The 110497-nt window shown below is 72.0% G+C and carries 111 protein-coding genes and 1 pseudogene (1 of these 112 cut by a window edge); 46 read left to right on the plus strand and 66 right to left on the minus strand.

Features of this window, described 5'->3' with window-relative positions:
• Positions 1–166: 166 nt before the first annotated feature.
• Both ABZY44_RS05185 and asnB read left to right on the plus strand, forming a co-directional pair.
• Positions 167–1795 carry an FAD-dependent monooxygenase gene (locus ABZY44_RS05185; RefSeq protein WP_356650224.1) on the plus strand — a complete coding sequence of 543 codons (1629 nt, stop codon included), beginning with the start codon at positions 167–169 and terminating at the stop codon, positions 1793–1795.
• A 67-nt stretch (positions 1796–1862) separates the two neighbouring features.
• A complete protein-coding gene (gene asnB / locus ABZY44_RS05190) occupies positions 1863–3716 on the plus strand; it encodes an asparagine synthase (glutamine-hydrolyzing) (protein ID WP_356650225.1) in 1854 nt (617 codons plus the stop codon).
• A 290-nt stretch (positions 3717–4006) separates the two neighbouring features.
• Here asnB and ABZY44_RS05195 read toward each other — a convergent pair whose 3' ends face one another.
• From ABZY44_RS05195 to ABZY44_RS05260, 14 genes are all read right to left on the minus strand, one after another.
• Positions 4007–4312, minus strand: coding sequence for a hypothetical protein (locus ABZY44_RS05195; protein WP_356650226.1), 306 nt, complete (start codon positions 4310–4312; stop codon positions 4007–4009).
• A gap of 270 nt (positions 4313–4582) precedes the next feature.
• On the minus strand, positions 4583–6139 hold the full coding sequence (locus tag ABZY44_RS05200; protein WP_356650227.1) for a multicopper oxidase domain-containing protein: 1557 nt from the start codon (positions 6137–6139) through the stop codon (positions 4583–4585).
• A gap of 115 nt (positions 6140–6254) precedes the next feature.
• Positions 6255–6620: an antibiotic biosynthesis monooxygenase family protein gene (locus ABZY44_RS05205; RefSeq protein WP_356650228.1), complete on the minus strand. Its 366-nt coding sequence runs from the start codon at positions 6618–6620 to the stop codon at positions 6255–6257.
• On the minus strand, positions 6617–8242 hold the full coding sequence (locus ABZY44_RS05210) for an FAD-dependent monooxygenase (protein WP_356650229.1): 1626 nt from the start codon (positions 8240–8242) through the stop codon (positions 6617–6619). The genes ABZY44_RS05205 and ABZY44_RS05210 overlap by 4 nt, the downstream gene beginning before the upstream one ends.
• 67 nt (positions 8243–8309) lie before the next feature.
• On the minus strand, positions 8310–9173 hold the full coding sequence (locus tag ABZY44_RS05215; protein ID WP_356650230.1) for an NAD(P)-dependent oxidoreductase: 864 nt from the start codon (positions 9171–9173) through the stop codon (positions 8310–8312).
• A 94-nt stretch (positions 9174–9267) separates the two neighbouring features.
• Positions 9268–9579, minus strand: coding sequence for an antibiotic biosynthesis monooxygenase family protein (locus ABZY44_RS05220; RefSeq protein WP_356650231.1), 312 nt, complete (start codon positions 9577–9579; stop codon positions 9268–9270).
• Positions 9569–9901: an antibiotic biosynthesis monooxygenase family protein gene (locus ABZY44_RS05225; RefSeq protein WP_356650232.1), complete on the minus strand. Its 333-nt coding sequence runs from the start codon at positions 9899–9901 to the stop codon at positions 9569–9571. The genes ABZY44_RS05220 and ABZY44_RS05225 overlap by 11 nt, the downstream gene beginning before the upstream one ends.
• Positions 9901–10656 (minus strand): SDR family oxidoreductase, encoded by a 756-nt coding sequence (locus ABZY44_RS05230; RefSeq protein ID WP_356650233.1) that lies wholly within the window; start codon positions 10654–10656, stop codon positions 9901–9903. The genes ABZY44_RS05225 and ABZY44_RS05230 overlap by 1 nt, the downstream gene beginning before the upstream one ends.
• A gap of 47 nt (positions 10657–10703) precedes the next feature.
• Positions 10704–11165: a DUF1772 domain-containing protein gene (locus tag ABZY44_RS05235; RefSeq protein WP_356650234.1), complete on the minus strand. Its 462-nt coding sequence runs from the start codon at positions 11163–11165 to the stop codon at positions 10704–10706.
• A 10-nt stretch (positions 11166–11175) separates the two neighbouring features.
• Positions 11176–11640, minus strand: a complete 465-nt coding sequence (locus ABZY44_RS05240) for an SRPBCC family protein (protein ID WP_356650235.1) — start codon at positions 11638–11640, stop codon at positions 11176–11178.
• A 77-nt stretch (positions 11641–11717) separates the two neighbouring features.
• Positions 11718–12947 carry a ketosynthase chain-length factor gene (locus ABZY44_RS05245; RefSeq protein ID WP_356650236.1) on the minus strand — a complete coding sequence of 410 codons (1230 nt, stop codon included), beginning with the start codon at positions 12945–12947 and terminating at the stop codon, positions 11718–11720.
• 2 nt (positions 12948–12949) lie between these two features.
• The gene (locus ABZY44_RS05250) at positions 12950–14233 is read right to left on the minus strand and encodes a beta-ketoacyl-[acyl-carrier-protein] synthase family protein (RefSeq protein WP_356650237.1); all 1284 of its coding nucleotides are present in this window, start codon (positions 14231–14233) and stop codon (positions 12950–12952) included.
• Positions 14230–14664: a cupin domain-containing protein gene (locus ABZY44_RS05255; protein WP_356650238.1), complete on the minus strand. Its 435-nt coding sequence runs from the start codon at positions 14662–14664 to the stop codon at positions 14230–14232. The genes ABZY44_RS05250 and ABZY44_RS05255 overlap by 4 nt, the downstream gene beginning before the upstream one ends.
• Positions 14661–14996 (minus strand): TcmI family type II polyketide cyclase, encoded by a 336-nt coding sequence (locus ABZY44_RS05260; protein WP_215030575.1) that lies wholly within the window; start codon positions 14994–14996, stop codon positions 14661–14663. Before ABZY44_RS05260 ends, ABZY44_RS05255 begins: the two co-directional genes overlap by 4 nt.
• Positions 14997–15175: 179 nt before the next feature.
• On the opposite strand from ABZY44_RS05260, the gene ABZY44_RS05265 reads away from it, so the two are divergent.
• On the plus strand, positions 15176–15556 hold the full coding sequence (locus tag ABZY44_RS05265; protein ID WP_356650239.1) for a SchA/CurD-like domain-containing protein: 381 nt from the start codon (positions 15176–15178) through the stop codon (positions 15554–15556).
• A gap of 136 nt (positions 15557–15692) precedes the next feature.
• Here the strand turns inward: ABZY44_RS05265 and ABZY44_RS05270 are convergent, their stop codons facing one another.
• The 10 genes from ABZY44_RS05270 to ABZY44_RS05315 form a co-directional block, all read right to left on the minus strand.
• The gene (locus tag ABZY44_RS05270; protein ID WP_356650240.1) at positions 15693–16145 is read right to left on the minus strand and encodes a DUF1772 domain-containing protein; all 453 of its coding nucleotides are present in this window, start codon (positions 16143–16145) and stop codon (positions 15693–15695) included.
• Positions 16142–16531 (minus strand): SchA/CurD-like domain-containing protein, encoded by a 390-nt coding sequence (locus ABZY44_RS05275; RefSeq protein ID WP_215027025.1) that lies wholly within the window; start codon positions 16529–16531, stop codon positions 16142–16144. Before ABZY44_RS05275 ends, ABZY44_RS05270 begins: the two co-directional genes overlap by 4 nt.
• Positions 16531–17274 (minus strand): SDR family oxidoreductase, encoded by a 744-nt coding sequence (locus ABZY44_RS05280; RefSeq protein ID WP_356650241.1) that lies wholly within the window; start codon positions 17272–17274, stop codon positions 16531–16533. The genes ABZY44_RS05275 and ABZY44_RS05280 overlap by 1 nt, the downstream gene beginning before the upstream one ends.
• Positions 17271–17540 carry an acyl carrier protein gene (locus ABZY44_RS05285; protein WP_356650242.1) on the minus strand — a complete coding sequence of 90 codons (270 nt, stop codon included), beginning with the start codon at positions 17538–17540 and terminating at the stop codon, positions 17271–17273. Before ABZY44_RS05285 ends, ABZY44_RS05280 begins: the two co-directional genes overlap by 4 nt.
• A gap of 20 nt (positions 17541–17560) precedes the next feature.
• Positions 17561–18409 (minus strand): AfsR/SARP family transcriptional regulator, encoded by an 849-nt coding sequence (locus ABZY44_RS05290; RefSeq protein WP_356650243.1) that lies wholly within the window; start codon positions 18407–18409, stop codon positions 17561–17563.
• Between the two features lie 51 nt (positions 18410–18460).
• Positions 18461–19255, minus strand: a complete 795-nt coding sequence (locus tag ABZY44_RS05295; RefSeq protein ID WP_356650244.1) for an alpha/beta fold hydrolase — start codon at positions 19253–19255, stop codon at positions 18461–18463.
• 82 nt (positions 19256–19337) lie between these two features.
• Positions 19338–20141: a 4'-phosphopantetheinyl transferase superfamily protein gene (locus ABZY44_RS05300; protein WP_356650245.1), complete on the minus strand. Its 804-nt coding sequence runs from the start codon at positions 20139–20141 to the stop codon at positions 19338–19340.
• Between the two features lie 11 nt (positions 20142–20152).
• Positions 20153–20422, minus strand: a complete 270-nt coding sequence (locus ABZY44_RS05305) for a phosphopantetheine-binding protein (RefSeq protein ID WP_356650246.1) — start codon at positions 20420–20422, stop codon at positions 20153–20155.
• Between the two features lie 33 nt (positions 20423–20455).
• The gene (locus tag ABZY44_RS05310) at positions 20456–22198 is read right to left on the minus strand and encodes an acyl-CoA dehydrogenase (protein WP_356650247.1); all 1743 of its coding nucleotides are present in this window, start codon (positions 22196–22198) and stop codon (positions 20456–20458) included.
• A 54-nt stretch (positions 22199–22252) separates the two neighbouring features.
• Complete coding sequence (locus tag ABZY44_RS05315; RefSeq protein ID WP_356650248.1) at positions 22253–22486, minus strand: hypothetical protein; 234 nt, start codon at positions 22484–22486, stop codon at positions 22253–22255.
• Positions 22487–22646: 160 nt separating this feature from the next.
• On the opposite strand from ABZY44_RS05315, the gene ABZY44_RS05320 reads away from it, so the two are divergent.
• The 4 genes from ABZY44_RS05320 (at position 22647) to ABZY44_RS05335 (ending at position 26843) form a co-directional block, all read left to right on the plus strand.
• On the plus strand, positions 22647–23267 hold the full coding sequence (locus ABZY44_RS05320; RefSeq protein ID WP_356650249.1) for a hypothetical protein: 621 nt from the start codon (positions 22647–22649) through the stop codon (positions 23265–23267).
• Between the two features lie 172 nt (positions 23268–23439).
• Positions 23440–23652 (plus strand): acyl-CoA carboxylase subunit epsilon, encoded by a 213-nt coding sequence (locus ABZY44_RS05325; protein ID WP_356650250.1) that lies wholly within the window; start codon positions 23440–23442, stop codon positions 23650–23652.
• A gap of 215 nt (positions 23653–23867) precedes the next feature.
• The gene (locus tag ABZY44_RS05330) at positions 23868–25568 is read left to right on the plus strand and encodes a fatty acyl-AMP ligase (RefSeq protein ID WP_356650368.1); all 1701 of its coding nucleotides are present in this window, start codon (positions 23868–23870) and stop codon (positions 25566–25568) included.
• Between the two features lie 39 nt (positions 25569–25607).
• Positions 25608–26843: an acyltransferase domain-containing protein gene (locus tag ABZY44_RS05335; RefSeq protein WP_356650251.1), complete on the plus strand. Its 1236-nt coding sequence runs from the start codon at positions 25608–25610 to the stop codon at positions 26841–26843.
• A 68-nt stretch (positions 26844–26911) separates the two neighbouring features.
• Here ABZY44_RS05335 and ABZY44_RS05340 read toward each other — a convergent pair whose 3' ends face one another.
• The 4 genes from ABZY44_RS05340 to ABZY44_RS05355 form a co-directional block, all read right to left on the minus strand.
• On the minus strand, positions 26912–27526 hold the full coding sequence (locus ABZY44_RS05340; protein WP_356650252.1) for a response regulator transcription factor: 615 nt from the start codon (positions 27524–27526) through the stop codon (positions 26912–26914).
• Between the two features lie 30 nt (positions 27527–27556).
• A complete protein-coding gene (locus ABZY44_RS05345; RefSeq protein ID WP_356650253.1) occupies positions 27557–28753 on the minus strand; it encodes a histidine kinase in 1197 nt (398 codons plus the stop codon).
• A gap of 193 nt (positions 28754–28946) precedes the next feature.
• Entirely contained in the window at positions 28947–31187 is a 2241-nt protein-coding gene (locus tag ABZY44_RS05350) for a TOMM precursor leader peptide-binding protein (RefSeq protein ID WP_356650254.1), read from the minus strand.
• Positions 31184–31447, minus strand: coding sequence for a hypothetical protein (locus ABZY44_RS05355; RefSeq protein WP_356650255.1), 264 nt, complete (start codon positions 31445–31447; stop codon positions 31184–31186). Before ABZY44_RS05355 ends, ABZY44_RS05350 begins: the two co-directional genes overlap by 4 nt.
• A 239-nt stretch (positions 31448–31686) precedes the next feature.
• On the opposite strand from ABZY44_RS05355, the gene ABZY44_RS05360 reads away from it, so the two are divergent.
• Together ABZY44_RS05360 and ABZY44_RS05365 are read left to right on the plus strand one after the other, a co-directional pair.
• On the plus strand, positions 31687–32514 hold the full coding sequence (locus ABZY44_RS05360; RefSeq protein WP_356650256.1) for an AfsR/SARP family transcriptional regulator: 828 nt from the start codon (positions 31687–31689) through the stop codon (positions 32512–32514).
• A gap of 91 nt (positions 32515–32605) precedes the next feature.
• Positions 32606–34198 carry an acyl-CoA carboxylase subunit beta gene (locus ABZY44_RS05365; protein WP_356650257.1) on the plus strand — a complete coding sequence of 531 codons (1593 nt, stop codon included), beginning with the start codon at positions 32606–32608 and terminating at the stop codon, positions 34196–34198.
• Positions 34199–34265: 67 nt separating this feature from the next.
• On the opposite strand, the gene ABZY44_RS05370 is transcribed toward ABZY44_RS05365, so the two are convergent.
• Positions 34266–35813 (minus strand): FAD-dependent oxidoreductase, encoded by a 1548-nt coding sequence (locus ABZY44_RS05370; protein ID WP_356650258.1) that lies wholly within the window; start codon positions 35811–35813, stop codon positions 34266–34268.
• A 178-nt stretch (positions 35814–35991) separates the two neighbouring features.
• On the opposite strand from ABZY44_RS05370, the gene ABZY44_RS05375 reads away from it, so the two are divergent.
• The 4 genes from ABZY44_RS05375 (at position 35992) to ABZY44_RS05390 (ending at position 40361) form a co-directional block, all read left to right on the plus strand.
• A complete protein-coding gene (locus ABZY44_RS05375) occupies positions 35992–36798 on the plus strand; it encodes a 2-amino-3,7-dideoxy-D-threo-hept-6-ulosonate synthase (protein ID WP_356650369.1) in 807 nt (268 codons plus the stop codon).
• On the plus strand, positions 36795–37904 hold the full coding sequence (locus ABZY44_RS05380) for a 3-dehydroquinate synthase II (RefSeq protein WP_356650259.1): 1110 nt from the start codon (positions 36795–36797) through the stop codon (positions 37902–37904). Before ABZY44_RS05375 ends, ABZY44_RS05380 begins: the two co-directional genes overlap by 4 nt.
• A gap of 82 nt (positions 37905–37986) precedes the next feature.
• Positions 37987–39381: a class I adenylate-forming enzyme family protein gene (locus ABZY44_RS05385; RefSeq protein WP_356650260.1), complete on the plus strand. Its 1395-nt coding sequence runs from the start codon at positions 37987–37989 to the stop codon at positions 39379–39381.
• Positions 39381–40361 carry an Ada metal-binding domain-containing protein gene (locus tag ABZY44_RS05390; protein ID WP_356650261.1) on the plus strand — a complete coding sequence of 327 codons (981 nt, stop codon included), beginning with the start codon at positions 39381–39383 and terminating at the stop codon, positions 40359–40361. The genes ABZY44_RS05385 and ABZY44_RS05390 overlap by 1 nt, the downstream gene beginning before the upstream one ends.
• A 142-nt stretch (positions 40362–40503) precedes the next feature.
• Here ABZY44_RS05390 and ABZY44_RS05395 read toward each other — a convergent pair whose 3' ends face one another.
• Both ABZY44_RS05395 and ABZY44_RS05400 read right to left on the minus strand, forming a co-directional pair.
• Entirely contained in the window at positions 40504–41247 is a 744-nt protein-coding gene (locus ABZY44_RS05395; protein WP_356650262.1) for a methyltransferase domain-containing protein, read from the minus strand.
• A gap of 189 nt (positions 41248–41436) precedes the next feature.
• On the minus strand, positions 41437–42015 hold the full coding sequence (locus tag ABZY44_RS05400; protein WP_356650263.1) for a TetR/AcrR family transcriptional regulator: 579 nt from the start codon (positions 42013–42015) through the stop codon (positions 41437–41439).
• Positions 42016–42105: 90 nt separating this feature from the next.
• Between ABZY44_RS05400 and ABZY44_RS05405 the strand changes: the two genes are divergently transcribed.
• Positions 42106–42552, plus strand: a complete 447-nt coding sequence (locus tag ABZY44_RS05405; protein ID WP_356650264.1) for a DUF1772 domain-containing protein — start codon at positions 42106–42108, stop codon at positions 42550–42552.
• A gap of 113 nt (positions 42553–42665) precedes the next feature.
• On the opposite strand, the gene ABZY44_RS05410 is transcribed toward ABZY44_RS05405, so the two are convergent.
• Together ABZY44_RS05410 and ABZY44_RS05415 are read right to left on the minus strand one after the other, a co-directional pair.
• Positions 42666–42998 (minus strand): DUF6415 family natural product biosynthesis protein, encoded by a 333-nt coding sequence (locus tag ABZY44_RS05410; protein ID WP_356650265.1) that lies wholly within the window; start codon positions 42996–42998, stop codon positions 42666–42668.
• 89 nt (positions 42999–43087) lie between these two features.
• The gene (locus ABZY44_RS05415) at positions 43088–44332 is read right to left on the minus strand and encodes a helix-turn-helix transcriptional regulator (protein ID WP_356650266.1); all 1245 of its coding nucleotides are present in this window, start codon (positions 44330–44332) and stop codon (positions 43088–43090) included.
• Positions 44333–44481: 149 nt separating this feature from the next.
• On the opposite strand from ABZY44_RS05415, the gene ABZY44_RS05420 reads away from it, so the two are divergent.
• Positions 44482–45060: an HD domain-containing protein gene (locus tag ABZY44_RS05420; RefSeq protein WP_356650267.1), complete on the plus strand. Its 579-nt coding sequence runs from the start codon at positions 44482–44484 to the stop codon at positions 45058–45060.
• A gap of 81 nt (positions 45061–45141) precedes the next feature.
• On the opposite strand, the gene ABZY44_RS05425 is transcribed toward ABZY44_RS05420, so the two are convergent.
• Genes ABZY44_RS05425 through ABZY44_RS05435 form a run of 3 tightly spaced genes read right to left on the minus strand, consistent with a single transcriptional unit; the run spans position 45142 to position 47288 of the window.
• Positions 45142–45309, minus strand: a complete 168-nt coding sequence (locus ABZY44_RS05425; protein WP_356650268.1) for a hypothetical protein — start codon at positions 45307–45309, stop codon at positions 45142–45144.
• A 45-nt stretch (positions 45310–45354) separates the two neighbouring features.
• Complete coding sequence (locus ABZY44_RS05430; RefSeq protein ID WP_356650269.1) at positions 45355–46014, minus strand: response regulator transcription factor; 660 nt, start codon at positions 46012–46014, stop codon at positions 45355–45357.
• Entirely contained in the window at positions 46011–47288 is a 1278-nt protein-coding gene (locus ABZY44_RS05435) for a sensor histidine kinase (RefSeq protein WP_356650270.1), read from the minus strand. Before ABZY44_RS05435 ends, ABZY44_RS05430 begins: the two co-directional genes overlap by 4 nt.
• A 133-nt stretch (positions 47289–47421) precedes the next feature.
• Here ABZY44_RS05435 and ABZY44_RS05440 point away from each other — a divergent pair, with 133 nt between their 5' ends.
• Both ABZY44_RS05440 and ABZY44_RS05445 read left to right on the plus strand, forming a co-directional pair.
• Entirely contained in the window at positions 47422–48330 is a 909-nt protein-coding gene (locus ABZY44_RS05440; protein WP_356650271.1) for an ABC transporter ATP-binding protein, read from the plus strand.
• Complete coding sequence (locus ABZY44_RS05445) at positions 48327–49172, plus strand: ABC transporter permease (RefSeq protein ID WP_356650272.1); 846 nt, start codon at positions 48327–48329, stop codon at positions 49170–49172. Before ABZY44_RS05440 ends, ABZY44_RS05445 begins: the two co-directional genes overlap by 4 nt.
• 78 nt (positions 49173–49250) lie before the next feature.
• Here ABZY44_RS05445 and ABZY44_RS05450 read toward each other — a convergent pair.
• Positions 49251–49645 (minus strand): annotated as a pseudogene (locus ABZY44_RS05450) (Tn3 family transposase); the annotation flags it as partial.
• 26 nt (positions 49646–49671) lie between these two features.
• On the opposite strand from ABZY44_RS05450, the gene ABZY44_RS05455 reads away from it, so the two are divergent.
• Positions 49672–49881, plus strand: coding sequence for a hypothetical protein (locus ABZY44_RS05455; protein ID WP_356650373.1), 210 nt, complete (start codon positions 49672–49674; stop codon positions 49879–49881).
• Here ABZY44_RS05455 and ABZY44_RS05460 read toward each other — a convergent pair.
• Entirely contained in the window at positions 49862–50527 is a 666-nt protein-coding gene (locus tag ABZY44_RS05460) for an HAD family hydrolase (protein ID WP_356650274.1), read from the minus strand. The two genes, ABZY44_RS05455 and ABZY44_RS05460, sit on opposite strands and share 20 nt — an antisense overlap.
• A gap of 147 nt (positions 50528–50674) precedes the next feature.
• Positions 50675–51010 (minus strand): DUF6415 family natural product biosynthesis protein, encoded by a 336-nt coding sequence (locus ABZY44_RS05465; protein WP_356650275.1) that lies wholly within the window; start codon positions 51008–51010, stop codon positions 50675–50677.
• A 146-nt stretch (positions 51011–51156) separates the two neighbouring features.
• Between ABZY44_RS05465 and ABZY44_RS05470 the strand changes: the two genes are divergently transcribed.
• Both ABZY44_RS05470 and ABZY44_RS05475 read left to right on the plus strand, forming a co-directional pair.
• A complete protein-coding gene (locus tag ABZY44_RS05470) occupies positions 51157–52500 on the plus strand; it encodes a hypothetical protein (protein ID WP_356650276.1) in 1344 nt (447 codons plus the stop codon).
• A 1-nt stretch (position 52501) separates the two neighbouring features.
• Positions 52502–52816, plus strand: a complete 315-nt coding sequence (locus ABZY44_RS05475; protein ID WP_356650277.1) for a 4a-hydroxytetrahydrobiopterin dehydratase — start codon at positions 52502–52504, stop codon at positions 52814–52816.
• Positions 52817–52873: 57 nt separating this feature from the next.
• Here the strand turns inward: ABZY44_RS05475 and ABZY44_RS05480 are convergent, their stop codons facing one another.
• Positions 52874–54463 (minus strand): 4-hydroxyphenylacetate 3-hydroxylase N-terminal domain-containing protein, encoded by a 1590-nt coding sequence (locus ABZY44_RS05480; RefSeq protein WP_356650278.1) that lies wholly within the window; start codon positions 54461–54463, stop codon positions 52874–52876.
• Positions 54464–54466: 3 nt separating this feature from the next.
• Complete coding sequence (locus tag ABZY44_RS05485) at positions 54467–55048, minus strand: flavin reductase family protein (RefSeq protein WP_356650279.1); 582 nt, start codon at positions 55046–55048, stop codon at positions 54467–54469.
• Positions 55049–55377: 329 nt separating this feature from the next.
• Here ABZY44_RS05485 and ABZY44_RS05490 point away from each other — a divergent pair, with 329 nt between their 5' ends.
• From ABZY44_RS05490 to ABZY44_RS05510, 5 genes are all read left to right on the plus strand, one after another.
• Positions 55378–56040: a class I SAM-dependent methyltransferase gene (locus ABZY44_RS05490; RefSeq protein WP_356650280.1), complete on the plus strand. Its 663-nt coding sequence runs from the start codon at positions 55378–55380 to the stop codon at positions 56038–56040.
• Positions 56041–56191: 151 nt separating this feature from the next.
• Positions 56192–57886, plus strand: coding sequence for an FAD-binding protein (locus ABZY44_RS05495; protein WP_356650281.1), 1695 nt, complete (start codon positions 56192–56194; stop codon positions 57884–57886).
• A gap of 274 nt (positions 57887–58160) precedes the next feature.
• The gene (locus ABZY44_RS05500; protein ID WP_356650282.1) at positions 58161–59849 is read left to right on the plus strand and encodes an FAD-binding oxidoreductase; all 1689 of its coding nucleotides are present in this window, start codon (positions 58161–58163) and stop codon (positions 59847–59849) included.
• Positions 59850–59893: 44 nt separating this feature from the next.
• Positions 59894–61039, plus strand: a complete 1146-nt coding sequence (locus ABZY44_RS05505; RefSeq protein WP_356650283.1) for an MFS transporter — start codon at positions 59894–59896, stop codon at positions 61037–61039.
• Between the two features lie 80 nt (positions 61040–61119).
• Positions 61120–61758 carry a cupin domain-containing protein gene (locus ABZY44_RS05510; protein ID WP_356650284.1) on the plus strand — a complete coding sequence of 213 codons (639 nt, stop codon included), beginning with the start codon at positions 61120–61122 and terminating at the stop codon, positions 61756–61758.
• Positions 61759–61883: 125 nt separating this feature from the next.
• On the opposite strand, the gene ABZY44_RS05515 is transcribed toward ABZY44_RS05510, so the two are convergent.
• Positions 61884–62690 (minus strand): SDR family NAD(P)-dependent oxidoreductase, encoded by an 807-nt coding sequence (locus ABZY44_RS05515; protein ID WP_356650285.1) that lies wholly within the window; start codon positions 62688–62690, stop codon positions 61884–61886.
• Between the two features lie 178 nt (positions 62691–62868).
• On the opposite strand from ABZY44_RS05515, the gene ABZY44_RS05520 reads away from it, so the two are divergent.
• Positions 62869–64344 carry an MFS transporter gene (locus ABZY44_RS05520; RefSeq protein ID WP_356650286.1) on the plus strand — a complete coding sequence of 492 codons (1476 nt, stop codon included), beginning with the start codon at positions 62869–62871 and terminating at the stop codon, positions 64342–64344.
• Here the strand turns inward: ABZY44_RS05520 and ABZY44_RS05525 are convergent.
• Positions 64284–65150 (minus strand): AfsR/SARP family transcriptional regulator, encoded by an 867-nt coding sequence (locus tag ABZY44_RS05525; RefSeq protein ID WP_356650287.1) that lies wholly within the window; start codon positions 65148–65150, stop codon positions 64284–64286. The two genes, ABZY44_RS05520 and ABZY44_RS05525, sit on opposite strands and share 61 nt — an antisense overlap.
• A 208-nt stretch (positions 65151–65358) precedes the next feature.
• Complete coding sequence (locus ABZY44_RS05530; RefSeq protein WP_356650288.1) at positions 65359–67020, minus strand: FAD-dependent monooxygenase; 1662 nt, start codon at positions 67018–67020, stop codon at positions 65359–65361.
• A 221-nt stretch (positions 67021–67241) separates the two neighbouring features.
• On the opposite strand from ABZY44_RS05530, the gene ABZY44_RS05535 reads away from it, so the two are divergent.
• From ABZY44_RS05535 to metF, 7 genes are read left to right on the plus strand one after another with little or no spacing between them, the layout of a single operon-like run.
• Positions 67242–69035: a class I adenylate-forming enzyme family protein gene (locus ABZY44_RS05535; protein ID WP_356650289.1), complete on the plus strand. Its 1794-nt coding sequence runs from the start codon at positions 67242–67244 to the stop codon at positions 69033–69035.
• 36 nt (positions 69036–69071) lie between these two features.
• Entirely contained in the window at positions 69072–70091 is a 1020-nt protein-coding gene (locus ABZY44_RS05540; protein WP_356650290.1) for a methyltransferase, read from the plus strand.
• A 43-nt stretch (positions 70092–70134) separates the two neighbouring features.
• Complete coding sequence (locus tag ABZY44_RS05545) at positions 70135–72288, plus strand: FAD/NAD(P)-binding protein (protein ID WP_356650291.1); 2154 nt, start codon at positions 70135–70137, stop codon at positions 72286–72288.
• Positions 72285–73790 (plus strand): lyase family protein, encoded by a 1506-nt coding sequence (locus ABZY44_RS05550; RefSeq protein WP_356650292.1) that lies wholly within the window; start codon positions 72285–72287, stop codon positions 73788–73790. Before ABZY44_RS05545 ends, ABZY44_RS05550 begins: the two co-directional genes overlap by 4 nt.
• Position 73791: 1 nt before the next feature.
• Positions 73792–75015: a methionine adenosyltransferase gene (gene metK, locus ABZY44_RS05555; RefSeq protein WP_356650293.1), complete on the plus strand. Its 1224-nt coding sequence runs from the start codon at positions 73792–73794 to the stop codon at positions 75013–75015.
• 58 nt (positions 75016–75073) lie between these two features.
• Entirely contained in the window at positions 75074–76057 is a 984-nt protein-coding gene (locus ABZY44_RS05560) for a carbohydrate kinase family protein (protein WP_356650294.1), read from the plus strand.
• A complete protein-coding gene (gene metF / locus ABZY44_RS05565; protein WP_356650295.1) occupies positions 76054–77025 on the plus strand; it encodes a methylenetetrahydrofolate reductase [NAD(P)H] in 972 nt (323 codons plus the stop codon). The genes ABZY44_RS05560 and metF overlap by 4 nt, the downstream gene beginning before the upstream one ends.
• 113 nt (positions 77026–77138) lie before the next feature.
• Here the strand turns inward: metF and ABZY44_RS05570 are convergent, their stop codons facing one another.
• From ABZY44_RS05570 to ABZY44_RS05590, 5 genes are all read right to left on the minus strand, one after another.
• Positions 77139–77702: a methylated-DNA--[protein]-cysteine S-methyltransferase gene (locus ABZY44_RS05570; RefSeq protein WP_356650296.1), complete on the minus strand. Its 564-nt coding sequence runs from the start codon at positions 77700–77702 to the stop codon at positions 77139–77141.
• 24 nt (positions 77703–77726) lie between these two features.
• On the minus strand, positions 77727–78548 hold the full coding sequence (locus ABZY44_RS05575; RefSeq protein WP_356650297.1) for an MGMT family protein: 822 nt from the start codon (positions 78546–78548) through the stop codon (positions 77727–77729).
• Complete coding sequence (locus ABZY44_RS05580) at positions 78545–79129, minus strand: RNA polymerase sigma factor (RefSeq protein ID WP_356650370.1); 585 nt, start codon at positions 79127–79129, stop codon at positions 78545–78547. The genes ABZY44_RS05575 and ABZY44_RS05580 overlap by 4 nt, the downstream gene beginning before the upstream one ends.
• 82 nt (positions 79130–79211) lie before the next feature.
• Entirely contained in the window at positions 79212–80069 is an 858-nt protein-coding gene (locus ABZY44_RS05585; protein ID WP_356650298.1) for an AfsR/SARP family transcriptional regulator, read from the minus strand.
• Entirely contained in the window at positions 80066–80695 is a 630-nt protein-coding gene (locus tag ABZY44_RS05590; RefSeq protein ID WP_356650299.1) for a TetR/AcrR family transcriptional regulator, read from the minus strand. The genes ABZY44_RS05585 and ABZY44_RS05590 overlap by 4 nt, the downstream gene beginning before the upstream one ends.
• A 205-nt stretch (positions 80696–80900) precedes the next feature.
• On the opposite strand from ABZY44_RS05590, the gene ABZY44_RS05595 reads away from it, so the two are divergent.
• Complete coding sequence (locus tag ABZY44_RS05595) at positions 80901–82082, plus strand: transposase (RefSeq protein ID WP_356650300.1); 1182 nt, start codon at positions 80901–80903, stop codon at positions 82080–82082.
• Positions 82083–82101: 19 nt separating this feature from the next.
• Here the strand turns inward: ABZY44_RS05595 and ABZY44_RS05600 are convergent, their stop codons facing one another.
• Positions 82102–82722, minus strand: a complete 621-nt coding sequence (locus tag ABZY44_RS05600; protein WP_356650301.1) for a ScbR family autoregulator-binding transcription factor — start codon at positions 82720–82722, stop codon at positions 82102–82104.
• A gap of 440 nt (positions 82723–83162) precedes the next feature.
• On the opposite strand from ABZY44_RS05600, the gene ABZY44_RS05605 reads away from it, so the two are divergent.
• The 4 genes from ABZY44_RS05605 to ABZY44_RS05620 all read left to right on the plus strand — a co-directional run bounded on the left by ABZY44_RS05605 (position 83163) and on the right by ABZY44_RS05620 (position 86467).
• Positions 83163–84233: a ScbA/BarX family gamma-butyrolactone biosynthesis protein gene (locus ABZY44_RS05605; protein WP_356650302.1), complete on the plus strand. Its 1071-nt coding sequence runs from the start codon at positions 83163–83165 to the stop codon at positions 84231–84233.
• A 215-nt stretch (positions 84234–84448) separates the two neighbouring features.
• Positions 84449–85054, plus strand: a complete 606-nt coding sequence (locus ABZY44_RS05610) for a methylated-DNA--[protein]-cysteine S-methyltransferase (protein WP_356650303.1) — start codon at positions 84449–84451, stop codon at positions 85052–85054.
• A 20-nt stretch (positions 85055–85074) separates the two neighbouring features.
• Entirely contained in the window at positions 85075–85818 is a 744-nt protein-coding gene (locus tag ABZY44_RS05615) for a 2OG-Fe(II) oxygenase (protein ID WP_356650304.1), read from the plus strand.
• Between the two features lie 214 nt (positions 85819–86032).
• A complete protein-coding gene (locus tag ABZY44_RS05620; protein WP_356650305.1) occupies positions 86033–86467 on the plus strand; it encodes a hypothetical protein in 435 nt (144 codons plus the stop codon).
• 279 nt (positions 86468–86746) lie between these two features.
• Here ABZY44_RS05620 and ABZY44_RS05625 read toward each other — a convergent pair whose 3' ends face one another.
• The 6 genes from ABZY44_RS05625 to ABZY44_RS05650 all read right to left on the minus strand — a co-directional run bounded on the left by ABZY44_RS05625 (position 86747) and on the right by ABZY44_RS05650 (position 91730).
• Positions 86747–87334, minus strand: coding sequence for a WHG domain-containing protein (locus ABZY44_RS05625; RefSeq protein WP_356650306.1), 588 nt, complete (start codon positions 87332–87334; stop codon positions 86747–86749).
• Positions 87327–88169 carry an alpha/beta hydrolase gene (locus ABZY44_RS05630; protein WP_356650307.1) on the minus strand — a complete coding sequence of 281 codons (843 nt, stop codon included), beginning with the start codon at positions 88167–88169 and terminating at the stop codon, positions 87327–87329. The genes ABZY44_RS05625 and ABZY44_RS05630 overlap by 8 nt, the downstream gene beginning before the upstream one ends.
• Positions 88170–88329: 160 nt before the next feature.
• Positions 88330–89115 (minus strand): ABC transporter permease, encoded by a 786-nt coding sequence (locus tag ABZY44_RS05635; protein ID WP_356650308.1) that lies wholly within the window; start codon positions 89113–89115, stop codon positions 88330–88332.
• A complete protein-coding gene (locus ABZY44_RS05640; RefSeq protein ID WP_356650309.1) occupies positions 89112–90128 on the minus strand; it encodes an ATP-binding cassette domain-containing protein in 1017 nt (338 codons plus the stop codon). Before ABZY44_RS05640 ends, ABZY44_RS05635 begins: the two co-directional genes overlap by 4 nt.
• A gap of 146 nt (positions 90129–90274) precedes the next feature.
• Positions 90275–91120, minus strand: coding sequence for a DUF4097 family beta strand repeat-containing protein (locus tag ABZY44_RS05645; protein ID WP_356650310.1), 846 nt, complete (start codon positions 91118–91120; stop codon positions 90275–90277).
• Positions 91121–91208: 88 nt separating this feature from the next.
• Complete coding sequence (locus tag ABZY44_RS05650) at positions 91209–91730, minus strand: toxin-antitoxin system HicB family antitoxin (protein ID WP_356650311.1); 522 nt, start codon at positions 91728–91730, stop codon at positions 91209–91211.
• Positions 91731–91972: 242 nt separating this feature from the next.
• Here ABZY44_RS05650 and ABZY44_RS05655 point away from each other — a divergent pair, with 242 nt between their 5' ends.
• Positions 91973–92527, plus strand: a complete 555-nt coding sequence (locus tag ABZY44_RS05655) for a carbon-nitrogen hydrolase family protein (RefSeq protein ID WP_356650312.1) — start codon at positions 91973–91975, stop codon at positions 92525–92527.
• Positions 92528–92580: 53 nt separating this feature from the next.
• Here the strand turns inward: ABZY44_RS05655 and ABZY44_RS05660 are convergent, their stop codons facing one another.
• The 5 genes from ABZY44_RS05660 to ABZY44_RS05680 form a co-directional block, all read right to left on the minus strand.
• Positions 92581–93240, minus strand: coding sequence for a CGNR zinc finger domain-containing protein (locus ABZY44_RS05660; protein WP_356650313.1), 660 nt, complete (start codon positions 93238–93240; stop codon positions 92581–92583).
• Entirely contained in the window at positions 93237–94103 is an 867-nt protein-coding gene (locus ABZY44_RS05665) for a TetR/AcrR family transcriptional regulator (RefSeq protein WP_356650314.1), read from the minus strand. The genes ABZY44_RS05660 and ABZY44_RS05665 overlap by 4 nt, the downstream gene beginning before the upstream one ends.
• 73 nt (positions 94104–94176) lie before the next feature.
• Positions 94177–95835, minus strand: a complete 1659-nt coding sequence (locus ABZY44_RS05670; RefSeq protein WP_356650315.1) for an AMP-binding protein — start codon at positions 95833–95835, stop codon at positions 94177–94179.
• On the minus strand, positions 95832–96641 hold the full coding sequence (locus tag ABZY44_RS05675) for a class I SAM-dependent methyltransferase (protein WP_356650316.1): 810 nt from the start codon (positions 96639–96641) through the stop codon (positions 95832–95834). The genes ABZY44_RS05670 and ABZY44_RS05675 overlap by 4 nt, the downstream gene beginning before the upstream one ends.
• 143 nt (positions 96642–96784) lie before the next feature.
• Positions 96785–97744, minus strand: coding sequence for a helix-turn-helix domain-containing protein (locus tag ABZY44_RS05680; protein ID WP_356650317.1), 960 nt, complete (start codon positions 97742–97744; stop codon positions 96785–96787).
• Between the two features lie 271 nt (positions 97745–98015).
• On the opposite strand from ABZY44_RS05680, the gene gap reads away from it, so the two are divergent.
• The 3 genes from gap to hisC all read left to right on the plus strand — a co-directional run bounded on the left by gap (position 98016) and on the right by hisC (position 101268).
• Entirely contained in the window at positions 98016–99026 is a 1011-nt protein-coding gene (gap, locus tag ABZY44_RS05685) for a type I glyceraldehyde-3-phosphate dehydrogenase (protein ID WP_356650318.1), read from the plus strand.
• Between the two features lie 34 nt (positions 99027–99060).
• A complete protein-coding gene (locus tag ABZY44_RS05690) occupies positions 99061–99975 on the plus strand; it encodes a pyridoxamine 5'-phosphate oxidase family protein (protein WP_356650319.1) in 915 nt (304 codons plus the stop codon).
• A gap of 204 nt (positions 99976–100179) precedes the next feature.
• Positions 100180–101268 (plus strand): histidinol-phosphate transaminase, encoded by a 1089-nt coding sequence (gene hisC / locus ABZY44_RS05695; RefSeq protein ID WP_356650320.1) that lies wholly within the window; start codon positions 100180–100182, stop codon positions 101266–101268.
• Between the two features lie 171 nt (positions 101269–101439).
• Here the strand turns inward: hisC and ABZY44_RS05700 are convergent, their stop codons facing one another.
• Both ABZY44_RS05700 and ABZY44_RS05705 read right to left on the minus strand, forming a co-directional pair.
• Positions 101440–101862 (minus strand): hypothetical protein, encoded by a 423-nt coding sequence (locus ABZY44_RS05700; RefSeq protein ID WP_356650321.1) that lies wholly within the window; start codon positions 101860–101862, stop codon positions 101440–101442.
• Positions 101863–101913: 51 nt separating this feature from the next.
• On the minus strand, positions 101914–102618 hold the full coding sequence (locus ABZY44_RS05705; protein WP_356650322.1) for a hypothetical protein: 705 nt from the start codon (positions 102616–102618) through the stop codon (positions 101914–101916).
• A gap of 989 nt (positions 102619–103607) precedes the next feature.
• On the opposite strand from ABZY44_RS05705, the gene ABZY44_RS05710 reads away from it, so the two are divergent.
• From ABZY44_RS05710 to ABZY44_RS05725, 4 genes are all read left to right on the plus strand, one after another.
• Positions 103608–104204: a hypothetical protein gene (locus ABZY44_RS05710; protein ID WP_356650323.1), complete on the plus strand. Its 597-nt coding sequence runs from the start codon at positions 103608–103610 to the stop codon at positions 104202–104204.
• 153 nt (positions 104205–104357) lie between these two features.
• Positions 104358–104723, plus strand: a complete 366-nt coding sequence (locus tag ABZY44_RS05715) for a hypothetical protein (RefSeq protein ID WP_356650324.1) — start codon at positions 104358–104360, stop codon at positions 104721–104723.
• Between the two features lie 624 nt (positions 104724–105347).
• Entirely contained in the window at positions 105348–105965 is a 618-nt protein-coding gene (locus ABZY44_RS05720) for a winged helix-turn-helix domain-containing protein (protein WP_356650325.1), read from the plus strand.
• Positions 105937–106131: a hypothetical protein gene (locus ABZY44_RS05725; protein WP_356650326.1), complete on the plus strand. Its 195-nt coding sequence runs from the start codon at positions 105937–105939 to the stop codon at positions 106129–106131. The genes ABZY44_RS05720 and ABZY44_RS05725 overlap by 29 nt, the downstream gene beginning before the upstream one ends.
• 78 nt (positions 106132–106209) lie before the next feature.
• On the opposite strand, the gene aroA is transcribed toward ABZY44_RS05725, so the two are convergent.
• From aroA to aroB, 3 genes are all read right to left on the minus strand, one after another.
• On the minus strand, positions 106210–107499 hold the full coding sequence (aroA, locus tag ABZY44_RS05730) for a 3-phosphoshikimate 1-carboxyvinyltransferase (protein ID WP_356650327.1): 1290 nt from the start codon (positions 107497–107499) through the stop codon (positions 106210–106212).
• Positions 107496–109634, minus strand: coding sequence for a transketolase (tkt, locus tag ABZY44_RS05735; RefSeq protein ID WP_356650328.1), 2139 nt, complete (start codon positions 109632–109634; stop codon positions 107496–107498). Before tkt ends, aroA begins: the two co-directional genes overlap by 4 nt.
• Before the next feature lie 217 nt (positions 109635–109851).
• Positions 109852–110497, minus strand: the 3' portion of a protein-coding gene (gene aroB / locus ABZY44_RS05740; RefSeq protein WP_356650371.1) for a 3-dehydroquinate synthase. It continues 398 nt past the right edge of the window; the window shows 646 of its 1044 coding nt (coding positions 399–1044); its start codon lies off the right edge, out of view — the gene reads right to left on this strand; the stop codon is at positions 109852–109854.

A 110497-nucleotide genomic window follows, 5' to 3' on the forward strand; every position in this document is an offset into this window, starting at 1 on the left:
ATGAGCTCTTCGTACGTGCCCTGCTGGACGACCCGGCCCCGGTCCATGACCACGATGCGGTCCGCGCCGAGGCCGAGGGACCTTCCACTCTTCCTCCATCGGGCTGCGACCTGCCGCCCGCACCCTGACCGCATGGTCCGCAAGTCTGTGCAGAGGGGGGATCGGTGTGTCCCGTAAGCAGCAGCACACGCCCGTACTGGTGGTAGGTGCCGGGCTGGCGGGGCTGTCCACGGCCCTGTTCCTGGCCTGGCACGAGGTGCCCGCCCTCGTGGTGGAACGCCACCGGGGCATGTCCCCGCATCCCCGGGCCCGGGGAATCAACCCCCGGGCCATGGAACTGATGCGGTCGGTCGGCCTCGAGGAGGAGGTCCGCGCCACCGAGTCGGCGCGGGCCCTGGCCGGCAACAGCGGCGTGTACGCCGCGCAGTCGCTCGCGGGGCACCAGCTCGGTGCGCTCCACGAGCAGTACTTCATGGACGTCAGGACCGACCTGAGCGGCCTGACGCCGACCGGCTGGTGCCTGTGCCACCAGGACGAGTTCGAGCCGGTGATCCGGCGCCGCGCCGAGGAGCTCGGCTCCCGGTTCCGCTACGGCACCGAGATGGTCTCCTTCCGCCAGGAGGAGGGCGAGCACGGCATCACCGCCGAGCTGCGCGACCGGGACACCGGTGAGACCAGCGTGGTCACCGCCGACTACCTGGTCGCGGCGGACGGTCCGGGCAGCCCGGTCCGCACGCAGCTGGGCATCGGGGTGGAGGGGCCGGGCACGACCGGGCACTTCCTCAACATCCACTTCGAGGCCGATCTCGCCGAGCAGCTCGGCGAGCGCCGGTTCATCATGTGCTACACGTTCAACGACGCCGTCCGCGGCGCGCTGATGCCGCTGGACAACGCGCGGCGCTGGCTGCTCCACGTGACCTTCGACCCCCAGGCCGAGGACCCGGAGTCCTTCACCGAGGAGCGCTGCCGGGACCTGGTGCGGGCCGCCGCCGGCGTGCCCGACCTGGACGTCAAGGTCATCGGCGCCATGCCGTGGGAGGCCGCGGGCCGCTGGGCCGCCTCGTTCGGCTCCGACCGGGTGTTCGTCATCGGCGACGCGGCCCACGTCATGCCGCCCAGCGGGGCCTTCGGCTCCAACACGGGCGTGCAGGACGCGCACAACCTGGCCTGGAAGCTGGCCGCGGTCCTCTCCGGCCAGGCCGGCCCGGGGCTGCTGGACAGCTACGACGCCGAGCGCCGGCCGGTCGGCGCGGCGACCGTGGAGCAGGCCGTGCTGCGCTCCAAGGACCGTCCGAGGCTCGCCGACAAGGAGCCCGCGCCGAGCAACCCTGCGATCCACGCCGACACCGAGGTCTGGTTCGGCGGACAGTACCGCTCCGGCGCCGTGGTCCCGTCCGACGGGGACGGTGCCCCGGAGGGGGTGTGGAACCCCCTGCCGGGCGGGCGGCCGGGTACGCGCGCCCCGCACGTGGTCCTCGAGCGGGCCGGCCGTTCCGTGTCGGCCATCGACCTGTTCACCAGGAACCTGGTGCTCCTCGCCGGCGCGGACGCGCAGGGCTGGGCGGGCGCCGGCCGGTCGGCGGCCCGCGTGCTCGGCGTCACCCTCGACGTGCTCCGGTTCGGCGAGGACGGCCTGGCCGACCCGGGCGGCGCCTGGAACGCGGCCTACGGAGTCGGCCCGCAGGGCGCCGTCCTGGTCCGCCCCGACGGGGTGGTGGCCTGGCGTTCGACGGGACCGCACCCCGAAGCGGACGCGGTACTCGCCGGCGTACTGGCCCAGGTGCTCGCCCGCTAGCCGGCCGGTCCACACCGCCGGCCACGCCACCGGCACCCAACAGCCCGACCGAAGCGATGGAGTGAGCATGTCTGGAATTACCGGCTGGGTGGACTTCGCCCGGGACCTCACCCGGGAACGCAGCACCATCCTGGCCATGACCTCGACGATGGCCCTGCGCGGGCCGGACGGCGAAGGCGTCTGGGTGGCGCCGCGGGTGGGCATCGGACACCGCCGCCTCGCGGTCTTCGACCTCGAGGACGGGCGGCAGCCGGTCGCCGTGGAGCACGACGGCCGGACCATAGCCGTGGCCGCCCACAGCGGCTCGATCCTCAACCACGAGGAGCTGCGCGCGGAACTGTCCTCGCGCGGGCACCGCTTCCGTGCGGGCGGTGACACCGAGACCCTGCTGCACGCCTTCCTGGAGTGGGGCCCGGCGGCGGCGGAGCGTCTGGAGGGCACCTTCGCGGGCGTGGTGTGGGACGCCAGGTCCGAGGAGCTGTACCTGGTCCGGGACCGGCTCGGCGTCGAGCCGCTCTTCTACTACCCGACCGCGACCGGCATCGTGTTCGGCTCCGAGGCGAAGGCGATCCTCGCCCATCCCCTGGTGGAGCCGGAGGTGGACGCGGACGGCCTGCGGGAGATCTTCACGTACTCGGGCACCCCGCACGTCTCCCCTTTCCGCGGCATGCACCGGCTGCGCGCCGGCCACCACCTGGTGGTCCGGCGCGGGGGCATCACGAAGACGCAGTGGTGGGAGATCTCGGCGGCGGAGCACACCGACAGCCTCGACGTCACGGTCGACACGATCCGCGGGCTCCTCGAGGAGAGCATCACCCGCAACCTGCGGACCGAGGCCCCCGTCGGCTCGCTGCTCTCCGGCGGCCTGGACTCCAGCGGGGTCGTCGGCCTCGCCGACGCCGAGCTGCGCAAGTCCGGCAAGCGCATCCGTACCTTCACCGTGGACTTCGCGCAGCACGCGGAGAACTTCCAGGCCACCGACACGCGCCAGTCGCCCGACGCGCCGTACGCGGCCGACGTGGTGCGCCACCTCGGGACGGATCACACCGACGTGGTGCTGGACCCCTCGGAGCTGAGCGACGCGGTGGCTCGCTGGTCGGTGCTGCGGGCCAAGGACTACCCGACACCGCTCGGCGACATGAACACCTCGCTGTACCTGCTGGCCCAGGCGGTGGCGCAGCGGGAGACGAAGGTGGTCCTCACCGGTGAGGCCGCCGACTCGCTCTTCCACGGGGTCGCCTGGAACCGGGACCCGGTCGAGAGCACGATGGACACCTTCCCCTGGGTCGCCCGCGGCGTGGTCCGCGACGACGCCGCGGGCCTGGGCTGCGGACTCTTCGGGGACTCGCTGCTCAAGGACCTGGCGCCGCTGGAGTACGCGGCCCAGCGCTACCGGGAGTCCGTCTCCGAGGCCCCCCACCTGCCGGGGATGTCGGACCAGGAGAAGCACATGCGCGAGCTGTGCTGGGTGCACCTGACCAACTTCATGGAGAACCAGAACGGGCACACGGAGCGGCTGTTCAAGGCCGTGGGCCTCGAGGTGCGGATGCCGTACTGCGACCACCGGCTCGTGCAGTACGCGTACAACCTGCCCTGGGACATGCAGAACTTCGACGGCCGCGAGAAGAGCCTGCTGCGCGCCGCCGTCCAGCACGTCCTGCCGCAGAGCGTCATCGACCGGCGCAAGACGCCGTACCCGGTGACTCTCGACCCGGGCTACGAGAAGGCGCTGCGCACAGAGATGCGGGAGCTGCTCGCCGACACGGACGCGCCGGTCCAGCCGCTGCTCGACCGGGCCGCGGTGCAGGCCACCCTGGACGACCCGGACGGCCTGAGCCGCTGGGCCAAGCGCGCGAACGTCGAGCTGCCGATCCAGCTGAACACCTGGCTGCGCAAGTACGGCGTCCGGCTGGTGCTCTGACCGCACCCGCCCCGTACGCCGATGGCGGCCGTCCCCCGAGGGGGCGGCCGCCATCCGGCTTCTGCCGTCCTGTTCTCGCCGGCGGACTGTCGCCGACGGGCTCGGCTCAGCCGGTGCCCTCCGGTGTCGTCTCCGGTTTCGTGAGCGTTACTGCCAGAAGACCTACTCAATGACGATCGTCGAGCCAGCTCGTTCGACGGACCCGCGGGGCGCGCACGTCCTCTACCACCGCACCGCCGACCCGCACCTGGTCCAGTCCGCGGCCCAAGGCGGGCCGGTGAACTCTGCGCTCACTCGCCTGGTCCGAGCGAAGCCACTCGGTGGTGGATCCGGGAAGCCTCTTCCAGGAAGGCCTTCGCTTTGTCCGGGTCGGCGCACGCAGCGGCCCGCTGTTCGAGATCACGGACGTGCTGGTCGAGCTCGGGATCCCGTGCGAGGGCGTACTCTCCCCACCAACGCGCGAGGAACGCCGGCGCCGCACCGATGTCATACGTGTCGGCGATCTTCGCCTGCCAGTTGGCCTCGAAGTCGGCCAGCAGCTGCGGTGCGTACGCAGCGATCGCCGCGCGCAAGGCGGGAATGTTGCGCTCAGGCATCGGGGGCACCTGATGAAAGGGCCCTGGAGCGGTGGTCATGCGGGAATCCTCTTCCGGTCGACGCCCTCCACGATAGTGCGCGTAGCCGGAGAGGAGGGGCGGTCACCCGAACGGGTAAGACCGCAGACGCGGAGCAACGTCCGCCGCACGATCACGACCGGCCGGGGGCACACGATCACGCTGCCCGGCGCGGTTCGGCAGATGCCTGCGCAGATCCGGACGGCGTAGCCCGACACCACATCGGTGCACGCCCCCCGTCGGCGTTCCCGGTCAGTGGCCGGCGTGGTCCGCGGAGACGGTGCGGGGGGCCTTGCCCTCCGTGCCGGGTTCCACGACGGTGAACTGGCCCATCATTCCCTGGTCCTCGTGGAACAGCACGTGGCAGTGGTACATGTACGGCTTGTGCGGATCGGTGAGGGTGTCGAAGCGGACGGCGAGCCGGATGGTGCCGAACTCCGGCAGGTAGACGGTGTCCTTGGGGCCCTGGACGTAGGCGGGGGGCTCGTGGCCGTTCACGTCGATGACGCTGAAGGTCGCGCCGTGCAGGTGGAAGGCGTGGATCCAGGTGTCGCCGCGGTCGATCTCCCAGATCTCGGTCGCTCCGGCCGGCACGACCTCGTCGACGCGGGTCATGTCCATGGTCTTGCCGTTGATCTGGAAGCCGACGAAGTCGAACTTGCGCACCTTCGCGCCGGCGGGAGCCGTGACGGGCTCCGGGGCCCCGTCGACGCGGGTGGGCAGCTCCGGGGAGCCGGTGAGCTTCTGGGCGGCCCGCAGTTCGAGGAGGTCGAAGGTGTCGTCGCTGCCCATGTAGCGGTCGGTGGGGAAGCCGAAGCCCAGCTCGGGCGGGAAGCTGCGCAGCACCGCCTTCTCGCCGGGCTTGAAGGCCACGACGATCTCGGCCCGCTCGCCCGGACCCAGGCGCAGCCGGGTCATGTCCTGGGGGCGCTTGAGCAGCCCGTTGTCGACGGCCACCAGGTGGAAGCTGCGGTCGTCGGGGAAGCCGATCCGGTAGACGCGGGCGTTGGAGCCGTTGAGCAGCCGGAGGCGCACCCGCTGGGTGGTGACGTCGAAGTGCGGGTTGTAGGTGCCGTTGACCAGGATGGTGTCGCCGAGCAGGCCGATGTTGTCGACGCCGGCGATCGAGGCCTGCAGGTGGGTCTCGGTGAAGTCGAGGGATCCGTCGTCGTGGAAGTTCTTGTCCTGGATCACCAGGGGTATGTCGTCGACGCCGTACGTGGAGGGCAGGCCCGCCCGGTCCGACGCGTCGTCGTCGAGGATGATCATTCCGGCCACGCCCCGGTACACGTGGCTGCCCGTGGCACCGTGCGGGTGCGGGTGGTACCAGAGGGTCGAGGCGGGCTGGTGCACGGTCCACTCGGGGCGCCAGTTCCCGCCCGCGGGGATCATCTGGTGCGGTCCGCCGTCCATGGAGGCGGGCAGGTGCATGCCGTGCCAGTGCAGGGTGGTCGCCTCGGGCAGGCCGTTGCGCACGTCCATCGCGACGAGGTCGCCGCGGCGGGCCCGCAGGGTGGGGGCGAGGTAGGTTCCGTTCGCGCCCCAGGTGGCGGTCTTCTTGCCGGGGAGCAGCTCGGTGGTGCCCGGGGCGAGGTCGAGCCGGTAGGTGCGACGGCCGCCGGACGGCTCGGGGTGGAGCAGCTCGGGAATGCGGAGCGGGTTCGCGAAGTCGAGGTCTCCGACGTTGCTGCGCCGGTAGTCCTGGTAGACCCACAGGAAGTTGCCGCCGTAGCCGGCCCCCGCGACCAGGGCCGCGCCTCCCAGTGTGAGGAAGAGCCGGCGGCGGACGGGTCGTTGGGAAGGCTTCATGGTGCATCCTCGCAATTTGCCACTCGGTCTTCCCATGGTTCCGCCCCGCTCCTCGAGTGCGGCTCGTGAGCCGCTGGAGCGGGGCGGAGATCCCGGTACGGGACCGGCCGGGCGGTCACTGGCCGGCGGGCTCCAGGCGGAACACGACCTCGGTCACGTCCATCACCCCGGCCCGCCGGTAGGGCTTGAGCTTCTGGCGGTGCAGGGTGTGGCGCGCGCTGACCTCGAAGTCGCGGAACTCCTTCTCGGTCCTCCACTCGGTGAAGACGAAGTAGAGGCCGACCGCCTCGTTCGACTTCACCAGCGTCTGGCCGAGGTTGGCGGGCTCGGTGGCGATGGCTTCGCCGATGGTCAGCCAGACCTTCTCGAAGTCGGCCGCCATCTCCGGGAAGATCTCCATGCGGAGGATCACCCGGATCGGGGCGGACTGCCCCGGGGCGGAGCCGTCGGCGGTTGCGGTCTCGGTTGCGGTGGCGGTCATGAGCTCCCCTTGTCCGCGGGCGGCTGGTCCAGCCTCAGAACCCGCTTGATCATGCTGCGCAGCACGTTCCGGGTGAAGATCGGCGCTTCGGCGCAGCGCCAGGCGACGACTCCGTCGGGGCGCACCAGTACGGCGCCCTGGGCGGTGACCCCGTACAGCTCGGGCCAGCGGTCGTCGAGGTCGTCGAGGTCGACGCCCATGCCGTACAGCGAGAGCGGTGTTCCGAGCTCGGCGGCGACGGACCGGCCGGCTTCCAGCCAGGGCCGGTTGTCCGGCCCGGTGAGCAGCACCATCGACCGGCCGAAGAGGTCCAGTACGGAGATCTCCGAGCCGCCGTAGCGCAGCCGCAGGTGGGGGGCGCGGCAGCCGGGGCGGCCGTCGTTCTCCGCGGCCCACACTCCGAATCCCGGCAGGGTGCCCTCGTCCCAGGGCATCACGGCGGCGGAGCGGTAGCGGGCGGCGCGCCAGACCAGCGGGTCCTCCGCGATCTCCGGCGAGGCCGGCTCGGGGGACTGCTTGATGAGGCGGCGGCGGTCCTGGGAGCGCAGTACGGCCTGCTCGACCGTGGCCGCACAGACCGGCCGCCGCTCCTCGTCGTACGTCTCCAGCAGGTCGGGATCGGCCCAGCCGTTGAGGACGGCCGAGATCTTCCAGGCCAGGTTGTGCCCGTCCAGGACGCCGGTGCCGGCGTCGAACCCGCCGCTGGGCGGCATCACGTGGGCCGCGTCGCCCACGAGGAAGACCCGGCCGTCGGAGAACCGGCCCGCGGTCCTGGCCTCGCCCGCCCAGGCGTTGACCTGGAGGATGTCCGGGTCGAGGTTCCTGACCCCGGTCGCGGCCCGGATCAGTTCCGCGCAGCGCTCGGGGGTGAAGGACTCCAGCGGCTCGCGCTCCGGGTCGTACTTGACGTGCAGCAGCCAGTCCTCGGAGTTGTCGAGCGGCATGAGGGAGCCGTGCAGGAGCGGGTTCACCGTGTAGCACATGATGAACTTGCGGCCGCGGGTCTCGTTCTGGAGGTTGGCGATGAAGCGGACCGTGACGAAGTGGCCCAGCGTGTGGCCCTCGAAGGGGATGCCGAGCCGGCTGCGCACCTGGCCGTCGGTGCCGCCGGCGTCGACCAGGTAGCAGGCCTTGATCTGCCGCTGCTCGCCCGTCTCGGGGTCCCGTACGAGTGCGGTGACCTCGTCGACGCCGGGGCCGCCCTGGTCGAAGGAGACCAGCTCGTTGTGGATCTCCACGAGGAGGCCGAGGTGTTCCGCGCGGTCGCGGAGCACGGCTTCCAGCTCCCGTTCGTCGGCCAGGCACCAGCTGGTCGGCGACAGCGTGCCCGGTTCGGCCTGCACGTCCAGGAGGTACTTCTCGTCGATCGTGCTGAGGTCCCACCCGCTGAGGGTGTCCGCGAGGGCGATCCCGTTGTTCTCCTCGAGCGCCTTCGCGGAGGGCAGCCGGCGGATCTTCTCCTCCAGGCCCAGGGAGCGCAGGAGCTCCATGGCCCGGGGGTGGACACCGAGGATGCGCGGCGGCCGGAGGCGCTCGCGCACCCCTTCCAGCAGCAGGCAGTCCACTCCCTGCTCGGCGAGGAACAGGGCCGTCGCCAACCCGGCCAGCCCTCCGCCGGCCACCAGGACATCCGTGTTACGGAGCGCACTGCGGCCTGTACCGCGCACTGTCCTCACATCCCTTCATCTGCTAGGAGCGGTGCTCCACCAGCACGGCGGCGTCCTTGTTGCCGTCGCCTTCCGCGACGACCGACGCGAACTGCTCGCGCACGAGGTCCAGTACGGGCATCCGGGTGCCGTATTCGGCGGCCGCCTCGATGGCGATCCGGATGTCCTTCTCCATCAGCTCCGACCGGAAGAAGGCCGGCTCGTAGCTGCGCTTGAGCATCAGGTGCGCACGGAACCGCATGACCATGGAGCTGAACCCGCTCTGCGAGACGACGCCGATGAGCTGGTCGCGGTCGAGTCCGGCGGCGGTGCCGTACGCGACGGCCTCGGCGAGGGAGGCGACCTGGGCGCCGAGCAGCAGGTTGAGGATCAGTTTCATGGCGGCGGCGTTGCCGGGGGCACCGACGTGGGTGACCTCGCTGCCGATCTCCTCCAGGACCGGGCGCACCTCGTAGAGGTCTTCCGGGTCGCCGGAGACGTACACCCGCAGTTCGCCCTTGCGGGCCTGGAGCGGGTTGCCGACGACACAGGCCTCGACGCGGCGCAGGCCCTTGTCCGCGAGGCGGGTCGCGGCCTCGCGGGCGTAGGCCGGCGAGACGGTCGAGGTGTCGACGATGACGGTGCCGGGAGCCAGTACGGGCACCACCCGGCCGAACAGGATCTCCTCGACCGCCTTCTCGTCGCTGAGGCTCAGCATGACGATGCCGTGGCCGGCGGCGGCGCGCTCGGGGGCGTCGGCCAGCTTGGCGCCCGCCGCGACGAGCGCGGCCGCCTTGCTGGCGGTCCGGTTGTAGACGGTCAGGGCGTACCCGGACTCCACCAGGCGGCCGGCCATGCCGCCGCCCATGTTGCCGAGGCCGATGAAAGCCAACTGTCGGTTGGTCATGGGGAGTTCTCTTTCCTTCCGGTCCGGCTGCCGGTTCGGGAGTCCGGGGTACTGGCTGCGTGGCTTCCTTGCGTGGGACGGGACCCGGGGGCCGTCAGTACGCGGCGTCGACCTCGTAGAGGGCGAACGGCGCGCTCGTACGGGTGTCGCGGAACGGTCGCAGCGGGGCGGTGTCCTCGCGGTGCTCCGCCCCGTCCTCCCAGATCCGGAAGGCCGCCATGGACTCCCAGCGGCTGACCACGACGAGCGCGGTCGGGTCCGCGGGGGACCGCAGCAGCTCGTTGCCGAGCATGCCGGGGACCCCCGCGAGCCGCTTGCTGACCAGGTGGTACGCGTCCCGAACGGCGGCCAGCTGCTCTTCGTCGTGGGCCGCCTGGTAGACCAGGACCCTTACCTCACCGGGCATCGGCTGCCGCCTTGCCCTCGATGGTGGTGAGCACCTCCATGACGTGGAAGGAGCCGCCCTTGCGGAAGGGGTGCAGCGTCGCGCGGTGTTCGAGGTGCGCGGGGCTCTCCTCGAACTCGCGGAAGCGCGGCTCGTCCGTCCAGTCGCTGATGATCACGAAGATGGTCTTGCCGCCGGCCGTGCGGTCGTCCTCGCGGGCCAGGGACTGGCCGAGGTTCGCCGGGTGGCCGGTGACCGCCTCGGTGCCCTCCAGCCAGGCCTTCTGGAAGTCGGCCTCCTTGCCCGGCTCGATCTCCATGCGGAGCATGACGCGGAAGGCCATCAGGAGATACCTCCGTCGACACCGATCGTGTTGCCGGTGACGTAGCGGGACAGGTCGCTGGCGAGCCACAGGATGGCGCCGGCCACCTCGTCGGGGGTGCCGAGCCGGCCGAGCGCGGTCTTCGCGCCGTACCGCTCCGACATCACCTTCTGCTGCTCGGGCGGCATCGCGAAGAAGTTCTCGGTCTCGATGACGCCGAGCGCGACCACGTTGAAGCGGATGCCCTGCGAGCCGAACTCCTTGGCCAGCGAGCGGTTCAGGCCCACGAGCGCGGCCTTCGTCGTGGTGTAGTGCGCGCGCAGCGGGATGCCGGCGTCGACGGCGCGGGAGCCGATCGAGACGACCGAGGAGCCCTCGCCGAGCAGCGGCAGCGCGTTCTGGATGACCAGGTGGGCGCCGGTGATGTTGGTGGCGAGGATCCGGTTCCACTCGTCGAGCGGGAGGTCCTTGTACGGGATGTGGCTGATCGCGCCGGCGTTGTTGACCAGGAGGTCGAGGCGGCCGCCGGTCAGCTCGCCGACCTGCCGCAGCAGGCCCGCGATCTCCTCGGGCTGGGAGAGGTCGGCGCGCAGCACGTGGTGGTTGCCGCCGATCTCCTTCAGCTCGTTCTCCAGGGAGGTGACGAAATCACTCTCGCGCTGGTAGCAGGTGATGACGTCGACACCGGCCTGGGCGAGCGCCAGTACGACGCCCCGCCCGACACCGCGGGTGCCGCCGGTGACCAGGGCCTTTTTACCCCGGAGTTCGAGGTCCATGGGTGTTCCTCCGTGAAGTAGCGTGTTGAGGGAAGGCGGGGCGGCACTCAGAGCAGGAAGCCGAGTGCCGTGCAGTTGACGACGAGCGCGGCGATGGTGAGCCAGCTGCGCAGGCGGTTCCAGGCGCCCCAGACCTGCCGGGGGTCGCGTTCGGCGAAGTCGCTCGGCAGGTTGTCCGGGTCGAGGGTGCGCATCCACCGGTTGACCGGGACGTTCTTGGTGACGGAGATGACGGCCGTCACCGCGGCGAGCAGGGCCGCCACGGCGAACAGGGTCTGCGCCCCGGCCACCGGCGCGCCGACGGCGAGCACCACGTCACAGGCGATGGTGCCCAGCAGGCAGATGGGCATCGCCGGGTCGTAGCGCGTCCCGAAGAACGCGTGGGCGTTGACGTAGCGGTCGGCCGGCAGGGACGCCAGGTAGGGGAAGCCCCCGAGCTGGGTGCCGAAGAGGACTCCGGCGGCCAGCCCGTTGACCAGGAGGAGCAACGGGGCGATGAAGGTCAGCACCAGGTGCTCCTCAGCGGACGAGGGCGCGGGCCTGGGCTTCGACCCGCTCCTTGATGAGTTCCATCTGGATCTTGGTGTTGCGGTTCAGGTGCTCCGTCATGGCGTCGTCCGTGGCCGGGGCCTCGGGCTTCATGTGGAAGTCCTGGATCCAGCGCATCCGTACGCCGCCCGCGGGCTCCTGCGTGTACTCCCACTGGATGTTCATGAACTCGAACGGTCCGGTCTCCACGCGCTCGGCCCGGACGGTGCGGGTGGCGGTGTCGCGGGTGCGGCGGGAGACCCAGCTCCAGACGTTGCCGTCCTCGTCGGGGTGCATGGTGAGGCGGAAGACGACCGTGTCACCCTCCTGTTCGAGCACCTCTGCGGTGGCGTACTCGCTGAACAGGTTCGGCCAGTTCGGGACGTCGTTGGTGATGTCCCAGACGACGTCCATGGGGGCGTCGATGACGATGAAGTTGTCGGTGTGTCCAGCCACGGTTCGGTGCTCCTCGATGGGTCGGCTCGGATCGTGTCTTCAGCCGTGTCGGCCGTGTGGGGGGAGGTGCGGCCCGCTCAGCGGCCGAGGACCAGAGCGGAGGTGAAACCGCCGTGGCCGCGGGCCAGGACCAGCGCGTGACGCAGGGACTGCTCCCGGGGAGCGCCGGTGACCAGGTCGATCTCGTAGCCGGGTGCGAGCGCGCGGACGTGGGCGGTGTGGGGGATCACGCCTTCGCGCAGGGACAGCAGGGCGGTGGCGACGTCGAGCGGCGCGCCTCCGCCGTAGAGCCGTCCGGTGAGCGTCTTCGGCGCGGTGACCGGGACGCCCCGGGGACCGAAGATCTCGGTGAGGGTCCGTGCCTCGTCGCGGTCGTCCGCGGGGATGCCCGCGGCGTCGGCGAAGACGACGTCGATGTCGGCCGGGGTGAGGCCGGCGTCGGCGATGGCGGCCTCGGCCGTACGGCGCAGCGCGCGCGGACGGCCGGACTCGGGCGCCGGGTCGAAGCCCGAGGCGTATCCGAGGACGCGTCCGTAGTTCTGCGCGCCGCGCTCTTCCGCGGCCTCGGCGCTCTCCAGTACGAGGATCGCGCCGCCCTCTCCGGGCAGGTAGCCGGAGGCCTCCTCGTCGAACGGCACGTAGGCGCGGTCCGGGTCGGCGACCGTGGAGAGCTTGCCGGTGGTGAGCTGCGCGGTCAGGGCGTACGGGCACAGCGAGGCGTCCGTGCCGCCGGTGACGACGAGGCGGGAGCCCTTGCGGGTGAGGCGCCGGGCCTGGCCGATGGCGTCGAGTCCGCCGGCCTGCTCGCCCGCGAGCACTCCGCACGGCCCGCGCATGTTGTGCTTGATGGACACCTGGCCGGTGGTCGCCGCGTAGAACCAGGCGATCGACTGGTAGGCGCCGACCCAGGTGGGGTCGTTCTGGTAGAGCGCGGTCATCTCCTTCTGGCCGAACTCCGTGCCGCCGGAGGACGAGGAGGTGACGACGGCCATCTCGTACTCGGGGATGGCGCTCAGGTCGGCGCCCGAGTCCTGGAGCGCCGCTTCGCTGGCGGCCAGGGCGAGATGGGTCCAGTGGTCGGTCTGCGAGATGAGCCGGTTCGGCTTGACCGATTCCTGGGCGCTGAAGCCCGGTACCTGTCCGGCGTGCCGCACCGGGTAGCTCGACGGGTCGAACCGGCCGATGCGGTCGATCCCCGACTTGCCGGCGAGGACCGAGGTCCAGTGGGCCTCGACGCCGACACCGGTGGGAGCGAAGATCCCGAGGCCGGTGATCACCGGGGGGCGGTGGTCGGAGGAGGGGGCCATCATCAGCTCCTTCCGGCCGCGGCCGCGGCGGAGCCGGGGCGCGCGAGCAGCATGGCCGTCTGGAAGCCGCCGAAGCCGCTGCCGACGCTGAGGACGACGTCCATGGAGTGGTCGCGGGCCGTGATCGGGACGTAGTCCAGATCGCAGAGCGGGTCCTTGGTCGTCAGGTTGGCGGTGGGCGGGACGACCTGCCGGTCGAGCGCCAGCGCGCTGGCGGCCACCTCGATGGAGCCGATGGCCCCGAGGGAGTGGCCGACCATGGACTTGATGGAGCTGACCGGGATGTCGTAGGCGTGGTTGCCCAGGCTGCGCTTGAACGCGGCGGTCTCGTGCCGGTCGTTCTGCAGGGTCCCGGAGCCGTGGGCGTTGATGTAGCCCACGGCGGTGGGGTCGATCTTGGCCTGGTTCAGGGCGACGCCGATGGCCTCGGCCATCTCGCGCCCGTCGGGCTTGAGACCGGTCATGTGGTACGCGTTGCTGCGGCCGGCGAAGCCGACGATCTCGGCGTAGATGCGGGCGCCGCGGGCGATGGCCGCCTCGCGCTCCTCGATGACCATGACCGCGGAGCCCTCGGCGAGCACGAAGCCGTCGCGGGTCCCGTCGAAGGGCCTCGAGGCGTGCGCCGGGTCGTCGTTGTTCGCCGTGGTCGCCTTGATCGCGTCGAAACAGGCCGAGGTGATCGGCGAGATCGGTGCGTCGGTGGCGCCGGCGATGGCGACGTCGGCCGAGCCCTCCTCGATGAGCTGGACGGCGTGGCCGATGGAGTCCAGGCCGGAGGTGCAGCCGGTGGAGACCAGCGCGACGGGGCCCTCGGCCCCGACCTCCCAGGCGACCTCGGCCGCCAGGGTGGAGGGGATCATGTAGCCGTACAGGTGCGGGACGCCGTACTCGTGGTCGACGAGCCACTTGCGGCCGCTGTCGGAGAGGGTGACGTACTCCTCCTCCAGGCCCATCGTGCAGCCGACGGCCGAGCCGATGGAGACGGTCAGCCGCTCGGGGGCCAGCGCGGAGAGCTCGATCCCGCTGTCCGCCACCGCCTCCCGGGCGGAGACCACGGCGAACTGCGCGGCTCGGTCCATCCGGCGGATCTGGCGCGGGGTCAGTCCCGCGAGGGCCGGGTCGAAGTCGACCTCGGCCGCGACCTGCGAGCGGAACGCGCCCGCGTCGAACAGGGAGATCCGCCGCGTCGCGGTACGCCCTTCGGACAGCGTCCCCCAGAACGCCTCACGGCCCACCCCGCCCGGCACGACCGTGCCGATGCCGGTGATGACGGCCCGTCGGGTCACTTGGCACCGCCGACATCGGGGTTGGCCTGCTCGGGGCGCTGGGCGACCTCGGTGTCGACGTGGCCGTACTCGGGGCTCGGCGCGAGCGGCGAGAGGTGGAAGGCGCAACGGGCGGTGGCGTCGCCCACGTTGACGAGGCGGTGGCGCACCCCGATGGGGACCAGCAGCGAGTCGCCGGCACCGAGGACGACCTTCTGGCCGTCCAGCGTCATCTCGAGGGTGCCGTCGATGACGTGCAGGAACTCCTCGGAGTACGGGTGGTAGTGCTCGGTGATCCAGTCGGCCGGGTCGAGGGTCATGACCCCGCCGAAGCCGGAGGTGCAGCCGACCGTCTTGGGGCTGAGGGTGACACGGATGTCACCACCGCGCTTGGTGTTGGCCTCGACCTCGTCCGAGGTCACCTTCACAGTGCGAGAAATGGCGGTGGTCACTTGATCCGCCCTCCGTCCTTGGTCCAGATGTAGAAGGGCTCGGCCATCGCGTCCTTGGGCTCTTTCCAGTCCGGGTCGTAAGGTTCGACGCACTGGGCGAGCTTGGTGTTGATGTCGTCGTAGAGCGGGTGGCTCCGAGCGCGGTAGAGGTTCGCGTTGATGTCCTCGTCTGCCTCCACCAGGTGGAAGTACAGGCCGTGGAACTTGAAGAGCGTGCGACGGCTGACACCGATCAGGTGCGGCAGTTCGGAGTCGTCCGACTCGCCGAAGATCTTCGCGATGTCTTCGGTCTTGTCCGGCCGCAGCTTGGCGACGATCAGAGTGCGATGCACGGTGGTCCCTCCCGAGGAGTCGGTGTCTGCGGGACGGAAGGTCTCACCGCGATCTGGAGGAAGGCTTGATACCGCCTCCAGCGCCGCTGCAGCGCCGCCCGGCGAGCGGGCCGCGAGCGGGCCGCGAGCGCCGCCGGGTCAGCTGCATGCGGACCGACCACCACAGCGGAGGAACTCGCATGCCGTTCGCAGCGATCACGTACGACGTCAAGCCGGGCTACGAGGCGGAGCTCACCGAGATCTTCGGCAGCTTCAAGCGGGTCAAGGGGAACCGCGTCAAGGACGAGTCGGGCGCGGAGGCCGGCACGCTGCTCGCCACCGCCGTGTTCCTGCGCGACGACACCCTGGTGCGGGTCATCGAGTACACGGGCGACCTGGACGCCGTGGCCCGGCACATGGCGGTGCAGCCGGGTGTGGTCGACTTCGAGGAGTCGATCAAGCCGTACCTCAGCAAGCCGCGCGAGACCGACACCCCCGAGGGCTTCGTGGCGACCTTTAAGCGCAGCCTGCTGACCACGGTCGTGCAGTTCTCCAGCCGGGACCTGCCCGCCTCCGTCTGATCCGGGGCGCGCATCCGCCCGGGCGTACGCCGACGGCGCGACGGCCGTACTGGAATCCAGTACGGGGCCGCCGCGCCGTAGCCGTTCTCGGACCGTAGCCGTTCTCGGACCGCCGGCGTCTCAGATCGCCGGCGTCTCAGATCGCCGCGACTCCCGCCGCGGTGAACACCAGCGCAACCACCGACAGGACGGTGCGCAGGTAGTGGAACTTGCGCCAGAGCGGGCGGGGATCCTCCCAGTCGGCGGGTATCACCGCGGGATCGGTGATCGCCTTCACCCGGCGGTTGATCGGCACGTTGCACAGGTGGGACACCCCGGAGACGCCCAGCAGCAGCACCGCCGAGGCCGCGAAGAGCGGCCGCCCGGTACCGCTGACGGTCACCGCCAGCACGCCGTTGACCAGAGTGCTGCTCAGCACGATGACCGGCATCGTGGGGTCCCAGTTCCGTCCGAGCAGTTTGTGCGCGTAGACGTAGGTGCCCGTCTCCATCGCGAAGAGCGCCGGAAGGACGCTCAGCGCGACGGCGAACAGGACTCCGGCGGTGACGCCGCTGCCGAGCAGCGCCACGACACCCAGGACCTCGTTCATGACGACGGGGCCCCCACGGGGTGGGTGTCCACGGTGAGCTGCTGGACGCTGCGCATGATGGCGTTGCGGAAGTACTCCGCGAACCCCTCCGGCGTGGTGGTGTCCCGCTGCTCCGCGAGGTACGGGGCCAGCTTGTCCTCGAGGATGTGGACGCCCTTCTGGGCGGCCATGTGCTTGCCGACCGCCGCGAAGTCTCCCTCGTAGTGGATGACGCGCACGATGTTGTCGTCCTTGACGAAGACACCGGTGCCGAGCAGCCGGCCGGCCGGGTCGCCGCCGTCGCCGGCGAACTCCGGGGTGCTGACCCGCTCGAAGGCGGCGAAGATCTCGGCGATCTCGTCCTCGAAGCCGGGCTTGACCTTGTACGTGATGGCTGCGTAGGGCATCAGATTCCTCCGTCGACTTCGATCGTGGTGCCGGTGACGTACGAGGCGCTCTCTCCGGCGAGGTAGAGCACCGCCCCGGCGACGTCCTCGGGTGTGCCGAGGCGGCCCAGGGCGGTCAGCGCCGTCAGCTTGGCCGCCAGCTGCGGCGGCAGGCCCGCGCCCGGCTCGGTCTCGGTGACCCCGGGCGCGACCAGGTTGACCCTGATCCCGCGCGGGCCGAGCTCCTTGGCGAGCGCGCGCGTGAAGCCGACCAGCGCGGCCTTGGAGGTGCTGTAGTGCACTCCCATCGGGCGGCCGCGCAGGGCGACCGAGGCCCCGATGTTGACCACCGAGGCGCCCGGCGCCAGGGCGTCGAGCACGGACTGGGTGACGAGGTAGGCCGAGGTGGCGTTGTGGTCCAGGACCCGGTGCCACTCCTCCTCGGAGAGCTTGCCGAAGGGCACGTGCCCGTCGACGCCGAGGTTGTTGACGAGGACGTCGATGCCGCCGAGCCACTCGCCGGCCGTGGCGGCCAGCAGCCGTGCGCCCTCACGGGTGGTGAGGTCGGCCTGGACGAGCTCCGCCTCGCCGCCGGCCGCTTCCAGTTCGGCGCCCAGGGACTTGGCCTGTTCGGCGTCGCTGCGGTAGCTGACGACGATCCGGGCACCGGCCCGGGCGAAGGCGAGCGCCGTCGCCCGGCCGATGCCGCGGGTGCCGCCGGTGATGACGACCCGGCGGCCCGCGAACGTATCGGGCTCCGTCACCGAACGGCCCCGGCACGGGGGGCCGTGCTGATCAGGGCGAGCAGCAGGCGCGGGGTCTCCGCCTCCGCCACCGCGTCGTCGTTCAGCACGATCCCGTAGGTACGGTTGATCACGCTGGTGACCTGGAGCAGGGCGAGGGAGTCGTAGCCGAACTCGAGGAACGGCGTGTCCAGGGCTTCGTCGCCCTCGAAGGCCATGCCCTCCTCCGGCGCTCCGACGCACTCGAGCAGCAGCTCACCGAGCTCGGAAAGGGTTATGTCGCTCACGATGCTTCCTCTCAGGAGAATCAGTTGGCCCTAGCCAGCAGCGGGATTCCCGCGACACCGAACAGTGCCGGGGTTCCCTCCAGGTCGAGCTGTGGCGAGGAGTCGAGAACCGCGCGGTGCAGGAACTCGATGCTGGGTGAGGGGTCGAGCCCCAGAGTCTGGTTGAGGGAGGCGCGCAGCTGCCGGTAGACCACCAGGGCGTCACTGCGCCGCCCGGCCCGGTACAGCGCGAGCATCAGCTGCTCGTGCAGGGCCTCGTGCATGGGGTGCCGGGCCGCGAGCCCGGACAGTTCGCCGATGAGTTCATGGTGGCGGCCGAGCCTCAGGTCTGCCTCGATTCGACGGTGAAGCACGCTCATGCGCGACTCGTCGAGCCGGGTGGCCTCCACTTCGAGGAGCACGCCGCACTGGACGTCGGCCAGCGCCCGGCCGTGCCACAGGGACAGCGCCCGGCCGAAGTACGCGGAGGAGCCGACCCAGTCGCCCTGGTCCAGGGCGCGGTGGCCGGCCGAGGACAGGGCGTCGAACTCCTGGGCGTCGATGAGTCCGCCCTGGGTGTCCAGGCGGTAGCCGCCCGGTTCGGTGACCAGGACGCTCTTGGCGCCGCGGGGCAGTCCGGCGCCGGCCGGCTCCTCGGCCAGCGCCGCGCCGATGAGGTGGCGGATCTGCAGGATGTACGTCTGCAGCGTGGTCTGCACGCTGCGCGGCGGACTCTCCCCCCACACCTCCTCGACCAGTGAGGCCACCGAGACGACCTGGTCGGCCTGGAGCGCGAGCAGCGCGAACACCTTGCGCGGCTTCACGGCCGTGAGGTGGAGGGGAACACCGGACTGGATGGCTCGGAACGGCCCGAGCACGCTGATGTCCATGCCTTGAACAACTCCTTGTGGTTGGGGTGTCCGGCTCGCCGCGGGCACGGCTCAGCCCGCCACTGGCGGTAGCTGCGGAGCTCCGGCGAACACCGATTCGACGTTCAGCGCCTCCCCGACGCGCCGGGGCAGTTCCGCTCCGCGTACGAAGAAGTGGGCCCCGGGCAGGGTCCACAGCCGGAACCCCGCCGTCGTGCAGTGCTCCCAGGCGGCGACCTCGGCCGGGGAGACCAGCTGGTCGTCGGCTCCGGCGAAGGCCGCCACGGGGCAGGGCAGCGCAACCATCGGCGCGGACCGCAGACTGCGGGCCAGCCGCAGGTCGGCCCGCAGTGTGTCCAGGGTCATGGCGAGCCATCCGGGCCGCTCGAGCAGCTGCGGAGGCAGGCTGTCCTCGTCCCCGAGCCCCTTGACGAGGTCCTCGTCCGGGGCGTCCGGGAGCAGGGCGCCGGGACCGTCGAGGACGGCGGAGGGGAGCTGGGGCGCGGGGCTGGCGCCCGCCATCACCATCAGGGGCGGCCGGTGGCCGGTGCGGACCAGGTGCTCCGCGAACCTGTAGGCGACCATCGCGCCGAGGCTGTGCCCGTAGAAGGCGTACGGCTCGGGCCCGTCGAGGAGTTCCCCGAGGTCGTCGGTCAGTTCCCGGACCAGCCGGTCCCCGTCGGTGATCCGGGCTTCCCGCAGCCGGGCTTCCCGGCCGGGCAGCCGTACGGGCAGTACGGTCACGCCGGGTCCGACGGAGCGCCGCCATCCGGCGAAGCTCATGGCACCCGCGCCCGCGTGGTGGAAGCAGAACAGCCGGATTCCGGCCGGGCCGGCCGGCGGTCGTACCGCGAGATAACGATGCACCCGGACTCCCCTTCCGTAGATGACCCCCGTGGTCAGGTGCGGGATCAGAGAGTCACCGCCCCACCTCGCCCGGGGCTCAACTTCAGCTGGAGCGCGGGTCGGCGAGTACCGGCAGCAGGGGTAGCACGCCGCTGGATCCGCTCCGGGCGTCGAACCCCGGGTCGTACAGCGCGGCGCTGACCGTGTAGGACTCCACCTTCTGCCAGCTGTGGAAGGACCACTCCCATCCGGTGCCCGGCGTGCCGTCGGGCCGGAGCATCTGCACGCGCTGGTCGCGCGGTCCGAAGCCGAACTCGGTGAACCGGAAGCGCAGCCCCTGGCCGATGGCCTTGCTGTAGGCCTCCTTCAGGGTCCACAGCCGCACCAGTTCCCGGTTGCGCTGGTCTTCCGGTACCTGTTCCAGTGCCTCCAGTTCGTACGGGGTGCACACCTGGCGCTCGGTGCCGAGGCCGAGCATCCGGCGGTCCTCGGATTCGGTGTCCACCCCGATCCGGCCGAACCTGCTCAGGCCCACCACCAGCAGCCCTTCCGTGTGGCTCAGGCTGATGTCCAGCTGGTCGATGCCGCGCAGGTGCGGACGGCCGCCGATCTTGTAGGCGAGTTCGAGTTCGCTCGGCTTCGTACCCAGCACCGCGCTCGCCGCGGACTTGAGCAGCAGCCGTGACGCCACGAACCGGGAGCGGTTCTGCGCGTGGGTCATCTGCCGCATCCGCCGGTGGTCGGGTCCGAGGTCGGCGGCCAGGGCCGGGGAGTCGAGGTCCGGGGGCAGCCAGTCGTCCACGGCGGCGTACACCACGCAGGTGCCGCGCTCGGCCATCTCCCGGCGCACCGGCTGCCAGGAGGCCGCCGGCCCTCCGTGCCGCAGCGGGCGCATGACCGAGTTCACCACGCCTCCCATCACGTCACCGCGAGACCGACGAGGCGCTCCACGCGTCCGGCGAGCTGGACTACGGTCGCGGCGCCGGACAGCACGTCGGACAGGGGCAGGTCCCGCAGGGCGGGATAGCGCAGCTCCAGCCGGCATTTGAGTTCGATCACCATCACCGAGTCCAGGCCCAGGTCGTCCTGGAGGTGCAGGTCGAGGACGGCCGGTCGCGCGGACGGCTGCCGTCCCAGGACCCGTTCGATCTCTTCCCACACCGCTTGCCCCACTGCGGGATTGCTCATGTCGTCTCTCCGGAAGGTAGGGAGCGGGTCCGTTCAGCCGCCGATGGCGGTCGAGTAGAGGTCGTAGCTGCGGGCGTCGTCGAAGCGGTGCAGCACCTCGGCGAGCATCCGCTCCTCGCCGAGCGGCAGGATCCGGGCCGCGGCCTTGTCCAGCCGGCCCGCGATCCGGGTCAGCGCCATCGCCGCCCAGGCGGGGTCGGCGAGGAAGCCGGAGCTGTCCCGGTGGTGGCGCCACACCCCGAGGCAGGCGGCGCCCGCGACGATCAGCGCGTACCGGTCGGCCATGGCGTACGCCCGGGGGCTCACCGGGCGGCCCCGGGGTTGCGCGGCCAGCTCCGCGCAGGCCGCCAGGAGCGTGCGGAGCTGCTCGGTGAGCACGGCGGTGGCGGCCGCGAGGGCCTCGCCGAGCTCTCCGTCCACCGAGGCCGCGTACCGTGCGGAGCAGGCGAGCGAGGCGAGCAGGGAGTCACCCCCGGCGGCCGGTGCGGGGCCTTCCTGCCCGTATCCGGGCAGGTCGGCGTCGAACGGCCGGAACAGCGCGGCGGGCGCCTCCTCGCCCGCGGACGGATCGAACTCCGCGAGCCGCAGCAGGTGCGCGACGATGACCGCCCGGCTGGAGGCGGTGCCCGCGCTGCCGAGGCCGATCATCGGCAGGTCGCGGGCCGTCTTCTGGAAGGTGCCGTAGCTGCCGCTCCGGGCGTAGGACTCGGCGCCGAGGACGATGGAGAGGTCGTAGACGGCCTCGTTGAGCACGGTGGGCAGCAGGTACTTGGCGACGGCGCCCAGCAGCCGGCACTCGGCCGGCAGCAGGTGCACGGACCGGGTGGTGACGAGCGACACGCAGTCGCTGATCAGCAGGTCGGTGAAGGCGTCCACGAGGGCGGTGCGCGTCCGGGCGGTGTGCAGGGAGGCGCGGCTGCGGGAGCGGTGCGAGCGCGCGAAGGCGGTCGTCGTGCGCAGGGCGGTGTCCGCGCAGCCCAGGGACATGGACAGGCCGGTGCTGCGGGTCAGGGGGAAGGCCCGCTCGGCGAGCTGCGCCCCGGAGCCCGGGGTGCCGATCAGCCGGTCCGGGTCCAGGCGGTGCCCGTCGAACTCGAGGCCCTGGACCACGCAGCCGCGGATGCCGACGGTCCTGCGGCGGGGCAGCAGCGCCAGGTTCGCGCCGTCGGGGCTGTCGGGGCCCGGCACGAGGAAGGCGCTGAGTTCCCCCTGGGCGGCACCCAGGGTGTGGGCGAAGAGCACGAGCGACTGTGCCGACGCCGCGCTGTTGAGGGCCTCCTTGCGGCCGGACAGCAGGTATCCCCCGCGGTCCGGCCGGGCGGTGAGCCGGTTGGCCAGGAAGTCGTTGCCCTGCGGCGGCTCGGGGTAGGCGCAGGCCATCCGGCCGCCGGCCAGCAGCAGTTCGGCGGTGTCCCTGCGCTGTTCCTGCGTGCCGTCGGCCCAGACGACGACCGAGGCCATGTAGGACGTCAGCCCGTAGCCCAGTCCCAGGGCCGCGTCGCGGCGGAAGACCGCGCGCAGCACCCGGGACAGGACGTCGAGCCGGTCGAGCCGGCCGCCGAGCTCCTGCGGGACGAACTCCGCGTTGAGCCCGAACCGGTCGAGGAGCCGTTCCGCGGCCGGCAGCAGCCGGGCGCGGTCGTCGGCGGCGAGGAACTGCTCCGCTCCCAGGGGATTGCCCGGATCCTCAAGGTCCCCAAATGCGTGCTCGAGTTGCGCGATGCGTTCCTGAACGGCGGCCTCCGAGGAGTACGCCCTGTTCGCCACCGTCGTCATGGCTTCTCTCCGTCCTCAAGTGCGGCCCATGGGACTCTGCTTAACCGGCGCGGCTCAAGACACCCTCAAGGTCTCCCGGTCAGGCTGGAAGTCGTTGCCCGCACCGGTCGGCGCCGGCCCGGTCAGTGGGCTCGGCACCGCCGTCCTGCCGTGGAGGTACGGGAGGCGGTACTGATCCGCCGGAAGCCAGAGGGACCCGTAGGCCACCAAGCTGTTCCACACGGGCAGCAGGAGCCGCCTGACCACGATGTGGGCGAAGGTGTGAGCGGGGGTTCTCGAAGCGGACATCGTCGTGCCCTTCCTTTGCGAGCGGAAGCACCACGGTGGTCCGCGCGGCTCGGCAGGGCCTCAAACAATTCTCGTGTGCGCCCGCGCTCGAGTGTCGCTCAAGCGGCCTGTGCTGACATGCACTGAGGTTCCGCGCACAGGACCAGGAGGGGACCGGCCGATGCCAGAGCGGGAGCACGGCCGACAGGTGACCGTGGTCGAACGGCTGACCACGAGCCTCGATCCCGCCTCGTTCGAGCGCGAGCTCATCGCCTACGCCCGCGGCCGGGAGTCCTCCAAGGGACTGGAGGCAGTGGTGACCGCCGCCTGCGCCGACCGGCCCGGCAGCTACGTGCACCTCGACCGGTGGAGCTCGCTGGACCGACTCCTGCAGTCCGGGCACGAGGCCGGGGCGTCGATGGCGTTCCTGCGCGGCCTCGGCCCCGAGACGGCCACCTCCTCGGAACTGATGGTCACCGTCGGGCGGATGACCGTACGGGGCAAGTTCTCGGACGCCGCGCACGTCGTCCTCGTCCACGCCGTCCTCGACGGCGAGCCGGAGCGCTTCGAGCTCGACTTCGGCTCGCTGGTGGGGCAGTGCGTGCCGGACGCCGGCTTCGGCGGGAGCGATCTGCTCCGCTCGGCCGCCGACCCCCGCCTGTACACGGGCCTGCTGTGGTGGCTGGACGCCGATGCCTGTGCGCGCGTGCGCGGCGGCGTCGGCTATCCGGACCGGCTGGCGAAACTGTCCGCCTCGGCGCAAGTGCGCGAAGAGGCGGCCCGGCCCCTGCGGACGGCCTGAGCGGACCCGCCCCGGGCGCACCCCCGGGCCCGGACCGCGCCTTTCCCGCGCTCTCCCCTCCGTCCGCTCCTCCGGGGCTCTTCCCGCACTCCGGCCGCGCTCCTGCGGCCCTCCTGCCGGGCACCCGCTGCCGTACGAGCCCGCTGCGAGCACGGCAGCGCAGCATCGGAACATGGATGAGTCGACCGATCCGCAGGTCCGTTTCACCGTGCTGCGCGGACAACCCGATGCCGAGGAACTCGCTGCGCTGACGGCCGTCCTGTGCGCCTGCCTCGCGGCGCCGGCCGAGGACGGAACCGAGGAGTACGGGGCCTCGGCGGCGTCCGCGCCCTGGGGCGGCCGGCGCCGCCCGCGTCCTCGGGTCGGCTGGACCAGTCACACCTGACCTCGGGCCCACGGGCGACCGGATCACCGGCCAGCGGGTCCCAGCGACGGTCGAGCGTCCTCAGCGAGGGTCGAGTGTCCTTCGAGAGGGCGCACCTACGTTCCTGCTCCGGGCGGGAGCGAGGCACCCACGGCAAAGCGTGCCCCGCTGCGCCCACAAGACATTGCCAGGGGGACCCGGAAGTGACCAGCGACTACAGCAGTTTTACCGAACTGATGATCGACAGAGCCCGGCTGACACCCGATCGAGAGGCGCTCCTGCTCCTGCCGGACAGCGACGAGTCCGGCCGTCCCGCCTCGGTGTCCTACCGTGCGCTCGACGCTTCCGCGCGCGAGCTCGCCGGCTGGCTCCAGGCGCGGGGCAGCGCCGGCGAGCGGGTGATGCTGCTGCACGACTCCCGCCACCAGTTCGCCGTGTCCTTCCTGGCCTGCCTGTACGCGGGCGCGATCGCCGTGCCGGTCCCGCCGTCCGGCGGCCGCAGCCACCACGAGGAGCGGGTCGCCGGGATCCTGAAGGAGTCGGGGCCCTGCGCCGTCCTGACCGATGCCGCGCTCGCCCCCGCCATCTCCCGGATACTGGCCGGCCGGGGGCACGGCCAGATACCGTGCCTGGCCGCCGACGCCGTGCCGCAGCACGCCGAGTGGCGCCTCCCCGAGCTCGACCGGGACAGCGTCGCCTACCTCCAGTACACCTCCGGTTCCACCGGCAGCCCGCGCGGGGTCGTCGTCACGCACGGCAACCTGCTCGCCAACCAGGAGGCCCTGGGGCGGATGCTCGGCGCCGGGCCCGGGGCGAGGATCGGGGGCTGGCTGCCGCTCCACCACGACATGGGCCTGGTCGGCCAGTTGCTGCACCCGCTGTGGCTGGGCGGCACCTCGGTGATGATCACTCCCGAGGCCTTCGTGAAGCGTCCCGTGCGCTGGCTGGAGGCCATCAGCCGGTACGGCATCGAGGTCAGCGGCGCACCGGACTTCGCGTACGGGCTGTGCGTGCGGCGGGTCACCGACGAGCAGCTCGAGGGCATCGACCTGTCCGGCTGGCGGATCGCCGTCTCGGGAGGGGAGCCGGTGTGCGCGCAGACCCGTCGGGACTTCACCGACCGGTTCGCCGCCGCGGGCCTGCGCCCCGAGGCCATGAGATCCGCGTACGGACTGGCCGAGGCGACGTTGCTGGTGTCCGGCGGGCCCGCCGACGGCGAGCCCATGACGGTCGACGCCGAGGCGCTGGAGCAGCGCCGGATGAAGGCGCCGCGTCCCGGCAAGCCGGTGCGCACCCTGATGTCCAGCGGTGCGCCCGACGGCTCGACCGAGGTGCTGATCGTGGACCCCGACACGCTCGACGTGCTCCCGGACGGCGAGGTCGGCGAGATCTGGGTGTCGGGACCGGCCGTCGGGCAGGGCTACTGGCGCGACCGCACGGCGACCACCGAGCGCTTCGGCGTCGCCGTGGACGGCATGGGCGGTCAGCTGCGGACGGGAGACCTCGGCGTCCTGCACGAGGGCGACCTGTACGTGACCGGCAGGCTGAAGGACATGATCGTGGTGGCCGGCCGCAACCTGTACCCCCAGGACCTCGAGCACACCGTGCAGCGGATCAGCGCCCTGTTCGGCACGGGTACGGCCTTCTCCGTACCCGGCGAGCGCGAACGCGTCGTCCTGGTACAGGAACTGCGCACGCACAAGCGCTACGCCCTCGACCTCGAGGCGATCGCCGAAGGCATACGGCGCTGCCTCGCCGAGGAGTACGACATCACGGTGGGCGGGGTGCTGCTGGTACGGCCCGGCACGGTCCGGCGCACCACGAGCGGAAAGGTGGAGCGGACCGCGATGCGCCGGCTGTTCCTCAGCGGCGGGATCCGGCCCCTGTACCAGCACCTCGACAACGAACTGAAAGTACCGGCCGGGCCTTCGCGTTGAGCTGGTCAGCAGGGACACCGAGCCGAGAGGGAGCTTGACGTGAACGCGGATGCACCGGGCGGTCCCGACGAGCGGGTTTTCGCAGCCTGGCTCGCCGAAACGATCGGCGGATACGTACGGCGGGAGGTGCCCCAGGACGAACCGCTGACCGATTGGGGCCTCGACTCGATCGGGCTGCTCGGCCTGTACGGGGACATCGAGGAGCGGTTCGGGCCGCTGCTGGACCCCGCCGACATCTGGGCGTACCCCACCATCCGCGACCTGGCGCGCTTCCTGGCCATGCGGGAGGGCATGGGCCGGCGCGCCGGGCAGGTGCGCGCCGCGTTCGTCTTCACCGGGCAGGGCTCCCAGCATCCCCGGATGACCGCCAGGCTGTACGAGGAGCTCTCGGGCTACCGCCACCACCTCAGGGCCGCCGATGCGGCGATCCGCCCGTACCTCGGGATCTCCGTGACCGAGCTGATCCTCGGCGGGGATGCGCGGGTGCACCAGACGGCGCTGACCCAGCCGGCCCTGTTCGCCGTCGAGTACGCGCTGGCGATGACCCTGATGGAGGAGCAGGAGGTGCGTCCGGTCGCCGTGCTCGGGCACGGCATCGGGGAGATCGCGGCGGCCGTCGTGGGCGGGGCGCTGCCCCTGGACGACGCGGCGCGGCTCGTCTGCTTCAGGGGCATGTACATGCAGTACCTGCCCACGGGCGGCGGCATGATGGCGACCTGCGCGGATCCGTTCGAGGCGGCGGAGGCCACGGCGAGCGAGCCGGGCGTGACGATCGGGGCGTTCAACGCGGCCCGCGCCACCGTGCTCTCGGGTGAGCTCGAGGGGCTGGAGCGGGTCCGGGAGCGGCTGGCGTCGATCGGCATCTCGAGCGCCTTCCTCCAGGTGACGCACGCCTTCCACTCCCCCCTGATGGAACCGGTCACCCCGCGCTTCGAGGAGGCGGCCCGCCATCTGTCGGGGTCGAAGCCCGGGATGCCGTACTACTCGACGGTGTACGGGCGGCGGATCGAGGAGCCGTTGGACGCCGCGTACTGGACGGCCCAGATCACCTCGCCGGTACGGTTCGCCGACGCGGCCCGGCAGATGCTCGCGGAGCAGACCCCCAGCCATGTGGTGGAGATCGGCCCGAAGGCGGTGCTGATGCCCTTCCTCCGGCGGATGGCCGGCTCGCGGGGACCGACCTGTCTGGCTCTGTGCCGCGGTCCCCAGACCAACGCCGTGGACATGGCCGGGGTCCTCTCGGCGCTCAACGCGGGCCCGCTGGCGCTGGGATGAGCAGCCGGGGCACCCCGGTCACCCCGGCCGGGCCCGCCGAGCCGGTCCGGCCGGACGTCCCGGGACCCCTACGGGATCCAGCCGGCCTCCTCCGCGATCCGGATGGCGTCGATCCGGTTGCGGGCGTTGAGCTTGTCCACGATGGCCGTCAGGTAGTTGCGCACGGTGCCCTCGGTCAGGAAGAGCTCCTCTGCGATCTCCCCGGCGTCCGCGCCGCGGGCGGCCAGCCGGAGCACCTGCGTCTCGCGGGGCGAGATCGGGTTGTCCAGTGCCTCCCAGGCGCTGAGCGCGAGGTCGGGGTCGATGACCCGCTGCCCGTTGGCCACGGCCCGTACGGCCTGGGCGAGCCGGGCCGGCGGGGAGTCCTTCAGCAGGAACCCCGAGACGCGGGCGGCCATCGCCCGGCGCAGGGTGCCAGGTCTGCCGAGGCTGGTGAGGATCAGCGTGCGGCAGGTCGGCAGGCGCTCGTGCAGTTCGGCGGCGGCGGTCAGCCCGTCCGTGCCCGGCAGATCGATGTCGATGATCGCGACGTCGGGCCGCTTTTCGAGCGCTGCGGGCACGATGAGATCTCCCCGGTCGACGGATGCGACCACAGAGAAGTCGGGTTCCAGTTCGAGCAGGGCGATGAGAGCGCCGCGGACCATGTGCACATCTTCGGCGAGAAGAATATTCAGCGACAGCATTTGTTGTTCCTCCGTTCCCCATCTGCCGGTTCAGGCAGCCGGATTTCCCGACACCCGAACGTCTGCCGCCGTTATCCCGGCGCCCCGGTACCTCTGCGGTTCGACGGCCTCGGCCGGCTCGGGCGCGGCCGGCCTGAGCGGTGCCCTCGCCGTCAGGCGGAAGCGCCCCTGCGACTCGACGCCGGCGCTCAGCACTCCGCCGATCGCCGTGAGCCTGGCGTCGAGGTTGCCCAGTCCGCTTCCCCGGTCGCCGGAGTCCGAAAGGCCTATGGCGTCCACCCCGTCGTTCTCCAGCACCAGCTCCACCGTTTCCCCGTCGACCGTCGCCCTGATGGTGCAGGACTGCACCTTGCTGTGCCGCAGGATGTTGGTCACGCCCTCGCGCAGGGCGGTCGCCAGCACGGTGTCCACGAGCGGGTGCAGCCGCCCGCAGTCGATGTCGACCTCGGCCCGGACGTCGGCCGCGGCCATGACGTCGACCACCGACTCGGCTTCGGCTGCCAGGGACATGTCACGATATCCATTGGCGACCATCCGTACGTCGACGAGCGCCTGGCGCGACACCACGAGGACGGAGGCGATCTCGTCGCGCGCCCGGTCGGGGTTGTTGACGACCAGACGGGTGATCAGCTCGCACTTCAGCGAGATGGCCGACAGGCTGTAGCCGAGGAGATCGTGCAGGTCCCTGGCGAACCTCAGCCGTTCCTGGGTGACGGCCATCCTGGCCATCTCCGCCCGGGTCTCGTGGACTTCGCGCACCAGATCGGTCAGCCGGGTGAGGCCGTAGATCACCAAACCGGTCAGGGCCGTGGAGATGCCCACGTAGGCCACGTCGAGCAGCGTGCCGCCCTTGCCCACCGCCCACCACACCACGACGACCGAGATCACCCCGAAGGTGGGCCAGGCGACGCGGGGCGGCGCGAGCAGCAGGACCGAGGCGCACAGCGGTCCCGCGACGCTGCCCCACGCCAGGTCCAGCCAGACCACCGGCAGGAAGGTGAGCACGAACTGCACCGCCAGGGCGATGCACTTGCGGCCGGTGGACCACCGGCGGGCCCGGGCCGAGGTGAGGACCAGCTGCACGGCGTAAAGGACCAGGACGGCACCTTCACAGACGAGGAGCTCGGGCATCCGGCCGCGCAGCGCATATTCCGCATTGAGCGCGGTGATGATTCCGTATCCGGACAGGACCATGACCACGATGCCCTGCGCGAGACGCGGCGCCAAGACGTCGGAAAGGCGACCGCGTTTGTCCGGACTTAAACTTTCCGCTTGCTCCGTCCCTTGAGCTAGGTCGTTGTCCGCAGTCCGGAAACGGCCCGTCATATGCTCGCTCCTCAGTAGGGAAATCGGGAGGGTCTGAGATCGCACTATATGCCGAGCCTGCCAGGCAGAGGGCGGGTAACGGAACAGTCCTGATCTACAGGGGCAGCGGGACCGAGTTGAGTTCACCGAATGCGAGAGCGGCGTCCCGCTGACCGAGACTCGGCGGTACGTCGAAGAGCCGCCCGGGAGCGAACCTGGCGTAAAACGGGCGCAGTCCGGGTACCAGGGTCTTGACCACCGGGATCCCCACGTCCGGCCGCGTCTGGTCGAGGACCAGAAGCTCCATGCCGTGCGACTCCAGCAGCGTCCGGATGTACTGGACGTCGTCGAGGAGGTCCGCGCTGCGCCCGGCGTACGCCCAGGATCCGGGCGTCCGCGCGGTCTGCGCCGGATCGGGGAACAGCTGTGGCTGGCCGGGCAGCGCCGTACCGGAGCCGCCGGGGGCCGGCAGCAGCTGCACCATCTCGGTCAGCGCCCTGCGCAGGGCGAGGCGCGGGTCGAAGTGCGCCCCGAATCCGAAGACGAACTCCTCGGCCGGGTCGGCGGTGTTCTGGCAGAGGGCCACCACGACGGGGATGCCCAGGTCGGAGGTGAGGTCCAGGGCCCAGACGCGCCGGCCGGTCCGGGCCAGCGCGGCCCTCATCGACTCGAGCCACGGCTCGTCGAAGGCGTCCAGGTCGATGGCGGGCAGGCGCAGTTGGTTGTACCACCACAGGGCCACGGAATCCCGCTCGACGAGTTCGAGGACGCCCTGGATCACGGCGTCCTCGAGGCTGCCGCCCGCCGCGTTGCCGTTGGAGTCGGCCCACAGACCGTCCCGGGGACCGCCCGCGCCCGTGTCGAAGTAGAGGGTGGAGGTGGGGAGCAGCCGGTGGACCCCGGCGGTGAGCGACCACACCGGCGTCCATTCGGTCGCGGCCGCGGGGTCGAAGGGTTCGCTCACGCGGTGGAAGGGTGCCTGCCGGGCGTTCCAGCTCGCCCGGCCGGCGTACTGTCTCTCGTCGAACAGCTGGTAGGCGTTGGGGTGCAGGGCCGCGTCGCCCAGACCCGTCAGCGAGTCCCGGATGACCAGCTCGTCCCCCTGGCGCGAGCTGCTGTAACGTTCCGCCGCCTCGCACAGCGCGCTCGCCCGCGCCTCGGTGGCGGTCGCCCCCTTGCCCCCGCTGCGCGAGCGCAGGACCTGGTGGACCCCGGCCAGCGAGTGCCCGCGCAGGGCCAGGTTGGGGCCGGAGTCGTAGGCGTGGAGTCCGTCGGGCACCCCCGGCATCGGGCGCAGGTGCGTCACGATGCCGGTGACCGGGCTGATCAGCCGGCGGTTCTCGATGAGGATCCCCTCGGCGGAGATCGCCCGGTCGTTGCTGCCGGAGCCCTCCGCCTTGGGCCGGGACACCGGGACGACCGGCCGCGCCGTCTGCGCGGCGACGAGCGAGGGGTCCCCGCAGTCGGGGCACTGCGGGCGGCGCAGCACCGTGTGGTGGGTGGTGCTCAGGCTGAGGCTGTCCAGGACGCAGACCGACCGCTGTTCCGGGTAGCGCAGCCCCGCCAGCCACTTCGACATTTCCAGTACGGCGCTCTGGAGCCCGAGCGACCGTACGGCGGAGAGGCTCGGGGCGGGCCGCGGAGCGGGACCGTCCAGGCCCAGGGCGCGCTGTACCGGGACCTCGCTGCGGCGGTGTTCGGACAGCCGGTGGGCCAGGCAGGTCCAGCAGGGCCCGGCCGAGTCCGGGGTGAAGAACGGCCCGGTCCAGGGGTCGGCGGCGAACGGTCTGGCCAGCAGCCAGGTCCGGCCCTGGCCGCGCAGCCGCGCGGCCAGGGACCGCAGTCCCGGATCCAGGTAGTCCGAGCAGACCACCAGGGTCAGGGGGACGGCGGAGTCCTCGTCCACCGCGTTGAGCCCCGAGGCGTAGCAGGCGGCGCGGGCCGCACCGGCGTCCACCGCCCCGACCGGGATCACCGCGACCGGCGCCCTGCGGACCTCGGCCGTGGCCTCGTACCCGTCGAGGCCGGCCCGGTCCCAGTAGGCCTGGGCGAGGGAGCTGTCCTCTCCGGTCGCGGCGGCGCAGGGTCTGTACCCCACCAGATTGGCCTGCGCGAGGCTGCGCAGCGCCCGTCCCACTTCGGCGACGGGCATGGTCAACGAGGCTTCGCGCAGCAGCTCGGGCAGCGTGCGGCTGCCGTCGAGCAGCGGGACGAGGTTTTCTATCCCGCCGCCCCGCAGCACGGTCACGCCCTGGTCCGAGAGGACGAACGCGGCTTCGCCCGGGACCGACTCGGCCCTGACGTGGCGCTTGAAGGCGATGAAGGGACCCGCCGGAGGTTCCTGTATGGAGGTCACGCGACCACCTGTACGTCGGCGACCTGACCGGCGCTGCAGATGCACGGGTGTACGCAGATGTCCGACGAGCCGTACGCGCCGGTGCTCAGCTCATCGATGGAGAGGGTGGCGGCCGCCGCCCAGTCCATCCCCTGGGCCTCGAGCCCGAACTCCAGCATCACCGCGGCCGGATCCCGGTCGAAGCGCTGCCCGAGCTTCGGTTCGAGTCCGGTCCTGGCGGCGAGTTCCGCTAAGCGAAAGATTTCCTGGGCCACGTTCATGACTTCCCCCTGTGACGAACGGTGCTGCTTGGCGTCTGTCTGGGTCGAGAGTCTGGGGTGGGGCCTCATGGGACCGGCAGTGCGACGTTCACCAGCCGCCTATGACTTTTTCATGATTCCCCTCATGTGTGCCTCACTGGGCCGCGGCCGCCCCCCGGTGCGAGTCTGCTGTACCTGACTCCAAAGGGTCGTCGCAGGGTTTGGCCGACGGCCGTGGCCCGACAAGGGGGAGCACACGCATGGAGATCAAAGTACTCGGGTCACTGGCCGTCCACGAGCGCGGTGTCTCGGTGGTTCCGAGCGCGGCGAAGCCCAGACAGCTCCTGGCGCTTCTCGGCCTCCACGCCGAGCGCGTGGTCACCGTTCCGACGCTGATGGAGGAGATCTGGGGCGAGGACATCCCCCGCAGCGCGTCCACCACACTGCAGACGTACATCCTGCAGCTGCGCCGGAAGATCGGCGCGGCACTGGACGGGGATCCGCTGCTCGACGCCAAGGACGTCCTGGTCACGCAGTTCGGCGGGTACCTGCTCCAGGTGCAGCCGGGCCAGGTGGACGCCCACGAGTTCGAACGGCTCGCCGACTGCGGACGGGCCGGCTACGACGCCGGCGACTACCGGGCCGCGTCCGACCTGCTCGGCCGCGCGCTCGCGCTGTGGCAGGGCCCGGCGCTGGTCGACGTACGGGCGGGCTCGGTCCTCGAACTCGAGGTGCTGCGGCTGAACGAAGAGCGCACCGCCGCCCTCGAGCGGCGCATCGAGGCCGACATCCGGCTCGGCCGGCACGCCGAAGTGATCCCGGAGCTGCGGGTCCTGGCGGCCCGTCACCCGCTCCACGAGGGGTTCTGCGGACAGCTGATGCGCGCCCTGCACCGGGCGGGCGGAAGCTGGCGTGCCCTCGAGGCCTACCAGCGACTGCGGGGGTCGCTGGTGCGCGAGCTGGGGCTCGAGCCGTCCGCTCCCCTCCAGCTGCTGCACCAGGCCGTCCTGTCCGGGGACCTGGACCGGGTCGATCCCGTGGGCGGTGCCCAGCCCCGCGTGCTCCAGCGGGTGGCGGCGGCCGACTAGCGGTCGCCGGTCGAGCGGGGCTCGCGGCCGGTCGAGCCATGCTCCAGGGGGCGTGCCGACGTCTTTGAGGGGTCGTTCCTAGCTTGGGGCGATGACGACCTTCGACGAACTGCTGACCACGCTCGCTCCCTCGCCGAGCCTGCACCGGTCCACCGCAGAACTCAACCGGCTGAAGGACGAGGTAAGCCGCGGTCCGGACCCCGAAGCGACGAAGCGGCAGCACGCCAAGGGCAAGCTGACCGCCTACGAACGGCTCGAACTCCTCTTCGACGAGGGAACGTTCACGGAGATCGAGCCGCTCCGCCGGCACCGGGCCACCGGTTTCGGCCTGCAGCACCGCAGACCTCACGGCGACGGCGTCGTGATCGGCTGGGGCCAGGTGAACGGCAAGACGGTGTTCGCGTACGCGCACGACTTCCGGGTCTTCGGCGGCGCGCTCGGCGAGGCGCACGCCGAGAAGATCCACAAGGTGATGGACCTCGCCGAGAAGGCCGGCGCCCCCCTGGTCTCCCTCAACGACGGCGCCGGTGCGCGCATCCAGGAGGGCGTCTCCGCGCTCGCCGGCTACGGCGGCATCTTCCGCCGCAACACCCGCGCTTCGGGGGTGATCCCGCAGATCAGCGTCATGCTCGGCCCGTGCGCGGGCGGGGCGGCGTACTCCCCGGCGCTCACGGACTTCGTGTTCATGGTCCGCGACACCTCGCAGATGTTCATCACCGGGCCGGACGTGGTCCGCGCGGTGACCGGTGAGCAGATCACGCAGAACGGCCTGGGCGGCGCCGATGTGCACGCCTCCGTCTCCGGTGTCGCCGGATTCGCGTACGACACCGAAGAGGAATGCCTCGAGGACGTCCGCTACCTGCTCTCGATGCTCCCGCAGAACAACCGCGAGCTGCCGCCCGTGGTCCGCGGCGACGACCCCGCCGACCGCCGCACCGACGGCCTGGCCGACCTGGTACCGGCCGACCCGGGCCAGGGCTACGACATGCGCAAGGTGATCGAGGAGGTCGTCGACGACGGCGAGTTCTTCGAGGTGCAGGAGGCCTGGGCGCCGAACATCGTGTGCGCCTTCGCGCGGCTCGACGGCCACGTGGTGGGCATCGTCGCCAACCAGCCGGCCGCCCTGGCCGGCGTGCTGGACATCCACGGCTCCGAGAAGGCCGCTCGGTTCGTCCAGACCTGCGACGCGTTCAACGTCCCGCTGCTCACCCTGGTGGACGTGCCCGGCTTCCTGCCGGGCGTCGACCAGGAGCACAACGGCATCATCCGGCACGGCGCCAAGCTGCTGTACGCGTACTGCAACGCGACCGTCCCCCGGATCTCCCTGGTCGTCCGCAAGGCCTACGGCGGGGCGTACATCGTCATGGACTCGCGGTCCATCGGCGCCGACCTGGCCTTCGCCTGGCCCATCAACGAGATCGCGGTGATGGGTGCGGAGGGCGCGGCGAACGTGGTCTTCCGCAAGGAGATCGCCGCCTCCGACGATCCCGAGGCGACACGAGAGCAGCTCGTCAAGCAGTACAAGGCCGAACTGATGCATCCGTACTACGCGGCCGAGCGCGGGCTCGTGGACGACGTCATCGATCCGGGTGAGACGAGGCAGGTACTGATCCGCTCGCTGGCGATGCTGCGGAGCAAGCACGCCTCGCTGCCGGAGCGCAAGCACGGCAACCAGCCGGTGTGAGCGCCGGGGCGCCGTGCCGCGGTCCCCTCGCGGGGACCGCGGTACCGCCTCTTCGGCCGCGCGCGCGTCACTCCGCGCGCGGCTGCGCGGGCCGCCCGAACCAGCGGGTCAGGGCGAGCCGCAGTTCCTCCGCGTCCCCGGCCTCGCCCAGCGCGGACCAGACCGCGTAGCCGTCGGGGCGCAGCAGCAGGGCTCCGGTCCCCCAGGCGTCGCTCGCGGCGGTGGCCGTCACCACGTCCACGCGGTCGGACCAGGGGGCGGCCAGGGTGCGCAGGCCGAGGTGGCCGGCCAGGTCCAGGAGCAGCGGGCGGCCGCCGTGCAGGAGTTCGGCCAGGGTGGTGGGGCCGTCGGCGGTCTTCAGGGGCAGGCTGGGCACGAGCCGCCCGGCCAGCGGGTCCGCGCGGCGGGCGCCCACCCCGTACGTCACCGCAGTGCCGGTGATCATGGCGCTGAGGTGGGCGTTGACCTCGTCGAAGTGCATGAGCTCCGAGAACAGCTCGCGCAGCGCGTCGGTGCGCGGATCGGGGTCCATCAGCGCGACCTGGGCCCGTACGTTGTGCAGGACGGCGGCCGCGACGGGGTGGCGTTCGCTCTGATAGGTGTCGAGCAGTCCGGCGGGCGCCCAGCCCCGGATCTCGGCGGCGAGCTTCCAGCCGAGGTTGACCGCGTCCTGCAGGCCGAGGTTCACGCCCTGGCCGCCGGCGGGGAAGTGCACGTGCGCGGCGTCGCCCGCGAGGAAGACCCGGTCCTTGCGGTAGAGCTCGGCCTGGAGCGAGGCGTCGCTGAACCGGGAGATCCAGGCCGGACTGTCCATCGGGACCGGGCGGCCCGCGATCCGCTCGACCTCGCCGCGCAGCTCCTCGATGGTGGCGGGCGCGTGCCGGTCCTGGTGCGGGCCCCTGAAGTCGTAGGTGCAGACCCGGCTCAGCCCGTACGGGTTGGTCCACAGCAGCGTCCAGCCGCGCGGGGTGCGCTGCCAGCCGCCGGGCGCCCCGGCGGGGTCGAGCAGCCGTACCTCGCCCATGAGCGCGGCGACGGTCGGCCCCGCTCCCAGGAACCGGATGCCGCTCAGTTTGCGTACGGCGCTGCGCGCGCCGTCCGCGCCGACGACCCAGCGGGCGGTGAGGGTGCGTTCGGTGCCCCGGGGGGAGCGGACGCGCAGCGTCACGTGGTCGGCGTGCTCGTCGAGGCCGACCAGTTCCGCGCCGGGCACCACGTGCGCGCCGAGCCGGGCGGCGTCGCGCCCGAAGACCTCCTGTGCCCAGGCCTGCGGGCTGCCCACGATGACCGGGCCCTCCTCGACGACCCGGGACAGGTCGAGGTCGAAGAGGGCGCCGAAGTGGAAGCCGACCGGGCCCCGGACCGTGCGGGCCGCCACGTGGCGGCCGGGCTGTACGGCTTCCAGCAGGCCCCGGCGGTCGAGCGTCTGCGCGGTGCGGGCGTGCAGGGTGCTCGCCTTGGAGATTCCGTTCGGCTCCGGGAGCTGTTCCAGCACGGTCACGTCGATGCCGAGGAGGGCGAGTTCGCGGGCGAGCAGGGTGCCGACCGGCCCGCCGCCGACCACGGCCACCTCGGTGTCGACGCCGGCTGTCGCGGTGTCCTGTCCGGCATCCATGGGTGCCTCCCTCATCGGCGCTGCTTCCAAGGAGGTAACACCGCCGGGGACGGGGGAGTTGCCGCGCCGGCGGGCGGCCGCGGACCGCGGAACGTTTGGCCCGATCCTTCAGCGGCCCTTGCAACAGTGCAGCCATGAGACAGAGCTGTCGCGAACGAAGGGGTGTGTCATGACGAGCATGCCGCTGACCGGGAAGGCACTGCGCATGGCGCGGCTCTCCCGCCGAGGTGACGGCCGGTATCTGTTCATCCCGCTCGATCACTCTGTTTCCGACGGACCGATCGTCAGAGCAGCGGGATTCGCCGACCTCGTCGCGGACATCGCGGGAGGCGGCGCGGACGCCGTCGTCGTGCACAAGGGCAGGGCCCGGATGATCCCGCCGGCCCTGCTGACCGACACCGGACTCGTGGTGCACCTCAGCGCCAGCACGAACCACGGCCCGGACGTCAACGCGAAGGTCCTCGTCGGTGACGTCGAGGAATGCGTACGACTGGGCGCGGACGCCGTCAGCGTCCACGTCAACATCGGTTCGGACACCGAGGCCGAGCAGCTGAGCGACCTCGGGACCGTGGCGGCAGCCTGCGAGCGCTGGGGCATGCCGCTGGTGGCCATGATCTATCCGCGCGGGCCCCGGGTGAGCGACCCCACCCGCCCCGACCTCATCGCGCACGTGGTCGGCATCGCCGCCGATCTCGGCGTCGACATCGTCAAGACGGTCCTCGCGGCCCCGCCGGAGCGGATGGCGGAGGTGGTCGAGAGTTCCCCTCTGCCGATCATCGTCGCCGGCGGCGGCGGGTCCGAGGAGAGCCTCACCGCGTTCGCCGTGTCGGCGATGGCCAACGGCTGTGCCGGTCTGGCCGTCGGCCGTCGCGTGTTCAACAGCCCTTCCCCGAAGCAAGCGGTCCAGAAGCTGGCCGCGATCATCCACGGCCATGGGCTCGCGAGCGAGTCCGAGCCTCACCCAGAACTGGCAGGTGCCTTGTGAAATTCGCCTGGATCGACCTTCGCTCCGTCCCCGCCGACCACCGCGAAGCGGTCATCGACGCGGCCGTCCACGCCCGTGTCGACGGCATCGTCGGCAGTGACCCCGAGGTGCTGGCCACGCTGCCCACCACGGTCAAGCGCATCCTGATCGGCGCCGAGCGCCCCGAGAACCAGGGCCTCGACGACCTGATCGTGCTGCGCGAGGTGGCCGGCAACGACCAGCTCAACGAGTTGCGGTCCCGCCACCAGTCCGGCGAGAAGGACATCGCGGGGCTGGTGAACGTCACCGACGACCCGACCCTGACGCTGGCCTGTGACACGGCGATCGCGCTGCCGTACACGGTGGTCCAGTTCAAGGACCCGACGAAGATCCCGCTGGAGATCGTGATCGCCGCGGCGGACCGCGCCCCGGGTCAGCTGATCTGCCAGGCCGACAACCTGGAAGAGGCCAAGGTCATCATCGACGTCCTGGAGAAGGGCTCGGAGGGCGTCCTGCTCTCCCCGCGCAACTCCAACGACGTCTTCGAGCTCGTCGAGGCCCTGCGGGTCAAGACGCCCGACCTGAACCTGACCACGCTGACGGTCGACTCCATCGAGCACCTGGGTCTGGGCGACCGGGTCTGCATCGACACCACCTCGCACTTCGAGAAGGACGAGGGCATGCTCATCGGGAGCTACGCGCACGGGTTCATCCTGTGCGTCAGCGAGACGCACCCGCTGCCCTACATGCCGACCCGTCCGTTCCGCATCAACGCGGGCGCCCTGCACAGCTACGTCTTCGGGCAGGACAACCGGACGAACTACCTGAGCGAGCTGAAGGCCGGCAGCCCGGTCCTCGCCGTGGGCGCCGACGGCCGTACCCGCCGCATCGTCGTGGGCCGGATCAAGCTCGAGTCGCGTCCGCTGCTGAGCATCAAGGCCACGTCCCCCGAGGGCGTCGAGGTCAACCTCATCGTGCAGGACGACTGGCACGTACGGGTCCTCGGTCCCGGCGCGAGCGTCCTGAACGTGACGGAGCTCAAGCAGGGCGACAAGGTGCTCGGCCACGTCGCCACCGACAAGCGCCACGTCGGCTGGCCCGTGGGCGAGTTCTGCGTCGAGAAGTAAGCCCGCGAACGCCCGTCCGGTGCCGTACCCCAGCGCGGGTACGGCACCGGACGGGCGGGGACGTACCGGCCCCGGAGAGACGATGAGCGACGATGGCTGGTGGGGCGCCGAACTCCTCGCCGCCGCTGCCCCAGAAGCGACCTGGGCGCGGGCGGACGACGCGGTGTCCTTCGCAACCCTTCGTGTCCGGACCGCACGGCTGGCCCGGACCCTGACCTTCCACGGGATCCGTCCGGGGGCCTCCGTGGCCCTCCACGGGTCGCCGAGCTTCACCCACTTGTGGGCGGTCCTCGCCCTGTGGTCGATCGGCGCGCAGGTGGTCCTGCTGGAGCCTTCCCTGGGCCGCGCGGAGCGGGAGGCGCTGCTGGAACTCAGCGATCCCCAGTACGTGGTGACCCTGGGCGCGCTGCGCCGCGAGGAGGAGGTGTTCGTCCCGGAGTGCGAGGTCCTGGTGCGGCCGAGGCCGGGAGCCCGGACCCCGCGCACGGACCACTGCCTGGTCCAGTTCTCCTCCGGCACCACGGGCCGCCCCAAGGCGGCGGGCCGCACCGCCGACTCTCTGCTGACCGAGGTGCACCGGCTCGGCCGGCTGCCGCTGATGCCCCGGGCCGGTGAGCGGGTGGCCGTACTGGAACCCGTGGCCCACTCGTTCGCGCTGATCGGCGGGGTGCTCCACGCCCTGGCGACCGGGGCGTGCGTGGTGTTCCCCGCGTCCGGCGACCGCGCGTCGCTCATCGCCGCGGCGGAGCGCTGCGAGGTGGTCCTGGGCCGCCCCGGCCATTTCGCGGTGCTCGCCGGCGCGCCCGCCGGGGTGCGCCTGCCGCGGCTGCGCCTCGCCGTGTCCGGCGGGGACTCGCTGGCCGGTGAGACCGCCGGGGCGTTCGCCCGGCGCTACGGCGTCCTCGTCGGCCAGGCCTACGGCACGACGGAGACCGGCATCGTGGCCACGGACCTGGCGGGCACGCACGGTCCCGGGACGCTCGGCGTGCCGGTGCCCGGCGTGCGCACCCGGATCGCGGGCGGAATCCTGCAGGTGCAGGTCGCCCGCTCCCCCTACCCCTACGAGACCCACGAGGCCTCGCCGCCCGTCGGCGGCTGGCTCTCCACCCACGACCTGGTGGCCCGCGATCCGGCGACGGGCGCGCTGCGGCTGCGCGGCCGGGCCGGGCGGACCGCCTCGGGCGCCGACCTCCTCGACATCGAGGCGGTGCTGCGGGCCCACCGGCACGTCACCGACGCGGTGGTGCTGGGCGGCCCGGATCCCGTCGAGGCCCACGTGGCCGGCACCGAGGAGCTGCGGCCGGCCGAACTGTCCTCCTGGTGCCGCCGGTTCCTCGGTGAGCACTCCGCGCCCCGGCGCTTCCACGTGGTGCCCGAGCTGGCCCGTTCCGCGAGCGGCAAGGTGCTGCGCGACCGGGCCCGTCTGCACGCCCGGGGCTGGGCGCCGGCGCCGGGTCCCACGGGAAGGAGGCGATGATGCGGGTGCTGACCGCGGCTCCCGCCTCCGCGACCCCCGCCTCCGCGACCCCCGCCGCCGCGGCCTCCCGGTACGAGACCGACGAGGAGCGCTGGCGGGCGGTGCGCGACGGCGACGAGGCGGCGGACGGGACGTTCTACTACGTCGTGCGGACGACCGGCATCTACAGCCGGCCCTCGTGCGTGGCGCGCCTCGCGCGCCGGGAGAACGTCGAGTTCCACTCCTCGCTGGAGGAGGTCCGCGCCCGGGGCTACCGCCCGTGCCGGCGCTGCCATCCGGACGAGCCCGAGCAGAACCGGTACTACGCCGACACCGTCGCCCGCGCCTGTCTGCTGATGGACGGGGCGCTGGCGCCCCCCAACCTGGACGCCGTGGCCCGGTCGGCCGGCTACAGCCGCTTCCACTTCCACCGCATGTTCAAGTCCCTGACGGGCGTCACCCCGTACGCCTACTGGACGGCCGTGCGCGCCCGGCGGGTCCGCGCCGAACTCATCGGCGCCCGTACCGTCTCCGACGCCATCTACCAGGCCGGTTTCAATTCCAACGGGCAGTTCTACGCCGCTTCCTCGGCGATCCTCGGCATGACCCCGCAGGAGTTCCGCGCGGGCGGCGCCGGGGTACGCATCCGGTCGGCGGTGGGCACCACCTCGCTGGGGCCGGTCCTGGTGGCCGCGACGGGCAAGGGGGTGTGCGCGGTGCTGTCGGACGCCGGTGACGGCCCCGGCAGCGTCGCGGCGCTGCGCGCCCGCCTGACCGCCCTCTTCCCGCACGCCGCCCACCACGAGGACGACCCGGCCTTCGGGCAGCTCGTCGCGAACGCCCTGCTGCGCGCCGAACTCCCTTCCGGCGGAAGGTACTTGCTCCCCGCTCACGCACTGCGCACGTGCCTGCGGGAGCGGATCCGCCAGGAGCTCGTCACCCCGGCCGCCACCCCTCCGGCGACGGAGCACGCGATGGTCGCCGGTCTCCGGGCCGGCTGAGCTCCGCACCCTCCGGGGCCGGGGCCGGGGTCGTCGCCGGGCGTCCTCGCCGGGGCCCATGGGAAGGGGGCCCCGGCAGGCGGGGCCGGCCGCGCCGCGCCATGCCGCGCCGCGCTCCGCCGCGCTCCGCCGTACTCCGCCGTCAGGCGCGGCAGCGCAGCATTTCCAGCGGGGGGTTGGCGTAGAGGTCCGCCCAGTGGGCCGCGCCGAACGCGCGTACGCCGGCCTCGGACACCTCCACCGGGACCCAGGTCAGGTCGCTGAAACCGGCTGCCTTCAGGCAGTCCTCGTAGACCTCGCGGCGCGGGCGGTTGGCGACGAAGGAGACGGGCGGGTCGAGCAGGGCCGTGGTCCGCACCTGCGGTCCGGTCTCGACCTCGTCGCCGGTGAGCTCGCTGCGGAAGCCGTACTTCTCCGGGGACGGCCCGTCGAAGCGGAAGTCGGGCGACTGGTTGAGCAGGAACAGCTCGGCGCCGGGCTTCAGGCTCCGGTGGATGGCGCGGCACATCAGCTCGGTGGAGGCGAGGTCCGGCGCGTAGTTGAGCAGCTGGACCGCCAGGCCCACGTCGAAGGGCCGCTCGAAGGTCCGCAGCCCGGACACGTCGCCGACCTCGTAGCGCACACCCAGCGGATCGCGCTCCTCCACCCTCTGCGCCACGGCGACCATCTCGCCGGAGACGTCGATCCCGAGCACGTCCGACGCCCCGCGCCGCTTGAACTCACGGCTGTAGAAGCCGGTGCCGGAGGCGAGGTCGAGGACCGACTTCCCGCTCACGTCCCCGACCAGGGCGAGGAACCCGGGCACCACCGCGTACTGCTCCAGAGGCAGCGCCTTGAACCCCTCGTACGCCTCGCCGATCTCGTCGTACTGCTGCTGCGCACTCATCGTGCCGTCCTCCCCGTGGGTTCCACCATGCCCTCGGCCCCGACCGCCCGCGTTCGCGGCGGCCCGCGGCCTCCGCCTGGCAGTCTCGCCCAACCCGGCAGGCCGTCAGCCTTGGCGGAAACCACGAAAATTCACCCTCCTCCCCGGGCTCCCGCACAGACGGACCTGCGGTTTCGCCGGGACGGTGCGTCAGACCATGGCGAGCCGGTCCACCACCAGCGCCAGCCTCGACTCGGTGTCCTCCGGGGGCAGCCGACCCGCCCGGGTCAGGGTCGCCACCCCGTGCAGGGACGCCCAGAACACCTCGGTGAACAGCCCCGGGTCGACACCGTCCCCGGCGACCTCTCCGAGGCACTCCAGCAGCGCGGCGAAAGCGTCCTTGAGGGGCGCCGGGGTGTGCTCCTGTGCGTACGCCAGACCGCCGTCGAGCTGGAAGATGGCGTCGTAGACCGCCGGATTGCCCGCGGCGAAGGCGAGGTAGGCGCGCGCGAGGGCGACGACCCGCTCGCGCGGGCCCTCCACGGCGGCGGTCGCGGCCCGCACCGCCGCGGCGAGCTCGGTGGCGCCCTGGAGTGCGACGGCGCCGATGATCTCGCGCTTGCCGCGGAAATGGCTGTAGAGGACGGGCTGGCTGTACTCGATGCGCTCGGCGAGCCGACGGGTGGTGACCGCGTCCCAGCCCTGCTGCTCGGCGAGTTCACGGGCCGTCGCCACGATGAGGCGCTCGCGCTCCGCCCGTTCGCGTTCCTTGCGTTCCTGTACCGACATGATTCGATCCTAGCACCGCTAGACAATCGAGCGGCAGTAGTACTAGCGTTGCCTCATCAGCTAGCAACGCTAGATACCGGAGGGCTCGCCATGCTCAACGCACTCGAGGTCGTCACCACCGTGATCGTCGGCGTGATGGTGGGGGTGGAGTTCTCCGTCGCCTTCGTCATGAGCCGGATCCTCAACGCCCTGCCCGACGACAGTCGCCAACTCGGCCACGCACACGGGGGCCGGATGCTCGGCGCCGTGATGCCGGTCTGGTACATCGGTTCGCTCGTCCTCGTCGCGGTCTGGGCCGTCGCCGGACGGCACGACGGCGGCGCCGGCCTCGTCGTCACCGCGGGCGCGTTGCTGATCCTCAGCGTGGTCATGTCGCTCCTGCTGCTCGTCCCGATCAACAACCGGAACAAGAGCTGGACCCCTGAGAACCGGCCCGCCGACTGGAAGCAGCAGCTGCACCGCTGGGAGCGCTGGCACTACGTCCGCGTCGCCGTCCTCATCGGCGCCTTCGCCCTGTTGGTCACCGCCCTCGCCTGAGCCCCCGGGCCCGCCCCCGCCCGCAGGAAGGACGGGTCAGTGGGTGCCGACCAGGATGGCGGCGAAAACGCCGAGCACGATCAGTACGGAGAGAAGCTGACGGGCGGCCTCGTTCACCGGGCGCCGGCCCGTTGCTGCTGCTGCTCGGCGAGCGTCGCCGCCATCGTCCGGACGATGCGGGCGAGGCCGCGGGCGTGGTTCCAGTTCGCGTGGTCGCCGTGACCCAGCGGGCCCGCGTCGAGGAAGTACGCCCACTCCGCCAGGGCGGCGCCCGCGCGCTCGGTGCGCAGACCCGCCGGGATCCGGGACACAGCGGCGTGTAGCTCTTGGCCCACGGTGATGAGGTCGTCGACGAGCCGCGCCACGCCCTCGGCGTCGGGCCGCTGGTCGTAGGACGCCAGCGCCCGTCGCACGAGCTCCTCGATCGTTTGAGCCTCGGGCCTCATGGCGGTGCTCCCTACCGTCGTGACCGGGTGGTGACACGACGGTAGGGGCGGCCGGACGCGGGCAAGGGCACAGATTGTGCCCCCTGCCCTCAGGCCGTCAGCATTCCCAGCCGCTGGGCGAGTTGCGAGGCACGGCGCCGACGGGCCGGGCTCTTCGCCTCGGCTTCCTCCAGGACGATCCTCTTCGCGTACCCGTTGTACTGGACGGTCTCCGGGGCCGCCTCGTGAGCGTGCGCGAGTGTCGCCAGCGCGGCGTCCGGCTGCCCGTCGAGGTGATAGGCGCGGGCCTGTTCGATGCGGTGCCGGGCTCGGCGCGGCCGTGACGGGATCGCCTCTGCCTCCGCACGGACGGCCTGCCGTACGGACTCCCCGCCGGAGTGCAGTTCCACGGCCACGGTGACCGCGTGCGCACCGAGGACGGCCTGGGAGAACGAGGTGACCGGGTGGAAATAGCCGTCGGGCAGGCCCTCGGCCAGACGCCGGGCATCGTCCCAGTACCGCCAGGCGGTTCCCGTCTCCCCGCGCCGTGCGGCCGTCAGCCCGGCCTCGACGGTGAGCGCACCCGCTACCGCCCGGACGTCGTCACCGGCATCCGGAAGAAGCGGCCGCAGGTAGCCAAGGGTCTCCAGCGTGACGGCGTCGGCGGCCTCGTAGTGCGCGCTGTCCCGGTGGGCCTGCGTGGTGAGCCACGCCGCCAGGCCGACGGCATGGGGGTCCTCGGAGTCCTGTGCCGCCATCATTCCTCGTTCGGCGACCCGCCACACGAGGGCCGCGTCCGGCTGGTAGGCGCAGAAGAACTGCGCGAGGAAGTACACCTCGGCCAGGAGGGCCTGCGCGCCCTTCCGGTCGGCGATCGTCGAGGCGTGGCGTACGGCGGCCTGCGCATCCCGGATCAGGCCGGGCAGGAGCGTGCCGATGACCTCGCGGTGGTTGGGTGCCGAGTGCCGGGCCGACCACGCCCGGGTGATGCGGGCCTGAAGGTGGGCGGCGGGCGGGGCCTCGTGCGCCGCGGTGAGGGGAAAAGCGTTGAGTGCCTCGCGGACCGCGGCGAAGCGCGGGTGCCCGGGCCCGGCGAACAGGCTGATGCGCAGGGACTGGTCGCCGGTGAGTTCTGAGAGGTCCCGAACGCGCAGCACCTCGGCGATGCGGAGGATCATCGGCAGCGGCGGAGTCTTCAGCCGACCGGTCTCGACCGCTTTGACCCACGAGCCGGACCGGGCTACGAGACCGCCGAGTTGGTCCCGGGTGAGGCCTCGGCGGGTGCGCAGGAGCTGCATTCTCTGGCCGAAGACCAGCGGGTCGGCATACGGGTCCGGGGTGGCATCAGGTGACATGGCGGCCTTGCCCTCCTACCTTGCGGCTCGACACTGACAGGGTAGGGGCCAAGGCTTCGTCATGTGATCCAGAGCGCACGACAGCTGCCGCCGACAGCCTGTCCGGCAGGTACGCGATCCGCCTTGCCGAGGCATGAGAAGGAGACACAATGGCTGACGACCTGTCCGCGGTGGCGCGCTTCCTCTACGAGGCCGGCACGCTGAAGCACACCCGCCGTACGGGTTGGTGGATGGCCGGTGTCAACGACCCCGAATCCGTCGCCGAGCATTCCTGGCGGACGTCGCTCATCGCGTCGGTCATCGCGAAGCTCGAGGGCGCGGACCCGGCCCGGGCCGCGTTCCTCGCCGTCTGGCACGACACCCAGGAAACCCGCACCGGGGACGTCAACCACCTCGGGAAGAAGTACGCGCCCGCCGGCGACCCACAAGCCGTGACCGCCGACCAGACGGCCGGCATGCCCGAGCTGCTCGCCTCCACGATCCAGGATCTGGTGGCCGAGTACGAGGCCAAGGACTCGGCCGAGGCGATCTGCGCCCGCGACGCCGACAAGCTGGAGTGCATGCTCCAAGGCCTCGAGTACAAGGCGCAGGGGTACGCGAACGCGCAACGGTGGATCGACAACAGCCGGGCCCGGCTCACGACCGAGACCGCGCGGCGGCTGGCCGACGCGCTCCTCGGGCAGGGCCCGTTGGACTGGTTGCGCGCCGCGGTCGGCGAGAAGCGCTGACTCCCGACGCGCGATGCCCCCCGTCCCGCCCCTACGAGTCGAGAGGCCGGGCCGGGCGCAGCGAGGCATCGGGGGCTGCGGCTACAGCTGGTTGATCTGCGCTGAGCAGATGTTGTATCCGCCCTGGGCCCGGCCTTCCTTGGTCTCGCTGCCGATGGTGACGGAGCAGTGGATGTCGCCGCCTCCTTGCAACTGGGCGGTGACGTGGTGGTACAACGCGTCGCTCTTGATCTTGAGGGTTCGCATCATGGGCAGTCCCTTGCCCTCCAGGTTCTCACTGTCGCTGCCGTCCGCTCACTGGGACGGTGCCACCAGGCCCGCCTCATAGGCCAGGATGACCAGCTGCACTCGGTCGCGGGCATTGAGCTTGGCGAGCAGGCGGGTCAGGTAGGTCTTGGCGGTGGCGATGCTGATGTAGAGCTCGCCTGCGATCTCCGTATTGGACAGGCCCCTGCCGACGAGGGTCAGCACCTCGCGTTCCCGGTCGGTGATGCCGCCGAGCTCCACCCGCCGCGGCGGTGACGCTGCGGGTCGGGCGGTGAACTCTTTGATCAGCCTGCGTGTGACGGCCGGTGCGATCAGAGCGTCCCCGGCGGCAACGATCCGGACTGCGGCGAGGATGTCGTCCAAGGCCATGTCCTTGACGAGGAACCCGGAGGCGCCGGCGTGCAGCGCCCCGTAGACGTATTCGTCGTCGTCGAAGGTCGTCAGGACGACGACGCGTGTGGAACCGGTGCCCGTCGTGATCAGCCGGGTGGCCTCGATGCCGTCCATACCGGGCATCCGGAGGTCCATCACCACGACGTCGGGGGCGAGCTCCTCCGTCAGCCGTACCGCTTCCGCGCCGTCGGCTGCCTCGCCCACCACCTCGATGTCCGCGGTGTCGGTGATGACCATCTGCAGGGCGGCCCGGACCAGGGGCTGGTCGTCGGTGAGCACGACACGGATGGTCATCTGGCTCCCGCCTTCGCTTCTGCCTCGGTCCCTGCCGGTATCGGGAGTCTGGCCGCTATGAGGAAGCCGCCGCCCGGGCGAGGCCCCGCAGTGAAATTGCCGTGCAGCAGGGCGACCCGCTCCCGCATGCCGATCAGACCGTACCCGGTGTCCGTGTTGGTGCCACCGCCCCTGCCGCGGTCCGAGACCTCGACGGTGAGCTCGTCATCGAGGTAGTCGACACGCACCTGGCAGGAGTCGGCACCCGAGTGCCGTACGGCGTTGGTCACCGACTCCTGGACGATCCGGAACGCCGCGAGGTCGATGTCCGCCGGCAGAGGGCGGCGCCTGCCCTGCCACCGCACCTCCACGCGGACCCCGGCGGCGGTGGTCGTCGCGGCGAGCTGTTCCACGTTCGCCAGGCCGGCGGCCGGTCGCAGGGGCGCAGGCGCGGGCGCACGGCCTTGGCCGGTGTGTTCCTCGTCCTGGTCGGCCTGGCGCAGTGCGCCCAGCATCCTTCGCAGCCCGGACAGCGTCTCGCGGCTGGCCATCTCCACGGTGAGCATCGCCTCGCGGGCTCTGGCCGGCTGGGTCTCGACGACCCGGGCCGCGGCGCCGGCCTGCAAGGCGATGATGCCGATGCTGTGGGCGACCGTGTCGTGCATCTCGCGGGCGATGCGCAGCCGTTCGGCGGTGACGGCCTCGGCGGCGGCCCGGGCGTGCAGCTCTGCGGTGTGGGCACGGGCCTGATGCGCCGAGTTGCCGATGAGCCAGGCGATGACCACGGTCAGGGCCATGAAGGGCTCGGGGGCGATCCCGGAGTCGTCGCCCGCGATGGACCGCAGGGCGAGGTAGCCGGCGAGTGTGCCGAGCGCCGCGCCGGCCGCGGCGAGCGAGATCCGTCGAGGTCGGGTGGCTGCGATGTAGCAGAGGGCGATGTCCACGGCCAGGAACTGCGTGGGCGGAATCTCGTCCTGACGCCAGGCCACCGTCGAGATGACCGTACCGACGATCAGCAGGCCGTACGCCGCGGAGGTCCTGCGGCGCAGCACCGCGCTGGCGGCCATGACCAGTACGAAGGCGACGGCGAGCAGCGCCTGGGCTCCGGGCGAGTCGAGCCCGTCCCGGGGGTAGCTGAGCGAGTAATACCGTCGCGGTGGCATCACTACGTACTCGACGACGGGTTCCACTGCTGCCGCGTACCACGCCAGTGCCGTCCACAGGCCCGGCGGTAGGCGTTTGATCAGCGGCAGCGGCAGCGGCAGCGGCAGCGGCAGCGACGGTGAGGTGGACATGCCTTGATCGTAAGCACCTGCACCTGACGGCACATCTGACTGTGGCCGTACAACCAGGGTTGACACCCGTGCCCTCCGATTGTCATCGGTGGCCCGATTACGGGCGAGGCCGCCTACCGGCACCGTTGTCCCCGTGATCGAAGTCAACGAGCTCACGAAGCGATACGGCAGCACGACGGCCGTCAAAGGTCTGACCTTCACCGTGCGACCCGGCCAAGTGACTGGGTTTCTCGGTCCTAACGGCGCCGGCAAGAGCACCACGCTGCGGATGATCCTCGGCTTGCATGAGCCCACCAGCGGCACCGTCACCGTCGACGGCCGTTCCTTTCGCGACCGCCCCCGCGGCCTGCGTCATGTCGGCTCCCTTCTCGACGCGCACGATGTGCACGGCGGGCGCAGCGCGGTGGCGCAGCTGTCTGCCCTGGCCCGCAGCAACCGCATTCCGCAGCGCCGGGTGGAGGAGGTGCTGCGGGAGGTCGGTCTCGCCGAGGTGGCCCGGCGCCGCATCGGCGGATTCTCGCTCGGCATGAAGCAGCGGCTCGGCATCGCTTCCGCCCTGCTCGGCGACCCACCGGTACTGCTCTTCGACGAGCCGCTCAACGGCCTCGACCCGGAAGGCGTGAAGTGGGTGCGTGACTTGTTCAGGCGGCTCGCCGCCGAGGGCCGCACGGTGTTCGTCTCCAGCCATCTCATGTCCGAGATGGAGCACACCGCCGACCAGCTGATCGTCATCGGCCGCGGCGAGCTGATCGCGGCGGAAAGCCTCACGGAGTTCTCCGCCCGTAGCACCCGGCAGAGCGTCACGGTGGGCACGTCCGCCGCAGCCGTCCTGAGAGACCTGCTGACGGCCGAGGGAGCAACCGTAAACACGGCGGGTGACCTGCTCACCGTGACCGGTGTGACCACAGTCCGGATCGGTGAGGTCGCCATGGAGCACCGCATTCCGTTGCATCACCTCAGCGCCCGGTCCGCCTCATTGGAAGAGGCCTTCATGGAGCTCACCGCCGGCAGCGTGCAATACCTCGCAGGAGACCCCCAGTGACCACGACATACGCTTCGGCCGGTGAACTCGGGGCCGCCGAACCCCGCGCCCGCTTCCGCGACCTTGTGGTCGCCGAGTGGATCAAGTTTCGATCGCTGCGCTCGACGTGGATCGCGTACGGGGCCACCGCATTGGCCGTCATCGCGTTCAACGCGGGTACCGCCTACGACACCTACACCTACTGGCCGGCGCGGAGCCCGGCGGACCAAGCCGACTTCGTCCGCGCCGGAATTCCGTTGCAGGAGGCGTTCACGGCGAACGCCGCCGTGGTCATGATGCTCGCCCTCGGTGCCATCGGCGCCGTCGCGATCATCGGTGAGTACAGCACGGGCACCATCCGTACGACGTTCGCGGCCGTTCCGGCCCGCCGTTCGGTGATGGCCGCAAAAGCGGTGGTCGTCACGGCGGTCGCCACCGTCTTCGGCGCGATCGTCGCGGGGGCCTCGTTCGGCCTGACGCAGGCGATCCTCGGCGGCCGGGACGCAGGCATCTCGATCAGCTACCCGGGCGCCCTGCGTCTCGTAGTGGCGTCCGCCTTCCTGGCGCCCCTGTGCGCGCTCACCGGCCTGGCCATCGGCGCCGTCATCAGGCACACCTCGGCCACCATGACCGCCTCGGTGGTGGTCATCCTCGTCCTGCCCATCGTCCTCACCGACGGCCGCCACTGGTCGGCGATCGCCGGGCACGCCACGCTCTATCAGGCGTGGTCGCGGCTCGTCGAGGTCGGCTCCCGCCAGACCGACTTCCCGTGGACGACCGGTGGAGCCTGGACCGTCTACGCGGTGTGGGCGCTCACCGCAGCCGTGCTCGCCGTCACCAGCGCACAACGGCGCGACCAGTGAGAGGGCCGGTCGGCCAACCGCCGGGGTACGGACACCCCGGCCAAGGCGGCCGCGACCAGGATGACGAGTTGACGACCGTTATTCCTCATCGACGACATCGGGGTCACGCAGTGACCGCAGGCCACCCGGCAGGTCCGGGAGCTGGAAGGAGTACCGGCCGAGCATGTTGATGTGTCGCACGAACGGCGAGAGGCGGGCCACGTCCTCGTCGCGGACATCGAAGCCGTCGGCCCGGAGCTGGGTGACGGCGGCATCCATGTAGCGGGTGTTGAAGGCACCAGGGCGTTGAGGACAAGGCCGAGGGCGCCGATCTGGTCCTCCATGCCGTCCTGGTAGCGCTGGTAGCGCTGGTAGAGCTGCCCGGCCTTGCCGTGGAAGATCTTCCGGGCGAGCGCATGGCGGCCCTCCTGGAGGTTGGCCTGCACCTTGATCTTCCGTCGGTAGGCCGGCTCGTCCGCCAGATGCAGGATGTACGGTCGTCCTCGGAGACCTCGGCGCGGTGGAAGCCGCCGCTGGACACCCGGCAGACGCGGCTCAGTACGCCCTTCGCGCGCTGGATCTACTGGCGACGCACTGGTACGCCACCGGACTGGAACGGGTCCGCGAGGTCCGTCGCGCACTGGGTCCGTGGGAGCACGAGCAGTACGTACGCGACCTCGATGACCGGCTCTACGGCTGGTCCTCAGTGGTCAGCGCACTTGCCTGTTGAATGCGGCGATCAAGCCCGGCAGCTCGGCGAGGGTGTGGATGCGAAACGTCGGCAGCGTACGGGCCTCTTCGGTGTGCCACTGGATGGTGGCCCAGGGACCGCGGCGTACGAGGGCGGTGTGCATCCCGGCCTGGGCGCCAGGGCGGAGGTCGTTGTCGACGCGGTCCCCGACGTAGAGGATCTCGTCCGGCGCGAAGGGAACGGCCTTGGCCTCACGGATGAAGAACTCAGGATCCGGCTTGCTCGCGCCCCAGTCGTCCGAGGTGCCGATCAGATCGACGTCGTCCGCGAAGAGACCGCGCAACAGACCCCCCGCCCGAACGGTCTGGTTCCCGGCGATGCCGAGCCACAGACCGTCCCCGCGGAGCCGCGCGAACGCGGGGCGGACGTCCGAGTACAGATCGGACTCGTCGAAGTGCTCCGGCCGGCCGGCGGCCGCGCGTGCGTCGCGCTGCTCGGTGAGGTCGAAGCCGGGTCGGAACTCTTGGAAGACCTCTCGGTAGTCGCGGCCCTGTGCCACGACCGCGCCGAACATCGCGGCGAACGTGTGGCGGGGGACGCCGAGCCAGTCGGCCCACGTGCCGTACTCACGCGTCTCGTCCACGAGGCACTCACCGACATCGAAGACCACAGCGCGAATCGTCATGCCGAGCAGCCTAGTCACCGGCCTGGACGCCCGAGCCGCCCCTCTCAAGGGCCGGGGCGGTCCGTCCGGCTCAGTGGCTGCCGACGAGGATGGCGGCGAAAATGCCGAGCACGATCAGTACGTAGAGAAGCTGACGGGCGGCCTCGTTCACCGGGCGCCGGCCCGGTGCTGCTGCTGCTCGGCGAGCGTCGCCGCCATCGTCCGGACGATGCGGGCGAGGCCGCGGGCGTGGTTCCAGTTCGCGTGGTCGCCGTGGCCCAGCGGGCCCGCGTCGAGGAAGTACGCCCACTCGGCCAGGGCGGCGCCCGCGCGCTCGGTGCGCTTGTCCGTGGGGATCCTCGCCACCGCGGTGTGGAGCCCGTTCCCGGCGGTGATGAGGTCGTCGACCAGATGCGCCACGCCCTCGGCGTCGGGCCGCTGCTCGTAGGGCGCCAGGGCCCGTCGCACGAGCTCCTCGATCGTTTGAGCCTCGCTCGGATTCATGCGGTTGCTCCCTCCCGTCGTCGCCGGACGCCCAACTACCGCCCGATCACTGCGTGGTACGAAGAGGTAACCGCAGGTGCCCCCTCGGCGAGTACCGTTGGAGGGTCGGAGAAGTATGCAAGCCATGCATTCTGTCGGGAGAGCCCATGGCGCAGCACTCACGCACGACCAACCCTGGTCTGTCCGCGCTCCTTGGCCAGGCCGGATGGTCGAGACGGCAGCTCGCTTCGATCATCAACCGCGTCGGCGCCGAGGCAGGTCTCACCCTCAAGTACGGCCAGCCGGCAGTGTCGCAATGGATCGCAGGTCACCAGCCCCGGGCCCAGGTCAGGGCCCTGATCGTCGAAGCCTTCGAGCGGAAGCTCGGACGGCCTGTCACCTACGCCGAGGCCGGGCTGACCCCACCCGCCGGGACGACTGACGCGGACACTGTCCGGGACCTCGTAGACGTGGGAAGGGCAGACATGGATCCGTCCCGACGCCGCATCATCGCCGCCGGCGTCTTCAGCGCGGCGCTCGCCATCCCCTTGTTCCCCACCCTGGCCAGGGCCGATAGCCCCGAACCCATAAGGCCGGGCAAGGCCACCACCCGCGTGGGACAAGGCCAGGTGACGGCCATCGAGACGATGACGGACCGCATCGCAGACATTCTCGACGAGCTCGGCGCCGGGCACGCGCGGCCGATGGCCGCCGCGTTCCTCGTGAACACCGTAGGGCCCTGGCTCAAGGCGGAGGCGGCCGCGCCCGTGCGGCGCAGCATGCTCGCCGCAGCCTCCGACCTTGTGTACCTGACGGGCTGGATGGCCATGTACGAGCGTCAGCACCGGCTCGGCCAGGACTACTACGTATCCGCGCTCAAGCTCGCCGGGGAGGCTGAGAAACACGTCACCTACTGCCGCACGCTGCGCGGCATGTCCCTCCAAGCCTCCAACCTGGGATACGGGCGCCGCGCCCTTGAGCTTGCCGACTCCGCTGCCGAGGCAGCACCCGTGGCTGGGCCGCGTCTCGTGGCATTCCTTCGTGGACAGCAGGCCCACGGCGCCGCGATGGTCGGCGACAAGCGGCAGGCCTTCGCTCGGCTACGGGAAGCGGAGGAGGCGCTGGCGCGTGCGGACGACCGGCGCGAAAGTATCGGCGGCTACGACCGGACGGCCTACCTCTTCCACGTCGCGCACGTCCAGAACGAGACGAAGGACGTCGCGGGGTCCGTCAAGACCTTGCGGGAGTCGATCCGGGTACAGCCAGCCAACGAACGACAGGGCCGGCTGCACGCCCACGGACTCCTTGCCCAACGCCAGCTTTCCATTGGCCACGTCGAGGCCGCGTGCGAATCGTGGGGCAGGTTCCTCGACGACTACGAGGCGCTGTCGTCCGCTCGCGGTGACGAGCACTTCGAAGTGATGAACCTCCGGCTTCGTCATCACGGCGGCGTTCGGGCGGTCCGGGACCTGCGCGAGCGTGCCCGCCTGGTCGGAACACGGAAGGGCTGACATGGGCGTACCGCAGCCGTTGTCCGACGAGGCGATTCAGGAACAGCTGACCGGGCTGCCCGGGTGGGAGCGGAAGGGCGACCAGATCACCCGTACCTACGAGATCCGCTACCACGCGGCGGTCGCCGCGATCGTCACGATCGCGGACCGCTCCCGGCGCATCCAGCACCACGCCGACCTCGACCTCCGGATCGACAGCCTGCGCGCCTCGGTCACCACGCACGACGCCGGCCACCGGTTGATTCCCGCGGACTTCGACCTCGCGCGCCGCATCGACGCGATCGTCGCCGCGCACCAGGCGCTCCCGCTGGACTGATCCCGACGCGCACCCCCTCCCGCCCACGGGCGGGAGGGGGTGCGACGGCTGCTCCGGTCAGCTCCAGATGTTCTTGCGGTGCTCCCGCAGTGCCTTGAAGGAGTCCAGGTCCGGGACGGTCCAGCCGTCGAGGTCGTACTCCTCGAGGGCCTGCTCGGCGAAGCCGCGGTAGCCGTCGAGCTGGCCGCTGGCGGCCTGCGCGTGGAAGATGTCGGTGCGCACCTGCTCGTGGTTGCCGGAGTAGTTGCGCTCGTACAGCTCGTGGCGGCCGCCGAACTCGGAGCCGACGGCGTCCCACAGCATCTTCATCAGCTTGACCCGGCTGACCGAGTCGTAGCCGTTGGAGCCGCGGACGTACTTGTCGAGGTACGGGCGGATCTCCGGGTTGTTGAAGTCCTCGGCGCTGGAGTTCACGTAGATCAGGCCGCTGGCGACGTCCTGCTGGATGATCTCCTTGATGCGCGGGTAGCCGATGGTCATGAACCAGCGGTACGCCATGCCGTAGTCGAGGCGCGGCAGCAGCGCGCCGTCCTTCCACTCCTGCGGGTTGCGGGCCGCCGCGTCGCTGAGCGCCCAGAACATGTTCCGCCAGGCCAGGACCTCGCCGACGCGGGCCTGGATGCCGCGGAAGTCCTTGCTGCCGGTCATGTCGACGGCCTTGAGGAGCAGGCCCGCGATGAAGTCGATCTTCACGGCGAGGCGGATGGCCCCGTGGAAGGTGAGCCGCTCCAGGAAGCCCGACTGCGGGGCGAAGCCGTTGACCTTGTCGACGTCTCCGTAGAGGAAGACGTTCTCCCAGGGGATGAGCACCTTGTCGAGCACGAAGATGGTGTCGTTCTCGTCGAGCCGGCTGGAGAGCGGGTAGTCGAAGGGACTGCCCATGACGGCTGCGGCGGCCGCGTAGGAGGGGCGGCAGATCAGCTTCAGGCCCGGCGATCCCATCGGGATGGTCGCGACGAGCGCGAACTTCTTGTCGCGCAGCGGCAGGCCGTAGTGCGAGATGAAGTTGAAGTTGGTGATGGCCGAGCCGGTGGCGACCACCTTCGCACCGGAGACGACGAGACCGGCGTCGGTCTCCTTCTCCACGTGCACGAAGACGTCCTGGACCTCCTCGGTCGGCAGGTGGCGGTCGACCGGCGGGTGGATGATCGCGTGGTTCCAGAAGAGGACCTTCTCCTGGGACTCCTTGTACCAGCGCTTCGCGTTGTCCTCGAAGGGCGCGTAGTAGTCGCTGTTGGCGCCCAGGGTGCCGAGGAAGGCGGCCTTGTAGTCGGGGCTGCGGCCCATCCAGCCGTAGGTCATCCTGGCCCACTCGGCTATCGCCTCGCGGTCCTCCACCATGTCCTGCACGGTGCGCGGGGTGCGGAAGAACTTGTGGGTGTAGCCGTTGCTGCCGGTGTCGGTGCGGGTGGTGAGCACGTCCTTCTTGGCGGGGTCGTGCAGCGCGTTGTAGAGCCGCGCGGTCATCAGCGCCGAGTTGCGGAAGGCCGGGTGGGCGGTGACGTCCTTGACGCGCTCGCCGTAGAGGTAGATCTCACGGTCGTCGCGCAGGCTCTCCAGGTACTCGTCGCCGGTCATGGGGCGGGTCACGGGGGCCTCGGCGGCCTCGGGGCCGCTCGGCTGCGCGTCGCCGTTCGGGAGCGTCATGTCCTATGTCCTTTGTCCGGTCGATGAACCTGTGAGTGGTGGGTGGCCCGCGAAGGCCGCAGCCCAGCCGTGGGCGGGCCCGTCGAGCGAGCCGGTCCAGGCGGCGCCTTCCGAGGGCCGGCGGAATTCGCCGAGCACCCCGGAGTGGAAGACGAGGGGTTCGCCGCCGGGAGCGTCGAAGGCGACGACCTCACCGACGTGCAGGACGTGGTCCCCGCCGTCGTACGAGGCCCAGGGAACGCAGGAGAAGTGGGCGACGGCGCCCCCGATGCGCGGCGCCGCCAGGTCGTCGCCCCAGCTGAGGTCCGGCGCCTCGGCCAGGTCGCCCCGGCCGGCGAACAGCCAGGCGAGGTCGCGCTGGTGGGCGCCGAGGACGTTGATGCCGAACGGGGCGCCGACGAGCCGCTCGCAGGTGCGGCTGCGGCGGTCCAGCGACACCAGGACCAGCGGCGGGTCGAGCGAGACCGAGGTGAAGGCGGAGACGGTGGCGCCGTATACGGCGTCGTCCCGCGCGGTGGTGACCACGGTGACGCCCGAGGCGAACTGGCCCAGGCAGTCCCTCAGCGCGCGCTGCACAAGGCTCACGGAGTCCTCCTCGACGGATAACGGGCGCAAGAACCGGGTAATCGCATTCCGCAGCATTTGAAAAGATCGGGTGATGAAGAATGGCGGAGCACTGCCGCCACGCGGGCATTGTTCCAGGGGTCGCTGAAGAATCAGTACAGGGAAATGCGGGTCGTTCGGAGCGCTTGACGGATGACGAGTTCCCGCTCTAGTTTTCTGCTGTTTCCTGCGCGTCGCCGCAGGTCGTCAGGTTGCGTGGCCGAGGCCGCACTGGCGTGTGACCGCACTGACGCGTTCCGGAAATCTCTGCCCGAACCCGCTGCCGCCCGTACAGACCTAGGGGTCCCCAAATGCGAATCCAAGTAGATGTCAACGAGGCTCTGCAGGACTATGTGGCCAGCATTTCCCTGCGCGAGCCCGACGTACTGCGTGACCTCCGGGTGAAGACCTCGGAGCTGCCCCTGTCGCTCATGCAGATCTCGCCGGAACAGGGACAGTTCATTTCCCTGCTGGTGAAGGCGATCGGCGCGAAGAAGGCCCTGGAGGTCGGTGTCTTCACCGGCTACAGCCTGCTCGCCACGGCGCTGGCGCTGCCCGAGGGCGGCAGCGTGGTCGCGCTGGACATCAGCGAGGAGTGGACCGCGATCGCCCGGGACTTCGCCGAGCGGGCGGGTGTCTCGGACAAGGTCGACCTGCGCATCGGCGACGCGCGCGCCTCCCTCGACGCACTGCTCCTCGAGGAGGGCGCGGCCGGCTCCTTCGACTTCGTCTTCATCGACGCCGACAAGGAGAACTACTGGGCCTACTACGAGGCCGCGCTGACGCTGCTGCGCCCCGGCGGCCTCATCGTGGTGGACAACGTGCTGTGGCACGGCGCCGTCCTCGACGAGACGAAGCAGGACTCCGAGACGACGGCCCTGCGGGCGTTCAACGCGAAGGTGCGGGACGACAAGCGGGTGGAGCTGAGCGTCCTGCCGTTCGCCGACGGCCTCACCTTCGCCCTCAAGCGCTGACCCGGGCGACGCCGGCCGGCGCGCCCACCCGCACGCGTACCCGCAAACCGGCCCGCGTCCTTCGGAGCACGGGTCCGAGCGCTGCCCGAGCGCCGGCCCCCCACACCAGTCCACAGATCCCCGACGCCCGATTCCTCGAGAAGGTATGACCATGTCGCAGTACCCAGCCGGGATGCACAGAAGACGCTTCCTCATCGGAGCGGCCGCCGCGGGCGGAGCCACCGCACTCGGTCTGGAGGGGACGGCCGTGGCGGCGGACCCCGCCGCCGGCGCCACCGCCGTCGCGACGACGTCCACGGTCGGACCGGTCTCGGTGACCGCCGCCGACCAGCAGTACCCGGACCTGGTCCGGGCGCTCAACGCCCGGTACGTGGCCGGCCCCGAGTCCGTGAAGGTCATCGACTCGCCCTCGCAGGTGGCGCCGATCCTCACCGAGGCGTTCAAGTCCAACAAGCGGGTGACGATACGCAGCGGCGGGCACTGCCTCGAGGACTTCGTCTACAACTCCTCCACGCAGATCGTGCTCGACCTGTCGAACATGAACGGCGTGTACTACGAACCCGCCAAGAACGCCGTCTGCGTGGAAGCCGGGGCCACCCTGCTGGACGTGTACTCGAAGCTGTACGCCGCCTGGGGCGTGACCATACCCGGCGGCATCTGCTACTCGGTCGGCATGGGCGGGCACGTCTCCGGCGGCGGCTGGGGCATGCTCGTGCGCCGCAACGGCCTGGTCGTCGACCACCTGTACGCCGTCGAGGTGGTCACGGTCGCCTCCGACGGCACGGTCAGGACGATCCACGCCACCCGGGAGCCCACCGACCCGAACCGCGAACTGTGGTGGGCCCACACGGGTGGCGGCGGCGGCAACTTCGGCGTGGTGACCCGCTACTACTTCCGCTCGCCGGGCGCCACCGGCACCGACCCGCGCGGGCTGCTGCCGAAGCCGCCGGCCGAGGTGCTGTTCAGCGCGGTGTCGTGGGCGTGGAGCGACCTGACCAAGGAGGAGTTCGTCCGCCTGACGCAGAACTACGCGTCCTGGCACGTCGCGAACATCGGGCCGGACAGCCCGAACCGGTTCGTGACCAGCTTCCTGCTGCTCAACCACCGGTCGAACGGACAGATCGGCATGGTCACCCAGGTCGACGCGGCGGCCCCGAACGCGCAGCAGCTCCTGAACGACTACCTCACGTACATGAACCAGGGCATCGACACCCCGCAGGGCGCCCTGACCGAGGCCATGGGCGACGTGGCCCCCATGCCGCAGTTCGCCCAGCCGCGCCGGATGCCGTGGCTCCAGGCCACCCGCTTCGCCGGAACGACGAACCCGCAGCTCAACGACCCGACCCTGCGGGCCGAGTACAAGTCGGCCTACATGAAGGCGAACTTCCCGCTGGCCCAGTCCGAGGCGCTGTACAAGCACCTCACCCGGACCGACATCGACAACCCGAAGATCAACATCCAGCTCACCCCGTACGGCGGCAAGGCCAACGCGGTCGCCGAGGCCGACACGGCGGCGCCGCACCGGGGCGCGGCCTTCAAGATGCTGTGGTCGGTGCTGTGGAACGAGGCGTCCGACGACGCCAAGTACATCGCGTGGACGCGGGAGAGCTACGAGGAGACGTACGCGAGCACCGGCGGCGTGCCCGTGCCCAACGCCGTCACGGACGGGTGCTACGTCAACTACCCGGACGCGGACCTGAACGACTCGGCGCGCAATCGGTCCGGGGTCCCGTGGAGCACCCTCTACTACAAGGGGAACTACCCGCGGCTGCAGGAGGCCAAGAAGAAGTACGACCCCAAGAACTTCTTCCGCCACGCCCAGTCCGTGCAGCTGCCCGGAGCCTGAGCGCCCCGCGGGCGCGCCGCGCCCCACCGTGCGGCGCCCCACCGTGCCGCGCCCCGCGGGCCGGGTCCGGATCCCCCGGGCCCGGCCCTCCGCACGTGGCCGCCCGCACGGGGCCGCCCGCCCGTGGCCCGCCGCACGTGGGGCCCGCCCCCCGGCGCGCGGCGCGCGCCGTACCTCCCTCCCGAGAACGAGCGCAATTCTCTGGGCGCCAGGACACCGCCGCGATCTCTAGCGTTGCCGCGTCAAGGCACGTGAACGGCGGAGGGGTTGGGCGATGGTGCAGGACAGCAGGGGCGGGATGGGGCGGCGCAACTTCCTCGCGGGAGGTGCCGCGGCGGGTGGAGCCGCACTGCTCACGGGCACGGGTCTGGTGTCGTCGCCGGCGGCCGCGGCCGAGGACGCGGGCGCCCTGACGGAGCCCCTCACGGCGGTCACCCCGGCGGACAAGCGGTACAAGGACCTCGTCCGGGGCTGGAACCAGCGCTGGGTGGCCTCGCCGGAGGCGGTCTATCTCGCCGAGAGCACCGCGCAGGTCCAGGAGGTCGTGCAGAAGGCGGTGAAGGCCGGCAAGCGGCTCACCGTCCGCGGCGGCGGCCACTGCTGGGAGGACTGGGTCTTCAACGCGGACGTCCGCGTCATCCTCGACATGACCAAGATGAACAAGGTCTACTTCGACCCCGCGAAGAACGCCATCGCGGTGGAGGCCGGGGCCCAGCTGCTGAACGTGTACGAGCGCATGTACCGGACCTGGGGCGTGGCCATACCGGCCGGCATGTGCTTCCAGGTCGGCGCGGGCGGCCACATCAGCGGCGGCGGCTGGGGTCTGCTCTGCCGCAAGCTCGGCCTGGTCGTGGACCACCTGTACGCCGTGGAGGTCGTGTCCGTCGACGCCGACGGCATCGCCCGGACCCACGTCGCGACGCGCGAGGCGAACGACCCGCACCGCGAACTGTGGTGGGCGCACACCGGCGGCGGCGGCGGCAACTTCGGCGTCATCACGCGCTTCTGGTTCCGCTCCCCCGGCGCCACGGGCACCAACCCGGCCGCCCTGCTCCCGCAGCCGCCGGCCGAGGTGCTCGTCAGCGCCGTCTCCTGGCCGTGGGCCGACATGACCAAGGACCGCTTCGCGCGTCTGGTCAAGAACTACGGCGACTGGCACGCGCGCAACCTCAGGCCGGGCAGCGTCAACGACAACCTCGTCACCATGCTGGCCCTGAACCACAAGTCGAACGGGTACATCGGGCTCATCACCCAGCTGGACGCGACCATCCCCGACGCGGAGGGGGTGCTGAACCGGTTCCTCGCGGAGATGACCGAGGGACTGGACATCGCGCACCAGCCGCTGACCGCGGCGATGGGCGAGCTGTCCGCGATGCCGGAGCTGGCCAAGCCGCGGCGGATGCCGTGGCTGCAGGCCACCCGGTACCTCGGGACGACCAACCCCACGCTGAACGACCCCAGCCTCAAGGGCGACTTCAAGTCCTCGTACTACCGCACGGCCATGCCGGACGCGCACGTGGACGCCTTCTACCAACACCTCACCCGCGACGACCTCGTCAACCCCACCGCCTCGGTGCTGCTCAGCTCCTTCGGCGGGCAGGTCAACGCGGTCGCCCCCGGCGACACGGCGTCCGCGCACCGCGGGGCCGCGTTCAAGGCCGCCTGGATGATCTGGTGGACCGATCCGGCGGACGAGGCGAAGTCCCTGCAGTGGATCCGCGAGTTCTTCCACGGCGCCTACGCGGACACCGGCGGCGTCCCGGTCCCCAACGCGGTGACCGACGGCTGCTACGTCAACTACCCGGACATCGACCTGCACGACCCGGCCTACAACACCTCGGGCGTGCCGTGGTCCACGCTCTACTACAAGGACAACTACCCGCGTCTCCAGCAGGTGAAGAAGAAGTACGACCCGCGCAACGTCTTCCGGCACAGCCAGTCGATCCAGCTGCCGACGACGTGACCGGGCGGGCACCGCGGCGCGGCGGCTGGCCGGCGGTGGTCTCGGTGGCACTCGGGTCCTTCACCCTGGTGCTCTCCGAGCTGCTTCCGGTGGGCGCGCTGACCGACATCGGAGAGGACCTGTCCGTCTCCACCGGGACGACCGGGCTCCTCGTCGTGGTGCCCGGCCTCGCGGCGGCCGTGGCCGCACCGGTCCTGACGGTGGCCTCGCGGGGGTTCGACCGCCGGCCGGTGCTGTGGGGGCTCGCCGCCCTCACGGCCCTGGCCGACCTGGTCTGCGCCCTGTCCCGCGACCTCGGGACGATGCTGGCCGGCCGGCTGCTGCTGGGCCTCGCGCTCGGCGGCTTCTGGGCCGTCGGGGCCGCGATCGCGCCCCGGCTGGTTCGGCCGGAGTCCGTCCACCGGGCCTCCTCGCTGGTCACCGCGGGCATCTCGGTGGGAACGGTGGCGAGCCTGCCGCTCGCGGCGCTGGCCGCCCGGAGCGCGGGCTGGTGGACGGCTTTCTGGGCGGCCGGTCTGCTCGGGCTGGCCGCGCTGGCGGCGCAGGTCCGATACCTTCCGCCGCTGCCCCCCGACTCGGCGGTCGGCTGGCGGGACCTGGCGGCGGTGCCGCGGATCCCCGCGGCCCGGGCCGGGCTGCTGGGCACCGTCTTCGTGTTCCTGGGCCACTTCGCCTCGTACACCTACATCGCGCCCTACCTGGAACGGCACGCCCGCTACGGCGCCGGGGCGGCGGCCGCGCTGCTGCTCGGGTACGGACTCGCCGGGATCGCCGGGAACTTCCTGGCCGCCGCCTCGCTCGCCCGCTCCGTACGGGGGACCGTCGCGGCGAGCGCGGCCGCCCTCGCCGCCGTGGCCGCCCTGCTCCCCGTGGCGGCGGACTCCGCTGTGCTCGTGGCGTTCCTCGTGCTCGTCTGGGGCGTCGCCTTCGGCGCCCTGCCGCTGAGCCTGCAGACCACGATGGCCAAGGCCGTGCCCGCGGCGCCTGAGCGCGGACTCGCCGTCTTCGTGACCGTCGTCCAGGTGTCGCTGGCCGCCGGCTCGCTGCTGGGCGGCGTGGTGGTCGACGGGTACGGGATCTCCGCGAGCATGGGTCTCGGGGCGGCGCTGGCCGCCTGCGCCGTCGCGGTCGTCGCGACGGCTCCCGTACGCCGCCCGTACCGAAGGCCGGAGCAAAAATCGGTGGTGTGAGCAGGGGGCTTGCGGGGCCAGCCTGGGGGGACAACGCGGCTCACCGGATGGCCGGTCGAGCGTTCCCCTCTGGAGGAGACATGGCTGTCCACCCGGGCGAGGTCTACTACAACCCGCGGTGCAAGGAGAAGATCGTCATCCGGACCCCCGCCGCGCAGACCGGCGGCGAGCGCGCGGTGATGGACCTCTACGTGGAGCCGGGCGGCTTCGCCGCCGGCTACCACGTGCATCCGTTCAGCGAGGAGATCTTCACCCTGGTGCGCGGCAGCCTGCGCGTGCACCTGGGCGGGCGCGACATCATCCTCGACGAGGTCGGACAGACCCTCACGGTGCCGGCCGGCACCGTGCACCGCTGGTTCGGCAACACCGAGGAGGAGACCTCCTTCGCGGTGGTGGAACTGGTCAACCGGGCCGACCGCTTCGAGCAGCTGATCCTGCGCCAGCTCTTCGGCCTCGCCCAGGACGGCAAGACCGACGCCGAGGGCCGGCCGAGCCTGCTCCAGCACGCGGTGACGATGCGCGAGTTCTCCGACGTACTGCGTTTCACGGACCGTCCCTGGCCGGTGCAGCGCATCGTCAACGGCGCCCTGGCGCCGCTGGCCCGGATGCTCGGCTACCAGGCCTGCAACCCCGACTACATGAACCGGCGCCCGCTGGAGGTGGCCCAGCCGGAGGAGTTGCCGGACGTGGTCGCGGCGCGGCTCGGTGCGGTCGCCTGACGGCGGCCGGCCCCCGCCCGCAGACAGACGCACGCGGACACCCGCGCGCGAAGGACCCCGGTGGCCTGAGGCCACCGGGGTCCTTCATGTGCCGGGCGAACGGGCCGGAAGACCGGATCCGCGGATCAGAAGGTCTTGACGAAACCGGCGTCGACGGCGAAGTCGGCGCCCGTGGTGCTCGCCGAACGCGGGGAGGCCAGCAGCAGGATCGCGTCCGCGACCTCCTGCGGGGCGATGAGGCGGCCGGTGACCTGGCCCATCATCTGGGGGGCGATGCTGTCCATGATGCTCTGGCGGTCGGCGCCCGCCATGCCGGCGAGCACGTCGGCCGCGCCGCCCTCCTCGGTCCACCAGGCGGTGAGCACGGCGCCCGGGGAGACCGTGTTGACGCGGACGCCCTGGCTGCCGAACTCCTCCGACAGCGCCTTGGTGAGGTTCGACAGACCGGCCTTGGCAGCGCCGTACTCGACGTTGACGGAGGCGGGCTGGCGGGCCATGCCGGTGGAGACGTTGATGATGGAGCCGCCCCCGCGCTCGATCATCTTGGGGATCGCGGCGCGGATCGCGCGGACCGCCGAGAACAGGTTGAACTCGAAGATCGACTGCCACTGGCCGTCGTTGCTGTCGAAGAAGCCCGTGCGGGGCATGGTGACGCCGGGCGGCGGGCCGCCCGCGTTGTTCACCAGGATGTCCAGGCCACCGAAGTGCTCGACGGCGCGGGCGATGACCTGCGCGGGAGCCTCCGGGTCCGTCAGGTCGGCCGAGACGTGCAGCAGGTCCGGGCCCGCGAGCTGCTCGAGCTCGGGGGTGTTCTTGCGGGAAACGGCCACGACCCGCGCGCCCTCTTCGAGCAGCGAGCGGGTGACGGCCAGGCCGATGCCCTTGGAGGCACCGGTGACCACTGCGACGCGGCCGGAAAGCTGAAGATCCATGGTTTTCCTTCTCTTGATCGGGCCCTCACCCGGGAGGCAGGGGAGAGCTCTGCCGTGCGCTCTCACTGCTTTGAACACCGGGGGTTTCCATCGGGTTGCACGGGCCGCGAAGTGCAACCGGGGAACGGGGGGCGGGGTTCTGACCCACACACCCTCCCCCCGCTTCCCAGGAGTCCCCATGCCCTCGACCGAGCAGCTCGGCCCGCGCAGGGTGGTGGTCCTGGTCTCCCTCGCCCCGTTGCTGGCGAACGCCGACGCCGGGCTCGTCATCCTGGCCCTGCCCGACATCCAGCACGGTCTCGGCATGAGCCTTGCGGGCGCGCACTGGGTGACGAACCTGTACGTCCTGCTGATCGGCGGCCTTCAGCTGCTGGGCGGCCGGCTCTGCGACCGGGCCGGGTCGCGGCGGCTCCTCCTCGCCTCGCTGGCCGCCTTCGCGGTCGCCTCGGCGTTCTGCGGCGCGGCGCCGAACGGACCGGTGCTGCTGCTGGCCCGGGCCGGGCAGGCCGTGGCCGCCGCGGTGATGGTCCCGGCGGCCATGTGCATCCTGCTCACCTGTGTCGCGGCCGGGCCCGAGCGGCGGCGGGCGCTCGCGCTGTGGGCGGCGTCCGGGGGGATCGGGTCGGTCGCGGGGGTGCTGGGGGGCGGCCTGGCGGTCAGCCAGCTCGGCTGGCGCTGGGCCTTCCTGCTCAACGTGCCCGTCGCGCTCGCCGCGCTGGTCGCGGCCCGCCGCCTCTGTCCCCCCGACCTCCCGACCCGGGCGCGGGGCTCCGCCCCCGACGTGCCGGGGGCCCTGTTCCTCGTGGGCTCCCTGCTGGCCCTGGTGTACGCGCTGGTGGGCACCGCGGACCGGGGGCTGGGGCCGGCGACCTGGGCGGTGTTCGCCGTGTCGGGGCTGCTGGCCGCGTTGTTCCTGCGCAGGCAGGCGCGGGCCGCCGAGCCGCTGCTGCCGGTGGTGCTGCTGCGCAGCCGCTCGCTGGGCGCGGGGGCCCTCGGCATCGTGTTCGTCGCGGCGGCCACCGGGCCCGTGGTGTTCCTGGGGAGCGTGTACCTGCAGGAGGTGCACGGCTACGCCGCCTGGGTGGCGGGCTGCGCGCTGCTTCCGGTGGTGGGCGGGGTGATCGTGGTCGGGCGGGTCTGCAGCCGGATGCTGGGCCGGCTCGGTCCGCGGGTGCCCTGTCTGACCGGCTGCGCCCTGAGCGGTTCCGGGCTGCTGCTGCTCACCCAGGTCTCGCCCACGTCCTCGTACGCGGCGGGGCTGCTGCCGGGCCTCGCGCTGGTCGGCGCGGGCCTGCCGTTCCTGTGGATGGCCTGCGAGATAGCCGCCGTGTCCGGGGTGAGCCGGTGCGCGGTGGGGGCGGCCGCCGGTGTGGTGCAGTGCGCCGGCCAGATAGGCGCCGCGGTCGGGCTGGCGCTCGCGGTGAGCGCGTACGGCGCGGCCGGCCGCGGGAGTGGCGGCCCCGCGGATCCGGTCCTGCTGACCACGGGACTGTCCCGGGCGTTCTGGGTCTGCGCCGCCCTGATGGCTTGCGCGGCGCTGACGGCGCGGTTCGGCCTGCGCGCCGTACGGCGGGAGGCCGTCGAGCCCGCCGGTTACGCGCCCAGCAGCACCGGCCTGGCTTCGGACCAGCCGCCCGTCCCGGTGCGCGGCTGACCCACCGGGCGCCGGGGAAGCCGGGCCACGGCGTCGAGCGAGAGCCGCAGTTCGCCTTCGGTGGGCGGTTCCAGCCGGGGGTGGCCGGCCAGGATGTCGGTGATGAGCCGGTGGATGGCCGGGCCCGGGGAGGCTCCGAGCTCTTCGCGCAGGGTGTGGCGCAGCTGGTGGAACGCGGCGAGCGCGTCGGCCTGCCGGCCCGACCGGTACAGGGCCAGCATCAGCTGGCCGGTGAGCTGCTCGTTGGCGGGGTCCTGGTGGACGAGCGCGGAGAGCTCGGCGAGCAGCTGGTGGTGCCGGCCCAGTCGCAGTTCGGCGCGCACCCGTTGGACTATGGCCTCCAGCCGGTCCCGTTCCATGGCCGCGAGGCCGGCCCGCAGCAGCGGTCCGGCCGGGGCGTCCACGGGTCCCTGGCCGCTCCACAGGGCGTGGGCCGTGCGGATCTGGAGGGCGCCGGCCTCCAGGTTGCCGGCGTCGAGGGAGGCCCGGCCGGCGCGGACCTGGCGCTCGTAGGTGTGCAGGTCGAGCTCACCGTCCCGGACGGTCAGTACGTAGCCCTGGTCGCGGGTGACGAGCCGGCAGGCCGTGGCGGTGGCGGGACCGGTGCCCTGGAGGATCCGGCGCAGCTGCATGACGTAGGTGTGCACGGCCGCGACCGCGCTGGGCGGGGGGCTGTACTCCCAGAGTTCTTCGACGAACTGGGCCATCGACACCACGTGGTTGGCGTTCATCAGGAGGAGCGCGAGCATCTGACGGTGCTTGGGCGCACTGGGTGTTCTGTCCTCCCCGTTTTCAGTGACGCACATGGGCCCCAGTACAGAGAATTGCATTACCCCTCCACGGATATTCACCCGGCCAGGAACCCCTCGACCGTAGCGATAATCCGCCACCGTGCGATGAACTCGGGAACCACTTTGGCAACTTCGGGGCAGCCCGGAGGGGCATGCAATTTCCACAGAACGGAATTACTGATTCTATCTTCTTGCCGGTAGTGGAGGGAAAGAGAACGTGCGGTCAATGCCCGGTGACGCGGGCCAGCAGCGCCGCCGGATCCCGGGGCGGCCGGTTGCCCCGCCAGGCCACGTGCTGGTCGGGCCGTACGAGGACCAGGTCCCGTTCGTAGAGCTCGCGGGCGGCGGGGTCGCGGACCTTCAGGACGGTGAGCGGGATCCCGCTCTCGGCGGCCGCGGCCTCGAGCCCGGAGGTGTCCTGGTGCAGGGCGCACAGGCTCAGCAGGGTGAATCCCGTCCCCAGCCGGTCGTAGAGGGAGTCGCCCTCGCCCCGGCCGTCGCCCAGCCACAGGTGCGGGGCGCGGCCGCCGGGGACCCCGGACGGGGCGTAGGAGGTGAAGTCGTCGGGCGGCGCCGTGTCCCCGGAGGCGTCGACGATCGGTGACGCGTCGTAACGGGCGCCCAGTTGCACGCCGGTGGTGGCCATCGTGAGGAGTCCGTAGTCGGCGAGCCGCGTGCCGGTCTTCTCCCGGGCGGCCGCCCCCTCGCCGGTGTCGGCTTCCAGGGCCGGCGGCCGCTCGATGGCCCCGAGGCCCACGTTCAGCTCGCGGGCGGCGGCCGTGTTGCGCAGGGCCACGGGCCGGCGTTCGGCCTCGTAGGAGGGCAGCAGTCCGGGGCCCGCCCAGCCCTGGACGGCGGCGGCCAGCTTCCAGGCGAGGTTGGCGGCGTCGTCGACCCCGGTGTTCATGCCGAAGCCGCCGTTGGGCGTGAACAGGTGTGCGGCGTCGCCCGCCAGCCAGATGCGGCCCGCTCCGAAGCGCTCGGCCACCAGGGCCGCGCCGGGGGTCCAGGCGCGGCGGCTGAGGACCTCCACCTCCAGCGGAACCCCGGCGGCCCGGCGGACCAGGTCCGCGACGGCCTCGTCGTCCGTGTCGTCGGGGTCGGCGGAACTGGTCAGCAGGAAGAACTCGTCGGCTCCGTCGAGGGCGATCAGGTTGAGGGCGAGTTCGCTGTTGACGACCCAGTTGCTCCAGGCGGCCCGCTCCCGCAGGAAGCGCTCGCGCAGCCCCGGGACGCGCAGGTGCGCGGCGGTGGCCCGGCGCCCCAGCACGTCCTGGTCGAGGGTCCCCTCACCGGTGTAGGCGATGCCCAGAGAGCGGCGCACGATGCTGTGGCCGCCGTCGCAGCCGACCGCGAACTCGGCGCGCCAGGTGCGGGGTCCGCCGTCCGGCCCCTGCTCGGTGAGGGTGACGTGACCCGGTTCTCCGGTGATGCCGGTGACCCGGTGTCCGTAACGCAGGGTGATGTTCGGCCGGGTCCCGGCCCGTTCCCACAGCAGTCGCTCGACGTACATCTGGTTGGCCCGGTGCATGGGTTCGGGGAGCTGGTCGGTCCGCTCCGAGGCCGCGACGTCCGCGCGCACGGCGTCGGCGCCGGGCCAGGGCAGGGAGGCCAGCAGGTGTCCGCTGTAGCGGGTGAAGAAGGAGATGCCGGCGCTGTGGCCGCCGGGCAGCCCCAGTTCCCGTACCCGTGAGGCGAGCCCGAGGCGGCGGTAGTGCTCCATCGTGCGGGCTCCGTGGGTGCTGCCGCGGGGTTCGGCCGGCACCGATTCCCCGGTGTTGAAGACCACCGACTCCACTCCGTGGCGGTCCAGGAAGAGCGCGAGGAGCAGTCCCACGGGACCGCCTCCCACGATGGCGACCGGTGTACGCGTGGGGCGGTCCATCGAACTGGCCTCCAGCCTGAGAACTCCAAAAGGGGCGCGTGGCATCCTCCGGCACGCTTCTGAAGGATTGATGGAAGGCCTGATAGGGAATTACGCGGATTTCCTCTCCAGAGGATCTTTAGATGCCACCTGGACACTCGTCGAAGGACCGGGCCCGACTTCCCCGAAGCCCTCAGCGGAGTGTGAGGTATTCCATGTTCCTATTCGGCACGCACCGATCGGTGGCGCAACGTCTGCGTCTCACCGCCGACCGGGGACTGGGGGCGGGAAATTTCTTCTGGCACGCCTGGGAGATATCCCGTGACCGGGACCGTCCGCTGCTGTTCCACCCCGACCCGACCCTGCCGGGCTGGGAGGACCGGGAGTGGCGCGGGCTGTCCCTCAACGACATCCGGCTCACCGTCATCCGGTACGCGCACTGGTACCGCGAGCGGGGCGTGACCCCTTCCTCCCACGTCGGCCTGTACACCCGCCACGGGCTCTTCGGCCTGCTGCACCACATCGCCGTCACCAGCCTGGGCGCGGCGGCCGTCCACTGCAATCCGCGCATGGAGTCCCGGACCGCGTCCGAGTACTTCCTGCGCACCGGGGCCACGCTCGTCGTGGGCGACGGCGATCTCCTCAAGGACCTCACGTCGGCCTGGCAGGCCTCGGGCGCGAGCGCCCCGGAGCTGCACGACATCCACGCCCTCGACACGGACGCCGTGCGACCGCCCGCGCCGATGACCTCGTACCCGCACCGGCACGACGCCGACGACCTCGTGATGATCTCCCACTCCTCCGGGACGACGGGCCGTCCCAAGGCCCCGGTCTTCCACCACCGGTCGTTCTTCATCGGCAAGCGCGAACGGCTGTGGACCTTCCCCTCGCTGCGCAGCGACCGGCTGCTCACGGCGCTGCCGCACAGCCACTCGGCCGGCATCAGCTACCTGTCCATGGCCCTGCTGCTCGGCATCCCCACCCTCGTCCTGGACGGCGCCGACGGCGACCGGGTGACCCGGGCGGTCAACGGGTTCAAGCCCACGATCGTGCTGGGGTTCCCCCTCACCCTCGCCGAGATCGATCCCGCGGCCGTCCGTCCGGAGGCCGCGCGGCGCGTGCGCACCTGGAACGGCATGGGCGACGCCTCGCACGAGCGGCACATCCGTCCGCTCGTCGCCCTCGGCGGACCCGCCACCGGATCGGTCTACCTCGACGGCCTCGGCTCCTCCGAGATGGGCATGGTGCTCTTCAAGGCGGCCCACACGGCCCGGAGCACGCACTACGGACGGTTCATCGGCACTCCGGCGAAGGTGGTCCGCAAGGCCGCGGTGCTCGGCCCGGACGGGCGCGAACTGTCCCCCGGGCAGGCCGGCATGCTCGGCGTCCGGACCCCGAGCGTCACCCCCGGCTACTGGGACGACCCGGCGCTGAACAAGGAGTCGCTGCTGGGCGGCTACTTCCTCACCGGTGACATCGTCCGCAAGGACACCGAGGGCAACTGGTACCACCTGGACCGCACCCCCGACGTCATCAAGGCGTCGGCCGGGGACGTGTACAGCCTGCCCCTCGAAGAGGTCGTCCTGAACTCCACCCGGGCCCTGGACACCGCGGTGGTCGCGGTGTCCGACCCGCAGCTGCCGGGCTCGTACTGCCCCGCGGCGGTCGTCTACTACGCCGACGGGGTGGACCGCAGCGCCGCCGACCTGCTCTCCGTCTGCAACGCGGCGCTGGAGGCGGCGGGGCTGGCACGGCTCAACGCGCTGATCCTCGTCTCCGCGCGCGAGGACCTGCCGGTCGGGGTGACCGGCAAGGTCCTCAAGCGCGTCCTGCGCGAGCGCCACCACGACGTGCTGAGCCGGCCGGCCACGAAGACCGTCGCCACGTCCGCGGACGGGTCGCCTCACCGGGCCGCCGACCGGACCACCGCCCAGACCACGACCGCCGACCGGACCGGCGGCCCGTCCGCCGGCCCGACCGCCGGCCCGACCGCCGGCCCGACCGGCGGCCGCCCGGCCGACCAGTCCGCCGCCTGATCCCCCGTCAGCCCGCTGACCGACAAAGGACCGATCATGCCCGACCAGAAAGCAGTGCGCCGGGTCGTCGACATCATCACCGGGACGTGGCAGTCCCAGGCCCTCTACGCGGCGGTCGCCTTCGGCCTCGCCGACCACGTCGCGGCCGGGTGCGTCACGGACGAGGCGCTCGCCGCCCGTACGCAGGCCAGCCCCGACGGCATCCGCCGGCTGATGCGGCTGCTGACGGCGATGGACGTCTTCGAGTACACCGGCGAGAACAGCGCCGATCCAGCGGGGAGCTACCGGCTGACCGCGGCCGGGGAGCTGCTGCGCGCGGACTCCCCCCGATCGATGCGGGACATGGTCCGCATCTACGGCGAGGAGTTCCACCGGGCCTGGGGCGCGGTGGAACCGGCCGTGCGTACCGGTACCTCGGGATTCCAGCACGCCTTCGGCAAGACGCTGCACGAGTACCTGCGCGATCCCGCGGCGGGTGCGAAGTTCCAGCGGGCGATGAACGCGGGGAACGTCTTCTTCTCGGACGTGCTCGAGGCGTTCGACTTCACCGGCCGCCGCACGGTGGTCGACGTGGCCGGCGGCAGCGGCATGCTGCTGGGCACGATCCTGCGGGCCCACCCGGAGCTGCGCGGCATCCTCTTCGACCAGCCGCACATGGTGCCCGTCGCGCGGGCCCACCTCGACGAGGCCGTCGGCCCGGACCGCTACGAGGCGAGGGCGGGCGACGTCTTCGAGGGCGTGCCCGGGGGCGCGGACGTCTACCTGCTCTCCCGTGTCCTCCAGGACTGGGACGACCGCCGGTGCACGACCCTGCTGTCCCACATCCGCGCCGCCCTGCCCGCATCGGGCCGGCTGCTGATCCTCGAGCGGGTCATCCCCGACCACGGGGAGACCCTGCTGCCGCTCCTGTACGACCTTCACCTGCTCATGGCCGCGGGCGGCCGCGAGCGCGACCTCGCCGGATACCGCTCCGTCCTCGCCTCGGCGGGGCTGCGGCTGGAGTCCGTCCACGCCCTCTCCCTCGAGACCAGCCTGCTGGTCGCGGCCGTCGCGTGAGTACGCGCGCACCCGCCCCTTCCACCCGAATCGGAGTGTCCGGATGAGCCGCGGGGAACTCACGGTCTGCATTGTCGGTGCCGGGCCGCGCGGCCTGTCGGTGCTGGAGCGCATCTGCGCCCACGAGCGCACGTCCCCGTCCGGTTCCGCGCTCACCGTGCACGTGGTCGATCCCTACCGGGCCGGTCCGGGCAAGGTCTGGCGCACCGCGCAGTCGCGGCAGCTGCTGATGAACACGGTGGCCTCGCAGGTGACCGTGTACACCGACGACAGCGTGGAGATGAAGGGACCGGTCGAGGACGGGCCGAGCCTGTACGAGTGGTCCTCGGCGCTCGCCCGCTCCCGGGGCGGGACGGCCGGATCCCCCGCCGGAACCGAAACCCACGACGGTGACGGCGACGGCGACAGACACGGCGAGGGCGGCGGATCCGACGCCTCCGACGCCGAGTTACTGGCCGAGGCGCGCCGCCTCGGTCCCGACTCCTATCCCAGCCGCGCCCTCTACGGCCGCTACCTCGAGGAGACCTTCGACCGCGTGGTGGCGGGCGCGCCGAGGCACGTCTCCATCCATGTGCACCGGACGCTGGCCGTCTCCCTGGACGACGCGGCTCCCGGCGACGGCCCCGCTCCCGCGGGCCCGGGCGGCCCCGCGTCCGGTCGGCCCCAGACCCTGCGGCTGGCCGACGGGACCCTGCTGACCGGCCTCGACGCCGTGGTGCTCGCCCAGGGCCACGTAGCGGCCAAGCCCACGGCGGACGAGGCCCGGACCTCCGAGGAGGCGCGGTCCGGCGGGCTGACGTACGTCCTGCCGGCCAATCCGGCCGACGCGCGGCTCCCGGACCCGGCTCCGGGAGAGCCCGTGCTGCTGCGGGGCCTGGGCCTCAACTTCTTCGACCACATGGCCCTGCTCACCGTAGGCCGGGGCGGCCGCTTCGAACGGGCCGGGGACGCGCTGCGCTACGTCCCGTCCGGGCGCGAGCCGACGCTCTACGCGGGATCCCGGCGCGGGATCCCGTACCACGCGCGCGGGGAGAACGAGAAGGGCGCGCACGGGCGTTACCTGCCCCGGCTGCTCACCCCCGCCCTGATCGCGGAGCTGGCCGACCGCGCCGTGGACGGCGATCGGGTGCACTTCGGCACCGACGTGTGGCCGCTGGTCGCCAAGGAGGTGGAGAGCGTCTACTACGGGACGCTGCTGACCGCCGCCGGGCGCGACGACGAGCGCGCGGCCCTCGTCGACCGCTACCTCACGGTGTCGGCGGGCGAGGAGGAGCAGAAGCTGCTCGAGGAGTACGGCATCGCGGCCGCCGACCACTGGAACTGGGAGGACATCTCCCTGCCCTACGGGCGGCGGGTGTTCGCCGACCGCGGCGAGTTCCACGCCTGGCTGCTCGAGCACCTGGCCGCGGACGTGCGCGAGGCGCGCGCCGGCAACGTCAGCGGCCCGCTGAAGTCCGCCCTGGACGTGCTGCGCGACCTGCGCAACGAGATCCGGCTGGTGGTGGACCACGGCCGCCTGGAGGGCAACTCCTACCGGGACGAACTGCAGGGCTGGTACACCCCGCTCAACGCCTTCCTCTCGATCGGGCCGCCGGCCTCGCGCATCGAGGAGCTCATCGCCCTCGTGGAGGCCGGGACCGTACGGCTCGTCGGCCCGGGCATGCGGGTGCGGGTCGCCGTCGACGCCGCGGGGGACGCGGTGTTCGAGGCCACCTCCGACCGGGTGGGCGGGGCGCCCGTGCACGCCCGGATCCTGGTCGAGGCGCGGCTCCCGGAGCCGGACGTGCGGCGCACCGAGGATCCGCTGCTGGCGCACCTCCTGGCGACCGGTCAGATCAGCCCGTACCGCATCGCGGGCACCTGCGGTTCGCACTACGAGACGGGCGGGGTGTCCGTCACCGAGCGCCCCAACCGGGTGGTGGACGCGGACGGGCGCGCCCATCCGCGCCGGTTCGCCTACGGGATCCCCACCGAGGCCGTGCACTGGGTGACGGCGGCGGGCATCAGGCCCGGGGTCAACTCGGTGATCCTGGGCGACTCCGACGCGATCGCCCTGGCGGTACTGGAACTGCTCCCCACCGGCGACCGCGACCACGGCGGCCCCGGCGGTGCCGGCCTCGACGCGGGGGACCTCGACGACGTGGACCTCGACGGCGCCGGTCTCGACGGCGCCGGTTTCTCGGGGGCGTCGCGATGACGGCGGCCGGACGCGCCGCCGCCGACGCCGACGCCGACTGCGGGCTCCTCTCTCCCGTCCGCGCCGGCACCCCGGTGGAGGCCGCCGTCACCGACGGGGCCTGGCTCCAGGCCATGCTCGACGCGGAGGCCGCGCTGGCCCGCGCGCAGGCGAAGCTGGGCACCCTCCCCGCGTCCGCGGCGAAGGCGATCTCGGCGGCCGCCGATGCCGCGGCCTTCGACGTCCGGGCCCTGGCGCTCGCCTCCCGCGAGACGGCCAACCCCGTGGTGGGGCTCGTGCGGGAACTCGGGCTGCGGGTGGCACGGATCGACCCGGCGGCGGCCGAGTACGTGCACCGCGGTTCCACCAGCCAGGACATCTTCGACACCGCGGCCATGCTGGTCGCCCTGCGGTCCCTGCGCCTGATCCGGGCCGACCTGCGCCGGACGGCCGGGGCCCTGGCCGCCCTGGCCGCGCGGCACCGGGACACCGCGATGGCCGGCCGGACCCTGGCGCTGCACGCCGTGCCGACCACCTTCGGGCTCAAGGCCGCCGGATGGCGGGAGCTGGTGCTGCGGGCCGACGAGCGGCTGGCCGCGCTGGAGGACACCCTGCCCGTCTCGCTCGGCGGGGCCGCCGGAACGCTCGCCGGGTACGTGGAGTACGCGGCCCTGGAACACCCGGAACCGGGCGAACCCGGTGCCGGCACTGGCACTGGCACCGGCACCGGCACCGGCACCGAAAGCGGCACCTCTCCCGACACCTACGCCGAGCGCCTGGTCGACGCCTTCGCCGAGGAGACCGGACTGGCGCGCCCCGGACTGCCGTGGCACGCCCTGCGCTTCCCCCTCGCCGACCTCGCGGCCGCCCTCGCCTTCACGACCGGAGCCCTCGGCAAGATCGCGGTCGACGTGCAGTCCCTGGCCCGGACGGAGGTCGGGGAGGTCGGCGAACCGGCCGTGGCCGGCCGCGGCGGTTCCTCCGCCATGCCGCACAAGCGCAACCCCGTGCTCGCCACCCTGATCCGGTCCGCCGCCCTCCAGGTCCCGGCCCTCGCGGGTGCGCTGACGCAGTGCCTGGTCACCGAGGACGAACGCTCCGCCGGGGTCTGGCACGCCGAATGGTCCCTGCTGCGCGAGTGCCTGCGGCTCGCCGGCGGCGCCGCGCACACCGCCGTGGAACTCGCCGGGGGACTGGTCGTCAGGCCGGACCGGATGCGCGACAACCTCCGGCTCACCGGCGGCCAGGTCGTCTCCGAGCGGGTCGCGGTGGCGCTGTCGCCGCTGCTGGGCCGGGCCCGCGCCCGGCACCTGCTCACGGAGGCCTCGCTGACCGCCGACCGCGACGGCAGCTCGCTGCACTCCGTGCTCGCCGCCCTCCCGGAGGTCCGGGACCACCTCGGCGACGCGGAGCTGGCCGCGCTGTTCGATCCGGCCGGATACACCGGCGCCGCCGGGCTCCTCGTCGACCGGGCCCTCGGCCCGCATGCCCATCCGCACGCCCGCACCCTCACCCAGGAGTGACATGTCCCGCCGTCTGTTCACCTCGGAGTCCGTGACCGAAGGTCACCCCGACAAGATCGCCGACCAGATCAGCGACACCATCCTCGACGCGCTCCTCACCCAGGACCCCACGTCGCGCGTGGCCGTGGAGACCCTGATCACCACCGGTCTCGTCCACATCGCCGGCGAGGTGACGACGAAGGCGTACGCGCCCATCGCCCAGCTCGTCCGCGAGGCGATCCTCGCCATCGGCTACGACTCGTCCGCCAAGGGCTTCGACGGCGCCTCCTGTGGCGTGTCGGTGTCCATCGGCGCACAGTCCCCCGACATCGCGCAGGGCGTGGACACCGCGTACGAGAAGCGGGTCGAAGGCGCCGCCGCAGGTGAGGAAGGGGACGAGCTCGACCGGCAGGGCGCGGGCGACCAGGGCCTGATGTTCGGCTACGCGACCGACGAGACCCCCGAGCTGATGCCGCTGCCGATTCACATCGCGCACCGCCTCTCGCGCCGCCTGACCGAGGTCCGCAAGGACGGCACCGTCCCCTACCTGCGCCCCGACGGCAAGACCCAGGTCACCATCGAGTACGACGGCGACAAGCCCGTCCGCCTCGACACCGTCGTCGTCTCCACCCAGCACGCCGCCGACATCGACCTCGACGCGCTCCTGACCCCCGACATCCGGCGCAGCGTGGTCGAGCACGTCCTGGCACAGCTCGCGGCCGAGGGCATCAAGCTGGAGACCGAGGGCTACCGCCTCCTCGTGAACCCGACCGGGCGCTTCGAGATCGGCGGCCCGATGGGCGACGCCGGCCTCACCGGCCGCAAGATCATCATCGACACCTACGGCGGCATGGCCCGCCACGGCGGCGGCGCCTTCTCCGGCAAGGACCCCTCCAAGGTCGACCGCTCCGCCGCCTACGCCATGCGCTGGGTCGCGAAAAACGTCGTCGCCGCCGGCCTCGCCTCACGCTGCGAGGTCCAGGTCGCCTACGCCATCGGCAAGGCCGAACCCGTAGGCCTCTTCGTCGAAACCTTCGGCACCCACAAGGTGGACGTGCAGAAGATCGAGGACGCGATCGGCCAGGTCTTCGACCTCCGCCCCGCCGCCATCATCCGCGACCTCGACCTCCTCCGCCCGATCTACGCCCAGACCGCCGCCTACGGCCACTTCGGCCGCGAACTCCCCGACTTCACCTGGGAACGCACCGACCGCGTCGACGCCCTGCGCGCCACCGCCGGTCTCTAGGGCCGGGAAGGTCCGCCTCAGCACCAGCGCCGTGTCCGTCCCCCTCAAGGAGAATTCCGTGCGCATCGCCGTCACCGGTTCGATCGCCGTCGACCACCTGATGGTCTACCCCGGGCGGTTCGCCGACCAACTGATCCCCGGCCAACTGGACCGGGTGTCCCTGTCGTTCCTCGCCGACGAGCTGGAGATCCGGCGCGGCGGCGTGGCCGCCAACATCGCCCTGGGCCTGGGCCGGCTCGGCGTCCGGCCGCTGCTGGCCGGGGCGGTGGGCGCGGACTTCGCGGACTACCGCGCATGGCTGCACGCACACGACGTGGACACCACCCTGGTCCTGGTCAGCTCCACCCTGCACACGGCGCGGTTCGTGTGCACCACGGACGCCGACCAGAACCAGATCGCCACGTTCTACGCCGGAGCGATGTCCGCCGCCCGCGACATCTCCCTGGCCCCCGCCACCGCGGACGGCCCGCTGGACCTCGTGGTCGTCGCTCCGAACGATCCCGCGGCGATGCTCCGGCACACCGAGGAGTGCCGGGCCCTCGGCATCCCCTTCGCCGCGGACCCCTCGCAGCAGCTCGCCCGCCTCACGGGCGAGGAGGCCCGGCAGCTCGTGGACGGGGCCCGGTTCCTGTTCACCAACGAGTACGAGGCCGCACTGCTCCAGCAGCTCACCGGCTGGAGCGAGGAGGAGGTCCTCGGCCGGGTCGGCAGCTGGATCACCACCCTCGGTTCGCACGGCGCGCGGATCGCCCGCTCCGGCGGCGCCCCGCTGCTGGTCCCCGCCGTCCCCGCGGCGGCCATCGCCGACCCCACCGGAGCCGGCGACGCCTTCCGCTCGGGGTTCCTGGCGGGCGTGGCCTGGGGCTGGAGCTTCGAGCGCGCCGCGCAGCTGGGCTGCGCGCTCGCCACGGTGGTCCTGGAGTCGGTGGGCACCCAGGAGTACAAGCTCTCGGCGGCCGACCTGGTCCTGCGGGTCGAGCACGCCTACGGCACGGACGCTGCCCGGGACGTGGAGCGGCAGCTGCGCGGGTCCGGGGCATGAGCGCCACGGGAGCCACGGCGACGGTGCTCCGGACGCGCGATCCGGGCGGCGAGCCGCTCCGTTCCGCCGTCTCCCCCGGCGTGCGCGAACTCCTCGCCCAGGGGCGCAAGAGCTTCTCCTTCGAGTTCTTCCCGCCGAAGACGGCGGCCGGAGAGCGGACGCTGTGGGCGGCCGTCCGCCGCATCGAGCCGCTCGCGCCCTCGTTCGTCTCGGTGACCTACGGGGCCGGCGGCTCCTCCCGCGACCGCACGGTGGAGGTGACCCAGCGGATCGCCGCCGAGACGACCCTGCGGCCCGTCGCCCACCTCACCGCCGTCGGACACTCGGTGGCCGAACTGCGCCACATCATCGGCCGGTACGCGGACGCCGGGATCCGGGACGTCCTCGCCCTGCGCGGGGACCCGCCGGGGGATCCCAGGGGGGAGTGGACACCTCACCCCCAGGGGCTGCGCCATGCCAGTGAACTCGTAGAACTCATAAGGCAGTTGGGCGACTTCACGGTCGGGGTGGCGGCCTTCCCGGAGTGCCACCCGCGGTCGCCGTCCTGGACCGAGGACCTGCGGCACTTCGCCGCGAAGTGCGCGGCCGGGGCCGACTACGCCATCACGCAGATGTTCTTCCACGTGGAGGACTACCTGCGGCTGCGCGACCGGCTCGCCGCCATGGGCTGCCTGACGCCGATCATCCCCGAGATCATGCCGGCGACCGACTTCCGGCAGATCCGCCGCTTCGCCGAGCTCAGCGACGCCCGCTTCCCCGCCGGGCTCGCCGCCCGGCTGGAGGCGGCCGCGGACAGCCCGGCGGACGGCCACCGGATCGGCGTGGAGTACGCGACGGCCATGGCCGAACGGCTCCTCGCCGAGGGCGCTCCCGGCCTGCACTACATCACTCTCAACCAGTCCCCCGCGACGCTCGAGATCCACCGGAACCTCGACGTGGCGCCGGTCGTCCCGGAGCCGACGGCGTAAGCGGTCGCGGAGCGGAGCGATGCGCGCGGCCACCGGGAACCACCCGGCGGCCGCGCGAAGAGGGGCGACAGATCGCGGGGGAGAGATCCGGCGCCCCTGTCTTCGGGGCGGGGTCAGGCGGCGGTCTCCTCGAGCTCGAGGAGGTACCGCTTGGCCTCGGCCCCGCCGGCGTATCCGGCGAGGCCGCCGGTGGAGGCGACGATGCGGTGGCAGGGCAGGACGACGCACAGCGGGTTCGCGCCCAGCGCGGTACCGACCGCTCGGGCGGCCCGGGGACGGGACAGGGCCCCGGCCAGCTCCGCGTAGGTCGCGGTGCGGCCGTAGGGCACGAACGCGTCCAGTGCCAGGACGGTCTGCCGGCTGAACGGTGTCGCCAGGACCAGGTCGACGGGCAGCGTGAACGCGCGCCGCGCGCCCGCGATGTACTCGTCGATCTGGGCGCGGGCGTCCGCGAACAGCGCGGACTGCTCCGGGGTGTGCTCCCCGTCCGGTGTCCGGCCCAGCCCGGCGCGGGCGATCCGCAGGTCCACCACGTCGGGGTCCTGGAATCCGCAGTACACCAGCGCGTGGTCGGTGGCGGCGAGGCGGAGCTCGCCGATCGCCGTCGCGTGGGTGGTCCGCGCGACGCTCGGTGCGGTGGCGCCGGCGGTGGCGCCGGTGCTGGCGGTACTGGACATGGGACTCCTCGGGCGCGTTCGTGCTCAGGCCGGCAGCGGCCGGCAGCTCTTGCAGGCTCGGTATCCCGCCCGCCGGGCGTCCCGCGCGGTGGCGAACGGCACCCGGTGGGTCGGGGTGATGCGGCGGGCGTGGGCGCAGGTGGGGTGGCAGTAGATGCGGGTGGTGTCGCTGCCGAGGAACACCGAGCCGCTGCGCGACCACTGGTCCACCTCGGCCCTGTCGATGCCCTCCGCGTCGCGCAGGGCGTCCCCGGTGGCCGGGAGGTACCCGGCGTCGCAGGGCGACCCGTTCTCGTACGTGACCCGGTGGCACGGCACGAGTACCGTGAACGGGTTGCGGGCGAGGGTGCCGGCGACGGCCGCGATCTCGCGCGAATCCGGCAGCCCGGCCTCCCGGAGGATCCAGGAGAGCGGGCGCAGCTGGCCGTGCGGGACCGCCCGTACGGCCCGGAGCACGGCGGCGTCGGACGGGTCCACCGCGTCCAGGTCCAGGGGCAGGCTCCTGGCCCGGCCGGTGCGCAGGGCGCCCACCAGCCCGGGGAAGGGCTTGCGGGCGGCGATCGCGGACCGGCCGGTCCGGGCACGGTGCAGTTCCTCGAAACGCTCGGCCGTCAGGCCGGCGCCGCCCAGCGCGGATCCGCTGACGGCCTCCGCCGTGAACGCCACGAACAGTGGTCCCGCCGGGGTGTCCAGCCGGACGTAGGTGTCGTAGCGCTCGCGCGGGATGCCCACGCGCTGCAGGACCCTCAGTGCGAAGTCCACGGGAACCGGCGGGGTGCCCAGCTCTTGTCCGGGGTCGTCCGCCAGTGGTGGCGCGGATGACCCCTCATGATCGTTTCCGCTCACGTAGCCACCTCCTTCAGTTCCTCCTCCGGCGCCAGCAGCCGGCGCAGGTCTCCCATCCCGCGCGATACCTGGGCCTTGGCCGTGCCCACGGGGCATCCCTGCACTTGGGCCACCTCCGCGTAGCTCATTCCGACCACGTGCCTCAGTACCACCGGTATCCGGTAGTACTCCGGCAGCTCCGACAGGGCCGCGACCAGGCGGCCGCGGTCGTCGGAGTTGACGGCGCGCTCGACCGGTCCGGGACCGGTGTCCGCCCAGTTGTCCTGCGCATCGTCGATGCGCAGGGCCGAGACCGGCCGCCGCATGCTGCTGCGTACATGATTGCGCCATACGTTCGCCGCGATCGTCATGAGCCAGGCGCGCGGGCGCAGCTCCCGGCGTCGGGCCGGGGAGTACGTCTGCAGCGCCGTGTAGGCGCGCAGGAACGTGTCCTGCCCCAGATCGTCCGCTTCCGCGGCTGATCCGGAGACGCGCTGCAGGAACGCGTGCACGCCCTTGGCGTGGATCCGGACCAGTTCCGTGAAACCGTCGTCCAGATCCGTCGCCAACAGCTCCGTTAACTGCTCGGCCACCTTGTCCATCATTAAGGAAACACCGTCCCCGGAAAAAGGGTTGCTGGTTGCTGCGGAGGGCCGGGGCGCGGCGACGCCGCCCGGTGCCGGCTCATGTGGCGTGCAGCGCCCCTGCCTGCACGCGGAGCACGGGATCGTCGGCGTCGATCGCCTCGTACAGGCGCCGCAGGCGCGGCACCGGTTCGATGCCGAAGGAATCGCCCAGCCGGCAGCGGAGCCGTTGGAACACACCGAGGGCCTCGGGCCGCAGACCGGACCGGTGGAGGGCGAGCATGTACTGGGCGTGGATGTTCTCGTGCGTGGGGTGCTGGTCGGACAGTCCGGCCAGTTCGGTGAGCAGTTCCCGGTGCCGGCCGAGCTGGAGGTCCACCTCGACCCGCCATTCCCGTACGCCCCTGCGGGCCTCTTCCAGCTCCACGACGTGCGCGGAGGTGACGGGACCGGCCGGTACGTCGGCCAGCGCGGGGCCGCGCCACTGGTCGAGGGCCTCTCCGAGCAGGCGCGAGGCCCGCGCCGGGTCTCCGACGGCGCAGGCCTCGCGGCCGCGCCGGGCGAGGTCCTCGAACCGGAGCCGGTCGCTGGCCCGCGGCGCCGCCACCCCGAGCTGGTAGCTCTGGTTGCGGGTGACCAGGGCGCAGCTGCGGTCGGTGGCGCCGCCGCGCAGGATCTGCCGGATGTAGAGCACGTAGGTCTGCAGGGTGGACAGGGCGGTCTTGGGCGGGTGGGAGCCCCACAGTTCCGTGATGCATTCGCCCGCGCGGACCATCTGGTTGGCGTTGAGCATGAGCAGGGCGAGCAGCTGGCGCGGTTTGGGGGCGCTCGGGGTGCGGTCCTCGCCGTCGACGAAGAGGGAGAGCGGGCCGAGCACGCCGATGCGCACGCCGGGCGGGGTGCCGTCCGGCTCGACGGGTTTGCCGGTGGGAGCGGGACGGGACGGGGACGTGCTCATACGAGGTCCTGCTCGTACTCGCTGATGTTCTTGACGATCAGCCCGCGCAGGACGACCCGCCAGATCCGCGCGAGCTGCTCTCCGGGGCCGGGCCCGACGGTGTCCGTGATGTCCTTCGCCCCGCAGGCCCGGACCTGTATCTCGGCGCCGGCCACGAGGTGGGCCGCCAGGGCGGCGAGGGCGTCGGGGTCGCTTCCGTGGCGCAGGCCGCATTCGTCCTGGGCCTGGTGGAAGAGGTCGCGCAGGACGGGCAGCCAGTCGGCGGACCAGGGGGCGACGGAGGGCGGGCATTCGCGGGCCAGCCGGGCCGCGGCGCGTACTTCGACGTTGTCCTCCAGTAATCGGGCCAGTGTCAGCGTCAGTGCCACTCCGGTCGCCAGGGCGGGCCGCGGGCGGGAGACGACCCCCGCGACGGCTTCCCGGACGACGGCGCGGCCCTGCTGCTGCACGGCTTCGGCGAGTGCCTGCTTGGTGGGGAAGTGGAAGGTCAGCGCTCCCATGGAGATGCCGGCCAGCCGGTTGATCTGGGTGAGCGTCGTTCCCTCGTAGCCGGAGCGGTCGAACTCGGTGGACGCCGCGTGCACGAGGAGCGAGCGGGTACGCACGGCTCTCTGCTGTTGCGCCATGGACGTTCTCCCATCGGGTCGGGGAGCGGGGGGCCACGGCCGGAGGGCCGCTGGAGCACCTTGCGACCTCCCTCGCGGAGGGCACAACGCCGACTTGCCAAAGCCGTCACGCGGAGGGCGGTCACTCCACTCTAGAACATAGAGAGCGTTCGCTATGCTCTTTGGGCCTACCTAACGTCAGGGATGAGCAGCAGGGGGAGCGGGCATGACCGCGTACCGCACGATGCACTTGCGGGATCCGTTGGACGACACCTCGACCACCACGTTCGGCGCGTTCGCACAGGAGGTGTTCGGGCACCTGCCGCGCCAGGACCAGCGCCGCTGGGCCGAGACCTACCTCAAGGGGCTTCTGGGGACACCGGGCAAGAAGTCGGTGCGCCGCATGGCCTCCGCGGTGTCCGCCGCCCCGACCGCCTCGCAGTCGCTGCACCAGTTCATCAGCGCCAGCCCGTGGCCGTGGGATCCCGCCCGGCGGGCGCTGGCGCGCTGGTCGGGGCAGCGGGCGGCGGTGCGGGCCTGGACGCTGGCGCCGATCGTCGCCCCCAAGCGGGGGCTGCACTCCGTCGGCGTGCACCGGCGCTACGACGCCGCGGCCGGCCGGGTCATCAACTGCCAGGTGGGGATCGGCCTGCACCTGTCCACGTGTTGCGGCGACGTCCCCGTGGACTGGCGGCTCCATCTGCCGGAGACCTGGTGCGCCGATCCCGAGCTGCGCCAGCGCGCCCGCATACCCGACTCCGGCGACCCCCGGCCGCTGTGGGAGCTGGGTCTGGAGATGGTCGACACGCTGGCCGCGCAGTCCGCCGCCACGCCTCCGCCGGTGGTCGCGGACGGCAGGGAGCTGGGCGACGCCGTGGCCCTGGCGAACGGACTGAGCACCCGCTGTTGCAAGTTCCTCGTCTCCGTGCCGGGCAACCTCACCCTGCACGCCGGCCCGCATCCGGGCAGCCGGCCGCTGCGTCTGGACACCCCGGCCCGGCTGCACGCCCCCCGGTCCCCCCGGGCCCTGTGGACCCTGTCCGGGCCGGTCCACCTGCCGGGTGCGCACCACACGATGCGGCTGCTGGCCAAGTGGCATCCCGCGCGCACCCGGCCCGCCCGGATCTGGATGACGAACCTCGTGCACGCGGGCCTGGACGACCTGCTCGCCCTCGTCGGCACGCAGGCCGGCACGAAGGCCACCATGCAGTCCTTACGGGAGGACTTCGGCCTCCTGGACTTCGAGGGCAGGTCCTTCCCCGGCTGGCACCGTCACACCACGCTGGTCTCGGCGGCGTACGGCTGGCACCGGCTGTCGGGGGCCTCGGGCCACGCCCACGGCCGGGACGGCCGGGAGCCCCGCGCGGCGGCCGCGCCGCCGAGCGGGTTCCGTCAGGTCAGCTGCTGAGAACGGTGGGACCGGGAGGTCAGCCGACGGCGTCGGTCAGTTCGGTACGGAGCCTGAGCCGGGCCCGCGCCTGCGGGGTGGCGATGCCGGGAAGCAGGTATCGCCACATGACGAGGATGCGCTCCGGCAGGTCCTCCCTGCCGCTGGAGAGCTCGGACACCAGCTGCGTACCGCTGTACGCGCTGACCAGGAGCAGCGCCAGTTCCGCCTCGTCCACCTCGGGCAGCAGGTCGCCGGCGGCGCGCGCCGCCACGAGCTGCTCGCGGAACTGCTCCGCCCAGTTCACGTACGGGGTCTCGTCCCTTATCCCGAAAGCCCTCTGCTCCACCGCGAGCCGCACCCCGGCGCGCAGCAGCGCGTTGACCCGCAGCTGGTCGGCCAGGTACATCGTGATGTCGACCAGGTGCTGCAACCCGTCGACCCCGCCGGGCAGTTCGAGGTCGTCGGCCTGCTCGTTCATCACGGCGCGCGCGAGCTCTTCCTTCGACGCGAAGTGGAAGTAGATCGCCCCCATGGTCAGCCCGGACTGCTTGGTGATCGCGGTGAGCCGGGACCCGTGGAACCCGTGCTCCTCGAACACCACAGCCGCGGCATGGACGATCGTCGCTCGCGTTCTGGCCGCGCGTTCCATCTTGGACATGGTCAGTAACCTATCTGCTCGAGTCTGCGGATTCTTGGGTACGGCACGGATTTCCGGCCACCCGACCGTACGGTCCCGGCCAAGCCCTGGCGGCCGTCGCGCACGCGTGTGCGCCGCGGGTGCGCCCGGCCTCCGGTGGCCCCGGCCGCCCGCTCCGTCCGAGCCGGCGGCCCTCCTCACCCGGGCCGAACATTCCGGGGATTACCCTCGGAAAACTCGCCCGCATTCTGGATCACGCGCCCGGGGCCCCTGACCTGTACCGGTCCGAAATATGACGGCCCAAGCGTCCCGGCCTCCGTCTCCATATGCCTGCGCGGCGCACCGCATTCCCCCCCTCGACAACAAAAAGAGCGTCCTCTATCTTGAAGCCGCCGACACACCCTAACCGGGAAGCGGCCATGGAGGACACGACCTCTTCGATGACGAAGGAGATCTTCCCTATGCGTGCCACCACGGACACGAGGAACCTGGAATCCGGCTTACCGCAGGCGGGCGGGGACCTGTCCGGCCAGTCCCTGACCGACCCGTCCCTGTCCGACAGATCCCTGTTCGCATCGCACCCCGAACTCTCCGGGCCGGTCCTGCCCGAGGCCGGGTACCTCCCCGAGACCGGCACCACGGTGCCCCGCCGGTACGTCCACCGGGCCGCCCTGGCCGAGGTGTTCCTGACCGGGATAGCGCCCGTCGGCGCCGACACGTACCTCGTCACCGCGCAGTGGCCGCGGGGTCACAGCCTCTACGGCTCGCGCGGCGGCATGCTCGACCCGATGCTCGCCTGCGAGACCGTGCGCCAGACCGTCCCGCTCCTGTCCCACACCGTCTTCGACGTCCCGTTCGGCCACATGCAGAGCTGGGACCACATATCTTTCGGGCTCGACCCGGACGTCATGACGGCGGGGGTGACGCCCCCCGAGATCGAGCTGCGCGTCCGGTGTCACGACACGGTGCTCCGGGGCTCGCGGCTGATCGCCACCTCCCTCGACATCATGCTCTTCCGTGACGGCGACCTGCTCGGAGCGGCCGGGGCCCGCTTCTCCTGCCACACCCCGGCGATCTACAAGCGCCTGCGCACCGGGCGCGCCGACTCCGATCCGCAGCTCCTGATGAAGGACATGCCCCACCTCCCGCCGGTCGCACCGCCGACGGTGGGCCGGGACCGCGCCGCGGACGTCGTCCTCTCCCCCACCGAGCGGTCCGACACGTGGCTGCTGCGGGTGGACCCGTCCCACCCCATCCTCTTCGACCACCCCGTCGACCACGCCCCCGGCATGCTGCTGCTGGAAGCCGCGCGCCAGGCCGCACAGGCGGCCTCCCCCGCCGGAAACAGCGTGGTCCTGGGCCTGGACTCCGATTTCATCCGCTACGTGGAACTCGACGCACCGTGCCGGATCGAGACCCAGGCGCTGTCGGCCGACGCCCGCGGCCGGGTCCAGGTCCTCATCACCGGCATCCAGAACGGCGCCACCGCCTTCACCGCCTCGGTGACCACGCAGCCGCTGGCCGCGGCCTGAGTCCGGCGGCCGCGCCCCTGCCCGGATCCGGAACCGCGCCCGGCCCGGGACCGGCGCCCGCTCCCGTACCCGCTCCCGCACCCGTGTGTACGCAGAAGGCCGTGCCCGAGGCCGTGCCCGAGGCCCTGCGCGCGACCGCGCCCGCGACCGCGCCCGCCGAACTCCATGTCGGAAAGCCGCCAGCGCGCGGCGCGCTTCCGGGAAATCATCACCTCATGGACCTTTCGTCACTTCCCGCACGCACGGCCGCACCCGGCGGACCCGGTCCACTCGGGCCGCCGGCGCCGGGAGGGACGGGCTCCGGCCCGGCGACGTTCTTCACCACGCTCTCCAGCCCCCTGGGCGAACTGCTCCTGGTGGCCCGGGAGTCGCCCGGCGCACCCGGCGGCGCGGCCCTGGCCTCGCTGACGATGGCCGGCGGGCGCGGAGTCCCGGGCCCCCGGCCCGGGTGGCGCCGGGAGCCGGCCGCCTTTGCCGAGGCGCTCCGGCAGCTGCGCGCGTACTTCGCGGGGCGGCTCACCCGGTTCGAGCTGGAGTACGTCACGGAGGGCACCTCCTTCCAGCGCCGCGTGTGGGAGGCCCTGGACACGATCCCGTACGGCACGACCACCACCTACGGGGAACTGGCCGGCCGGCTCGGGATCCCCCGCGGCGAGGTACGGGCGCTGGGCGGCGCCGTCGGCGCCAACCCCCTGCTGCTCGTGCGGCCCTGCCACCGGGTCATCGGGGCGGACGGCGCCATGCGCGGCTACGCGGGCGGGGTCGAGCGCAAGGTCGCGCTGCTCACCCACGAGGGGGCCCTACTGCCCCTGTTCACCTGACCGACGACGAGAGACACCTCATGACGACCACCCGGACAGAGCCCCAGGCAGCACCGGCCTGGGCACGCGAACGGGCCGGGGCGGCAGACTGGTCCGCGCTCGCCTCCGAACTCGACGCCTACGGCTGCGCGCCGACACCCCCGCTGCTCACCCCGGCCGAGTGCGGTGAGCTCATCGCCCTGTACGAGGACGCCGAGCGGTTCCGCACCACCGTGGACATGGCCCGCCACCGCTTCGGATCGGGCGAGTACCGCTACTTCACCCACGACCTGCCCGAGCCCGTCGCGGCGCTGCGTGCCGCGCTCTACCCGCACCTGGTGGTCATCGCCCGCGTCTGGGCCGAGCGGCTCGGCAGGCCCGCGCCGTGGCCGGACTCGCTCGAGGAGTGGGTCGCGATGTGCCACCGGGCCGGACAGGACCGGTCGGCGCAGATCCTGCTGCGCTACGGGGAGGGCGACTGGAACGCGCTGCACCGGGACGTCTTCGGCGACATGCTCTTCCCGATGCAGGTCGTCATCGGCCTCAACGCGTACGGCACGGACTACACGGGCGGGGAGTTCCTCCTCGTCGAACAGCGGCCGCGCGCACAGTCACGGGGTACCACGACCGCGCTCCCCCAGGGCCACGGGCTGGTGTTCACCACGCGCGACCGCCCGGTGCGCAGCAAGCGGGGCTGGTCGGCGGGGGCGGCGCGGCACGGCGTGAGCACGGTCCGCAGCGGCCGCCGCCACGCGCTGGGCCTGGTGTTCCACGATGCGGCGTAGGCCCGCGGTGCGGGAGAGGAGCACGTCACCGCTGCTCGGGGAGGCGGCCGCGACGGCCGGCGGGGCGGAGTTTCCCGTACCGGCCGCGCACACGGCGGCTGAACTCTCCGCGCTCCTCGGGCTCCTGACCGCGCTTACTCCGCAACCCGATACGGGCGGGACGGACGGGGTGCCTGGGACGGACGGAGCGGGGGGACCGGGCGGGGCGGAGCCGGTGACCGTGGTCGTGGGGCACGGGCGCGACGGGGCCTCGCGCTCCGCCGCCGCCGCGTTCACCGAGGCCTGGCGGGCCCGGGGCGGGCAGGTCCTCGCGGTGGTGGACTGGCCCGAGAGCGCCGCGTCCTGGCTCCGTCCGGCCCGTCGGATGACCGAGCAGAGCCCGGGAGCGTGGGTGGTGACGGGGGCCCTGACGGGCTGGGCGCAGATGAGCCGGCGGCTGCGGCACAGCACGGACTGGGATCCGGCCCGTACGTTCGCGTTCGCCGCGCTGCACGACCCGCGCCTGCGGACCCTGGCGGGGCCGGACGCCGTACGCGGTCTGCGGGGAGCCACCGCGCAGGGCGGGACCTGGGAGTTCGGCGAAGAGGACGACGAGGGGTTCTTCCGGTACGGCGCCGGTTTGCGGGAGATCCCGCGCGGCGGCGGATAGCCCGGCCGGTATCGCCTCTCCTTGCCCCGTATTCACCCCGGAGGGGCCATGATTTCCCGCCGGGCGGATAGCGGATAAATGATTGCCAAGTGTGCCGAAGGCGGTACGAGGGGTGGGATTTCCGGTTGCGAGCCTTCCGGATCCCCCATTCCGCGGGAAATCGATAACACGGATCTTCCCGGGCCGCCGGGGCCCGCGTTCCGCGGCCGGCTCGCTCAGTGGCCGCTCGAGCCGTCCCCGACCGACCGTGGGCGCCCGTCCAAATCTGACGTGATCTGGTCAATCTCCTCGGCCCCCCGGGAAGGGTCCGCCGTCCGGGCCCGCGCGCAGGCCCGCGATGACCATGTGGATCAGGAGGGCGTAGCTCTCGTCCAGGGCTTCGGGTCGGGCGAAGCCGCCTTCGGACTCCAGGGAGGCGAAACCGTGGGCGGCGGCGCGCAGGCACCGGGCCGCGTGGATGGCCGCCGAGTCCTCCAGGCCGTACGCCCGCAGCGTGGCCAGGAGGATGGTGACCAGGCGTTCGCCGGCTTCGGCGGTGCGGGCTCGTGGAGCGTGCAGGAGCGCGGCGTAGCGGTGGGGGTGACGGAGCACGTAGGCGCGCCAGGCCGTCATGAAGGCGCGGATCGCGTCGTCGGCCGAGCGGCCGAGGACGGCCTCGCCGACCTCGTCCGCGATCTCGTTCAGGATCCGCGCCGACAGGAGGTCGCGGAGTTCCGCGAGGTTGCGCACGTGCTTGTACAGGGACGGAGTGGCCACACCCGCCCGGCCCGCGACCGCCGACAGGGTCAGGGCCGCCGGGGTCTCCTCGTCGACGAGGCCCAGGGCCACGTCGACCACCGCTTCCGCGGAGAGGGCGGCCCTAGGCACGATCGGCCTCGCCCTCGGCCAGGAACGACAGGACGGCGGCGGCGGTCTCCGCGGGGAACTGGGCGTGGGCGTAGTGGCCCGCGCCCGCGATCAGTTCGACGCGGCCCAGCCCGGCGGGCATCCCCGCCACGACGGCCTCGCCCTCGGCGCGGGGGTCGGCCCAGTCGCAGTCGAGGGTGCCCTCGATGACCAGGGCCGGGCACGTGATGCCGCCGAGGCGGGCGCCCGCGTCGGTGGGGGCGGACAGGCCCATCTTGGCGACCACGGCCATCCGTCCGGGACGGCGCAGGTCGGCGTCGACGGCGGCCAGGTGCTCGGCGTGTCCGGCGGGGCGGGCGCCCGGGTAGGCATGGTCGAGGTAGCGCTGCCACACGCCGGCGCTGCGCAGCATGCCGGCGCCCATGAGCAGCAGCATGCCCTTGCGGTAGCGGGCGTTGGACCCGAGGGCGCCGAAATCGATCTTCTGCGCGCGGGTGAACGGGCTGATTTCGACGATCGCGCTGACCAGCTCGGGCTCCTGGGCCGCCGCGATGGTGGCGGAGCCACCGGCGAAGGAGTGGCCGACGATGACGGCGGGGCCGCCCAGGTGCCGGATCAGGGCGAGCAGGTCGCCCGCCGTGTCGGTGCGGGTGTACGAGGCCCAGCCGGTGCTCGACTCCCCGTGTCCGCGCAGGTCGGTGGCGGCGACCCGGTACCCGGCGGCGACCAGGAGGGCGGCCGTCTCCCGGAAGGCTCCCCTGTTGTCGCCCATCCCGTGGGCGAGGACGATCAGCGGGCCCTCGCCCGTGACCTCGTAGGCGAGCCGTCCGTCACCGATGCTCAGAAAGTTCGTCATGGCCGGTCCCCCCGAAAGCAGTGGCTAATGCCTGTTGCCTAAAAGCTAATGCCTTTAGCTTCGAGCGTCAACCCCCGCGCCTGCGCGGCGTACGCCGACGCAGTGCCGGTGTACGCCGCGCGGGTGAGGGGGGAGGGGGGCCGCGGGAGGCAGCCCGCGCTCACTTCGGGTCGCGGTTGAACTTCGACGTGGACCAGAAGTAGCCGAGCACGGTCAGGCCCAGGCACCAGCCGACGGCGAGCCATCCGTCGGTGCCGATCTCGGTGCCGAGGAGCAGGCCGCGCAGGGTCTCGATGGCGGGGGTGAAGGGCTGGTACTCGGCGATCGGCTGGAACCAGCCCGGCATCGCGTCGACCGGGACGAAGGCGCTGGACAGGAGCGGCAGCAGGATCATCGGCAGCGCGTTGTTGCTGGCGGCCTCGGCGTTCGGGCTGATCAGGCCCATGCCGACCGCGATCCAGGTGAGGGCGAGGGCGAACAGCACGAGCAGCCCGAACGCGGCCAGCCACTCCAGGGCGGTGGCGTCCGTGGACCGGAACCCGATGGCCACGCCCACGGCTCCGACGAGGACCACACTGGCGATCGCCTGCAGCACGCTGCCGATGACGTGCCCGACGAGCACCGAGCCGCGGTGGATGGCCATCGTGCGGAAGCGGGCGATGATGCCCTCGGACATGTCGGTGGAGACGGACACCGCGGTGCCGATCGTGGTGCTGCCGACGGTCATCAGCAGCAGGCCCGGGACGAGGTAGGCGATGTACGCGGAGCGGTCGCCGCCGCCGATGCCGGCGCTCATCGTGTCGCCGAAGATGTAGACGAAGAGCAGCAGCAGCATGATCGGCGTGAGCAGCAGGTTCAGGGTGAGGGACGGGTAGCGCCGCGCGTGCAGGAGGTTGCGCCGCAGCATCGTGGAGGAGTCGCGGACGGCGAGGGAGAGGGTGCTCATCGGAGGTTCTCCTTGGGCTGGCTGTTCTGGTGGGGGACGTCGGCGCCGCCGGTCAGGGCGAAGAACACGTCGTCGAGGTCGGGGGTGTGCACGGTCAGCTCGTCCGCCTCGATGCCGACGGAGTCGAGCCAGTCGAGGATCGAGCGCAGTTCGCGCTGGCTGCCGTCGCTGGGCAGCTGGAGCGTGAGGGCCTCGTCGTCGCGGGCGGCCTCGCGCAGGGCGGTGGCGGCGGCCCGGTAAGCGGCCGGATCGGCGAAGCGGAGCCGCACGTGCCCGCCGGGAACCAGCCGCTTGAGTTCCTCGGCGGTGCCCTCGGCGGCGATCTTGCCGTCGTTGAGGACGGCGATGCGGTCGGCGAGCTGGTCGGCCTCGTCCAGGTACTGGGTGGTGAGGAAGACGGTGACCCCGCCCGCGACGAGCCGGCGGATGATCTGCCACATGGTGTGGCGGGAGCGGGGGTCGAGGCCGGTGGTGGGCTCGTCGAGGAAGATGATCCGCGGGTCGCCGACCAGGGTCATGGCGATGTCGAGGCGGCGCTTCATACCGCCGGAGTACGTGGAGGCCGGCTTCTTGGCGGCCTCGGTGAGGTCGAAGCGCTCCAGCAGCTCGGCGGCGACACGGCGGCCCTCGCCCTTGGACAGGCGGTGCAGGTCCGCCATCAGGAGCATGTTCTCCTCACCCGTGATCAGGCCGTCGACGGCGGAGAACTGCCCGGTGACACCGATCGCGGCGCGCACCGCCTGCGGGTCGGCGGCCAGGTCGTGGCCGCCGACACGGACCTCCCCGGAGCCGGCGCCGGGAGAGATCAGCGTGGAGAGGATCTTCACGACGGTGGTCTTGCCCGCGCCGTTCGGGCCGAGCAGCGCGAAGACGGTGCCCGCCGGGATGCGCAGGTCGATGCCGTCGAGGACGACCTTGTCACCGTAGGACTTGCGCAGCCCGACGGCGGAGACGGCGGTGGGCGCCTCCCGGTTGTTGCCAGAATTAGACGTGGACATGACAGATGAAGGCATGGGCCCTCCCGGGCGAAGGCTGGAGCGGAGCGGAAGCTGGATTCTCGGGCGCGGAACTCTCGGGCGCGGGACCTCGGATGCGGGACCTTGGAGCGCGGCGATCGGATGCGGGTCCGTCGAATGCGGGTCCGTCAGGCGCGGGTCCGTCAGGCGCGGGCGCGGCGGACGTCGATGTTGCCATAGCGCGTACGGGCGCGGACCTTGACGGTGTCCTCGCTCTCCCCCGGGGCCTCGGAGGCGGTGAGCGCGTTGCGCACCTGGCCCGAGGCCGAGCTGACGTCGAGCCAGGCGGCGGTGCCCTCGCGGATGCCGACCTCGATGGCGCCGTAGGAGGTCTCCAGCTGAAGGGTGCCGCGGGCGGCGTCGGCGACGCGCAGGGTGCCGTGGGCGGTGGTCGCGGTGACGGAGCCCTCGGCGCGCGCGATGTCGATGTCGCCGTTCGCGCCGCTCACCCGCAGGTCGCCGGTCGCGGCGCCGACGGTCGTGGTGCCGTGCGAGTTCTTCAGGACGGCGGAGCCGCCGACGGTGCCGACGCGCAGGCTGCCGGAGCTGGTGGTGATCTCGGCCGCGCCCTCGATCCGGTCGACGGTGATCGAGCCGTGGGAGGCGGTCAGGTGGAGCGGCCCGGTCGTGTCGAAGCGGACGTCACCGGACGAGGTCTTCACGCGGACCTCGCCGAGCCGGCCTTCGCCGAGCACCTGCACCCACGCTCCGGTCATGTCGACGCGCGAACCCGTGGGCAGTCCGACCGTCACGTCGACGGTGCCGGGGCGCCCGAAGGGATTGCGCTGCTTGGGCGTCCTGACGGTCAGGACGCCGCTCGCGTACGTGACTTCGGTCTGATCGGCCGACCGCACGTCCTGGTCCCGCTTCGGGTCGCGGGGCCGCACCTCGACGACCGTGTCGAGGCGGTCGCCCGCGGTGAACTGGATGGAACCGGCGTCCACGTGTGCGGTGGCCGAGATCGGTTCGGGGGTGTCGAAAGAAGGCATGGCTGTCCCGTCCTCTTGGGTCCTTCTGCATGTGCGCGGCGTCCCGGCTGGTGGGACGTGGTGCGGTGAACTCGTTCCGGGGGACTGGCTAGTGCACCCAGCCCGTGAAGCTCTGCCCGACGGTCTTGGCCGTCCCGGAGGTACGGGGGGCGGCGCCGCCCGTGTCGACCGCGGCCGACACGACGCGTACGAGCCAGGCGTTGACCGACAGGCCCTCACCGGCCGCCGCCTCCTCGGCGCGGGCCTTGAGGTGGGCCGGCAGGCGCAGGTTGACGCGGGCGGCGGTGCCGCCCTCGTCGGAGTCGACGGGGACGGGGGCCGGCGCGGGCACCGGTGCGTCCAGCGGCTCGGGGGTCCGGTCCTCGCGCTGGGGCAGTGCCACCACGAACTCCGGGTCGAGCCCGCGCAGTCGCACGTCGACCGAGCCGGGGGCCAGTTCGAGGGTGATCTCGTCCATGGCGGCGGACAGCACGTTGAGCAGGGTCAGGCGGGTCGCCGACTCCAGCGGCGCGGTCAGCCGCTCGGCGAGCTCGCGGGCCGCGTCACCCCCGGCTTCGGCGGCGACCGCGAGCTCGCGGCGGAGGTTGGCGACGTAGGGGGTGAGGTCCATGACTGAAGCATGGCACGGGAGTGGCGCCATGTCGAGCCAAAATGGCGCCACATTGGAAACACATCCGGGGAGAAATATAAAACCGCAGATCAAATGGGGTGTCGTTGGGGTGTCACCGTGGCGCCATCGGGGTCAACATGGCTCCATGGGTGCAGCTGACCCTCCCATCCGGGGCCTGCTCCCTTCCCTATGGCACGAGTGGCGCCACGATGCGCCACACTGGCGCACGATGGCGCGGCACGATGGCGTCACACCTGAACAGCGCTCCTGGGCGCCACCGGCCGGGAGCTCGCCCCGGACGCAGCGGTGCGATCGCCCTGGTCGGCGCGCCGGTGCGCGACGGGGACGGACGGGAGCACGTGGCCACCCTGGCCGTGACCGGCACGGGGGCGCGCGTGGTCTACCGGAAGATGTGGCTGCACGGCTCGGAGTCCGACCGGTTCACCCCCGGCGCGAGGCCCGAGGTGCTCACCGTCGACGGCCGGAGGCTCGGACTGGCCGTCTGCTACGACGCCGCCGTGCCCCGGCACGCGGCGGACACGGCGGCGCTGGGCATGGACGCCTACGTGGCGAGCACCCTCTACGGCGGCGGCCCGGAGTCCGCCGCATGCCGGGACGCCCACGTGCGGGAGCGCGCCGTCACCCACCGCACCTGGGTGGTGCTCGCCACCGCCGCCGGAGCCAGCGGAACGTACGCGGAGACCTCGGGCGGCTCCGGCATCTGGACCCCGACCGGGGACGCCCTCGTCCAGGCGGGCCCGGAGGCGGACCGGGTGGTCACGGCAACCCTGGACTGAAAACAGCCGTGCGGTCCAGCCGGGCGGTCCAACGGGCGGTCCAGACGGGCCGTTCAGACGGGCGATCGCTCGGTCCGGCCGGCCGTGGGGCGTGCCGGGCCCCCCGGGTCCACCGGACCCGCCACGCCGGCCGGGGCCGAAGGGGCCGCCGGGCCGCCGGCCGTCCGGCGTGCGTAGTGGCGGGCCGCCTTCGCGCGGTTCCCGCAGCCCGTGCTCGTGCACCAGCGGCGGGTGCCGTTGCGGCTGACGTCGTGGAAGCGCAGCCCGCAGGACGGATCGGCGCACCTCCGGACGCGGTCGGGGGCGGCGGCGAGGAGCCTGAGGTAGTCGGCGGCCGCGAGATAGCCGAGCAGCCCCGCCGGGTCCGCGATCTCCAGCCGTTCGACGGGTCCGGCCTCGGTGAGCAGCCTGCGCGTGCGGCCGGCTTCGAGGAGCCGGTTGAAGGCGTCGAGGGCGGCCGGACCGGCGGCCGGACGGCCGACCACCCCCGCCAGCACCGAGCGCGCGGCCCGCGCGGCGGCCAGGGTGGCCCGGTCTGCCCGCAGTTCGCCGCGGCCGTAGGACTCGGCGGCCCGGGAGCGGGCCAGCCAGAGCGCGAGCCCGGTGACGGAACACAGCAGGTCGTGGCTGCCGTGGCGGTCGTGCCAACGGGTGTTGAGCAGATCGAGGCTGAACGGCTCGCCGGTCAGCGGTCGCGGGTCGGTCGCGCTCACCGCCGCGGCCCCGCCAGCAGGGCGCGAGAGACGGCCGCGGCCTGGGGCCCCGCGTGAGCCCCGCCCGGGGACCCGGCCTGGGGCCCGGCCTGGGACCTGACCTGGGACCCGGCCTGGGACCCGGCTTGGGACCTGCCCGGGGACCCGGCCTGGGACCCGGCCCCTGCCCCGGACTCAGTCCCAGCCCGAATCCCGGCACCCGCACCGGCACCCGCACCCGCACCCGCCCCGTCGCGGAACGCGCAGTACGGGGCCGAGCCCTCCGCCCGGTAGAGCTCCGCTCCCTGCGCGCCGGCCACGATGCCCGGCAGCGCCAGCCGCCACAGGTGGGTCAGATGCCCGCGCAGCGGTCCGCAGGAGCGGTCCGTACCTCGCTCCTCGGTGCGCAGCCATACGTCCATTCCGATCAGGGAGAACACGAACTGGGACGCGATCTCGAGGGGTTCGGCGGTGCCGTGCAGCGCGGCGGCCAGCTCCGCCCGCACGGGCTCGGTCCAGGAGCCGGTGCCGTCGGGGTAGTGGGGGAACTCCCGGGTGAGCCGGGCGCCCGCGCGCGCGACGGGGTCGTGGCCGAGGCGCCCGGCCACGGCGTGCGTCATGTCGACGGCGGTCTGCACCGGCCGCAGACCGGCCCGCGGTACGCCGTCCAGCGCCGCGGCGGTCGTCCGCCGTGCCTCGCTCCGCACGGCTCTGACCAGGTCGTCCTTGGCCGGGAAGTGGTACATCAGGGCGCCCTTGGTGACTCCCGCGGCGGCGCAGATGACGGCGAGCGAGGCCCCCTCGTAGCCGTACAGGTCGATGGCCTGGGCGGCGCCCTTGATCAGAGCCCGGCGCGTCCGCTCGGCTCTCTCCTGCTGCGCCATGGGCGCTCCTCGTGCATAGGGGGTGGTGACGACGTACGGGTGGTGCGGCCACCGAGCCGCACCACCCGTACGGTCAGGCCGCGTTGCCGGCGGGAACGGCGGCCTGACGGTCCTCGAAGCTCTTGCGGAGCTGGGCGCGGCGGAGCTTGCCGATGCCGGTCTTGGGGATCTCGGAGCGGTCCACGGGCAGCAGGTGGGTGACCTCGACACCGAGGCGCTCGCGGACCCGGCCGCGGATCTGCTCGCCCTGGACCTCGCTGAGGACGCCGGTGCGCGGGCTGAAGAAGACCGCCAGCTCCTCGGGGCCGCCCGGCACGGCGGTGACCAGGGACGCGACGGTGTACGAGGGCTCGATGAAGTCGAGTTCCTCGACGGCGGCCTCGATCTCGTGGCCGTGGTAGGCGACGTCGCCGAGCTGGATGACGTCGTCGGTGCGGCCGGTGACGGTGAGGATGCCGTTCTCCACGTACGCCAGGTCGCCGGTCTTGAACCAGCCGTCCTCGGTGAAGGACTGCCGGTTCTGCACGGGGTTGTCGTAGTACCCCGCGGTGATGGTCGAGCCGATGACCTGGAGGCGGCCGGTGGTGCCCCAGGGCACCAGCTCGCCGTGCTCGTCGACCACGCGGATGCGGGTGCCGGGCTGGGGGCGGCCGACGGGTACGTAGCGGTCGTCGCCCGCGGCGGCCTCGGTGAACTGGCAGTCGGCCACGCCGGCGGTGGTCTCGGACATGCCCCAGCCGGGGAACATGGCGGTGGCGGGCAGCCCGTAGGGGGCCAGCAGGTCCAGGAAGCGGCGTACGACGCCGGAGCGGACGGCCTCGCCCCCGTTCATGATGTAGCGCAGCGGGCTGAGGTCCCAGCCGCGGCCCTCGAAGCGGTTCGCCTGGTCGTTGACGAGCACGAAGGCGAAGTTGGGCGCCCAGGTGGTGTCGGCCCGGTGGGCGGAGACGGCGTCGAGCCAGCGCAGCGGGTCCTCGAGCACCCACTGGATCTTGGCGTGGACCTGGGCGCAGCCGAGGAAGACGTCCCGCGCGTGGAACATGATGAGGCCGCCGATGTGGTCCAGCGGCATCCAGTTGAAGGTGCGGGTGTCCGCGTCGAGCTCGTTCACGCGGGCGGTGGCCGCGCTGCGCGTGAGGACGTTGCGGTGGGTGAGGGTGACGGCCTTGGGGACGCCGGTGCTGCCGGAGGTGAGCAGCAGGACGACCGGGTCGGTGGGGGCGGGCTCGTGCCAGTCGAGGTCCGGCTCCCGGCCGGCGCGCAGGGCCGCCACGTCGCCCAGGTACGCGGCGTCCCAGGCGGGATGGGCGAGGACGGCGGCGGTGATCTCCTGGCCGGTGCCGGTCAGGACGCGGGGGCGGCCGTAGCCGTTCCAGACGCGCTCCAGCAGGCCGGGGCCGTTGACCGGGTCGGCGCTGACGGGCAGCGGGAGGTAGCCGCCGAGGACGCAGGCCCAGAAGGCGGCGACGAGGTCGGTGTCGTCGGCCGCCTGCAGGATGATCTTCTCGCCGGCGGCGGCGCCGGCGGCGCGCAGCCCGGCCAGGATGCCCGAGGCGTCGGCGAGCAGGCCGGCGTAGCTCTGGTGGACCTCGGTGCCGTCGGGGCGGATGTAGGTCACCCCGTGGCCGCCGCTCTGGGCACCGGCGGCGCGGACGAGCGCGGCGCCGAGGTGCGTGACGCCGGTTTCGGGGGCGGGCCCGCCGTCGAGCAGCGATATGCCGGTGCCGGTCATGCCTGGTTCTCCTCTTGCTGAGCGGTGTCGGTGTCGGTCGCGGTGTCGGTGGCCGTCGCGGTGGCCACGATGACGAGGGGGCCGCGGCCGTGGAAGGGGGCGGGCTCCTTGCGGAAACCGCCGTACTCGGCCGTGACGGTCAGCCCCGCGGCGGCCAGCAGTTCGCGTACCTCGGGCCCGGTCAGGACGGCCTGGTCGAAGAAGTTGTCGTACATGGAGACCGTGCCGTCCGCGGCGCGGACCAGCAGGGTCTCCTCGTTGCGCCAGTTCGCCGCGTGCGCGTTGACGGCCTGGCGGGCGAGGCGGGTGATGAGCACCCCGTCGGGGCCTCGGTGGTGGGCGACGGTGTGGGGCTGGAAGGAGTCGACGAAGTTCAGCATGTGGCCGAACTCCAGGACGACCTGTCCGCCCGGGTTGAGCAGTTCGCGCACGGAACGCAGGACGGCCGGGAGCTCGGCGCGCTTGAGGTAGTTGAGCGTCATGAAGAGGCTGTAGACGAGGTCGTAGCGCTCCTCGGTGCGGTAGTCCTCGGCGCGGGTCTCCACGTAGGAGATCCCCTCGTCCCCGGCGGCGCGGGCGTACTCGAGGAACGCGGCGCTCTGGTCCACGCCGGTGCCGCGGTGGCCGCGCTCGCGCAGGGCGCGGAGGTTGGAGCCGGTGCCGCAGCCCAGGTCGAGTACGGTGCCCGCGTCGGGGAGCAGGGACGCGAGGAACTCCGTCTCGGCGTCGAGGTTGCGGAAGTCCTTCCGCATGATCTCGTAGTACTCACCGGGGAATTCGAAGCTCGTGCCGGTCAAATCCGTCATCCTCCTCGGATGTCTGTGCTCGTCGGATGTCTGTGCTCGTCGGTCGCGGGGGCCGCCGTTCGCGGGCGTCCTTCGGTCCCCGGGCGCCCTCCCCCGCGCCGGTCGCGGGCACCCCTTCGGTACCCGTGGCCGCGCGTCCCCCGTCAGGTGCTGACGGGCTCGCGCATGGTGCGGTAGCCGCGGGGGGTGAAGCCGTACCGGTCGCGGAAGAGCCGGCTGAAGTGGGAGGCCTGGTAGAGGCCGGAGCGTTCGCCGATCACGCCGACGGGGAGGTGTTCGAGCCGCGGGTCGCGCAGCTCGGACCGGCAGCGGGCGAGCCGCTCGTCCCGGATCCAGCGGGCGGGGCTGGTCCCGTGGTCCTGGAAGATCCGCTGGAGGTAGCGCAGCGAGATGTTGTGGTGCTCGGCGACCGCCTGCGGGGTGAGGCCGGGGTCGGAGAGCCGTTCGCGGATGTACGACTGGATGTTCAGCATCAGGCCGTGGCGGGCCACCTCGTCCTCGGCGGCGACGTGGCGCAGGCGGTCCGCGAGGACGGCCGCGGTCAGGCCCGCCACGGTGGCTCCGACCCGGTCCATCGCGGAGTGGATCTCGGTGCCGTGGTCGTGGAGTCCGGCGAGCAGCTGGGAGAGCAGGGCGCCGGCGCCCAGGCGCCCGCACCAGCCGGTCGCGGTGAGCTTCTCCGTGTCTCCGACCGCCATGCCGAGGTGGCGGTGCGGGAGGAGGACCTCCACCAGGTGGAAGGAGCGGGGGAAGACGAGGCGGTAGGGGCGGCTGCTGTCGCAGCAGATGATCTGGGGTCCGCTCGCCTGGCCACGGCGGCCGTCCTGGTGGACGTGGATCTCGCCGGCCAGGGCCCGGAAGACCCGCAGGGACTCGCCCGGGTCGGGGCGGATGTGGCGGCCGGGGCGGATGGCCTCATGGGCCTCCCCGGTGACGAGGGTGATGGTGACGTCGCCGAAGGCGCGGCGCACGGCGGATCCGTGGACGGACTCGTCGTGTCCGCGGATGATCCGCGCCGTGCCGGGGGCGGGCACGGCTGCGGCGACCGGAGGGCTGCGGTCCGGCACGGATGCTCTCGGCCCGCCGAGGGGCAGCATGTCCATCGTTCTCCTCGCTCCGGGAAGCGTCGTGCCATCGTGACAGGCAAGCCCATAAAAACATACCTTCGTGCACGTACTCACATGACATCAGATGTTCCAATACCCCCGCCCCACACCCGCTCCCACCTCCGGGTTTCATGCGTAAACAGGCGAGAAGCGGGCGCGATTAGGCAAGCAAGGCCACCGGTCAGCCAGTACAGTTACGGCCCAGGACTGGCCGGACAACGCGGCTTCACGTGCGGTCATGGATGTGTTTTCGACAGAGGGGTATCACGTGACGATCAAGGTCGGCATCAACGGATTCGGCCGCATAGGCCGGAGCTTCTTCCGCGCCGCCCTTCAGCGGGGCACCGGCTTGGAGGTGGTCGCCGTCAACGACCTCACCGACGCCGCGACGCTGGCCCATCTGCTCAAGTACGACAGCACCCTGGGCCGCCTCGGCCACGACGTCCGGGCGGTCGAGGGCAACCTCGTCATCGACGGGCGCACCATCCGCGTGACCGCCGAGCGCGACCCCGCGAAGCTTCCCTGGGGCGAGCTGGAGGTGGACGTGGTCATCGAGTCCACCGGCGTCTTCACCGACGCGCACAAGGCCCGCGCCCACCTGGAGGCCGGCGCCCGCAAGGTGATCATCAGTGCGCCCTCGAAGAACGAGGACCTGACGATCGCCTTCGGCATCAACGACGACCTCTACGACCCGGCCGTGCACGACATCGTCTCCAACGCCTCGTGCACGACCAACTGCCTCGCCCCGCTGGCGAAGGTCCTCGACGACGCGCTCGGCATCGAGCACGGCCTGATGACCACGGTCCACGCCTACACCGCGGACCAGAACCTGCAGGACGGTCCGCACGGCGACCTGCGCCGCGCCCGCTCGGCGGCGACGAACACCGTGCCGACCACCACCGGCGCCGCCAAGGCGATCGGTCTGGTCCTGCCGCAGCTCAAGGGCAAGCTCGACGGCTACGCGCTGCGCGTTCCGATCCCGACGGGCTCCGCCACCGACCTCACCGTCCGCGTCGGGCGCGAGACCACCGTCGAGGAGGTCAACGAGATCTTCGCGAAGGCCGCCGAGGGCGCCCTGTCGGGCATCCTCACCTACACCGACGAGCCGATCGTCTCCAGCGACATCGTCACCGACCCGGCGTCGTGCATCTTCGACTCGGGCCTGACCAAGGTCATCGGCGACGGCCGCCAGGTCAAGATCGTCGGCTGGTACGACAACGAGTGGGGCTTCTCCAACCGTGTCGTGGACACCGCCCTGCTGATCGGTGCCCGTGCCTGAACCGGTGCGCGCCCGTTCCTGACCGGAGGTTCCCGTGATCAAGACCCCCCATCACGAGGGTGAACAGGCCGTCCAGAAGAAGGCCGGCGAAGGCGGTCCCGGCTGGGGATCGCCGATGTTCGACGACGTGATCCAGCCCGGCTTCGACCAGTACCTGATGCGCCAGCGGATGCTCTTCCTGGGCGGCGCCGACGCGACGGGTTCCATGTGGTCCTCGCTGGTCACGGGCGACGCCGGCTTCGCCCTGCCCACGGGGCGGCACACGATCACCCTGTCGTCCCTTCCCGTGCCCGGCGACCCGCTGGCCGAGGCCTTCGCGGAGACGGCCGACATCGGCCTGCTCGCCCTCGAACCGCACACGACGAGCCGGATCAGGATCAACGGCGTGGCGCGGCGCGACGGGGAGTTGCTGCACATCCGCACCGAACAGGTACTGGGCAACTGCCCCAAGTACCTGCAGGTGCGGATCCCGGTCGCGGACGGGCCCGCCGGGGTGCCCCGCGAGACCCGGGACGGCGACGAGCTCACGCCGGAACAGGAGAAGTGGATCCGGGGCGCGGACACCTTCTTCATCGCCAGCCAGGCGAACGGCTACGGCGCGGACTCCTCGCACCGTGGCGGAGACCCCGGCTTCGTCACGGTGGCGGGACCGCGCAGGCTCGTATGGCCGGACTACTTCGGCAACTCCTTCTACATGACCCTGGGAAACCTGCAGCTCAACGAGAACTGCGGGCTGCTCTTCCTCGACTGGGAGTCCGGCCACACCCTCCAGCTGACGGGGAAGGCCCGCATCAACTGGGACGAGGGGGACCGGGCGGCCGTGCCCGGAGCCCTGCGGATGTGCGAGTTCGACATCGAGCGGGTGGTGCAGATCGACGGGGCGACCCGGCTGCGCTGGGCGTTCGGCGGCCCCTCGCCCTACAACCCGCCGGCGGCGGCGCGGGGCTGACCCCCGGCCCCCGCCCCGCGCCTCCCACTCCCACCCGACCCCCGCGCCGCTCCACCCCGCTCGCCCACCGTCCGGTCGTGCCGACTCCCCCGCCGGCCCGGCCGGACGGTGCTTTGCCGGGCGGGGGGCCGCCACCTCTCTGTCCCGCCCTCCGCCCTCCGCCCTCCGCCCTCCGCCCTCCGCCTAAGGAACCAGGAACCCGCCATGTCCGAGCCGACGACCCTCCCCGCCGCTCTCCCGGTCCCCCTCCTGCGCGCGGACGTCTCCACCCTCCCGACCTACGTGCCGGGGCGCGCCGCCCCGGACGAGTCCGTCGACAAGCTGTCCTCGAACGAGATCCCTTACCCTCCGCTCCCCTCGGTGACCGGCGCGGTCGAGAGCTGGCTGGGCCGGCTCAACCGCTACCCCGACCCCGCCGCCGCCGAGCTGACCGCCGAACTCTCGGAGCGCCTCGGCGTGCCCGCCGACCACCTCGTCCTGGGCACCGGCTCGGTCGGCATCACCCAGCACCTGGTCGCCGCGGCCGCCGGGCCCGGCGACGAAGTCGTCTTCGCCTGGCGCTCGTTCGAGGCGTACCCGCTGCTTGCCTGGGCCGCCGGGGCCACCTCCGTACAGGTGCCGCTGCGCGACGAGGCGCACGACCTGGACGCGCTGGCCGACGCGGTCACCGACCGCACCCGCGTCATCTTCGTCTGCAACCCGAACAACCCGACCGGCACCGCCGTGCGCCGCGCCGAGCTGGAACGTTTCCTGGACCGGGTGCCGCGCGAGGTGCTGGTCGTCATCGACGAGGCGTACCGCGAATTCGTCCAGGACCAGGAAATCCCCGACGGCGTCGAGCTGCACCGGGACCGCCCCAACGTCGCGGTGCTGCGCACCTTCTCCAAGGCCTACGGCCTGGCCGCGCTCCGCGTCGGCTACGCGGTGGCCCACCCCCGCGTGACGGCCGCGCTGCGCGCGTGCTCCGTACCGCTCGGCGTGAGCGGCCCCGCCCAGGCCGCCGCCCTGGCCTCGCTGCGGGCCACGGAGGAGCTGCGCGAACGGGTCGCCGAGCTGGTGGCCGAGCGCGACCGCGTCAGCGCCGGCCTGCGCGCCGAGGGCTACGAGGTCCCCGAGAGCCACGCCAACTTCGTCTGGCTCCGCCTGGGCTCCCGTACGTCCTACTTCGCCGACGCCTGCGAAGCGGCCGGCCTGATGGTCCGCCCCTTCGGCGACGAGGGCGTCCGCATCACGATAGGCACCCCGGACGCCAACGACCGCCTCCTGAAGACGGCGGCCCACTGGAACCACTGACCGAACACGCCGGGCCCGGGGCCGCCGGTCGCTGCGGCCGGAGGGCCAGCGGACGTCCGCAGGGTTTGCCAGATGCTCATGAGCACATAGCCAAACGACCCGTGCTCCGGTCAGGCATCGTTCGCTCATTGCTCATCGACCACTCCTTCCGGACCGTGGCCCCGCGCCGCGTCAGGCGACCGCGAGCTTCGCGCGCCCGCCCGGTCCCGGGGCGGGTGGCGTCTGGTGGTACGTCGGCAGCTTCAGGTTGGGCAGGTCCCCCGCCTGGATGCGGACGTAGGCCGTGCGGAACGCCGCCTCCATGCTCTCGGGCGTCTCGTACTTCGCCGCGAGCGGATGCAGCCGGTACGAGTTCCCCTGGCGCTCCTCGCTGCGTGGTCTGAGCACGAGGTTCAGGTCGCACAGCGGCGCCATGAGCCCGCTGACCGCCTGCGGCGTGACCCCGTATTCGGCCGCCATGTCCTTCTGGCGGACCGGCAGCGCGCCCCCGAAGTCGCTGCGGGAGACGAGGTACTGGAGGAACTTGACCGCTGCCCCCGATAGAGGCAGGGCCCAGATGCGCTCCGCGACGATCGGAGACATGACGTTAGCCATGGGTCGGCCTTCCTCTGAAACAGGTGCCCGTGCGGGGGTGCGGCAGCGAGATCATCCGGTATCCCGCCTTCCGCGAACAGTCTCTTCGACGTCGAAGCCCAGGTCGAGTTCTTCCTGCCGTGCGCCTTGAGGACCCACCCCGTACGGGAACGCCGCGCTGTCGTGGTCGTGCCGGTCCGCGATCTCGGCGAGCACGTGGTGCTGGGCCGTGCTGTTGCCGTGAAACCACAGGCGCGCGTTGATACGGATGCGCCCGTTGCCGGCCTTCTCCACCCAGTTGTAGCCGCACAGTGCCTGCACGGCCCGGTTGACCGTGGACCGTGTGATCATCTTGCCGCCCTTCTGCGCGGCGATCCTGTTCAGGCCGTCCGTGATCTCCTGCTGCGTGTACTCCGTGACACCGGTCCCCGGAAGCTGCCCGCCGGCCACGAACAGGAACACGCAGAGCTGGGACTTGGTGATGCTGTTCGCGACGGCCAGCTGCGCCAGGAGCTGCGTGAACCAGTTGCTGGCCAGGCTGTAGCCCGCGTCTCCGGCCATGTCGTGGACCGACTTCGGATCCGCCGCGTACTCGAAGTGAACGCCTGTGAGTCGGCGGCGGCCGCCGGGATCGGCGACCTGTGCCGCCCGTTCCCCGAGTTGTTGGCCCAGCACGGCCAGGACGTCTCCGTACTCGGCGTCGTCGCCGGCGACCGTCGGAGCGGGAACAGGCCGCGGCCCACACTGTCGTTGACGGGCGGGCGGATCGGATGTCACTGGGCCTCCTCGTGGTTCAGGCGGTCCGAGACCATCCAAAAAAACAAGCAGTGCTTGTCTTTTGGCAATCAGGGGCACGGGAAGCCGCCTCCGTCCAGAGCCCGTTCGAGCGGAGCACCGAAACTCCACGGAGCGTGAAGTTTTTTCGCCCCCGAGCACCGAAAATCCACTCCCCCTTGACTTTTGCGCGTCGCAATGACGACACATTCGCGGGTAGGGCGTTCGACTCACCAGTCACCTCGCCAGTCCGCCCCAACTCCCTGACCTGCAGCGATCGGCGCACGATGACCGCCGCCAAAATCTCCACAGGAGCTTGAGTTTTCTGTGAAATGTGCTCGCCAGGAACACATTTCGAGGACTCAAATGTGTCCTGGGGGACACACACCCTCGACCGAACCAGCAGGTCACAGCCCTAAGACGGCCGCGCCCTCTTACTAAAGAGCAACCTGCGGCCCCATACCCTCACCCGGCACTTCCGTTCAACGAAGCACCCGCCCGGGCAGCCCCCCAACACACCGCCAACGGGCAGCTGCCGTACGACGAAGTCCCTCCCGTAACCTCAGCCGACACACGCCCACCCCCTCCGGCCCGCTTCTTCGGCGCCGCCCTCGCCCCCCTCCTCGGCCCGGTCCTTCCTGGGGGTACGCGCTCCAGTACGTCCCTCGTGCCCAGTGAGGGCGCCCCGCGCCCGAGGGGTGCACCGGCGACCGTCAGGGAGCCGGGGCAGGGCACGAGGGGGGCGGGTCCAGGGCGCCCGAGCGCCTGGCGAGGGGGTCTGGGGGGCGAGCAGCCCACCATGCCAAGGCCGGTCCAGCGCGGCCAGGCGCTGGCGGGGTCCAGGGACTGGCCCCTGGGACTTACGGCCCGCGGCCGAGGACGCACGAGAACCCGGAACGAATGACCCGCATCCGCTGGGAGACTCCAGCCCCTAAGAATTTACCTTCAGCACACTTCTTGTACTCATTCAAATTTCTGCGCACGCTTCAAACATGACTTCACAGGAACTGCTGGAAGACGTCGTCGCCATCTGCTGGCCGATGCCGCACTTCGCCGAGGACGAACAGACTCCTCCGGCCTCACCCAGCGCCGCGTTGGATGACGCGTCCCGGTCCCGCACGGCCTTCGCCCGGAGGATGGAAGCCGCGGCGGCGGACCGCGGCCCGGACCACGATCCGCTCCTCGCCGCGCTCGAGGAACTCGTCGTGGCCAAGAGGGCCGCCGATGAGCAGATTCGGCTGCTCCTGGCCTACGGCCGGGCGTACGTCACCCCGCGGCCGCACACGCTGGAAACCCTCGGTCAGGCTGCCGGCCTCACCCCCTCGGGCGTCAGCCGCGCCTTCGGCGCCAAGGAGATCCACGCCGTCGGGGATCTCACCGGCCGGCGGCCCGCCGCAGCCGAGATCGGCGATCACGACCCGGGCCTCTTCCCCGGTGCGGAGAGCCGGGGGCGGTGCACCTGGGGAGGCAGCAAGAAGAACCCCTGCACCGACGATCCCAAGTACGTCGTGAGCGACAAGTCCGGCACCAAGTGGGCTTGCTGCGACACCCACCTGCCCGGCTACCTGCGCTCCCGTCCCCGCGCCTGAGCCGAACGGGCACTCCACGTAGGCCGCGCGGGCCGGCCGGGGCTGAGCGACCCCGCGGGGGCCGGTGGTGGCCCCATGCCCTGACTGGCCCCTGAGGGTGGCGCGTACCGTCTGCGCTATCCGGGGCGGGCGGGACACGGGATAATCGGGTCCATGGTCATGTCCACCCCTACCGGCTCCGCACCTTCCGCCGCCGAGGTGCTTCACGCCCGGTACGCGAGCCGGCTGCCGGGGTCTCTCGAGAAGCTCGCGGGGCCCGCACACGGCGTTGTCCACCTCCCGTTGCACGTTGCCTGGTCCGGGCTGCGCGCCTACGACCTGGACCGGCCGCGTCTGCGCATGGGGATGTACCGGACCGTGCTGGCAGAGGGGCAGCACGACGACTTGGTGAACCTCCTCAATCGTGACCTGCTCCTCGCCGAGTGGCCGGTCCTGGGCAAGCTGGTACCCCGCCATCTCCGGCACGTTTGGGAGGACGCGTTCCCCGAGCTCACAGCCGAGGGCTCTGCCGCCGCGTGAAACCTCAGCAAACTGACGGCCTGTCGGCCCGCCTAGGCGTCCCCGGTCGGCCCCGGGCACGGCGAAGTCCTGGCCCAGCGCCCATCCTCCTTCGACCTCAGCCACAGAAGGTGCGCCCCGACGACACCCGCCATGCGGGATCCGGCCGCAACGGGTTCGCTCAGCCACCCACCAGCCCCAGCCACTGTGCTGAATTTTTCGCCTCCCCCGCCCACGTCAACTGCTGGTGAGTGTGCCGTGCGGTGGACCCACCTGGGCGCTGGCGCGTAGCGACAGGGCGAGCAGCGGCCGCCAGCAGAGGGCATAGCCTCGGCCGGCTGCTGGGCCGGGATCCAGCGGACCTCAACCCGCGGGACGGCCCAGTTCGTTCACCGTCCTGGTGGAGTACCGAGAGCGCGCAACCCCCGCAAGGCTTTGACCTGCGATAACAGCCGATGCGAGGGAACCCTGGGATGCCTATATCGGCACCCTAGGATGCCGATACATGGCGCTCCTGGTCATGTCGTCGGCGGTAATCGAAAGAACCGCAAGGTTCGCTCGATTACCACCAGCGTCATGTCGCCAGTGGTAATATTCGAATGTTCGGATCACATATGGGTCAGGGGTCGGAAGTTGCCGAGGAACGTGCGCCCTACCACCCGGCGGAAGCTGGTCAACACGCAGACCGGAGAAATACACGAGCTGCACGAGCAAGAAGACCCCCTCCGTCGCTCGTACAACCTCGGCGGCCGCTTCGGCCAGTTCTCCTTCGATCGCATCATGGTGATGCTGGGCAGGGAATCCGGCATCACAGGCGACGACCTGCGGGTGTTCTTCTACTGCGCGATCCTGACCTACGAGAAGGGTGGCGCGAGCGCGAAGGAGGCTGCCGAGCACCTTGGGCTGACCCCTCAGGCCACGCGGAGGATCGCCAAGAAGCTCGCCGAGAACCGGATCTTCCTGGTAGCCGAGACCGTGGGCCGCACGATCAAGTACCGGGCCAGTCCGCACATCGTGTCCAGCCTCACGGGCGAAGAGCAGTCCCAGGAAGCCGCCGCCTACCACCTGCCGACCCTGCCGGGAAAGAAGCCCGCCGCATCAAAGGACCGAGACCATGTCACACCAAAGTCGGTACCCCGAGCTCGAAGGACTGCGGCTGCGGATAAGCGAACTGCCGCACCTGAAGCAGAACATGCTCATGACGTACGCGATCTTCGGTGGGCTGGAACACTCCGTGGACAGGACGGCAGTCGAGCTGGCTGAGATCGTCGGCGTTCCCGCCTCGCACTTTTCCCGGACCCGCCGTGAACTGGAAGCCGACGGTTGGCTGGAGTTCACGCACAAGGAAGGACAGGTCAAGTTCTTTCGCCTGGGCGAGAAGTCGACCGGCCGACAGGTCGTCGTGCCGCTCCGCCGAGCCGGGGGGTGAGGCGCTCAGCCACCGGCGGGGGGCGGAGGACGCCCTGTCATTCTCTCCGGCATCTCCGACCGGTCAACGAATAGGCGGTCAGCCGAACAGCCGCCCCAGCTCCTCGTGGAACCCCGGGAACGTCTTCGCCACGCACGCCGGGTCGTCCAGCGTGATGCCCGGCGCCCGCAGGCCCAGCACCGAGAAGGACATCGCGATGCGGTGGTCCCGGTGGCAGGCGATCGTCGCCGGACCCGTCGGGCCCGGGTGGACGGTGATGCGGTCCGGGCCCTCCTCCACGCGGATGCCCAGCGCCCGCAGGTTCCCCGCGACGGCGGCGATCCGGTCGGACTCCTTCAGGCGGGCGTGGGCGATGCCCGTGATGGTGACGGGGGCGTCGGCGAGCGGGGCGATCGCGGCCATCGTCATGAAGGTGTCCGAGATGTCGCCCATGTCGACGGTGAACCCGCCGCGCAGCGGAGCGTCGGCCCCGCCCGTGCCCGTGACCTCGGTCCACTCCCCGGTCCTGCGCACCCGCGCCCCGGCGAGCCGCAGGACGTCCACGAACGCGGTGTCCCCCTGCAGGCTGGCGGTGCCGAGGCCGCGGACCCGGACGGTGCGGCCCGTGACGGCCGCCGCCGCGAAGAAGTACGAGGCGGTCGAGGCGTCCGGTTCGATCGTGAGGTCGGTGGCCGCGTACCCGCCCGGGTGGACCGTGATCGCGCCGCCGTCCTCCTCGACGCGCGCGCCGAACTGCCGCATCAGGGCGAGGGTCATGTCGACGTAGGGGCGGCTGACCAGGCGCGGCACGTCCACGGTGAGCGGTCCGCCCATCAGCGGCGCGGCCATCAGCAGCCCGGAGAGGTACTGGCTGCTGAGCCCGGAGTCCAGCTCGACGCGGCCGCCGGCCAGCCCGTCCGCGGTGAGGGTGAAGGGCAGGCCCGTGCCCCTCACCCGTGCCCCGAGGCCGGCGAGGGCGTCCAGCAGCGGCCGCAGCGGGCGGGCCCGCAGCTGCTCGGAGCCGTCGAAGACGGTCTCGCCGTGGCCGACGGCCACGAAGGGCGGCAGGAAGCGCGCGGCGGTACCGGCGTCCGCGCACCACACCCGGCCGCGGCCGGCCGGCCCGACGCCGCTGCCGGTGACCTGCCACACCTCACCGGAGCCGTCCCCGTAGCCGGAGCCGTCGCCGTACCCGTAGCCGCCGTCGCCGACGTCGCGCACCCCCGTGCCCAGGTCGGTCAGCGCGGCCCGGAAGGCCAAGGTGTCGTCGCTGACCAGCGGCGCGACGAGACGGCTGCGTCCCGGGGAGGCGGCGGCGAGCAGCAGCGCGCGGTTGGTGATGCTCTTGGAGCCGGGGATGCGGGCGTCGAGCACGGTCGCGGTACTCATCGCCCCGCGCCGCTCTTGCGCTGCGCGCGCTCGAAGCTGGCGCGGGCGGCCGCGGCGACCTTGGGCGCCGTCAGACCGTGCAGCTCGTAGAGGGACTGGTACGGGGCGGAGGCGCCGAAGGAGTCGATGCCCAGCGAGGTGCCGGCCGCGCCGACCAGGGCGTACCAGCCGAGGCTGGAGCCCGCTTCCACGGACACGCGGGCGGCCACCTCGGACGGCAGCACCGCCTCGCGGTACGCCTCCTCCTGCGCGTGGAACCACTCCAGGCACGGCATGGACACGACGCGGGTGGCGAGCCCCTCGGCCTGCAGGATGCGCCGGGCGTCGAGCGCGATGGGCACCTCGCTGCCGGTGGCGATGAGGATGGCCTGCGGAAGTCCGCCGTCGGCCTCGGCCAGGACGTAGCCGCCGCGGGCGGCGCCCTCGGCGGGGAAGAGTCCGCTGGCCTCGGTGCGTTCCAGGACGGGCAGGTTCTGCCGGGACAGGCACAGGCCGGCCGGGCGGTCGCCGTTCTCCAGGATGGTGCGCCAGGCGACGACGGTCTCGTTCGCGTCGGCGGGCCGGACCACGTCCAGGCCGGGGATGGCGCGCAGCGACCAGAGGTGTTCGACCGGCTGGTGGGTGGGACCGTCCTCGCCGAGACCGATGGAGTCGTGGGTCCACACGTAGGTGACCGGCAGCTTCATCATGGCCGCGAGGCGGACGGCGGGGCGCATGTAGTCGGAGAACACCAGGAAGGTGCCGCCGTACGGGCGGGTTCCGCCGTGCAGGGCGATGCCGTTGAGGACGGCGCCCATGGCGTGCTCGCGGATGCCGAAGTGCAGGGTCCGGCCGTACCGGTGGCCGGAGTAGGCCTCGGTGGCCAGCTCCTCGGGGATGAAGGACGGTTCGCCCTTCATGGTGGTGAGGTTGGACTCGGCGAGGTCGGCGGATCCGCCCCACAGTTCGGGCAGGACGGCGGCGAGCGCGTTGAGCACCTCTCCGGACGCCTTGCGCGTGGCCATCTGCCCGGTGGCGGGGAACACCGGCAGGTGCTCCTGCCAGCCCTCGGGCAGCGTTCCCGCGCCGAGGCGGTCGAAGAGTTCCGCGCGCCCGGGGTTGACGGCGCGCCAGTCGGCGAGGGTCTTGTCCCACTGGCGGTGCGCCTCGCGGCCGCGGTCGGCCACCCGGCGGGCGTGGGCCAGGACGTCGGCGGGGACCTGGAAGGAGAGCGAGGGGTCCAGGCCCATCGCGGCCTTGGCCCCGGCGGCCTCCTCGGCGCCGAGGGCGGCACCGTGGATGCCGCCGGTGTTCCGCTTGCGGGGCGCGGGCCAGCCGATGATCGTGCGCAGCGAGACGAGGGAGGGCCGGTCGGTGGTGTCGCGGGCGGTGGTGAGCGCTCGGTGCAGGGCGTCGATGTCCTCGTGGTACCCCCGGTCCCCGCCGCCGGCGGTCCAGTCGACCTCCTGGACGTGCCAGCCGTACGCCCGGTAGCGGGCGAGGGTGTCCTCCGAGTGCGCGATCTGCCGGTCGTCCTCGATGGAGATGCGGTTCTCGTCGTAGAGGACCACGAGGTTGCCCAGGCGCTGGTGGCCGGCGAGCGAGCTGGCCTCGTGCGCGACTCCCTCCTCCAGGTCGCCCTCGGAGGCGATGGCCCAGATGGTGTGGTCGAAGGGGGAGGTGCCGGGGGCGGCGTCCGGGTCGAACAGGCCGCGCTCGCGGCGGGCGGCCATGGCCATGCCCACGGCGTTGGCGAATCCCTGGCCGAGGGGGCCGGTGGTCGTCTCCACGCCCGGGGTGTGCCCGTACTCGGGGTGGGCGGGGGTCAGACTGCCCTCGGTGCGCAGGCCCTTGAGGTCGTCGAGGGTGAGCCCGTAGCCGGACAGGTAGAGCTGGGTGTACAGGGTCAGGCTGGCGTGGCCGCACGAGAGTACGAAGCGGTCGCGGCCGGCCCAGGCCGGGTCCTCGGGATCGTGCCGCAGGAGCTGCTGGAACAACAGGTACGCGGCGGGCGCGAGGCTCATGGCGGTACCGGGGTGGCCGTGGCCGGCCGCCTCGACGGCGTCCACGGTCAGGGCGCGGGCGACCTCGACGGCCCGGCGGTCGGCGTCCTCCCAGAGCAGGGCGGGTGCCTGCGGGGCGGGGGCGACGGTCATGACGGGCCTCTCTGTTCGGCGTATGCGAGCGCGGATGCGGGCGCGTATGCGGGGGCGTGGGCAGGGGCGTGGGCATGCACGGACGGGCGTGGGGGCGCGGAAGGCTGCGCGGGCGCGGAAGCGAGGACCGCGGCCGGTGCGAAGGCGCTCGCGGGTGCTTCGAAGGCGAAGGCGAAGGCGGCGGCGAAGGCCGCGCAGGAACCCGGCGCGGGCCGGCTCACCGGGCCATCCGCTGGTAGGCGGCCTCGAGGAGGTCCTCGTCGGGACCGGTGAGCAGGCCGGGCCGGGCCACGGCGTCGAGGACGACCAGGCGCAGCCGGTTGCCCCGGGTCTTCTTGTCGATGCTCATCGCCGCGCGCAGCGGGGCCCAGGCGCCGGTGTGCGCCGTGGGCAGCCCGGTGGCGGCGAGGAGGGTGCGGTGGCGCTCGGCGTCGTCGGCGGACAGCCGGCCGGCGAGGTGGGCGAGTTCGGCGGCGAACACCATGCCGGCGGCCACCGCGTGGCCGTGGCGGACGCGGTAGCCGCTGACGCGCTCGATGGCGTGGCCGAGGGTGTGCCCGTAGTTGAGGTGCTCGCGGCGGCCGTCCTCCCGGAAGTCCTCGGTGACGACCTCCGCCTTGACGCGGACGGCCCGCTCCACGAGCTCCCGGGTGTGCACGGCGCCGGCCGGGTCCTCCTCGACCAGGCGCAGGATCTCCGGGTCGGCGATGAAGCCCGCCTTGATGACCTCGGCGAGGCCGCTGACGTAGTCGGCGGGGGGCAGGGTGTCCAGCAGGTCCAGGTCGCACAGGACCCCGGCGGGCGGGTGGAAGGCACCGACGAGGTTCTTGCCCTGGGGCAGGTTGACGGCGGTCTTGCCGCCG

Origin of the sequence: Streptomyces sp. NPDC006544, from assembly GCF_040611715.1 — a bacterium.
GTDB lineage: Bacteria > Actinomycetota > Actinomycetes > Streptomycetales > Streptomycetaceae > Streptomyces.

Bases quoted from the DNA above. Each gene is read 5' to 3' on its own strand.
- ABZY44_RS05215 (WP_356650230.1), bottom strand. From the start codon at position 9,173: ATGACCAACCGACAGTTGGCTTTCATCGGCCTCGGCAACATGGGCGGC.
- ABZY44_RS05430 (WP_356650269.1), bottom strand. From the start codon at position 46,014: ATGACCATCCGTGTCGTGCTCACCGACGACCAGCCCCTGGTCCGGGCC.
- ABZY44_RS05230 (WP_356650233.1), bottom strand. From the start codon at position 10,656: ATGGACCTCGAACTCCGGGGTAAAAAGGCCCTGGTCACCGGCGGCACC.
- ABZY44_RS05585 (WP_356650298.1), bottom strand. From the start codon at position 80,069: ATGAGCACGTCCCCGTCCCGTCCCGCTCCCACCGGCAAACCCGTCGAG.
- ABZY44_RS05375 (WP_356650369.1), top strand. From the start codon at position 35,992: ATGCCGCTGACCGGGAAGGCACTGCGCATGGCGCGGCTCTCCCGCCGA.
- ABZY44_RS05570 (WP_356650296.1), bottom strand. From the start codon at position 77,702: ATGTCCAGTACCGCCAGCACCGGCGCCACCGCCGGCGCCACCGCACCG.
- ABZY44_RS05655 (WP_356650312.1), top strand. From the start codon at position 91,973: ATGGCGTCACACCTGAACAGCGCTCCTGGGCGCCACCGGCCGGGAGCT.
- ABZY44_RS05205 (WP_356650228.1), bottom strand. From the start codon at position 6,620: ATGACCGCCACCGCAACCGAGACCGCAACCGCCGACGGCTCCGCCCCG.
- ABZY44_RS05665 (WP_356650314.1), bottom strand. From the start codon at position 94,103: ATGGCGCAGCAGGAGAGAGCCGAGCGGACGCGCCGGGCTCTGATCAAG.
- ABZY44_RS05325 (WP_356650250.1), top strand. From the start codon at position 23,440: ATGGATGAGTCGACCGATCCGCAGGTCCGTTTCACCGTGCTGCGCGGA.
- ABZY44_RS05410 (WP_356650265.1), bottom strand. From the start codon at position 42,998: ATGAGGCCCGAGGCTCAAACGATCGAGGAGCTCGTGCGACGGGCGCTG.
- ABZY44_RS05385 (WP_356650260.1), top strand. From the start codon at position 37,987: ATGAGCGACGATGGCTGGTGGGGCGCCGAACTCCTCGCCGCCGCTGCC.
- ABZY44_RS05365 (WP_356650257.1), top strand. From the start codon at position 32,606: ATGACGACCTTCGACGAACTGCTGACCACGCTCGCTCCCTCGCCGAGC.
- ABZY44_RS05495 (WP_356650281.1), top strand. From the start codon at position 56,192: ATGTCGCAGTACCCAGCCGGGATGCACAGAAGACGCTTCCTCATCGGA.
- ABZY44_RS05530 (WP_356650288.1), bottom strand. From the start codon at position 67,020: ATGGACCGCCCCACGCGTACACCGGTCGCCATCGTGGGAGGCGGTCCC.
- ABZY44_RS05225 (WP_356650232.1), bottom strand. From the start codon at position 9,901: ATGGCCTTCCGCGTCATGCTCCGCATGGAGATCGAGCCGGGCAAGGAG.
- ABZY44_RS05330 (WP_356650368.1), top strand. From the start codon at position 23,868: ATGATCGACAGAGCCCGGCTGACACCCGATCGAGAGGCGCTCCTGCTC.
- ABZY44_RS05640 (WP_356650309.1), bottom strand. From the start codon at position 90,128: ATGCCTTCATCTGTCATGTCCACGTCTAATTCTGGCAACAACCGGGAG.
- ABZY44_RS05520 (WP_356650286.1), top strand. From the start codon at position 62,869: ATGCCCTCGACCGAGCAGCTCGGCCCGCGCAGGGTGGTGGTCCTGGTC.
- ABZY44_RS05200 (WP_356650227.1), bottom strand. From the start codon at position 6,139: ATGAAGCCTTCCCAACGACCCGTCCGCCGCCGGCTCTTCCTCACACTG.
- ABZY44_RS05615 (WP_356650304.1), top strand. From the start codon at position 85,075: ATGACGACCACCCGGACAGAGCCCCAGGCAGCACCGGCCTGGGCACGC.
- ABZY44_RS05525 (WP_356650287.1), bottom strand. From the start codon at position 65,150: ATGTGCGTCACTGAAAACGGGGAGGACAGAACACCCAGTGCGCCCAAG.
- ABZY44_RS05220 (WP_356650231.1), bottom strand. From the start codon at position 9,579: ATGCCCGGTGAGGTAAGGGTCCTGGTCTACCAGGCGGCCCACGACGAA.
- ABZY44_RS05510 (WP_356650284.1), top strand. From the start codon at position 61,120: ATGGCTGTCCACCCGGGCGAGGTCTACTACAACCCGCGGTGCAAGGAG.
- ABZY44_RS05675 (WP_356650316.1), bottom strand. From the start codon at position 96,641: ATGACGGATTTGACCGGCACGAGCTTCGAATTCCCCGGTGAGTACTAC.
- ABZY44_RS05680 (WP_356650317.1), bottom strand. From the start codon at position 97,744: ATGGACATGCTGCCCCTCGGCGGGCCGAGAGCATCCGTGCCGGACCGC.
- asnB (WP_356650225.1), top strand. From the start codon at position 1,863: ATGTCTGGAATTACCGGCTGGGTGGACTTCGCCCGGGACCTCACCCGG.
- ABZY44_RS05500 (WP_356650282.1), top strand. From the start codon at position 58,161: ATGGTGCAGGACAGCAGGGGCGGGATGGGGCGGCGCAACTTCCTCGCG.
- ABZY44_RS05475 (WP_356650277.1), top strand. From the start codon at position 52,502: ATGGGCGTACCGCAGCCGTTGTCCGACGAGGCGATTCAGGAACAGCTG.
- ABZY44_RS05710 (WP_356650323.1), top strand. From the start codon at position 103,608: ATGACTTCACAGGAACTGCTGGAAGACGTCGTCGCCATCTGCTGGCCG.
- ABZY44_RS05275 (WP_215027025.1), bottom strand. From the start codon at position 16,531: ATGCCCTACGCAGCCATCACGTACAAGGTCAAGCCCGGCTTCGAGGAC.
- ABZY44_RS05420 (WP_356650267.1), top strand. From the start codon at position 44,482: ATGGCTGACGACCTGTCCGCGGTGGCGCGCTTCCTCTACGAGGCCGGC.
- ABZY44_RS05700 (WP_356650321.1), bottom strand. From the start codon at position 101,862: ATGGCTAACGTCATGTCTCCGATCGTCGCGGAGCGCATCTGGGCCCTG.
- ABZY44_RS05550 (WP_356650292.1), top strand. From the start codon at position 72,285: ATGACGGCGGCCGGACGCGCCGCCGCCGACGCCGACGCCGACTGCGGG.
- ABZY44_RS05245 (WP_356650236.1), bottom strand. From the start codon at position 12,947: ATGGCCCCCTCCTCCGACCACCGCCCCCCGGTGATCACCGGCCTCGGG.
- ABZY44_RS05425 (WP_356650268.1), bottom strand. From the start codon at position 45,309: ATGATGCGAACCCTCAAGATCAAGAGCGACGCGTTGTACCACCACGTC.
- ABZY44_RS05395 (WP_356650262.1), bottom strand. From the start codon at position 41,247: ATGAGTGCGCAGCAGCAGTACGACGAGATCGGCGAGGCGTACGAGGGG.
- tkt (WP_356650328.1), bottom strand. From the start codon at position 109,634: ATGACCGTCGCCCCCGCCCCGCAGGCACCCGCCCTGCTCTGGGAGGAC.
- ABZY44_RS05315 (WP_356650248.1), bottom strand. From the start codon at position 22,486: ATGTCCGCTTCGAGAACCCCCGCTCACACCTTCGCCCACATCGTGGTC.
- ABZY44_RS05590 (WP_356650299.1), bottom strand. From the start codon at position 80,695: ATGGCGCAACAGCAGAGAGCCGTGCGTACCCGCTCGCTCCTCGTGCAC.
- metK (WP_356650293.1), top strand. From the start codon at position 73,792: ATGTCCCGCCGTCTGTTCACCTCGGAGTCCGTGACCGAAGGTCACCCC.
- ABZY44_RS05635 (WP_356650308.1), bottom strand. From the start codon at position 89,115: ATGAGCACCCTCTCCCTCGCCGTCCGCGACTCCTCCACGATGCTGCGG.
- ABZY44_RS05195 (WP_356650226.1), bottom strand. From the start codon at position 4,312: ATGCCTGAGCGCAACATTCCCGCCTTGCGCGCGGCGATCGCTGCGTAC.
- ABZY44_RS05415 (WP_356650266.1), bottom strand. From the start codon at position 44,332: ATGTCACCTGATGCCACCCCGGACCCGTATGCCGACCCGCTGGTCTTC.
- ABZY44_RS05645 (WP_356650310.1), bottom strand. From the start codon at position 91,120: ATGCCTTCTTTCGACACCCCCGAACCGATCTCGGCCACCGCACACGTG.
- ABZY44_RS05265 (WP_356650239.1), top strand. From the start codon at position 15,176: ATGCCGTTCGCAGCGATCACGTACGACGTCAAGCCGGGCTACGAGGCG.
- ABZY44_RS05405 (WP_356650264.1), top strand. From the start codon at position 42,106: ATGCTCAACGCACTCGAGGTCGTCACCACCGTGATCGTCGGCGTGATG.
- ABZY44_RS05470 (WP_356650276.1), top strand. From the start codon at position 51,157: ATGGCGCAGCACTCACGCACGACCAACCCTGGTCTGTCCGCGCTCCTT.
- ABZY44_RS05460 (WP_356650274.1), bottom strand. From the start codon at position 50,527: ATGACGATTCGCGCTGTGGTCTTCGATGTCGGTGAGTGCCTCGTGGAC.
- ABZY44_RS05630 (WP_356650307.1), bottom strand. From the start codon at position 88,169: ATGACGAACTTTCTGAGCATCGGTGACGGACGGCTCGCCTACGAGGTC.
- ABZY44_RS05600 (WP_356650301.1), bottom strand. From the start codon at position 82,722: ATGTCCAAGATGGAACGCGCGGCCAGAACGCGAGCGACGATCGTCCAT.
- ABZY44_RS05290 (WP_356650243.1), bottom strand. From the start codon at position 18,409: ATGGACATCAGCGTGCTCGGGCCGTTCCGAGCCATCCAGTCCGGTGTT.
- metF (WP_356650295.1), top strand. From the start codon at position 76,054: ATGAGCGCCACGGGAGCCACGGCGACGGTGCTCCGGACGCGCGATCCG.
- ABZY44_RS05400 (WP_356650263.1), bottom strand. From the start codon at position 42,015: ATGTCGGTACAGGAACGCAAGGAACGCGAACGGGCGGAGCGCGAGCGC.
- ABZY44_RS05370 (WP_356650258.1), bottom strand. From the start codon at position 35,813: ATGGATGCCGGACAGGACACCGCGACAGCCGGCGTCGACACCGAGGTG.
- ABZY44_RS05310 (WP_356650247.1), bottom strand. From the start codon at position 22,198: ATGACGACGGTGGCGAACAGGGCGTACTCCTCGGAGGCCGCCGTTCAG.
- ABZY44_RS05490 (WP_356650280.1), top strand. From the start codon at position 55,378: ATGCGAATCCAAGTAGATGTCAACGAGGCTCTGCAGGACTATGTGGCC.
- ABZY44_RS05270 (WP_356650240.1), bottom strand. From the start codon at position 16,145: ATGAACGAGGTCCTGGGTGTCGTGGCGCTGCTCGGCAGCGGCGTCACC.
- ABZY44_RS05670 (WP_356650315.1), bottom strand. From the start codon at position 95,835: ATGACCGGCACCGGCATATCGCTGCTCGACGGCGGGCCCGCCCCCGAA.
- ABZY44_RS05320 (WP_356650249.1), top strand. From the start codon at position 22,647: ATGCCAGAGCGGGAGCACGGCCGACAGGTGACCGTGGTCGAACGGCTG.
- aroA (WP_356650327.1), bottom strand. From the start codon at position 107,499: ATGAGTACCGCGACCGTGCTCGACGCCCGCATCCCCGGCTCCAAGAGC.
- ABZY44_RS05595 (WP_356650300.1), top strand. From the start codon at position 80,901: ATGACCGCGTACCGCACGATGCACTTGCGGGATCCGTTGGACGACACC.
- ABZY44_RS05465 (WP_356650275.1), bottom strand. From the start codon at position 51,010: ATGAATCCGAGCGAGGCTCAAACGATCGAGGAGCTCGTGCGACGGGCC.
- ABZY44_RS05650 (WP_356650311.1), bottom strand. From the start codon at position 91,730: ATGGACCTCACCCCCTACGTCGCCAACCTCCGCCGCGAGCTCGCGGTC.
- ABZY44_RS05305 (WP_356650246.1), bottom strand. From the start codon at position 20,422: ATGAGCAATCCCGCAGTGGGGCAAGCGGTGTGGGAAGAGATCGAACGG.
- ABZY44_RS05580 (WP_356650370.1), bottom strand. From the start codon at position 79,129: ATGGACAAGGTGGCCGAGCAGTTAACGGAGCTGTTGGCGACGGATCTG.
- ABZY44_RS05480 (WP_356650278.1), bottom strand. From the start codon at position 54,463: ATGACGCTCCCGAACGGCGACGCGCAGCCGAGCGGCCCCGAGGCCGCC.
- ABZY44_RS05715 (WP_356650324.1), top strand. From the start codon at position 104,358: ATGGTCATGTCCACCCCTACCGGCTCCGCACCTTCCGCCGCCGAGGTG.
- ABZY44_RS05610 (WP_356650303.1), top strand. From the start codon at position 84,449: ATGGACCTTTCGTCACTTCCCGCACGCACGGCCGCACCCGGCGGACCC.
- ABZY44_RS05355 (WP_356650255.1), bottom strand. From the start codon at position 31,447: ATGAACGTGGCCCAGGAAATCTTTCGCTTAGCGGAACTCGCCGCCAGG.
- ABZY44_RS05390 (WP_356650261.1), top strand. From the start codon at position 39,381: ATGCGGGTGCTGACCGCGGCTCCCGCCTCCGCGACCCCCGCCTCCGCG.
- ABZY44_RS05515 (WP_356650285.1), bottom strand. From the start codon at position 62,690: ATGGATCTTCAGCTTTCCGGCCGCGTCGCAGTGGTCACCGGTGCCTCC.
- ABZY44_RS05605 (WP_356650302.1), top strand. From the start codon at position 83,163: ATGCGTGCCACCACGGACACGAGGAACCTGGAATCCGGCTTACCGCAG.
- ABZY44_RS05540 (WP_356650290.1), top strand. From the start codon at position 69,072: ATGCCCGACCAGAAAGCAGTGCGCCGGGTCGTCGACATCATCACCGGG.
- ABZY44_RS05435 (WP_356650270.1), bottom strand. From the start codon at position 47,288: ATGTCCACCTCACCGTCGCTGCCGCTGCCGCTGCCGCTGCCGCTGCCG.
- ABZY44_RS05360 (WP_356650256.1), top strand. From the start codon at position 31,687: ATGGAGATCAAAGTACTCGGGTCACTGGCCGTCCACGAGCGCGGTGTC.
- hisC (WP_356650320.1), top strand. From the start codon at position 100,180: ATGTCCGAGCCGACGACCCTCCCCGCCGCTCTCCCGGTCCCCCTCCTG.
- ABZY44_RS05545 (WP_356650291.1), top strand. From the start codon at position 70,135: ATGAGCCGCGGGGAACTCACGGTCTGCATTGTCGGTGCCGGGCCGCGC.
- ABZY44_RS05340 (WP_356650252.1), bottom strand. From the start codon at position 27,526: ATGCTGTCGCTGAATATTCTTCTCGCCGAAGATGTGCACATGGTCCGC.